Raw genomic sequence first — 112844 nt, 5'->3', positions numbered from 1 at the left:
GGGTGCACGTCCGTTACCCGCATCGACAGGCGCAGCAATGTGCCGAACAGCGCTATCGCGCCGTTCACCAGGATGGTGCGGATCATGAACTTCGTGCCCATCGCCCGCCGGGCGAACCAGAAGAAGGGCACGTTGATGATGGTGAACAGGAGGCTGGCCGGCAGGGGCACCACGTAGGACACGAGCAACGCCACGCCGGCGATGCCGCCCGTCACCAGCCCGGCGGCGTGCAGGAAGGCAATGCCGAGCACCACCAGCACGCAGCCGATCATCAGGGCATAGGCGTCTTCGGCAAGGGTATGGGGAACGGGTTCGGCCATTGCGCGGCTTGTACCGCCTCAGCCGGTTGCTGCAATGCAGCACATGCTATTCGGAGTGGATCACTTCCATCCGGCCCTTCGGCTTTTTGAGCAGCAGGACGAGAGGCAGGACGAGGATCGAGATCCACGCCATCAGATAGAAGTCGTCGAGATAGGCGATCATCGCGGCTTGCTGGTTGACCATGCCGTCCACCGTGCCGGTGACCGCCTCGGTGACGCCGCCGAACCGATCGAGCTGCCCCAGCCTCTCCATCGACAGGTGGGAGGAAAGATCGGCATGGCTGGTCTGGGTGTTGCGCGCGAGGAGCGTGGTGACCATCGAGATGCCGGCCGACTGGCCGATCGAGCGCATGAGGTTGAGCAGGCTCGATCCGTCGGTACGATGCTGTCCGGCCAGCGTCGCAAAGGCGAGGCTGTTCAGCGGCATGAACACCAGCCCCATGCCGAGCCCCTGGACGAAGCCGGCGGTGATCACCGGCCAGAAGTCCATTTCCAAGGACCAGTCCGCCATCTGCCGCAGCGAATAGGCGAAGATCACCAGCCCAACCGAGATCAGGATGCGCGTGTCCATCTTGCCCATCAAATGGCCAGCCAGCCACATGGTGAACAGCACGCCCACACCGCGCGGCGCCATCATGATGCCGGTATCGATCACCGGATAGCCGAACAGGTTCTGCAGCATCGGCGGCAACAGCGCCATCGGCGCCATGGTCGAGATGCCGATCACGATCATGAAGAACATGCCGGTGAGCAGGTTCCGGTTCCTGAACAGCGCGCGGTCGAACAGCGGCTTCTGCGCCGTGGCGAGATGCGTCACGGCCATCCACAAGGCGGCGAGGCTGACCAGGCCCTCGGTGACGATCTCCCAGCTCTGGAACCAGTCCTCCTGCTGGCCGCGATCGAGCATCAGCTGGAAGCTGGCCACGGCGATCGAGATCATCGCGAAGCCGAACCCGTCGAAGCTGCGCGTGCGGCGCTCGCGCGAGGGGAGCAGCCACCACAGGAGCGCGAAGGTGAGGATGCCGACCGGCACGTTGACGTAGAAGACCCAGCGCCAGTTGTAGTTCTCCGTCAGCCAGCCGCCGATCACCGGACCCATGATGGGGCCGACCATCACGCCCATGCCCCAGACGGACATGGCCTTGGCCTGTCGCTCGGGCGGGTTGATGTCGAGCATCGCCGTCTGGCTCAACGGATTGATGAACGCGGCGCAGATGCCCTGCAACACGCGAAAGGCGACCATCTCCTCCAGGCTGACGGCGGTGCCGCAGAGCGCGGACGCGACGACGAAACCACCCACCGCGAACAGGAACAGGTTGCGCGAGCCATAACGGTCGGCGAGCCAGCCGGTCGCCGGCAGCGCGATGGCGGTGGCGACGATATAGCTCGTCAGCACCCAGGTGATCGTATCGCTCGACGCGCCCAGGCTGGTGCGCATGTAGGGCAGGGCCACGTTCGCAATGGTCGTGTCCAGGATCTGCATTACCATGGCGGCCATCACGCCGACGGTGAGCAGACCCCTGTTGCGCGTCTCCAGCAGCGGACGCCCGAGGGCAGGCGCGCGCTCAGCCACAATGCGACTGCGTGTCCACCGATACGTCGGTGGAAAGCCCGGCGATCATGGCGCGCGCCGGACGACCGAGAATCGCGATGCGCACGGGCACGCGCTGCGTCACCTTCACCCAGTTGCCGGTCGCATTCTGCGCGGGAAGCACCGAGAATTCCGATCCGGTGCCCGCACCGATCGATTCCACCCGGCCGCGAACCTCCAGCCCGCGATATGCGTCGAAATCCAGGGTGGCGCACTGACCGACCGACATGTGATCGAGATCGGTTTCCTTGAAGTTTGCCGTCACCCATGTGCCCTGGCTCACCACAAGGCTGAGCGCCGGCACGCCGGAGGGAGTGATGTTGCCGACCTGCAGCCGGCTGGTCTGGCTGACGATGCCGTCCTTGGGCGCGCGAACCGTCGTGCGGCGCAGGTTCAGCGCAGCGGCGTCGCGCTGGGCAATGGCCGTCTGGATCGCCGCAGGGGTGCGCGAGCCTCCGCCGCTGCCGAGCTGCGCGCGGGCGCGGGCCTGAGAGGCGCGCGCGGTGGCGAGCTTCGCTTCGCCGGCGGCCAGCTGCTGCCGTGCCGCGTCCAGGGCGGTGCGGGTGGTGAAGCCCTGCTCCATCAGCTTGGCCTGCCGATCGTAATTGGCGCGGGCGAGCGCGATGTCCGCCTGCGCACTGGCGATGTCCGCCTGCGCGCTGCCGGTATCGGTGGCCATCGTGCTGACCGAGACGCGGGCATTGGCGATCGCTGCGTTCGCTTGCGCCAGCGCGATGCGGAACGGCTCGGCATCCAGGGTGAACAGCACGTCGCCGGCCTTCACCCGCTGGTTCTCCCGCACGTTCACGCTGACGATGCGCCCGGCCACGTCCGGGCTCACCGAGATCATGTCCTGCTGAACATAGGCATTGTCGGTGGACACATACCGCCCGCCGGTGAAATAGAAATAAGCGCCGCCCGCCGCGATGAGCAGGGGCACGGCAAACAGAAGCAGCGGCCGCAGCCAACGGCGCTTCCGCGTGGGCGCAGTGTCCAGCGGCGCGGCGGCTGCGGTGTCGATATCGGGGTCACGGTCAGCCATGGGCGGCCTGGTCGCTTTCGGAAAGGAGGAGGTTGGCGCGGAGCAATTCCAGCGCGGCCGCGAACTGCTGCTGCTCCGCGGTGTCGAGGCCGGCGAGTGCATGCCCGATCAGCGCATCGGCATGGGCGCGCAGCTTGTCGAGCATGGGGCGCGCCGCATCGGTGAGAAAGATCTGCCAGGCACGGCGGTCGGCAGGATCGCGGCGGCGCTCCACCAGGCCGCTTTCTTCCAGGCGGTCGATCATCCGGCACAGAGTGATGGGCTCGACCTCGAGAAGATCGGCAAGCGTGCCCTGATTGGCTCCTTCGTGGCGGCTCAGCGTTGTCAGCGTGCGCCATTGCGGACGGGTCACGCCCAGCGCGCGCACGCGCTCGTCGAAGCGCCGGCGGAGGAGGCGTGCGACATCGGTGAGCAGAAAGCCGAGCGGATCACTCATGGGCGCGCATATAGTGAGGATGCTTATATAATGGCAACAGGCCAGCAACAAACTTCCGAGCGCCGCGTTGAGGGAGGTTGCCAATGCGGGCGGGTTCGCTTCGCGGTGCGCATCGAGAACGACGATGCCTATCTATGCCACTGCCGGATGTGCCAGCGCGCGTGGGCCATGTCTCCGCCGCACTGAAGCAGGTGGCCGTGGCCGATGTGGAGTGGCTGACCCGCGCGCCCGACCGGTTTCGCTCGTCGCCCTTCGCGCGGCGGGGGTTCTGCGCGGAATGCGGAACGTCGCTCACCTATGAGGGCGACGGGGAGCTGCACATGGACCTGACCATCGGCAGCTTCGACCATCCGGCGCGTTTCCGGCCGATGCGTCATCATGGCGTCGAGAGTCGCCATCCGGCATGGGTCGACACCGGCCACCTGTCCGCTATGCGGACGGACGAGAATGCGAACATTGCTGCGAAGTGGAAGAGCCTTGGCACAACCCCCTGAACCGACCTTCTTCGAAAGCTTCGACGGCACGCGCCTGGCCTGGCGCGAGCTCGGGGAGGGGCGGCCGGTGCTGCTGATCCACGGCTATTTCTCGGACGCGGTGACGAACTGGGTCCGGTACGGCCATGCGGAAGCGATCGCCGCGCGGGGCTTCCGGGTCATCATGCCGGACCTGCGCGCGCATGGGGCCAGCGACAAGCCGCATGACGCGGCTGCCTATCCTCCGGATGCGCTGGCGATGGATGCGGAGGCGCTGATCGACCGGCTCGGATTGCAGGACTTCGACCTGGGCGGCTACTCCCTGGGCGCGCGCACCACGGCGCGGCTGCTGGCGCGCGGCGCGAACCCCCGCAAGGTGATCTTTTCCGGCATGGGGCTGGACGGGCTCACGTCGGTGAACCGTCGTGCGGGCCACTTCCGCAACATCCTGACCAACCTCGGCCAGCACGAACGCGGCAGCCCGGAATGGATGGCGGAGGCCTTTCTCAAGACCACGCGCGGCGATCCGGTAGCGTTGCTCGGCATCCTCGACACGTTCGTGTCCACCCCTATCGAGACGCTGCGCGGGTTCGCCTGGCCCACTCTGGTGGTCGCTGGCGCCGAGGACTTCGACAACGGCAGCGCGCCTGATCTCGCCGCCACGCTGCCCCATGCGAGCTATGTGGAGGTTCCGGGCGGTCACATGAGTTCGGTCACCAAGCCGGAGCTCGGGAAGGCGATCGCCGCGTTTCTAGCAGGCTAGAGTCCGGCGCCGGTGAAAGACAAGCAGGTCGCCGCCGACCTTTCGATCGGCAGCGACGGAAACCTCCTATGCGCCGGGCAAGACGAGCCCGGCTCAGATCTTCTCGGGGATCATGCCCTCGTCGGCGATGCCGGCCTGGAACTCCTTGGAGCTGTCGGTGCCATCCGCCTGATGCGCCTTGCCGCCGGGTACCGCATCGTCGCTGGACTTGGCGCCGGGGCGCAGGGCCACAAAGGCCGCGGTTGCCGCCGCGCCCACCGCCGCCACGCCGCCCACGATCGCCGCCTTGGTCCAGCCGCTGCCTTCTTTCTTCTTGGCGGCGCTCTTGCTGGTGCCGCTGGTCTTGGCAGCGGTGCTCTTGGAGGCAGTGCTGCGGCTGCTCCTGGCGCGCGTGCTCGCTGCCTTCGGAGCGGATTTCGACGACGAGGCGGCCGACGTGCGGCGCGCGGCGGTCTTGCGCTGGGTCGCCGGTTTCGCCTCGCCGTTGTCGTTATCGGAACCGCTGTCGTTGGCCGAGGAGGGCGTTTCGGCGCTGTTCGCCTTGGCGGCGCTGGTGCGGCGGGTACGGGGCTTCTTCGGAGCGTCGGTCTCGGTCGCCATCTCTGGTCACCTCCCTGATCGTTGAGCCCCCGTAACGCGTGAACGCCTTCTGGTTTCCTCTTTCTGTCACGAAACTCAGCGGAACGGAGGCTCGTTGAACGCGCGCAGCTTGCGGGAATGGAGGCCGGCGCCCTCCCGGCGCAGTTCCTCGCAGGCTTCGATGCCGATGCGCATGTGCTCGCTGATCGCCCGTTCGTAGAAGCGATTGGCCTGGCCCGGAAGCTTCAGTTCGCCGTGCAGCGGCTTGTCGGAAACGCACAGCAGCGTGCCGTAGGGCACGCGGAACCGGTAGCCCTGCGCCGCGATGGTGGCGGACTCCATGTCGATGCCGACGGCGCGGCTGAGCGAGAAACGCAGCGCGGAGCGGGTGTAGCGCAGTTCCCAGTTGCGATCGTCGGTGGTGACGATGGTGCCGGTGCGCAGCCGACGCTTCAGCTCGTCGGCGGACTGGCCGGACACGGTTGCCGCCGCGCGGGCAAGCGCCTGCTGCACCTCGGCGATCGCCGGAACCGGGATCTCGGGTGGCAGCACGTCGTCCATGATGTGATCGTCGCGCAGATAGGCGTGCGCCAGGACATAGTCGCCGATGCGTTGCGAGGGGCGCAGGCCGCCGCAGTGGCCGATCATCATCCACGCTTCCGGCCGCATCACCGCGAGATGGTCGCAGATCGTCTTGGCGTTGGACGGACCCACGCCGATGTTGACGAGCGTGATGCCGGTATTGTCGGGCGCGATCAGGTGATAGGCCGGCATCTGGTGCCGCCGCCACGCGCTGTCGCTGACGAGCTTGTCGACGTCCGCCGGATTGTCGACAAGCACGCCGCCCGCTCCGGACACCGCGGTATAGCGCGAGCCGTCGCCCAGCTGGCTGCACGCCCAGCGCACGAATTCGTCGACGTAGCGGTGATAGTTGGTGAACAGCACGTAGCGTTGCGTGTGCTCGGGCGGCGTGCCCGTATAGTGCCGCAGCCGGGCAAGGCTGAAGTCGGTGCGCAGGCCGTCGAACAACGCCAGCGGGCGAACGTCGTCCACCACGGAGTAGAGGCCATCGGCGATCTCGTCGCCGATCGCGGAAAGCTCCGTTGCCGGAAAGTGGCGCGCGAGCTCGGCGACCGAGACCTGGTCCAGGCTCATCGCATGGCCGGCATCCAGCACATAGGGAAACGGGATCTCCTGCCGTCCCTCGACCGCGGAGACGTCCACGTCATAGTCCTCGATCAGCAGGGTGAGCTGCTCCACGAGATAGTCACGGAAGATCGCCGGCTTGGTGACCGAGATGCGGTATTCGCCAGGCGTGACCATGCGACCGAAGGAGCGCATCGGCGTGGCCTGGGACGGCCCGCCGCGATACCGCAGCCGGATCTCCGGATAGGCGAAGGAGCCGTCGCGGCGGCTCTGCGGCGCGGGAAGCGTGCGGTCGGCAAGATAGGCGTTGAGCGCGGCCTGGAGCCGGTCAACGGACGCGGTGTACAGGCGGTCCAGCTCGGCCACGATGGTTTCTGCGGGTGTCATGGCGGATCGCTAAAGCTCGGGGATGACTCTGGCAAGACGGGCGGGCGGACGGCGCGCCGCGCCCGCCCGCCATTGTCTCACATGGTGTCCAGCAGATGCTCCGCGGAGCTGACCTTGAATTCGCCCAGTGCCTCGACGTTCAGCGCCTCCACCGTGCCGTCGTTCACCAACATGGAAAAACGCTGGCCGCGCGTGCCCATGCCGAACTTGGAGCCGTCCATGGTGAGGCCCAGCGCGTCGACAAAGTCGCCATTGCCATCGGCCAGCATCGTCACCGCGTTCGATCCCGCCGACTTGCTCCAGGCACCCATGACGAACGCATCGTTCACGGCGGTGCAGGCGATCTCGTCCACGCCCCTCGCCTTCAGCTCTTCTGCCTTGTCCACGAAACCGGGCAGGTGACGGGCCGAGCAGGTGGGGGTGAAGGCCCCCGGCACGGAGAACAGCGCAACCCGGCGCCCCGCGAAGAACTCCTGGCTGGATACCTGATCCGGGCCGTCCGGGGTGACCCTGGTGAGCATGGTGTCGGGCAGTTTGTCGCCCACGCCGATCGTCATCGCCTGTTCTCCTGTTGTGCCGCAACGAGGATGGAGCGGCGGGCGACAGGTCGGCCAAGGCTGCCGCGATTTCAAGCGCTCGCGGAACGGTGACAGGCCCTTTCGGTTCTCTCCCCATGGATGATGTGCAGTTCCTGACCGGCCAGTTCCTTCTTGCGATGCCGGGGATCGGCGATCCGCGGTTCGAGCGCGCGGTGATCGCGGTGTGCGCGCACGACGAAAGCGGCGCCATCGGCATCGGCATCGGGGAAGCGATCGCCGGGCTGGGCTTCCATGCACTGCTCAAGCAGTTCGACATCGAGCCGGGCGACGCGCCCGATGCGCCGGTTCATTCCGGCGGACCGGTGGAGCCTCGCCGCGGCTTTGTGGTGCACTCCACGGACTGGGGCGGGCAGGACACGATCGATGTTGCGGGCCGCTGGGCGCTGTCCGGCACGGTGGACGTGCTGCGCGCCATTGCCGAAGGGAAGGGGCCGAGCCGCTGGCTGGTCGCGCTCGGCTATGCCGGGTGGGGCGAGGGGCAGCTGGACGAGGAAATGGGCCGGCATGGCTGGTTCAACACGCCGGGAACCGAAGACCTCCTTTATGCGGTGGACGCGGATCTGCGTTGGGAAAGCGCCTTCTGCAGTGCCGGGATCGACCCGCAACTGCTGGCGAACAGCGCCGGGCACGCCTGACCGGGCCATATAAAGACATCTTTATATTTGATCCGGACCCGGGGAGCGGCTAGGGCGCGGCGATCCACATCTGCCGGAGAATGAACGTGGCCACTGCCGTTGCCGAAGCGACCAAGGATTATGTCGTCGCCGATCTGAGCCTTGCCGATTTCGGCCGCGCGGAGATCAACATTGCCGAAACCGAGATGCCCGGGCTGATGAGCCTGCGCGAGGAGTTCGGCGCGTCGCAGCCGCTGAAGGGCGCACGGATCACCGGCTCGCTGCACATGACGATCCAGACCGCCGTGCTGATCGAGACGCTGACCGCGCTCGGCGCCGACGTGCGCTGGGCCACCTGCAACATCTATTCGACGCAGGACCATGCCGCCGCCGCCATCGCCGCCTCGGGCATGCCGGTGTTCGCGATCAAGGGCGAGAGCCTGGCGGACTATTGGGACTATGTCGGCGAGATCTTCGACTGGGACCGCGACGGTTCGGGGGCGACCTGCAACATGATCCTGGACGATGGCGGCGACGCCACGATGTTCGCGCTCTGGGGCGCGAAGCTCGAGGCCGGCGCGACCCTGCCGGAGCCGGAGAATGACGAGGAAGTCGAGTTCCAGCGCGCGCTGAAGGCGTTCATCGCCAAGAAGCCCGGCTACCTCACTGAGACGGTGAAGAACATCAAGGGCGTGTCGGAAGAGACCACCACCGGCGTGCACCGCCTGTATGCGCTGGCGAAGAAGGGTGAGCTGCCGTTCCCGGCGATCAACGTCAACGACTCGGTCACCAAATCGAAGTTCGACAACCTTTATGGCTGCAAGGAATCGCTGGTCGACGCGATCCGCCGCGGCACCGACGTGATGCTCGCCGGCAAGGTGGCGTGCGTCGCGGGCTTCGGCGATGTGGGCAAGGGCTCGGCCGCATCGCTGCGCAACGGCGGCGCGCGCGTGCTCGTCACCGAGGTCGACCCGATCTGCGCGCTGCAGGCGGCGATGGAGGGTTATGAGGTGGTGACGATGGAGGAAGCGGTGACCCGCGCCGACATCTTCTGCACCGCCACCGGCAATGCCGACGTCATCACCGCCGACCACATGAAGGCGATGAAGGACATGGCCATCGTGTGCAACATCGGCCACTTCGACAGCGAGATCCAGATCGCGGCGCTCAGCAACTACAAGTGGACCGAGGTGAAGCCGCAGGTCGACCTGGTCGAGTTCCCGGACGGCAAGAAGATCATCGTCCTCTCCAAGGGCCGCCTGGTGAACCTGGGCAATGCGACCGGCCACCCGTCCTTCGTGATGAGCTCGTCCTTTACCAACCAGACGCTGGCGCAGATCGAGCTGTTCACCAAGGCCGATACCTACCAGAACGACGTTTACGTCCTGCCCAAGCATCTCGACGAGAAGGTGGCGGAGCTGCACCTCGCCAAGCTGGGCGTGAAGCTGACCAAGCTTTCCCAGAAGCAGGCCGATTATATCGGCGTGCCGGTGGAAGGGCCGTTCAAGCCGGACCATTACCGTTACTGATCCGGCGGCGCTTTCCTCTTTGCGGGAGGGCGCAACCTGCCTTAGGACCGGCGCGAAAGGGCTCCCTTTCGCGCCGGAGCCGTTTCAAGGGGCATGAGTGGTCGGTAGCAGCGTAACCTCGAACGTCGTGGCCGGCGTGGTGCTGGCCGTTCTCGTCATTGCGGCCGTGTATCTGCTGTTCGTCGGGCTGCGCGCCCGGCGCGAGGCGGCGGCGGCGCTGGCGGAGAATGCGCGGCTGACGGCCCTGCTCGCCGCCGCGCCGGCGCAGACGGCGGTGGTGCGCGCCGATGGCAGGATGGACGTGCCGCCCAGACTGGCCGACTGGCTGGGCCTGCCTGCCTCCGCCCGCTATCTTGCCGATCTCAGTCGAGGCGACGAGGGGTTGGACGCCGCCGACGCCGCGGCGCTGACCGGCGACATCATGGCGGCGCAAAAAGCCGGCCGTCCCTTCGTCCGCGCCGTGCGCCCACAAGGATCGGGGCGCGCGTTGATCGTCCAGGGTCAGAGGGCGCCGGAGGCGGTCGGCGCGCCCGGCGGCGTCATGCTGTGGGCGTTCGACGCGAGCGAAAGCGAGGGCGAGATCGCCCGGCTCACCGAAGCCGTTGCGGAAGCCCGGGGAGCCTTCGAGGCGCTGACCGGCCTGATCGAGGCCGCTCCCCTGCCCATGTGGTACCGCGGTCCGGACCTGCGGCTGGCAATGGTCAACACGGCGTATGTCGCCGCCGTGGAGGCGTCGGACGGGGAGGATGTGGTCCGCCGCGGTGTCGAGCTGGTGGAAGGGGCAGGGGTTGGCGGGCCGCTGCAGGGCGCCGCGGTCGCGCGCGATGCAAAGCGGCCGCAAGTGCATCAGGTGCCCGCCACGATCCGCGGCGACCGGCGGATGCTGCAGGTGCATGACGTGCCGCTGCCCACGGGCGGGGTGGCCGGCTTTGCCGTCGACATCGAGGAGCTGGAGCAGGCGCGCTCGGGCATGAAGCGGTTCGCCGAGGCGCAGCGCGGCATGCTGGACCGGCTCTCCGCCGGCGTTGCCCAGTTCGGATCGGACCGGGGCCTCGTCTTCTGCAACCAGCCGTTCCGCCGCATGTTCGCCATGCGCACCGAATGGCTGGCGGACCGTCCCGAGTTCGAACGCGTGCTCGAACGGATGCGGGAAGCGAACCGCTTGCCCGAGGTGCGCGACTTTCCGGCCTGGAAGGCGGAGCGGCGCGACTGGTTCGTAGCGCCGGATGGCGCAACCGAAGAGAATTGGCACCTGCCCGGCGGCACGCACCTGCGCGTGGTGGCGCAGACGCTGCCCGATGGCGGGCTGCTGCTGATTTTCGAGGATCGCACGGAGCAGGTGCAGATCGCCAGCGCGCGCGACACGCTGCTGCGCGTGCGCACGGCGACCTTCGACAACCTGTTCGAGGCGCTCGGCGTGTTCGCCGCCGACGGGCGCCTGCAATTGTGGAACAACAAGCTGCGCGCGATCTGGGGCTTCGAGGAGGAGTTCCTGGCCGGGCATCCGCGGGTGGACGCCTTTGCCGATGCGGTGGCGCCCAAGCTCGCGACGCCCAATCGCGCCGCGCTGATCCCCGAGCTGGTGCGCTCGGCCACCGTGGAGCGCCAGCAGCGCGGCGGGCGGGTGGCCCTGGCCGATGGCCGCCATTTCGAGTTCGCGGCGGTGCCGCTGCCGGACGGCAACGCGCTGTTCACGATGCTCGACATCAGCGACAGCCGCCGTGCGGAACAGGCGCTGCGCGACCGCAACGAAGCGCTGGAGGCGGCGGACCGGGTGAAGACCGCCTTTGTCGCCAACATGAGCTACGAACTGCGCACGCCGCTCACCTCGATCAGCGGCTTCGCGGAGATGCTCGGCGAGGGGTATGCCGGCACGCTGACCAAGGAGGCGCATGCCTATGTGGAGGCGATCCTCGAGTCGGTGGCGCGATTGTCGCTGCTGATCGACGAAGTGCTGGACCTGACCCAGAACGAAGGTGAGGCGGTGGAGATGGGCGATGTGGACCTCGCGGCCACCGCCCGCGGCGCGGCGACGGAGATCGCGCCGCTGGCCAAGCGCAAGGGACTGGAGTTCGTGATCGAGGTCGCCCGCTCGACCGGACGTGTGCGCGGTGACGCGCGGCGACTGCGGCAGGTGGTGGAGCATCTGCTGCGCCACGCGGTGAGCGGAACGGGCGAAGGCGGCCGCGTGCTGCTGCACGCCGATGGCACTGCGACGGCGGCGCGGATCGTCGTGTCGGACGATGGCGCGGGCATGAGCGAGGAGGCGGTCGCCCACGCCTTCGACAAGTTCGCCGGCGCAGGCGCGGATGGCGGCGAGCGCGTGCTGGAACTCGGCCTGCCCCTGGCGCGCCAGTTCGTCGAGGCGCATGGCGGCACGATCGAACTCGTGTCCGAGCCGGGGCAGGGAACGCTGCTGACCGTCACCTTGCCGCGACGCTGACCCGATGCACGAGGCCAGCATGATCCTTGCCGGCGCCGACGCCAGCGAGGCGTTCGGCGCCCGGCTGGCCGCCGTGCTGGCAACGGGTGACGTGGTCACGCTGTCGGGTCCGCTCGGCGCCGGCAAGACGAGCATCGCGCGGGGCCTGCTGGCGGCTCTGGGGCTTGCCGGCGAGGCGCCGTCGCCGACCTTCGCCATTGTTCAGCCCTATGCCCCACCCGAGGTGCGCGTGGCGGTGCTGCACGTCGATCTCTACCGGGTGGAGGAGCCGGAGGAACTGGAGGAATTGGGGCTGGACGACGCCCTCTACGATTCCGCGCTGGTGGTGGAATGGCCGGAACGGGCGGCCGGCGCCTGGCCGGAAGGGCTGGCACTGAGCCTGGAGATGCTGCCGGACGGCGCGAGGCGCTTGACAGCGTCGGTGCCGCCGTCTTGGGAAGCGCGATGGCGACAGATGTGATTTTGCCCCCCCATGCGGCCGATTTCCTGGCGGCGCAGGGATGGGGCGAGGCGACGGTGACGGCGATCCCGGGCGATGCCTCGGCGCGGCGCTATTACCGCGCGAAGCGGGGCTCCGACGAGGCGATCCTGATGCACGCGCCGCCGCCGGGCGAGGATCCGCGGCCGTTCATCCATGTCGGGCAATGGCTGGTGGAGCGCGGCTTTGCCGCCCCGGTGATCCATGGGTGCGATCTCGACCACGGGTTCCTGCTGCTGCAGGACTTCGGCGACGTGCGCATGCGCGAAACCATCGACGCCAGCCCGGAGCGCGCCCAGGCGCTGTACGAGACGGCGATCGATGTGCTTGTCGATCTGGCGCGCCATCCGGCTGGCCCCTTCGAGGCCTATGACCATGCGGTGCTGCGCCGCGAAGCGGACCTGCTGGTCGAATGGTACTGCCCGGCGGTGGGCGTGCAGGCGGACGCCGAAAGCTACCATGCGGCCTGGGACCAGGTGTTCAGCCTGGCGCTCGCCGCCGAACCTGTCACCGTGCTGCGCGATTACCATGCCGAGAACCTGATGCTGATCGGCGAGAATGGCGGTCGGCTGGGCCTGCTCGACTTTCAGGACGCGCTCGCGGGGCACCCGGCCTATGACCTTGTGTCGCTGTTGCAGGATGCACGGCGGGACGTGGCGCCGGAAACCGAGGCGGCGATGTATGCGCGCTATCGTGCCGCGACGAATGCGGGCGAGGATTTCGAGGCAGCGTATCACGTGCTGGGCGCGCAGCGTAACGCCAAGATCGTCGGCATCTTCACCCGCCTGTGGAAGCGGGATGGAAAGGAGCGCTATCCCGCGCTCTGCCCGCGTGTATGGCGGTATCTGGAGCGCGACCTCGCGCATCCGGCGCTCGCCCCGGTGAAGATCTGGTTCGACGCGACGATCCCCGCCGAGAAGCGGGGCGATCCCATGACCTTGCAGGCATGACGATGGGCGCGAAACGGACCCTGGCCATCCGTCCCGATCCGGGCGGGCACGTGCCGGAAACGGCGATGGTGATGGCGGCCGGCCTGGGCAAGCGGATGCGACCGCTGACGGCGCTGCGTCCCAAGCCGCTGGTGGAGGTCGCCGGCAAGCCGCTGATCGATCATACCTTCGATCACCTGCGCGCGGCCGGCGTGAAGCGGGCGGTGGTCAACGTCCATTATCTGGCGGATGCGCTGGAAGCCCACCTGACGCACCGGGTGCATGGGATCGAGGTGGTCGTCTCGGACGAGCGGGCGGAGTTGCTGGAAACCGGCGGCGGCATCGTGCACGCGCGCGACAAGCTGGGCGACAAGCCGTTTCTGGTCTGCAACAGCGACAATCTGTGGGTCGATGGGCCGGACGATTCGATCCGCTCGCTCGCCGCGGCCTGGGACGAGGAGCGCATGGACGCGCTGTTGCTGATGGTGTCGCATGCCCATGCCAACTGCCACCGCGGCCAAGGCGATTTCCATCTCGCACCGGATGGCCGCATCGTCGGCAGGCGCAAGGCGAAACGGCTCGCGCCTTTCGTCTATATCGGCGTCCAGATCCTGCATCCGCGCGTGATCCGCGACTGGCCGGAGGGGCCGTTCTCCACCAACCTGTTCTGGGATCGCGCCATCGAGCAGGGTCGCGCATATGGACTGGTCCATACCGGACTGTGGTTCGATGTCGGCACTCCGCAGGCGATCGGCCGCACGGAGGCGATCCTGGCCGATGGCTGAGGCTGGCGGACCGCAGCTTTTCACGATCCCTGCGCATCGCGCGTTTGCCGATGCCCTCGTCGTCGGGTTGCTGAAGCGGTTCGGAGAGACGCCGGCAGGCCTGGCCCGCGGGCTGGTGCTGCTGCCCAACAATCGCGCCAAGCGCGCGCTGACCGAGGCCTTTGTTCGCGCAAGCGGGGGCGGGTTGCTGCTGCCCCGCCTGGTCGCGATCGGCGACCCGGCGCTGGACGAGGCGTCCGATCCTGCGTTCGACCCGGCCGACGCAGAGCCGGGGCCGCCGGCGGTCACACCGCTGCAACGCCGCATGATCCTCGCCCGCCTGGTAGCGGAGGAGCGTGCCGCCGCCGGGCAGCCGGTGGACGGAGCCGAGGCGGTGCGGTTGGCGGGCGATCTGGCGCGCACCTTGGACCAGCTCCTCGTGGAAGAGGTCGCGCCGGAGAAGCTGCGCGCGCTGGACCTTGCCGATCAGCTTTCGGTGCACTGGCAGCGCGCCATCGAGATGTTCGGCATCGTGCTGGATCGCTGGCCGGGGGAGCTCGCGCGGCTCGGCCGGATCGATCTGGCCGATCGCCGCCGCCTGCTGCTCGACAGGCTGGCGGCGCAATGGCGCCGACGCCCGCCGGGCGGCTTCGTCTGCGCGGCAGGCATCACCGATTCGGCGCCGGCCGTCGCGCGGCTGCTGCGCTGCGTCTCCGAGCTGCCGCAGGGACTCGTGGTGATCCCGGACCTCGCCAGCGATATGCCCGTTTCGCAATGGGACGCGCTTGGCCCGCATGCGCCCGATCCGGCGACGGGTGTGCGCCGCCGGTCGATCGAAACGCATCCGCAGTTTCACCTCAAGCTGCTGCTGGAGCGGATGGGCGTGAACCGCGGCGAATTTCAGCTGTGGCGCGACCGCGGCGGACACGATGCCAGCATCGAGCGCGGCCGGGCGGTCGCCAATGCGCTGGCGCCGGCGCTGTTCACGCGCGAATGGCCGTCATTGCCCGCGGAGGAGCGGCGATTGTCCGGCATCACCGCGGCCGAACTCGCGACGCCCGCGGAAGAGGCGCAGGCGATCGCGCTCGCCCTGCGCGAAGTGCTGGAGGAGCCCGGCCGCACTGCTGCGCTGGTGACCCCCGACCGGGCACTGGCGCGGCGGGTGGCCGCGCATGTCCGCCGTTGGGGCGTGGAGATCGACGACACCGCGGGACGCCCGCTCACCATCCTTCCTCCGGGCACGTTGCTTCTGCTGCTGGCGGAGGCGGCGGCGCAGCGCTTCGCCCCGCTGCCGCTGCTGGCGTTGCTGAAGCATCCGCTGGTGCGCAGCGGAGAGGCTCGCGGCAAATGGCTGGAGGGCGTGCGACGGCTCGACCGCGTGTTGCGCGGCCCGCGCCCCGCGCCGGGGCTGGACGGGGTCGACGCGCTGCTCGCCGAACCGTCGGAGCGCGAGGGGAAGAGACGCGCGCGGGCCGCGGCATGGTGGCCCGAAGCACGCGCGCTCCTGGCGCCGATGGCGGCGCTGGACGGGGCGGTGCAGCCGCTGGCCGTGCTCCTTGCCGTGCTGCGGGAAACGGCACAGGCCTTGTGCGGCGACGAACTGTGGGCCGGACCGGCGGGCCGCTGTGCAGCCGAGTTGCTGGCAGAGCTGGAAGTGGAAGCAGCCGCGAACGCGCCCGAAATGGCGGCGGACGGGCTTGCCCCATTGCTCCGCGTGCTGATGGACGAGCAATCCGTGCGGGTGCAGCAGGGCAGCCATCCGCGGCTGGCGATCTATGGCCTGATCGAGGCCCGCCTGCAGAGCGCGGACACGATGATCCTGGGCGGACTGAATGAGGGCGTCTGGCCCGGAACGCCCGCGCCCGATCCCTGGCTGGCGCCGCGCATCCGCGCCGAACTGGGCCTGCCGGGACTGGAGCGGCGTGTCGGCATCGCCGCGCACGACCTGGCAAATGCGCTGGGCGCGCCCCGCGCTTTGATGACGCGCGCGCGGCGGGACGCGAAGTCGCCGGCGATCCCGTCGCGCTTCTGGTTGCGATTGCAGGCGCTGGCAGGTGAGGGCTTCCAGCGCGCGGGCGATCTCGAACGCTGGGCCCGGTTGCTCGACGATCCTGCGGAGTTCGCTCCCGAACCGCAGCCCGCGCCGGCGCCACCCGCCGAGAAGCGCCCGCGCCAGATCGCGGTGACCGACGTCGATCGCCTCAAGGCGGACCCTTATGCCTTCTATGCGAAGCGCTATCTCCGCCTCGCGGCCCTCGACGCGGTGGATGCCGATTTCAGCGCGGCATGGCGCGGCACGGTGGTGCATGAGGCCTTGGAGCAATGGGCGCGGCTGGACGGGGGTGTGCCCGAACGACTGCGCGACCGCGCGCAGGCGCTGCTGGAAGGCGGGCACCCGCTGGTGCGCGCCTTGTGGGAGCCCCGCCTGATGGAGGCGATCGACTGGATCGCGGCCGAGCAGCGCCGCTGCCTCAACGCCGGACGCTCCATCGCCGCGGTGGAGCGGGAAGGAAAGATCGAGATTGCCGGCGTGACCCTGACGGGCACGGCCGACCGGCTGGACCGCGGTCCCGAAGGTCTGGTGGTCGTGGACTACAAGACCGGGCGTGTGCCCAGCCAGGCCGCGATCCGGGCCGGCTTCAGCCTGCAATTGGGGCTGCTCGGCCTGATCGCGGAACGCGGCGGGTTCGGCGATGTAGCCGGTCGTCCGACAGGCTTCGAATATTGGGCGCTGAGCCGGGCGCCGGACCGCAGTTTCGGCTTCGTCTCCTCACCCACGGACCCGAAGAAGCGCGACCCGATCTCCGCGGACGAGTTCACGGCATTGGCCGCGTCGAACTTCTCCGATGCGGTGCGGGAGTGGCTGACGGGGGATGCGCCGTTCACCGCAAAGCTGCACCCCGAATATGCGCCTTATGGAGAGTACGACCAGTTGATGCGCCGCGACGAATGGTATGGCCGTGGCTGACCTGCGCGCGCTGCCGATCCTCAAGGACAACCAGGCGGCGGCCAGCGCGCCCGACGCGCATGTCTGGCTTTCCGCGTCGGCCGGCACCGGCAAGACCCAGGTGCTGGCGGCGCGGGTGTTCCGCCTGCTGCTGCGCGGCACCGATCCGGCGGCGATCCTCTGCCTCACCTTTACCAAGGCCGGCGCGGCCGAGATGGCGCACCGCATCGCGCAGCGTCTCGCCGCCTGGGTGCGGATGGAGGAAGCGGACCTGAAAAAGGATCTGTTCGCGCTCGGCGAGAACCATCTCGATCCCGATTTGCGGGCCACTGCCCGGACCTTGTTCGCGCGTGTGCTGGATGCGCCGGGGGGCGGGCTACGCATCCAGACGATCCACGGCTTCTGCCAGGGCCTGCTGGCGGCGTTCCCCATCGAGGCCGGGCTCGTTCCCGGCTTTCGTCCGCTGGAAGCGCGCGAGGAACAGGTGCTCCTGCGCGAGGCGCTGGCGGCCATGCTGGTGGAGGCAGGCGAGCAGGGGCGGGAGCGCCCGTTGCGGACGGTGGGTGCGCTTTCCCTGCGGTTGGGGGAGGGCGGTGCCGAGGAGTTCCTTCACGAATGCGCCCGCGCGCCCGCGGCGCTTTCCGCCCTTCCGACGGGCGTGCAGCCGTTCGTGCGCCGCGCCATGGGGCTGCCGAGCGGCGACATCGAGGCGGCGCTGGTGGAGGCGTGCACTTCCTTCGACTGCGAGGCTCTGGGCGAGGTGCGGGCGATGAACGCCGCCTGGGGCACGGCGCGCGCGACCGAGCGGGTGGCGGCGATCGACGCATGGTTGTTGCTGGCGCCCGAAGAGCGCGCGCGCGACCTCCATCTTCTCCACCGAATATGGGCGAAGGCGACCGGCGAGCTCCTGTCCACCGGCAAAGGCTGGGCCCCGCAGGAGCCGGCCTATGCGGAACTGGTGACGGCGCTGCATGGCCATTGCTCCGACCTGCTCGGCCTGCGCCGGCAGGGTGCCTATGCCTACCTGCTGGCGGATGCGCTGGAAACGGGGCGCGACTATGCGCTGGCCTATCAGCGGCTGAAGCGCAGCGGCGGGGGCGTCGACTTCAACGACCTGATCGATCGCGCTGTCGCGCTGCTGGAGCAGCCCGGCATCGGCGAGTGGGTCCGGTTCAAGCTGGACCAGACGACCGAGCACGTGCTGATCGACGAGGCGCAGGACACGAACCTGCCGCAATGGCGCATCGTGCGGGCGATCGCCGACGAGTTCTTTGTCGGCCGCGGCATCTATGCACCCAGCACGCGGACGCTGTTCACGGTTGGCGACCGCAAGCAGGCGATCTTCGGCTTTCAGGGCACCGATCCGATCTACTTCGAGGCGGCCGAGAAATCGTTCAAGAGCCGCGCCGCGGAAGTGTTCGGCGACAGCGACATGGCAGACCACGAGCGCGGGCTGCCGTTCAACCAGCTGTCGCTGACCCAGAGCTTCCGTTCCACCCGCCCGGTGCTGGAATTCGTCGACGCCGCGATCGAGGCGACGGGGCAGGAGGCGCTTTCGTCGGAGCGGCACGCAAGCGAGGTGCCGGGCCCGGGCAGCGTTACCCTGTGGCCACCGGTGACGGAAGGCGGGAGCGAGGAGGATGCGGAGGGCTGGATCCCGGACGCCACGCGGGAGCTCGCGCGGCGGATCGCGCGGCAGGTCAAGGCGTGGCTCGATCCGGCCGATCCGCTGATCCTGGGTAGCAAGGGGCGGGCGCTGCGACCGGAGGACGTGATGATCCTCGTCAAGCGTCGCGGCGAGCTGGCGTCGTTGCTGGTGGCCCGGCTGTACGCCGAGGGCGTTCCGGTCGCCGGGGTCGATCGGCTGCGGCTCAACGCGCCGCTCGCCGTTCAGGACCTGCTGGCGGCGGTGCGTTTCGTGTTGCAGCCGGAGGACGATCTCAGCCTCGCGGCGCTGCTCGTTTCCCCGCTGATCGGCTGGACGCAGGACGAGTTGATGGCAGCGGCGCCGCGCGAGAGCGGCAGCTTGTGGGGACACCTTCTGCGCACCTGTCCGGACCGGCTCGATCCATTGCGCGAGATGCTCGGGCGGGCGGACTTCGCGACGCCCTACCGCTTCCTGGAGGACCTGCTTTCCGGCCCGCTGGACGGCCGGCGCAAGCTGCTGCGGCGCTTGGGGCAGGAGGCGCGGGACCCGATCGAGGAGCTGCTTTCCGCCGCGCTGGACTTCGAAACCCGGACCACGCCGTCGCTGCAGCGCTTCCTCGACTGGTTCGACCGGGGCGAGGTGGAGATCGTGCGGGATCCGTCCGCCCCGCTGGATGCCGTGCGGGTGATGACGGCGCATGGTTCGAAGGGCCTGCAAGCGCCGTTGGTGATCCTCGCCGACGCCACCGTCGACCCGACGCGCAGCCCCCGCGGGGTGTTGAAGTGGCAGGCAGATCCCGACCTGCCGCCCCTCCCGATCTTCCGCCCGCGCAAGGAGGAGGCGGGCGCGGTGCTCGGCCAGGCGCTCGCCGAGCAGGAGCAGCGCGACCTCGCCGAACATTGGCGGCTGTTCTATGTCGCGGCGACCCGTGCCGAGGAGCAGTTGGTGATCGCCGGCGCCCTCGGATCGCAGGCAAAGGGCGTTCCCCCGCCGGAGAGCTGGTACGCCGCCGCCGATGCGGCATTCTCGACGCTGGGCGTTCCTCCAGGCGAGGAGGCGCGCATCTACCACGGACGGGTGCCGGCAACCTCGCTGCCGCTGCGCCGACGGGATGAAGCAGCAGCGGAGGCGAGCGACCTGCCGGAATGGGCGACGCGGCTCGCGCCCGTGCCGCCTCGGCCGCCGCGGCCGCTCGCGCCTTCGTCGCTCGGGGAGGATGCGGTATCGAACCCGCCGCCAACCGCGGCGATGCGCGTCGCTGCGGAGCGGGGCCGCCGCATGCACGCGTTGTTCGAACGCCTGCCCGCGCTCGCCCCGGAGGAGCGCGCGGCGGCCGCGGACCGGTGGCTGGCGACTTCGGCGGGGATCGAGGATGCCGCGGAGCGCGCGGAAGTGGTCGGCGCGGTGCTGCGGGTGATGGGCGAGCATCCCGACCTGTTCCGCGCCGATGCCCTGGCAGAGGCGCCGATCGCCGCGACGGTCTCGGGCGGCTTTGTCGTGTCCGGAACGGTGGACCGCCTGCTGATCGACGACGACCGCGTGCGCGTGATCGACTTCAAGACGGGGCGGGCAGTGCCCGAAAGCGAGGCGGACCTCCCATCCTATCACGTGCGCCAGATGGCCGCCTATGCGGAGGCGTTGCGGGTCATCTTCCCGGGACGCGGCGTCGAGGCCGCGCTCCTCTACACGGCGGGTCCGGCCCTCTTCACGCTCCCCGCTTCGTTGCTGGAGCGATACAAGCCCGGCTTTGCCGACCCGGAGCAAAGCTAGGGCCACGCGCAGGCGCGGCAACTTGAGCCGGAGCGCAGGCGTTCCTAGGTTGGCGAGCAGACAAGGAGTTACATTCAATGGCGACCAAGGCGATCACCGACACCAGCTTCGATACCGACGTGCTCAAGGCCGATGGCCCGGTGCTGGTCGATTTCTGGGCCGAGTGGTGCGGCCCGTGCAAGATGATCGGGCCGAGCCTGGAAGAACTGTCCGAGGAACTGGGCGAAAAGGTCACCATCACCAAGCTGAACATCGACGAGAATCCTGACGCGCCGGGCCGTTATGGCGTGCGCGGCATCCCGACGATGATCCTGTTCAAGGGCGGCGTGCCTGCCGCCACCAAGGTGGGTGCCGAGCCGAAGGGCCGCATCAAGGCCTGGCTCGAGGGTGAACTGGCCTGAAACCCGGGAGGGGCGCCGTGTCGGGCGCCCCTTTCCTCAACTGCGATAGTCGGCGTTGATCGAGATATAGCCGTCCGTCAGGTCGCAGGTCCACACCGTGGCCCGGCCGTCGCCCAGCCCCAGATCGACGCCGATCTCGATGTCGCTGCCCTTGAGATGGGCGGCCACGGGCGCCTCGTCGTAGTCGGCGAGCGCCAGGCCTCCGGCGGCGACCTGCGTTGCCCCGAAGCGGATCGCCAGCCTGTCGCGCTCGGCAGGTTCGCCGGCCTTCCCCACCGCCATTACCACCCGGCCCCAATTGGCGTCCTCGCCCGCTATCGCGGTCTTGACCAATGGCGAATTGGCGATCGACAGGGCGATGCGACGCGCGCTGCGGTCGCTTTCGGCGCCTTCCACGTCCACCCGGATGAACTTGGTCGCGCCTTCGCCATCGCGCACCACCAGATGCGCCAGTTGCAGGCACAGGTCGGCCAGCGCCGCACGGAACGCATCCGCGCCGTCGTCCTCGATATCGGCCAGCAATGGATTGCCCGCGCGGCCCGTGGCAAAGGCAAGCACGGTGTCGCTGGTGGAGGTGTCGCTGTCCACGGTGATGCACGAGAAGCTGGACAGGTTCGCATCGCCCAGTGCGCGTTGCAGGAAGCCGGGCTCCACCGCGGCGTCGGTGAAGACGAAGCCGAGCATGGTCGCCATGTCGGGCGCGATCATGCCGGAGCCCTTGATGATGCCCACCAGGTTCACGGTCGTGCCGCCGATCACCGCCTGGCTGTAGGCGGCCTTGGCGAACGTGTCGGTGGTCATGATCGTCTCGGCCGCCTCCTGCCAGCTGCACGGCTGCGCCTCGAACGCGGCCGCCAGTCCGGCTTCGGCCTTGTCGATCGGGAGCGGCACGCCGATCACGCCGGTGGAGGCGACAAAGACGTCCGACGGCTGGCAGCCGAGATCCCGCGCGGTGTGCGCCGCGATGGCTTCCACGGCGGCCCGCCCGCGATCGCCGGTGAAGGCGTTGGAGTTGCCCGCATTCACCACCAGCGCCCGCGCCTGGCCCATGACCAGCGCGCGGCGGCACCATTCCACCTCGGGCGATGGGCATTTGCTCTGCGTCAGCACGCCCGCCACCGTTGTGCCGGGATCAAGCGTCACGAAGGTGAGGTCGCACCGGTCCCAGTTCTTGTACCGCGCGCGCGCCACCCGCGGCGTGACACCGGCGATCGCGGGGAGATCGGGGAAGGGCAAGGCGAGCGGGGAGATGGTCATGCCGCGGCCTTAGCGCGCCTGCATGTCGGCGCAAGGATGGACGATCGCGACCGGCTCGCCTACATGCCGGCGGACGCATGAACCTGCTGCTGATCCTGTCTGCCCTGATAACCGCGCTGACCGGCGCGTTCAGTGGCGTACGCGCTCCCGCGGTGCAGGTCGAGCAGGTGGCGGCGCAGCGCGCAGCGGCAGTCCGCACGGCGGTGGCGCCGGTGCGGCCGTGGCTGGCGCTGGTGCGCGGCTATCCGGCGGCGGAAGTCGCGCGGCCTGTGGCGCCGCTGCTGCACGAGGTGCCGCTCTACCTGGCGAAGCGGCGCGAATAGCACCGCGGTTCGCCGCCTCCCGTTTTCACGCTTCAGCGCGCGCTCCACGCGCGGCGCGCCTCTTTTCGCACAGGATCCCTCATGTTCGGTGGCTTCGCCAAGACCTTTTTCGGTTCGTCCAACGACCGCTACGTCAAGTCGCTCAATCCCGTCCTCGCCAGGATCGCCAGCTTCGAGCCGGAGCTGCAGGCAATGGACGACCCGACGCTTTCCGCACAGACGCTGAAGTTCCGCGAGCAGCTGGCAAACGGCGCCAAGCTCGACGACCTGCTGCCTGAGGCTTTCGCCACCGTTCGTGAAGCGGCGCGGCGCGTGCTCGGTCAGCGGCACTACGACGTGCAGATGATCGGCGGCATCGTGCTCCACCGCGGCGAGATCGCCGAAATGCGCACGGGCGAGGGCAAGACGCTGGTGGCGACGCTCGCCACCTACTTGAACGCGCTGCCGGGCGAGGGCGTGCACGTCATCACCGTCAACGATTATCTGGCAGAGCGCGACGCCGGCTGGATGAGCCAGGTGTACAGCTTCCTGGGCCTGACCACCGGCGTGATCGTGCCCAACCTGTCCGACGAGCAGCGCCGCGCCGCTTATGCCGCGGACATTACCTATGGCACGAACAACGAGTTCGGCTTCGATTACCTGCGCGACAACATGAAATACGACCGCGCCTCCATGGTGCAGCGGCCGTTCTCCATGGCGATCGTCGACGAGGTCGATTCGGTGCTGATCGACGAGGCGCGCACGCCGCTCATCATTTCCGGCCCCACAGACGACAAGAGCGAGCTGTACGTCTCGGTCGATGCGATCGTGAAGCAGCTGACGGCGGAGGATTACGAGAAGGACGAAAAGCAGAAGTCGATCATCCTGACCGAGTCCGGCACGGAGCGGGTGGAGCGCTTGCTGGAGCAGGCGGGGCTGTTGCAGGGCAGCAACCTGTATGATTTCGAGAACACGCAGGTGGTGCACCACACCAACCAGGCGCTGCGTGCGAACATGATGTTCAAGGCCGACACCGACTATATCGTGAAGGACGGCCAGGTCATCATCATCGACGAGTTCACCGGCCGCATGATGGACGGGCGCCGCTGGTCGGAGGGCCTGCACCAGGCGGTGGAGGCCAAGGAGGGCGTGAACATCGAGCCCGAGAACCAGACCATGGCCTCGATCACGTTCCAGAACTATTTCCGCATGTACCCCAAGCTTGCCGGCATGACAGGCACCGCGGCGACGGAAGCGGCGGAATTCTACGACATCTACAAGATGAACGTGGTGACGATCCCGACCAACGTGCCCGTGCAGCGCATCGACGAGGAAGACGAGTTCTACAAGGATACGCAGGACAAGTTCCGCGCGATCGCCAAGCGGATCCGCGAACATGCGGTGAAGGGCCAGCCGGTGCTGGTCGGCACCGTCTCCATCGAGAAGTCCGAGCTGCTGTCCGAGTTCCTCCACCAGGAAGGCGTGGAGCATGAGGTGCTGAACGCGCGTCAGCACGAGCGCGAGGCGCATATCGTCGCGCAGGCGGGCCGCAAGGGCGCCGTCACCATCGCCACCAACATGGCCGGGCGCGGCACGGACATCCAGCTTGGCGGCAATGTGGAGTTCCGCGTCAACGACGAGCTGGCCGGCATGCCGGAGGGGCCGGAGCGCGAGGCAGCGATCGCCCGGATCAAGGCGGAGGTCGCCGCCGAGAAGCAGGAGGTGCTCGCCGCCGGCGGGCTCTTCGTGCTGGGAACGGAGCGGCACGAGAGCCGGCGCATCGACAACCAGTTGCGCGGCCGTTCGGGGCGCCAGGGCGACCCGGGCCTGTCGCGCTTCTACCTGAGCCTCGATGACGATCTCTTGCGTATCTTCGGGCCGGACACGCTGTTCGCCAAGATGATGCGCAACAACATCGAGGATGGCGAGGCGATCGGCAGCAAGTGGCTGACCAAGGCGATCGAAACCGCGCAGAAGAAGGTGGAGGCGCGCAACTACGACGTTCGCAAGCAGGTCGTCGAGTATGACGACGTGATGAACGACCAGCGCAAGGTGATCTACGAACAGCGCAGCGACATCATGGACGCCGAAACGGTCGGCGACGTGGTCGAGGACATGCGCGCCGAGACGGTGAACGCGATCGTCGGCGAAAACTGCCCGCCCGGCACCTATCCGGAGCAGTGGAACATCGCCCAGATGCGCGAGCAGCTTTCCACCACCCTGAACCTCGATCTGCCGGTGGAGGATTGGCTCAACGAGGATGCGCTCGATCCCGAAATCGTGGAGGAACGGGTGAAATCTGCGGCGGACGCCCAGATCCAGGCCAAGGCGGCGGAACTCGAGCCGGAAACCTGGGTGCAGATCGAGAAGTCGGTGTTGCTCCAGAACCTCGACCATCACTGGAAGGAGCATCTCGCCACCCTCGATGCGCTGCGCCAGGTGGTGCACCTGCGCGCGTATGCGCAGAAGACGCCGATCAACGAGTACAAGCAGGAAGCCTTTGGCCTCTTCCAGCGCATGCTGGATTCGATCCGCGAGGACGTGACCCGTACGCTGGCCTTTGCCCAGTTCCAGCTACAGCCCGCCCCGGTGCTGCCGGAACTGCCGGATTTCATCACCTCGCACTTCGACCCGTTCACCGGCGAGGACGACACCAACGATCGCGATGCCGGATACGGCCACATCACCACGCAACTGCCGCCGCTGCAGATCCCGCAGCCTGACGCTCCGCTCGGCGAGGATCCGGAAAGCTGGGCGGGGACGGTCAGCCGCAACGCGCCCTGTCCGTGCGGATCGGGGCAGAAGTACAAATACTGCCACGGCAAGGTGGCCTGACCTAAACGCCGTCCCGGACAGAGCCGGGAGGGCCTGGCGCTCGACGGGCATACGAAAAGGCCGGCGGGATCGCTCCCGCCGGCCTTTCGCTTGCTTGCTGTCGCGACCGCTTACTTCGGCACGACGATGCTCGGGCCGATACGGGCCATGACGTCCCGGGCATCGAACGCGCGGACGTTGTCCGCCGGCTTGGGGCCCTTGCCGATGATGATCTCGGCAGTCGCTTCGTACCGCTGCACGGTGCGGACATCGACCCCGCGATCCCAGAACGGGTCGCCCCAGAACGGATCCCAGCTGCGCCAGCCGTACGGACGGCCCCAGTAACGCCAGCTCGGCCCCCAATAGCCGCCAAAGCCGAAGCTCGGGCCGAAGCCGGGGGTGGAGTAGGTGCGAGTATCCTTGTCGGTGTCGCGCTGGACCATGACGAAATAGTCGCCGCCGTTCTGCACGGTCAGCTCGGCCGCACGGAACAGCAGGTAGCGCTCCACCGTGTCGCGCGACGTATAGCTGTTGCCCGAGAAGCTGACGATGAAGCGGTTGGCCTCGACCTGCCGGTCGCTATAGCCGGCGCGATAGAAGCCCTGGCCCGTCGCCGGGCGGTAGGCGGTTTCCGTGGCGCAACCGGCAGTCACCAGACCGGCTGCCGCGACCGCTGCGAGCAGCAAGCCGCGCTTGGCAGATGGCAATAACATCACTGTTCCTCCAGGAGGTTCATGCGAAGAACCTCGCATGATCGTGAAAACGTATCAGTTCGCCGATTTATCCCGGCTGAACGAGGAAGACGATGCTTTTGTAATCAACCACTTAACCCGATCCAGGCCGGCGCATGATCGCTGCTCTTCTCCCATCCGCGAACATGGTGATCGACCGTCGCCGAGGCAAGTCGACCGGCAATGGCCGGGCTGAGCAGCAGATGGTCGATCCGCAGCCCTGCGTTGCGCGCATAGGCGTTCCGGAAATAGTCCCAGAAGGTGTAGATCGTCGCCTCAGGGTGCAGGGTGCGCAGGGCGTCCGTCCAGCCCTGCTGCATGATCGCGGCGAAGGCTGCACGCACCTCCGGGGCGAACAGCGCATCTTCCCGCCAGCGTTCCGGCTTGTAGACGTCGCTGTCGGTCGGGATGATGTTGTAGTCGCCTGCCAGCACCACCGGTAGGCCCGATCGCAGCAGATCGGCCGCATGAGCCTGGAATGCGGCCAGCCAGGCGAGCTTGTAGTCGTATTTCGGGCCTGGCCGGGGATTGCCGTTCGGGACGTAGAGCGCACCGATCAGCAGGCCGGACACCGCCGCCTCCAGATACCGGCTCTGGCCGGGATCGGGGTCGCCGGGCAGTCCGCGGCGGGTCTCCACCGGCATGCCGACGCGGCTGAGGATCGCCACGCCGTTCCAGCTCTTCTGTCCGTGCCACAGGGCCTGGTAGCCGGCAGCCTCGATCTCGGCTTGCGGGAAGCGTTCGTCCGGCGCCTTCAATTCCTGAAGGCAGACGATGTCCGGCATGGCCTCCGCCAGCCAGCGGAGCAGAACGAGCAGGCGTCCGTTGATGCCGTTCACATTGTAGGTGGCGATCTTCACGCCACGGCAATGGCCAAGGCGCGGGAAGAGTTCCCAGAGCGCTGAACGGTGGCTCCCTGAGTAGGAGTAGTAACAATCCGCAAAGGCCCGCAAGCAGTCGCATCGGCTTGCAAGAAACCGGCGGAAAACTGCGCCCGTTCGCTCATCGCTTCGCAACCGCCCGCAAATTACCGCATTGACTTGCACCTTCTTGAAGCTCAGGAGTGTGGGAACTAACTGGTGCACGCAGGAGCGGTAGCATGGGCAAGCTTACAGACCTCAAGGTCAAGAACGCGAAGGCTGGCATTCACGGGGATGGCGGAGGGCTATACCTGCGAGTGAAAGAGACGGGCGCTAAGTCTTGGGTTCTTCGCGTCCAGGCGAACAAAGGGACTCGCGCCGATATCGGCTTAGGCGGTTACCCTGTCGTCATGCTCACTAAGGCGCGCGAAAAGGCCTTGGAACTCCGCCGCATCGCAAAGGAGAGCGGCGACGTCGAAGAAGCACGCCGAGTGCATAAATCGAAGAAGACGCCCACCCTCACCTTTAAAGACGCCATGCTGAAAGCGCATGCCGAGCTGTCCAAAGGGCTCAGCGAGAAGACCGCGGCGGCGTTCAAGTCGTCGCTGGAAGCGCATATCGTTCCCAAATTGGGCGCCAAGCGCGTCGATCAGATCACGGCTGCGGACGTGATTGCGGCGCTGGCTGCGACGTGGACGGAGAAGCCTGCCCAAGCCGATAAGCTCCGGATCCGCACCATGAAGGTTCTCAGCTTCGCGAAGGCCAACGGCTGGCGGAAGGAGGCTCTACCGGATGCGCGCGAACTGCGGGACGGCCTCGCGCGGCGCGGTAAGGGCGGAAATTTCGCGGCGGTGCCGTACCGCGACGTTCCTGCATTCGTGGCAGACCAGTTGCAGAAGGACGACACCGCCGGCCGGCTGGCGCTTCTGTTCACAATCTTCACCGCCGCGCGTAGCGGTGAGGTGCGATCGGCACGTTGGGAGCATATCGACCTAGAGGGTAGGGAGTGGAACCGGCCCGCTGAGTTGATGAAGAGCAAGGTGCGCCACACGGTTACGCTGAACGATGCCGCCATGGCAATTCTTGAGCGCGCCAAGGTTGCGTTCGGCGCGACCGGGCTAATCTTTCCTGGCACCCGCAAGGATGCCGAACTGTCCGACATGACGCTATCTAAGGTTCTGCGGGCGGCTGGTCGCACCGAGACGGTGCACGGGTTCCGCTCGACCTTCCGCGACTGGGCAGCCGAAAAGATGCCCTCCATCCCCGCGATGGTTCCGGAAATGGCGCTCGCGCACAGCGTCGGCAGCGCAACCCAGCAGGCCTACTTGCGCTCAGACCTCCGCGACCAGCGCCGCGCTTTGATGGAAGCCTGGAGCCAATTTGTGGTGCAATCCCCGGTGGGAGACAACGTGGTGCAGCTTCGCGCCTAGCTCGCCTGCTTTCCAGAAAGCACGTCTAGGACAAACTTTAAGAATGTTAAAAATAAATAAGCGTAATTATGTTGCGCGGTAGGGTCATTTCAGCATAGTTTGCGTCCGCAACCTGTGAAGGACGGAACGCGATGCGAAGCAATGCAAACGTCGAGCAAGTCGAGCGACTGACGTACACCATCCCCGAAGTCGCCCGCGCGCTCGGGATCAGCGAGCGGTCGGTTTACAACCGCATCTATGATGGCACGCTGACGAAAATGCAGATCGGCCGGCGGGTGCTGGTCCCTGCCGCGGCCTTGCGCGCGCTCGCGGGGGGCGCGTGAGTCTATGCTGGAAAAGCGAAACGCCCCCAGCCTAGTGGCTGAGAGCGTCGCATGTGTCTTGCCGGATCACAGCGACGTTCCTAGCCCCCAGCGCGATCGTGCGCAACCGGGCTCGTTCCCCGGCAGCATCCTACTGCGGCACTATTTCCGCGGCTGCGAGCTTCTGGAGGTGCGGCCATGACCGCCGCCCTTCGTTCTGCATCCGATCGGATCGCCCGCTACATTCCAACTGTCGACACATTCCTGCCCTGCCTCGGGCCTGAGGAAAAGCGGCTGCGCTGCGGCATCCTCTACATCCGGGACAAGGCGACAGCGGCGGTTCGCCACGCGCGGCGAGAGCCCGCGATCATCCTTCAATCGGTAGTGATGATCGCCAGCGAGCAGGCCTACGCAACAATGCCGATCGAGCAAGTGCGGGAGCTTCGGCACGCACTGGTCCGGCTGATGATGACAGCAAGCGCTTTGGAAGAGCGCGGGCCGGGGAGCGTGCCTGATGAACCGGCCTGAACAGCGCTGGGACTGGGACTCCGCCCCGGAGGACATTTGCGACGCTCAGATATGGTCCAAATCTGGACCATCCTCCCCCGAACTTGGGGGCGGCGTGGTAGTGACAGCGACGCCTTATGTCTGGCGCGATCCGGCTTCAATCAAGCCTCGCGAATGGGTTTATGGTCGCTCAATTCAGCGGGGGCACGTTCGCGCTATCCTTGCGCCTGGCGCTGCCGGCAAAACCATCCTCAGCGTGGGGGAGGCGTTGGCGATGGCTACTGGCCGCCCTCTGTTGGGACAGGCCGTGCCGGGGGGTCCGAAACGGGTATGGCTCTGGAACTTGGAAGATGACGCCGAAGAGTTGGCGCGCATAATTCAAGCGGCCTGCAAACATTGGTCGATCGGCCCTGAGGATATCCGCGACCGCCTGTTTGTAGACAGCGCGCTAGAGGGTGCGGGCCTTAAGCTGGCGTCCTCCAGCGCTGCATCTGGGTTCAACATCAACCGCCCGGTAGTGGAAGCGCTTACCGAGGAGATGATGGGCCGCGGGATCGACTATCTGCATGTTGATCCGTTCGTCTCCAGCCATGCGGCCAACGAAAACGACAATATGGAAATCGACGCGATTGCCAAGGAATGGGCATTGGTTGCGAAGCGGGCGAACGCCGGGATCGGACTGGCCCACCACGTCAGCAAGGCCGGCGCGACCGAGGTGACAGCCCTTTCCGGACGTGGCGCGGTCGCTCTCATAAATGCCTGCCGGTCTGTGCTGGTGCTGAACCGGATGAGCGAGGACGAGGCCAAGCGCTACGGTATCGAGGACGAGAAGCGCCGCCGGTACTTCCGGACCTATGACGACAAGAACAACCGGGCACCCCCGTCCGACGCCTCCAACTGGTTCACCATGGCTTCCGTGAGCCTGGGCAACGACACCACCGATGGGGGCGATAACATGGGGGTGGTTATCCCGTGGACACCGCCCGACGCTTTCGAGGGCGTGACCGCTGCGGACCTATTGGCAGTGCAGCGGCTGGTTGACGCACAGGTCGGCGCGGCACGTTACCGCGCCGACACGCAGGCCAAGGCTTGGGTGGGCAAGGTAGTGGCGGAGGTGCTGGGCTTGAACGCCGATGCAGCCGCTAAGGCTGATCGTGCGAAGCTCAACAGCGTCATAGGTACATGGTTCTCGACCGGAGCCCTGCGGAAGGTCGATGGGCGCGACGGCAAAGCGAACGACCGCACCTTTGTCGAGGTCGGCATATGGGCCGTGCAAGATGCTTCCCCACCTGAAAAGGCGAGGTGAGGAAAGGTGAGGAGGTGGGGAGCCATATCGTCCTCACCCCACCTGCCCCCCTATAGGGGCAGGGGTGGGGAAAGGTGGCTTTGCGACCGGCATGAAGGTGAGGAGGGGGTAGGCTCAGATTTGAGCCATCAACTCCCACCATTGGTGGAGAAGGTTTCTTCCAGATCGGGAAAGAACTGCGCGGACAACCTGTCCGGTCAGTCCGAAGGTGTGGCCATCATGACCACGCATGAGATTACCGGTTCATTCTGCGCCAGTATTGGGGCGGGGGGAGACGCAAACCCCTGCCCGCCGACTTTTTCTCAGCCCTTGCCAGAGCGGGTTCTAATCCTGAGCCGAGAGCCGCGGAAACTCACATAGCTGGCAGTTTTCCTTGACTTTCTCCGCGCAATAATGTTGCGTACACCAGTTAGATCCCACACTCGGAGACAGATGGTTGCCCCGTTCTAGCGCCCGATCAGCCACCCCGAAGCCTGAGGCCCGCACCCGCGTTGGCAACGGCAGCGTGGTTCTGTCGGGTGTGGATGGCCGATCGCTGGAGGCTCGCCGCTACCGCGAGATATTGGCAGCGCTGGTGTCCGACATGGGCGGCGACCCATCGGAAGCGCAGGAGCAGATCGCGCGCCGTGCGGCCATGCTCGCCATCTGGTGCGAAGGGCAGGACACGGCGGCTGCGCTGGGCACCCCGATCGACGTTGCAGCCTACACGACCGCCAGCAACGCCCTGCGGCGCCTCCTGGAGACGCTGGGGCTTAAGCGGGTGCCGCGGGATATCACGCCCACCCTTGCCGAGTATGCAGCGCGTCGGGCCGCTGAGAAGGCGCAGGCGGCATGATTAGCTTCTCGGATGCCTGCATCGATCCCCAACTATTCGGCTCGTGGTTCGCGGGCGATAGCTGGTCCGTCTGGCGCGTGGTCGACAAGGCCCTGTTCGGGGAGCCGCTGAGCGACAGCGAGCTTGCGATCTTCACGGAGATCACCGGGCGCACGGAAGCCCCCAGCGAGCCGGCCTCGGAGGCGTGGTTCATCTGCGGCCGGCGATCGGGCAAGGACGTGAAGGCCTCCGCGCTTGTCGCATGGCTCGCCACCTTCGGCGCTGAGCAGATGGGCTTCCTCGCCCGGCTGGTGAAAGGTGAGACGGGAGTGGTGCAGCTCCTGGCGGTCGATCGGAAGCAGGCGAAGGTGTGCCTGTCCTATCTCCGCGCCTATTTCGAGCAGCCCTTGCTGGCGCAGATGGTGGAGCGATCGACGGCGGAAGGGCTGGAGCTTTCCAACGGGCTCGCCATCGAGATCACGACCAACGATCAGCGCTCAAGCCGCGGCCGCACGGTTGTGGGAGCGGTGTTCGATGAATGCGCGTTCTGGCGCAGCGACGACAGCGCGAACCCGGATGAGGCGGTCTATAAGGCGATCAAGCCTTCCATGGCGACGATCCCCGGCGCCATGCTCATCGGGATCAGCAGCCCCTACGCTCGCCGCGGGATGCTGTGGAACAAGCACAAGAAGCACTACGGCAAGGCTGGCAACGTGTTGGTGGTGCAGGCCCCGACATGGCGCATGAACCCGACCATCAAGCGCGACGGTCCGTTCCTTACCGAAGCCTATGCCGATGACCCTGCATCCGCCGCCGCAGAGTACGGCGCAAAGTTCCGAAAGGACGTTGAGGCCTTCGTCACGTTGGAGGTGGTGGAAGCCTGCGTGGAGGCTGGCATTCGCGAGCGCGGCCCCATGGACGGCATGTCCTACAACGCCTTTGTGGACCCGTCCGGCGGATCGCAGGACAGCATGACGCTGGCGATCAGCCATCGCGACGGCCTGGGCGACGATAGCCTGATCGTCATCGACGCGGTGCGAGAGGTAAAGCCGCCGTTCTCGCCTGAGGCGGTGGTGCGCGACTTCTGCCAGCTCCTGAAGCTGTATCGCGTCGGGGAAGTGACGGGCGACCGGTACGGCGGCGAGTGGCCGCGCGAGCAGTTCCGCAAGCAGGGTGTGACCTATCGGCTTGCCGACAAGACCCGCTCCGACCTTTACCGCGAGATGCTGCCGCTCCTGAACAGCACTCGCGCCGTGCTTCTGGATGATGATCGGGCGGTGCAGCAGATCGTCCGCCTGGAGCGCAAGGTTGCGCGGGGCGGGCGTGACAGCATCGACCATGGCCCCGGCGCGCATGACGATATCGCCAACGCCGTTGCGGGGGCGCTGAACGTCTCCAGCGCCGGATCCGACAAGACCGCGTGGTTCCTGTGACCGCCGCCTCCCGAAATGACCCGGCCCTCTCCTTGGAGTACAGCCAATGAACCCTTTTCAGCAGTATCTAGCGAAGCGCACCGCCAAGCCCGGCGCAGTCACCAATGCGAACGCACCTGTCACCCGCGAAGAGTTCAACACTCTCTCGCGGGCAGTCGCGGCGATGATCGAGGATTTCGATACGGTGACATCGCCCGACAAGATCGCGTCGGTCCTCAACCAGGCCGTTAAGGAAGCGGCTGGCGACATGATGGCGAACACCCGCGCCGATCGCACGCACTTGGCCCCGAAGGATGATGACGCACTCGTTGCGCCGCCGCGTGTTTCGCCGGTGCGGGAGATCGTCAACGCCAAGCCGGGGGCGCGCAAACCGCTCGCCCTTCGCGCCGATCGCGCGCACCTCGCGCCGCAGGGAGAGTGAGCAGTATGTATCGTTCGGAGATTGTCGGCTCTGCGAAGGCCGCTACCGAGAAGCTGGACCGCACGCTGGTGCTGGACCCGAATACCTACTGGCCTGACGCCATGACCTGCCCCGACTGGCCGGTTGTGGGGCCGAACCAGGGCTATGACGGGCAGCGGGGCAAGGAAGGGGCAGAGAACCGGCTTGAGGCCATCGGCCGCTACCTCAACCGCGGAGACGGCAAGCTGCGACGGCCGACCGAAGAAGAGCGGGCGGACGAGTTTGCGCGCACCTTCCGCCGCCTTGGGCCGTCCTTCGACGCCCTCCAGCCGCTCGGCATGATGGCGGAAGCCGACGCTACCTTGATGAAGGAGGCGTGCCATATCCGCGGCTATCTGCGGAAGCTGGAGGCCAAGGCCGAGCGTGACGCGCGTGCGGCCGTGGAGCGCAAGCAGGCTGAGGCCCGCCGGGTCCTGGATGAGTATCGCACGACCGTTCCCGGCTACGTCGAGGAAATCGAGAGCCTTGCGGAGGCGGTGGCGCGGCACAATCAGCGGCTGGAGGACGAGAAGGCCGTCCGCCGCACGCAGATGCTGCGGGACCATGCCGAGACCCTGCACACCGCGGCCGTCTCTGCGGCTCACGCCCTTGGCCTGAGCGTACCCGACGCTCCCGCGATCCTGAGGTGACGCTATGCCAGAGATCACGCTGACTGACGACGCTTGGACGCTCGTTATCGCACCGGGCGGTAATTCGAGGATGAAGCACGTCGTTCCGCGCTTCAGCAATGTCTGGATGTGCTGGCGTCAGCCGGAGTTCGGAACGGATAAGCCGGCCGAAGGCCCGCCCTACACGTGGGACAAGCACGGAGTTTGGCAGATCGGGCCTGGATCAAGTCAGCCGGTTTCCGGTTCGGCAGGCCTTTACGCTCGCTCAGTCCGCGGGCCAGCCAGCGTCTTCGTTGGCGAAGCGCAATTCTAATTGGCGGTGTTCCTTGGCGGGAGTGAGTTATGACTACCTTTGATCTTTGCTCAGATGAGTGGACGCAGATCGCAACCGGGATTGACGACTATTGGGTGCGCATCGAGCCTGTGACGGGCGTATCGATCGTAAGCATGATGCGGCCGAACCATGACTTCGCCTGCGCTCTCGATGCGTCCCTGGGCGTGCGGCACGAGGTGCGCGCCGGCATCGCGGTCTACGCCAAGGCGCAAGAAGGGGTGGCGTCTCTCACCGTCACGCCGGTGCCCGAGTAGCGCCGAGTGGGTTTTCTCAAGAAGCTGGTGGCGCTCGTCGCCGTAGCCGCGCTGGCGTACTTTTCGGCAGGGTGGGGCGCGAGCTTGGCGGGGAAGATCGGCCTTCACGGCTTCGCCAAGAGCTTTGCCGGTGCGCTGATTGGTTCCACCATCATCGCGGCCGGCACTACGGCGCTAAGTTTCATCCTGGGTGGGCGGTCCGCTCCGGATATGCAATCCGCGCAGGTCAATGTGAAGATCACGGACCCGCCCCGCTGGTTGCACTGTGGGCGCGCTCGTTCGGGTGGAGGCGCCCTGTTCGGAGAGTTCGACGCGCAGGGCCGGTTTTGGTATCTCATCGTGCACTCGGACGAGATCCTGCACACGCCCTTCCAGTACTTCCTAGACGATCAGATCGTGACGCTTGGAGCCGATGGCTATGTCACGCAAAAGGACTTCAGGCTTCAGACGAACAAGGACCGCGACCCCGCGACCTATGACGGGGAGGGGCGGGGCTATATCCGTATCTGGACCTGCACCTACAGCGAGAGCGATCCTACGCCGCCGCGCGTTGCCGAGTTCGATGCGGCGTTCCCTCAGTGGACCCCAGATCACCGGCTAGTCGGCACGACGTTTTCTGTCATCTGCATGGATGCTTTGAAGATCGAGCATCGCTACAAAATATACCGCTGGCGCGGGCCGTTCGGGCTTGGCGAGCCAGCGGTGAGTGTGCTTGGCGAGTGGGCCAACGCCTACGACCCGCGCGACCCCTCGCAAGTTCTTGGCGACCGGACCACCTACAAGCCGACCCGCAACGCCGCGCTGATCTGGGCATGGTTCCGCACTCATCGCTTCGGCCGGGGCAAGCCGGAGTCGCAAATCGACTGGCAGAAGATCGCAGCGCAGGCGGATATCTGCGACCAGACCGTCACCGGGATCGAGGGCTCGCAGCCCCGCTATGAGGCCGGCGTGGCAATCGTAGACAGCAAGCGTCGAGTCGATGCGGAGAAGGAAATCCTCCTAGCCTGCGATGCGTACATCTTCTTCGGTGAGACGGGGAAGTCGTACATTGAAGTAGGGCACTGGCACACGCCGGCGCTGTCGTTTTCTCGCAATCGCGATATCATGGAATGGGCATCCAAGGAGGGACAGGACGGCGACAGCCAGACACAGGGCGTCATCGTCAAATACACGGAGCCGTCAGCTAACTATGCGGTCCAACCTTCCGCCGCATGGCTCAACCCGATCTATTATGATCCGCTGACCACCCCCAAGTTCCTGACGGTAGATATTCAGGCCTGCCAGAATCATAACCAAGCGATGCGCTTAGCCAAGGCCATCGGCCTGCGCTCACAGCCGCGGCATCTGATTGAGCCGACCGTAAACCTGCGTGGCCTTCAAGCGCGGCACGAGCGTATCGTCACCATCAACTACGACAACACCTTCGCGGGTGATTATGAAATCGCCACACCAGTGGAGTTGAACGGCTCGGGGGTCCTGACCAATTTCGGCGCAGTTCCGGTTGACAGCAAACGCTGGACACTCCTGCCTGGTGAAGAACAGGCCAAGCCTGTGGTGGATGGCTCCACGGACACCCCGACCTATCCGTCTATTGTTGGCGAGAACGTCTATTACATCGACAGCACAATCCGCATCGACTTTCCCGAGCTGCACCGTGAGGACGCGTCCTACGTCGCAGAATATATTCCGACTTCCTCGATAACTGGCAGCGAGAGCGATGCTTGGACGCCGATGGCGATCAACGAGGACACCGCGGTGAGCGGTACTGTGCCAGCCGGAACGAGCTACACGGTGCGCTACCGCTACACGACTGGTGGCGGCAACGGCCCCGGCTGGGAATATCAGGTCATTGCCCCTGTCGACGCTCTGCCGGCCGCAAGCGACGTGTCAGCGCAAGGTGGCGCCGGGCAGGCGATCGTGACCTGGAAGAACCCGAACGATCTGCGGTTCTATTCCACCAACGTCTATCGCGGCGCGTCCAGTGACTTCGCTGCGGCGACACAGATCAAGAGCGGCTATCCGGGAGGCGTCGGCCAGGTGCAGTCAATCGCTGACAGTCCGATCGCTTCCGGCGTCTGGTTCTATTGGATTGAGGCCACCGATGGTGACGACCTGAAGGCCCCTGCGACGGGGCCGGTGAGCGCCACGGTGCCCTAGAGAGATAGCGTGGCGGTATCGGGAAATGCCGCTGCGCTAGAGGCCGGGAGGTTGTCCCTCGTTCCCTCCCGGCCTCACCCGCCTTAATCCTTGGCTTCCTCTGCCGGTTCGAAGACCTCTGAAGTGGCGCTCATCCGTTTGAAGCCATCTTCCGTAAACCAGAGTACCTCAACCAGCCACCCTCTGCCGTCGCGAAACTGCTGAACCGCCTCGACAGTGAGCAGCTCGCTTCCCGACTTAAGCGCAACCACGTCGCCCTTTTTGAACGGTTCCTCTGCCAATTACCCCTCCATTGTATCACCAAACAGTGGCGCCCATTTCCTCAAGCCAGTTGGACCAGCTTGAGTCGGCAAGATGCCTTTCGCCGAAGCTGGCATCGTAGCTCACGATTTGCGGAAGATCATCTAGCGAGCCAGTCGCGAGTTGCAGTCCCTGGCGTTTTCGGAAGTCATAAATGGCTTTGCGGTGCCGTTGCTGATGGTAGGCGATGGCCTCATCGGTCCAACCAAGCTTCATGAGGCGGATGCGTTCGGCGCGCACCTCCTGGCGTGTTTTCGAAGCATAGTCGAAGCGGATGGTAAGGCTGTCATTCGCAGGAAGGGACCTGGCGTGGCGCCAGTCGCAAATCGCGTGCCGCCCGACGCCCTCGGTCTCCGCGATCATGCGATCATTGAGGCCAAGCGAATAAAGCTCCATTCGGCGTTGATCCTTATCCGACCATATGCGCGAGCGAGCCATATTCGAAGGATAGAGTCTAAGATCTTTCTGGACTAATCTCATCGAAATAAGATGCTATCACCGCCTTAGTTGCTTGGCGCGCTCCATCATCGTCGTACCCGACGTAATCTACACCCACGTTACTGGCGTACGCTTGTTTCACAACCTTAGCCACGACCCTGCCATTATCGACGCGGAATAGGGCCTTGTTCGAGGACACCTCGTAAGTGCTATCATCGAAGGGTCTTTTCTTCGGGCCGAATACCTGGAACTCAATCACTGGATCGGTGATGTCGCCGTGGCTCCAATTGGTGCCTACGACCACCCTGATTCCTTGGGCATGACATGCGCGCGTGGCTTCGGCGAAGATGTTAGCCGTTACTTGCTCGAGGGTGGCCTTTTGCCGATCCCATTCGGCGGTGCGCTCCTGCCGCTTCCGCTCTTCATTCGCTGCATATTCATCAGCTTTGGTCTGGTGCTGATCGCGCAACTGCCGCGTGAAATCGTCGAACTCACCCATTGCAGACATCTCCTGTTCGCAATGAGTTTGGATGAGAACGGGGGCAAGAGTCCAGCGCGCGAAAGCGATCCCCTTGGCGGAGGATGCTTGCGCTGAGTCTATGATGGTGGCATTTCGTCCGGTGGGTGTGGAAACCCGGAACTGAAATAGGCAACAGACCCGTTGGCGCGGGGCTTTTGCCGAAGCTGCGAAGCGCGCTTGGCGGTGCGCATCGAACTTGGCCTTTATGGCCGGGGACGGTGCGCCATGTCCAGAGCGAAAGCTTAAAAGCACGCCGAGCGGTCTTTCGGTCCGTTTTCCACTCCCCGGCTCCAAGCCCGACGCTTGGGATGGCTGTGGAAGGCCAAACCGAAAGCAACAACCATGCATCGTTTTACGAGCAACCCCCCAAGCCGGCGCCTCCCGCCGCGCTCGGACTATCTCCCCAGCGCCCGACAGCTTTCCCGTTTCGGGAAGCAAACCCCTACGCTGATCGATCGCATCGAGGCGTTCCGCCGGCAGCACGGAATGAGCGAAGGCGCGCTGGGCAAGCTCCTGGGCAACAGCAACAGCCTGCTGGATGGCCTGCGCGCCGGCCGGCAACCGCGTCCCGCATTGCTCGCGCGCATTGAGGCGGTTCTGAGCGGGGAGGCGAGCCATGCTTGAGCTACGCATCATCGCCGCTGGCACGACAATGCCCGTGTTCGACCTGCCGGCCGCGCTGGGCCGTCGCGGTGCGGCAAAGGAGATCGGAGATCAGATTGACGCCCTGATTGCCTTCATGGACGAGCTGGGCGGCGATCCCGACCTTGAGGAAGAACCGGACGGCGAGCCAAGCGGCGACGAACAGGACGTTGCGTGGCTGGAGCCATCCGCCGACATGCGACAGCCCGCCTCCATGCGCGCCGGGGCGGCGAATGAGGATGACGAGGAAGACGACGACGACACCGCCGCTGACGATGGCCCTTGCGATGGCGAAGAGGACAGCGAACCGGGAACCCTGCCGGAGTGGGGCTCGCCCGTAATGGATGGCAGATGCTACGCCGATGACGAGCAGGAGGACGATGAACCGGAGGCACGCGCCCACCATGTGCGGCGCCTCAGGGCGACCCGCTGCGACATGCGGCGGGATGGGTACACCGGGAGGCCACGGTACTACCTGCGCAGCAATGGGGTGGTGACGATCAGCGGCGTGGAGGTCCGCGGCCTCTGATAGAAGTTCCGCCCGGTGCGATCGGGCGGACGCTATCGCGAGTGGTGCCCTTTTGTGGGAACCGAAAATCTGATCTGGAAGAAAACCCAGCAAAAGCAGGCACTTAACGCCTGAACGGTGGCTCCCTGAGTAGGATTCGAACCTACGGCCGCTCGATTAACAGTCGAGAGCTCTACCGCTGAGCTATCAGGGAATACCGTCGCGTGCGGTTGTGTCCGCGTCGGGAGGCGCGCCTATAGCAGCGGGATTCGCGAAAGCGCAAGCGCCTTTTCGGCGGAAAATCAGGAGACGAATTGCTCCATGGTGATGCGGTCGTCGAGCGCGTGTTCGGGATCGAACAGCAGGGTAAGATCGCGCGCACGATCCATCACCACGTCCACCCGCGCGACGTCGCGCACCTCGCGCTGGTCGCCCACGGCACTAACCGGGCGCTTGCCGGGATCCAGCACGCGAATGGAGATGCGCGCCTTGTCCGGCAGGATCGCGCCGCGCCACCTGCGCGGACGAAACGGACTGATCGGCGTCAGCGCCAGCAAGGCGGAGCCGAGCGGCAGGATCGGTCCCTGCGCCGAAAAGTTGTAGGCGGTGGAGCCGGCCGGCGTGGCGACGAGGATCCCGTCGCAGGCGAGTTCCGGCAGGACGACCCGCTCGTTGACGGTGACCTCCAGGCTCGCCGTCTGCCGGGTTTCGCGCAGCAGCGAGACCTCGTTGATCGCGGGCAGTTGCACCACCTGGCCGTCGATCGTCTCGGCCGTCATGCTGAGGGGCGTGACGTTGAAGGGACGGGTGCGCCGAAGACGCTCCTCGAGGCCGTGACGACGCCACTCGTTCATCAGAAAGCCCACGGTGCCCAGGTTCATGCCGAACACCGGCACGATGCGGCGACGCTCCAGCATGGCATGGAGCGTCTGGAGCATGAATCCGTCCCCGCCCAGCGCAACGATCAGGTCCGCCTCCTCCGGCGGCACCCAGTCGAAGCTGTCGGCCAGTTCCGCCGCCGCGGCCTGCGCCGGCGGGGTGGGGGAGGCGACCAGTGCCCGGCGCTCCGGCAACGGTTCGCTCATCCGCCGGTGACGCTCATGTGGCGGCTGACCGCGGGCGCTGCGCCGGCGATGTCGAAATCGTGGCGCTCGGGCTTGGAGGCGAGCGCGCGATCGAGCGCCTGGTCGAGCGCGGCGATCCCGCCCTCCCGCACGGCAGCCTTCAGGTCGACGCAATCGTCATGGCCGAGGCACGTATAGAGCACGCCCTCCGTGGTGAGGCGTACGCGATTGCAGGTGGCGCAAAAATTGCCGGTGAGCGGTGAAATGAGGCCGAGCCGGGTGTCGCTCTCTTCCACGCGCCAATAGCGCGCCGGACCGCCGCTGGAATGCGAATCGCCCACCAGCGGGAAGGTCGATTGCAGCCGCTCCAGCACCACCGGCAACGGAAGGAAACGGTCGGTCCGGTCCTCATCGATCTGGCCGAGCGGCATCGTCTCGATCAGGGTAAGATCGTGCCCCTCGGCCATGCACCAGGCGAGCAGGGACGGTAACTCGTCCTCGTTCAGGCCCTTCAATGCCACCGTGTTGATCTTCACGCGCAGCCCCGCTGCCTGGGCGGCAGCGATGCCGTCCAGCACCCGCGCGACATCGCCGTGGCGGGTGACGAAGCGGAACACGTCCGGGTCGCGGCTGTCCATGCTGACGTTCACGCGGCGCACGCCGGCAGCGAAGAGGTCCCCGGCATGCTGCGCGAGGCGGTTGCCGTTCGTCGTCAGGGTCAGCTCGTCGAGCCCGCTGCCGAGCTGCCTTCCCAGGCGGCGCACCAGCTCGCCCACGTCCCGCCGCACCAGCGGCTCGCCCCCGGTCAGCCGGATCTTGCGGATGCCGCGCGCGATGAATCGCTCGGCGATCAGGGCGATCTCCTCGAGCGAGAGAAGGGCCGAGCGCGGCAGGAACGTCATCTCCTCCGCCATGCAATACCGACAGCGCAGGTCGCAGCGATCCGTCACCGAGATCCGCAGGTAGCTGATCGTTCGGCCAAATTGGTCCATCAGAGCGGGCGCAGTGGCCATGGAGTGGAGCTAGGCCTTCCCCCGGCCCCGAACAAGTCCGTTTGCGTCTTTCGCGCGGCAAGCTAAGCCTTGCGCGATGGGGGACGGAACGATCCGCAGGAAGAGACGCAGCCTGCCGGTCGCGCAGGCGCCCTTGTACGTCCTTTCCTTTCACCAGCGGGACGAGCTGGCAATGCTGGCAGCCGAAGATGGCTGGCAGGTGATCGCGGCGCGCCGGGCGGTGGGCGCGGAACAGCGTTTCGCTTCCAGCGGCGCCGCTGTTGCCGTTGTCGATGCCCGGGGTGCGTTGGGGGATGGCGTGGGCGCCACCGGCGCGCTGGGCGCCGTGGCGGCCGAGCAGGGCGCCGCCTTGCTCGTCCTGGTGGCGCCGAGCGATCTCGGCGCACTCCCGCGGTTCTTCGAGGCGGGAGCGACGCACTTCCTGTGCAGTCCGTTCGGCCGGACGGAGTTCCTCCAGGCGCTCCGTTTCGCCGGACGGTATGCGGAACGGCTAGCGGGGAGCTGGGGCGCGGCGACGGCCCGCACGCTTGGCTGGCGCTTCGATCCGAGCAACGGGAAGGTGCACCTCACGGCTGAGCTGTCGCGATTGCTGGCCTTCGAGGAAGCGGTCTCGACGCGGACCTTGCTCCGCCAGCTTCCGCAGGACGAGCGCGCGGCCGTGGTTTCCCGCCTGCGCGGCCTCACGGCGGCGCGACGGCGCGCGGTGTTTGCTCACGACCTGCCCGGGCTGGGACGGTTCGTGCAGCATGTGCAGCTCGACCCGCAAAGCGGGCGGGTGGAGGCAATCGCCGAGCCCCTGGGAACGGTGCCGGATGCGGGTGAGTTGCTGCGCGATGCCATGGTCGGGATCAGCGATATCGGCGGCGCCCGACGCTGGCTCGGGCGCGAACTCGAGGAAGGCCGCCGGACGGATCTTCAGGTCATGCTGGTGTCCCTGAACCGCTTCGAAATGGTCAACACGAGCTATGGCCGCCGCGCCGGCGATGCGCTGCTCCGTGCCGCGTTGGGGCGGATCGACCTGGTCGCGCGCCAAGAAACCCCTCACGGCGCGTTTCTCGCGCGCACGGCGGGTTCCGAATATCTGATCGCGCTTCATGCCACGGCGGCGCAGGTGGCCGATCTTGCGCGATCGGTGGCCGCCGCCCTGGCCCGTCCGTTCGTGGCGGGCGATTCCATCATCGTCCTGGGAAGCCGGATCGGCGTGGCGATGGCGCAGCAGGACGATACCGCCTCCACTTTGCTGCGGCGCGCCAGCGAGGCGCTGGCCGAAGCGCGGGACGCCGACGGCGTGACCATGCGCGTGGCGGGGACCATCCCGGACCTGCCGCTCGACCGGCTGGCGGCGGACTTGCGGCAGGCAATCGGCGGCGGCGAGATACAGGTCCTGTTCCAGCCTCAGGTGACCATCGCCACGCGGGCGATCACGGGCGTGGAAGCACTGGCACGCTGGAGCCATCCGGAGTTCGGCACGATCGGTGCGGAGGCGCTGTTCGCCGCCGCGCAGCGCGCCGACATCGAGGTTCCGCTGTCCGACCACATCCAGCGAATCGTGCTGGAGCAGGCGGCCGCCTGGCCCCGCCTGCTGGCAGGGCTGCGCCTCTCGCTGAACCTGACGGCCGGAGACATCGCCCGGCCGGGCTTTGCCGACCTGTTCCTCGACCGGGTCGATGCCAGCGGCTTTCCGCGCAACCGGCTGACGCTGGAGATCACCGAAAGCGGGCTGATCGACGATCTGGGTGTCGCCGCAGGGTTGCTGAACACCCTGCGACAGGCAGGCTGTCGCGTGGCGATCGACGATTTCGGCACGGGTTATTCGAGCCTTGCCTATCTGAAGTCGCTGCCGCTCGATTACCTGAAGATCGACAAGAAACTGGCGCAGGATATCGGCGGCACCGCCCGGGACCGGGTGGTGGTGAGGGGCGTGATCGAGATGGCGCGTTCGCTGGGGCTGGCGGTGATCGCCGAAGGAGTGGAAACCGACGAGCAGTTGGACCTGCTGGCAAAGGAAGGGTGCCAGCTGTTTCAGGGCTTCCTGTGTGCCGGCCCGCTTGCCGTGGCGGAACTGGTCGAGTTGATGGGAGAATGACGATGATGGCATTCTGGGCGGCGGTCGCGGTAGCGGCGGCACCGGTGGCGAGTGACCGGCAGACGATCGAACTGGCGATGCAGGCCACGGCGGCGGCATGGTCCAAGGGAGACCTTGACGGTTTCCTTCGCATCTATTCGGAGGATCCGGCCACCAGCTTCGTGACCTCGACCGGGGTCATCCGCGGCAAGGCGGCGATGCGGGGGATGTACCTGAAGGCCTACTCCTTCGATGACCCGGCGAAGCGCGGCGCGCTGTCCTTTGCCACGCTGGAATTCCGGCCGCTGGGCAGGGACAAGGCGCTGCTGATTTCACGCTACACGCTGCGCTACCCCGACGCGAAGACCGCCACCGGGATCACCAGCGTGGTGTTCTCGCGCGAGAAAGCGGGCTGGCGGATCGTCGCGGACCACAGTTCCTGACGGTCCGCGCGGTCGTCGTTCAGCCCGCCGCCTTTGCCAGCCCCTTCGATAGTTGCAGAGCGCCGTTGAGCCGCGCCTGGGGATCGCCCCAGTTGCGATTGACCACCAGCTTGTTGTCGGGACGAAGCTTCGCCACCCCGCCCAGCCGATCGACATAGGCGATCAGGCCGGGGATGTTGGGCGGCGTGTCCTCGTGGAAACTGACCACGGCGCCGCGCGGCCCGACGTCGAGCTTGGCGATGCAGGCCTTGCGGGCGTTCAGCTTCGCCTCGATCAGCTTCACCAGATTGTCGGTTGGCGCCGGTAGCGGGCCGAAGCGGTCGATCAGTTCGGCAGCGAACCCGTCCACGGCGGCACGATCCTCCAGTTCGTTCAAGCGGCGGTACAGGCCCATGCGCAGGTCGAGATCGGGGACATAGTCCTCGGGGATGAGGATCGGGGCGTCCACCGTGATCTGCGGCGAGAAGTCACGCGGACGCTCCTGCCGCATGCCGCCGGCCTTGGCGTCGAGGATCGCCTCCTCCAGCATCGACTGGTAGAGTTCGTAGCCGACTTCCTTGATATGCCCCGATTGCTCGTCGCCCAGCAGGTTGCCGGCTCCGCGCTGATCTAGATCGTGGCTGGCGAGCTGGAAGCCTGCCCCCAGGCTGTCGAGATCCGACAGGACCTTCAGCCGCTTTTCGGCCGTCTCGGTGAGGATACGGCCTTCCGGCGTGGTGAGATAGCAGTAAGCGCGCGTCTTGGAGCGCCCGACGCGGCCGCGCAGCTGGTAGAGCTGGGCAAGGCCGAAGCGGTCGGCGCGGTGCACGACCATCGTGTTGGCGCTGGGGATGTCGAGGCCGGACTCCACGATGGTGGTGGAGACGAGCACCTCGAACTTCTTGTCGTAGAAGGCGGACATGCGCTCCTCCACCTCGCCCGCCGCCATCTGGCCGTGCGCGACGACGTAGCGGACCTCCGGCACATGCTCGCGCAGGAACTGCTCCACGTCGGGCAGGTCGTTGATGCGGGGCACGACGAAGAAGCTCTGACCGCCGCGATAATGTTCGCGCAGCAAGGCCTCGCGCAGCACCACCGGGTCCCAGGGCATGACGTACGTGCGCACCGCCAGGCGATCGACCGGCGGCGTCTGGATCACGGAGAGCTCGCGCAAGCCCGACATGGCCATCTGCAGCGTGCGCGGGATGGGAGTGGCAGTCAGGGTGAGCTGGTGGACGTCCGTCTTGAGCGCCTTGAGCCGTTCCTTGTGGGTGACGCCGAAGCGCTGTTCCTCGTCCACGACGACAAGGCCGAGCCGCTTGAACTCGACGCCCTTGGCGAGGATCGCATGCGTACCCACGACCACGTCCACCGTGCCTTCGGCAAGCCCGTCCTTGGTCGCCTTGGCCTCCGCCGTGCCGACGAGGCGCGAAAGGCGGCCCACCTTGAGCGGGAAGCCTTCGAACCGCTGGGCGAAGTTGTTGTAATGCTGGCGCGCGAGCAGGGTCGTCGGGCAGACCACAGCGACCTGATGTCCGGAAATCGCCGCGGCAAACGCGCCGCGCAGCGCCACCTCGGTCTTGCCGAAGCCCACGTCGCCGACGACCAGCCGGTCCATCGGCTTGCCGGCGGACAGATCCTCCAGCACGTCGCCGATGGCGCGATCCTGATCGTCCGTTTCCTCATACGGGAAGCGATCGACGAAGCTCGCATAGGCGCCCTCGTCGGGCTCCACCACTTCGGCCGGCCGAAGCGCGCGGGCAGCGGCCGTCTTGATCAGCTCACCCGCGATCTCGCGGATGCGCTCCTTCATCTTCGACTTGCGGCGCTGCCATGCCTCGCCACCCAGCCTGTCGAGGCTGGCCACCGCATCGCTGTCGGAGCCGTAGCGGCTGAGAACCTCGAGGTTTTCCACCGGCACGAACAGCTTGTCGCCGCCGGCATAGCTCACCGCGACGCAATCGTGCGGGGCCTTGCTGACCGGAATTTGTGTCAGCCCTTCGTACCGGCCGATGCCATGATCGACATGGACGACGAGATCGCCCGGCGTGAGACTGGCGATCTCCGCGAGGAAGGCGTCCGCGGACTTCTTGCGCTTGGCCCGGCGGACGAGCCGGTCGCCCAGCATGTCCTGCTCGGTGAGCAGCGCCACGTCCGGCGTGGTGAAGCCATGATCGAGCGGCAGGACGAGCAGCGCAACCTGCGTCTCGCCGACGCCCAGCGCCTCGTGCCAGCTGTCTACCTTGCGTGCGCCGGCCAGGTCGTGATCGGCAAGCAGCCCCGCCAGGCGATCGCGCGCACCCACCGAGTAGCTGGCAAGGACACGCTTGCGCTTCTGGCGCCCGAGAGCGGCGAGGTGATCGACCACGGCCTCGTAGATGTTGGTGCCCGCCGTGCGCTCGGGCGCGAAGTCACGCGGACCGTCGACGGCGAAGTCCAGCACGCTGGCGGATTCCGGTTCGTGAAACGGCGAGGTACGGTGCGCCGGCGCCGCATCGAACGCCTGGTTCAACTCCTTTTCGCCAAGGTAGAGCGCGGTGGTGCCGAGCGGGCGGTAGCTTCCCGGCTGGCCGGTCTGCGCCCGCATCCGGTTTTCGTAATAGTCGGCAATGGCCTCCAGCCGCCTCTCGGCCGAGCCGGCGACGCCCGCTTCGCGGACGACCACGGCGCCATCCCCCAGATGCTCGAACAGGGTAGCGAGCTTCTCCTCGAACAGCGGAAGCCAATGCTCCATCCCGGCCAGGCGCCGACCGTCGGACACCGCCTGGTAGAGCGGATCGCCGGTTGCGGTGGCGCCGAACTTCTCGCGGTACCGGCTGCGGAAGCGCTTGATCGACTCCTCGTCAAGCAGCGCCTCGGAGGCGGGCAGGAGCGTGAAGCCGTCCAGCTTGCCGGTGGTGCGCTGGTCCGCGGGATCGAAGGAGCGGACCGACTCGATCTCGTCGCCGAAGAAGTCGAGACGCAGCGCCTGCTCCTCGCCGCTCGGGAACAGGTCGACCAGGCCGCCGCGCACGGCGAACTCGCCCGCATCATGCACCGTCTCGGTCCGCACATAGCCGTTGGCCGAAAGAAGCTCCGCCAGCCGGTCGCGCCCGATCCGTTCACCGGGCGCAAGGCGGGCGACGAGCTGGCGAATGCGGAACGGGGTCAGCGTGCGCTGGGCAACAGCGTTGACTGTGGTGAGGAGCAGCTGCGGCCCGTTCGGCTTGCGTTGCAGCGCATGAAGCGTGGCCATTCGTTCGGCCATGACGCGCAGCGTGGGAGAAGCGCGGTCATAGGGCAGGCAGTCCCATGCCGGAAAGGTGAGCACTTCCAGCTCGGGTGCGAAGGCCGGGGCGGTGGCGGCGATCGCGCGCATCGCGGCTTCGTCGGCGGCGACGAACACGGCGCGGGTCGGCGCAGCGCGGGCGAGATCGGCCAGCAGCCAGGGTTGGAAACCGCTCGGCACGCCGGAAAGCGTCAGGGGCGCCGCGGCGGAAAGGATGGTCTTCAGGTCGGGCATCGTTACTCCTGCCATCATGCCGGGCTTGTTCCGGCATCCACTCCGCCGCGCGCCTCATCTTCCGGATGCGCGCCACGGTGGCCCCCGGCACAAAGCCGGGGTGACGAGATTGTTGCACCCGCGTCAGCGGGCGATCGGCACGTAATCGAGTTCGCGCAGCGCCTGCATCAGCGTGCCTCTATATTGGGGCGGCGCGGGTTCGACCTGCATGGCCCAGGCCATGATATCGACGTCCTGCTCCTCCAGCAGCTGCTCGAACAAGGTGATCTCCTCGTCGCTCCAACCGGCGGAACGCGCGTCGAAAAAACCGCCGATCAACAGATCGGCCTCCTTGGTGCCGCGATGCCAGGCGCGAAAGCGCAGGCGCCTGAGGCGGTGATCGCGATCCATGCGGCGGCTCCAAAGCGCGATGAGCTCGCGGCGCTTGGAGACGCAGCGAGCTCGGACTAGATGAGCGATCGAGATAGTCATGCGCCCCGAAATCCTCAATCCATTGTTCGCGGAAGTCACCGCACTGAAGGGCGTCGGTCCGGGGCTGGCCAAGCCGCTGGAAAGGCTGGGGCTGCGGCGCGTCGCCGATGTGGCGTTCCATCTGCCCACCGGCTGGATCGATCGGCTGCCGCGCGAGGAACTGGATGCCGCAGACGTGGGCCGCACGATCGCTATCACGCTGACGGCGCGGGAGCATCGCTCGGGCAATGGCCGCGGGCCGACCCGGGTGCTGGCCGAGGACACGCACGGCAACACGGTAAGCCTGGTCTATTTCGGCGGGCATCCGGGCTGGGCAAGAAAGCTGCTGCCGGTGGGCGAGCCCAGGCGCGTGTCCGGCCGACTGGACCGCTACGGGGATGCCTTGCAGATCGTACACCCCGATTATGCCCTGCCGGTGGAGGAAGCTGACGCTGTGGGCGGGCGCGAGGCGATCTACCCGCTGTCCGAGGGCATGACGTCCAAGCGGCTGGGCGCCCTTGCGGCACAGGCGATCGAGCGGGCGCCCGCGCTCGCGGAATGGATCGAGCCGGGCCTGCTGGAGCAGCGGGGTTGGCCGGGCTGGCGCGAGGCTCTCGCGCGAGTGCATGCCGATCCTTCCGATGCGAAGGCGCGCGAGCGGCTGGCCTATGACGAAGTGTTCGCGAACCAGTTGGCGTTGATGCTGGTCCGCCAGGACAGTCGCAAGCGGCGGGGCCGCTCGCTGGCGGGCGACGGTCGGCTGCGCGACATGCTCGACCTGCCGTACACGCCGACCGGCGCGCAGGCGCGCACCATTCGCGAGATCGAGGGCGACATGGCGCAGGAGGCGCCGATGCTGCGGCTCCTCCAGGGCGATGTCGGTTCCGGGAAGACGCTGGTGGCGGCCATGGCCTTGCTGGCGGCGGTGGAGGCGGGCGCGCAGGGCGCGCTGCTGGCGCCCACGGAGATCCTTGCGCGCCAGCACTATGAAACACTGCGCCGCCAGTTTGCCGGCCTGCCCGTCGAGGTTGCGATCCTGACCGGGCGAGACAAGGGCCGCGCGCGGGAGGCGACCTTGATGGGGGTGGCGGACGGCTCCATCCAGATCCTGATCGGCACGCACGCGATCTTCCAGGAAGGGGTCACCTATCGCGACCTCGGGCTTGTCGTGGTCGACGAGCAGCACCGCTTCGGCGTGGCGCAGCGCATGCTGTTGCAGGCCAAGGGCCAGCGGCCGCCCCACCTCCTGGTGATGACCGCGACGCCGATCCCGCGTACGCTGACGCTCGCCAATTACGGCGAGATGGACGTGAGCCGGCTGGACGAGATGCCGCCCGGTCGCGAGCCGATCGAAACGCGGGTGATCGCGGAGGAGCGCCTGGACGAGATCGTCGACGGCCTCGCGCGGCACCTGTCCGACGGAGGGCAGGCCTATTGGGTGTGTCCGCTGGTGGAGGAAAGCGAGAACAGCGACATGGCCGCCGCCGAGGCCCGGGCCGAGGCCCTGCGCACCCGCTTCGGCGATCGCGTGGGCCTCGTTCACGGCCGAATGAAAGGGCCGGAGAAGGACGCGGTGATGGCGGATTTCGCTGCGGGGCGCGTTTCGGTGCTGGTTGCCACGACGGTGATCGAGGTCGGGGTAGACGTGCCGAATGCGCGGTTGATCGTGATCGAGCATGCCGACCGCTTCGGCCTGGCGCAGCTCCATCAGCTGCGCGGGCGCGTGGGGCGCGGCGGCGGGCGATCGGTATGCCTGCTGGTACGCGGCGGCTCCCTGAGCGAGACTGCCCGCGCACGGCTGGCGCTGATGCGGGAAACGAACGACGGTTTCCGCATCGCGGAGGAAGATCTGCGCCTGCGGGGAGCAGGCGAGCTTCTGGGCACCCGGCAATCGGGCGAGGAGAAGTTCCGGCTGGCAACGCCCGAAATGCTGAACACGCTGCTGCCCGTGGCGACCGACGACGCGCGCCTGCTGGTGGATCGCGATGGCGGGCTCAGCGGCGGGCGGGGGCAGGCGGCGCGGGTGGCGCTCTACCTTTTCGAACGCGACGCCGGAGTGCAGTTGCTGCGCTCGGGGTGAGCGGATAGGCGCTTCGTCATGCAGTTTCTGCCGATCCTCGCCGTTCTCCTTGCCGGTATCGGGCTTGCCGTACAGCCGCCGACCAACGCAGCCCTGGCGCGAACCTCGGGGTCGGTGCTGCTGGCGGCCCTGATCTCCTTTATCGTCGGAACGCTGACCTTGCTGGCGCTGTGGGCGGCGCTCGATCGGACCGGTCCCGCAGCGGTCAAGGGCGCGCCGGCCTGGGCGTGGCTGGGTGGCTTCTATGGCGCGGGGTTCGTGGCGGTGATGGCCTTTGCGGCTCCCCGGCTGGGGCTGGCGACCACGCTGACCATGGCGATCGGCAGCCAGCTCGTTGCCGCGCTCGTGCTCGATCATTTCGGCTTGCTGGGGCTCCGGCAAGTGCCGATCAGCACAACCAAGCTGGCCGGCGTCGCGCTGGTCTTCGTCGGCGTCCTGCTGGTGCGGCGCTAGCGGGCTTTCGTGAGCGCGGCGAGGAGTTCGTAATAGTCGGCAAGGCCGATCTGCGTATCCAGCTCACAGCCGATCCGGCCGCCCAGCGACCAGCGGATCTCGGCCGCCACCGTGCCGACGACGGGCAATTGGACGCGCAGTCGATCCCCCGCCTGGAACGCGGCGTCGCACCGCGCCATGAGGCCCATGGCGGAGATGTTCACGATCAGCAGGTGCAGCGGACGGGCGTCCGGCCCGAACGCACGGGCACGGTAATGCACTTCGTCGCGCGGAATGGACCGCAAATCGGAATGAACTGCGCCTGGTGCGGGCACTATGCTTATCCCCGAGAGCCTGACCTTCGCATAGCAGGCAGGGTGTGAAGCGGGGTCGAAGGAAGGTCCTTAACGGCGCGTTGACCTGCTGGGCACAGGGCGGCAACAAATGACCGCCGGTTGCGTCAGCCGGCGACCACCATGCCATGCTGCTTCTTGCCGACCGACAGCTTGTCACCGGGCTGCAGGATCGCCTCATGCGTGGTCACGCGCTCGTCGTTGATGCGCACGGCGCCTTCCTCGATCTTGCGCCGCGCCTCCTTGTTGGAAGCGGCGAAGCCGAGCGCGGTGGCAGCCTGGACGACGGTGATCCCTTCCGGACCGGCGGGAACGGTCGGCAGCGCATCGCCGCTGGCGCCCTCCTCGAAGGTACGGCGAGCGGTTTCCGCCGCCGCCTCCGCTGCGTCGCGCCCGCGGCAGAGTGCAGTTGCCTCATTGGCAAGGACGATCTTCGCCTGGTTGATCTCGGCGCCTTGCAGCGCCTCCAGCCGGGCGATCTCGTCGAGCGGCAGGTCGGTGAACAGGCGCAGGAAGCGGCCGACGTCCCGGTCATCCGTGTTGCGCCAGAACTGCCAGTAATCGAAGTGCGGCAACTGATCCTCGTGGAGCCAGACGGCGCCTTTCACCGTCTTGCCCATCTTGGTGCCGTCCGCGGTGGTGAGCAGGGGGGTGGTGACGCCGAATACCTCCGTGCCGTCCATCCGGCGGGCAAGCTCCAAGCCGTTGACGATGTTGCCCCACTGGTCCGACCCGCCCATCTGCAGCCGGCAGGCGTGCCGCTGCGACAGTTCGCGGAAGTCGTATGCCTGGAGGATCATGTAGTTGAATTCCAGGAACGATAGCGACTGTTCGCGGTCCAGCCGCAGCCGCACGCTGTCGAAGCTGAGCATGCGGTTGACGCTGAAATGCTGCCCGACCTCGCGCAGGAAGGGGATATATTCCAGCGCGTCGAGCCAGTCGGCATTGTTGACCATCACCGCGTCGATCGGTCCGTCGCCGAAGGTGAGGAAACGCTCGAAGATGCGCTGAATGGACGCGACGTTGGCGTTGATCCCGTCCTCCGCCAACAGCTTGCGCGCCTCGTCCTTGAAGCTCGGATCGCCGATCTTGCCGGTGCCGCCGCCCATCAGCACGATCGGCTTGTGTCCGGCCTGCTGCAATCGGCGGAGCAGCATGATCTGGATGAGCCCGCCCACGTGCAGCGAAGGTGCGGTGGGGTCGAAGCCGATATAGCCCGGCACGATCTGCCTGGACGCGAGCGCGTCGAGCGCCGCAGCATCGGTGACCTGGTGAATATAGCCACGGTCGGACAGCAGGCGGAGGAGATCGGACTGGAACTGGCTCATGATGCGCGCGGCTTAGGGGAAATGGGGAGGGCTATCCAGTCCTCCCCGTTTCGGAAGATCGGAGAGGTCAGGAGCGCGGCAGCTGCCCCAGCGGATCGATCGGGTTGCGGCCGCGGCGCAGTTCGAAATGGAGCTGCGGCCGGTCGGCGTTGCCGCTGTCGCCGGAGCGGGCGATTGCCTGACCGCGCTTCACGGCCTGACCACGGCGCACGAGCAGATCGCGGCAATGACCATAAACGGTGGTCCAGTTGTCGCCATGCTTGATGATGACGAGGCCGCCCAGGCTGGAGATCTCGTTGCCGGCATATACCACCACGCCATCGGCCGCGGCGAGCACGGAGGTGCCGAGCGGCACCGCGATGTTGATGCCGTTCAGGCGTTCTCCGCTGCGACCCGGGCCGAACCGGCCGACGATCTGGCCGTTGACCGGCCAGTCGAAGGCTCCGCGCAGGCGGCTGGGCTCCTGCACCGGCGTGATCGGAGAGGGCGCGCGGGAGGCCACGGACGTGCTCGGCTTTTCGGGGCGCTTGCCCGGCGCCGGAGCGGGGCTGGAACCGGTGATGATGTCGTCGATGTCGATGTTGAAGGCCGCGGCTCGCTGCGCAGCCACGCTCACGCCGGGAAGATCGCCCGGGATCAGGATGCGCATGCCGGCGCGCAGGGTATAGGGTTCCCGAAGATCGTTGGTGGTGACGATGCGTGACCAGTCCACGCCATAGGCGCGCGCGATGGCGATGCCGGTCTCGCCGGGTCGGACCAGGTGGTAGCGGCCGCCGGGTACCTCCAGCCGCTGCCCCGCGCGCAGGGAGAAGGGGGGAGGGAGGTTGTTCGCGCGCGCGATCACCTCTGCGCCGGAGCCGGTGCGATCGGCGATGCCCCGCAGCGTGTCGCCCGGCCGCACGACATAGGTCGAGGGAGCGATCGCTCGCGCATCCGCAGTGACGGGCCTTGTCCGCCAGGCCGGCGGCGGCGCGGGCGCGGCGGTGACGCCGTCCCCGAGTTGCTGCGGCTGCTGCCGGTGCTGGCTGTCTCGTTCCCGGCTCTGCCCTCCCCGGAGCGCCACCGGTGCCCGGTCCGGCGCTTGGGCGGTGAAGGAGGGCGCGGGTGGCGGCGGCGCATAATCGGGATCGGGCGCGCCGGGCGGGACGCAGCCGGTGAGCAGGGAGGCGCCCGCCAGCCACGTCCAGCTCCTTGCCCCCATGCCCCGTCTCCCCTCAGCGATAGGTGGCGGCGAGACTAGCAAGCGAGCCCGTGTGTGTCAGGTCGAGATGCAGCGGCGTGACGGAGATGAAGCCATCGGCAATCGCCTCCAGATCCGTGTCATGCGCGGCCGTGTGCGTCATGCGGCCGGTGGACAGCCAGTAATAGGGAACCCCGCGCGGATCGGTCCGGCGATCGACCATTTGCCCGCCATGGTCGCGCAGGCCCTGGCGCACGGCGCGGATGCCGCGCACTTCGTCCGGCGCGATCGGCGGGAAGTTGATGTTGACCAGCGTGCGCGGGGCGAAGGGCTGGTCGAGCAGGGGGCGCAACACGCGCTCGCCCCAGGCCTCCGCCGCCTCGAACGTAACCGCATCGCCCATTACGGGAGAGGGATAGCACTGGCTGAGCGCGATCGAGCGGATGCCGGCAAAGGCGCCTTCCATCGCCGCGGCGACCGTGCCGGAATAGCTGGTATCCTCGGCGAGGTTTGCACCGCGGTTGACCCCCGAAAGGAGCAGGTCGGGCCGGTGATCCTTCATCAGTTCGCCAAGCGCGATCTTCACGGCGTCGGTCGGCGTGCCCGACACGGCCCAGCGCCGTTCGCCCCATTGCCGCAGGCGAACAGGCTCGCTGATGGTGAGGGAGCGGCCCTTGCCCGATTGCTCCTCCGCCGGCGCGACGATCCAGACGTCGTCCGAGATCGCGCGGGCCAGTGCCTCCAGCACTTCCAGCCCGCGGGCGTGCAGGCCATCGTCGTTGGAGAGGAGGATCCTCATGCCGGATCGAGCCGGTTCAGCCCCTTGAGGTACGGCTGGAGCACATCGGGGACAGCGACCCCGCCATCCTCCTGCTGATAATTCTCCAGCACGGCGACAAGCGTGCGCCCGACCGCCAATCCGGAGCCGTTCAGCGTATTAACGAAGCGGGTGCCCTTTTCGCCCTCCGGCCGGTAGCGAGCGCCCATGCGCCGCGCCTGGAAGTCGGTGCAGGTGGAGCAGCTCGAGATTTCGCGGTAGCGGCCCTGTCCGGGCAGCCAGACCTCCAGGTCATAGGTGCGCGCGGCGGAGAAGCCCATGTCGCCGGTGCACAGCTTCATCCGGCGGAACGGCAGGCCGAGCGCGCTCAGCACGTGCTCGGCGGCGCCTGTCATCCGCTCATGCTCGTCCTCGGAGGCGTCGGGCGTGGTGATCGACACCATTTCCACCTTCTCGAACTGGTGCTGGCGGATGTAGCCGCGCGTGTCCCGGCCCGCTGCGCCGGCCTCGGAGCGGAAGCAGGGGGTCAGCGCGGCGAAGCGGAGCGGCAGCTCCTCCTGCGACAGGATGGTGTTCGCCACGATGTTGGTCAGGCTGACCTCCGCGGTCGGGATCAGCCAGCGATCGTCCGTGGTACGGAACAGGTCCTCGGCGAATTTCGGCAGCTGGCCGGTGCCGAACATCGCCTCGTCACGGACGAGCAGCGGCGGCACGACCTGTTCGTAGGCGAACTGTTCGGCCAGCGTGTCGAGCATGAACTGGCCAAGCGCGCGGTGAAGGCGCGCCGCGCGGCCGCGAACAAGCGTGAAGCGCGCGCCCGACAGCTTGGCGCCGGTCTCGAAATCGAGGCCGAGCGCGGGGCCGATCGCATCATGCTCGCGGGGGGCGAAGGGAAAGTCCGCAGGCGTGCCGACCGTCGCCACCAAGGCATTGTCATCCTCGTCCTTGCCGCTCGGCACGTCGGCGAGCGGCACGTTGGGGATGGTGGCCAGCTCGGCATTGAGCCGTTCGCCAAGCGCCTTTTCTTCCGCGGCGATCGCCGGTAGCCGCTCCTTCAGCTCGGCCACTTCGGCCAGCAGATCGGTGGGATCGTCGCGTCGCGCCTTGGCCGCACCAACCGCCTTGGACAGCTCGTTGCGGCGCGCCTGGGCGACCTGCGCCTCCGTGGCCAGCGCGCGGCGGTGCTCGTCCAGGGCGACGAGGTCGGCGGCGCGCGGCGGCAGGCCGCGGCGGGCCAGGGCAGCGTCGAACGCGGCGGGATTGTCGCGGATCAGGCGGATGTCGTGCATGGCGGCGGGCTAGCGGGCAAGGCCGGACGGCGCAACCCGCGGGCAAGCTCCCGCGTTGGCGCCGGGAACCGAAAAGAAGGAGAAACGCCATGCAGGTTCCCCACAATGCCGTCGTTTGCGTCGCCGACGGGCGCAAGATGCTGTTCCTGCGGAACCAGGGCGACGAGGCCTATCCCAACCTGACGGTGGAGAAGGCGGAGGAGCGTCCGAACCCTGCGGATCGCGACCAGAAGACCGATGCGGCCGGAGGCGCCTCCTCGACGCAGACCGGCGCCGGCGCGCCCGCCGTTGCGCAGGGCGGCTCCAACCATGCGCAGGGCGGCGGTGCGCAGTTCGCTCCCTCGCGCGGATCGTTCGAGGAAACGGACTTCCATCAGCTGGAGGAGGATCGCTTCGCTGCCGAAGTGGCGGACCTTCTCAAGCGGCGCGCCTTGCGCCACGATTATGATGCGCTGTTCGTCGTCGCGCCGCCCAAGACGCTCGGTGAACTGCGCAAGCATTATCACGTCGAAGTGCAGCATCGCCTGAAGGGGGAGCTGGACAAGGACCTGACCGGGCATCCGATCGACCAGATCGAACAGGCACTGCAGGCGGCGTGATGCCGTCACGCTGATCCGGTGTTGCCGGGTCGCCCACACGAACAAAGGGCCGCCGGATCGCTCCGACGGCCCTTTGCTTGCACGAACCTTCAGTTCAGGCGGCGGTTGCCGCCTTCTTGCTGAAGCGCTTGCGGCCGACCAGCGCAGCGGCGGCGGCTCCGAACAGGAGAACCATGGGCGGCGCCGGCACCGGCGCGGGCGGGCCGCTGGACGAGCCGGTGGAACCGTGGTGACCGCTCGACGTCCAGCCACCGTTCGAACTCCAGCCGCCGTTCGAGCTCCAGCCCTTGCTGCTGGAGCCGTAGCTCGACGAGCTCTGGTGCTGGTCCTGATCCTGGTTCTGGTGCTGCCCCTGGTTCTGGTGCTGCCCCTGGTTCTGGTTCTGGCCCTGGTTCTGTGATTGCTCGTTGTTGTTGTTATTATTGTTGCTGTTGTTGTTCGTGTTCTCGTTGGAATTGTTGTTCTGATTGTTGTTGTTGTTGTCGTTCGACTGGTTGTTGTTGTTCTCGGCGTTCGAATTGTTGTTGTTGTTGTTGTCGATGTCCACGTTCGCACCGCCCGTGGAGGTCGACGACGAGACCTTGCCGGATGAGCTGGTGGAGGTGGAGCCCGAGGAGATTACGATCGAGCCGCTGGACCCGCCGCCGCTGCCGCCGAAGAAACCGCCGCCAAAGCCGCCGCCGCCCGCAAAGCCGCCGCTGCCGCCGATCACGGGCACGAACCCGCCGCCGCCGCCGAAGCTCGCCTGGGCGACCGGGACAGGGGGCAGGGGCACGGGCGCGCCCTGCGCCGTGGTGGTGATCACCTGCGGCGGACAGCTGGTCCGGCTGGTGGTGACGATTCGGCGGACACGCGTGCGGGCACGGGTGGATGCCACCACTCGCTTGGTGACTACGCGCTTGGTCACCTTCTTGGCGTACGAAGCGCGCGCCTGCGCACCTTCCGCCACGTGCACCGCGCCGCCACCGATCAACGCGCCCCCGCATGTGCAGGCGCAAAGTTTTGCCAAAGCCATCCGCACCGACATTATCGTCACTTTCCCGTTGCCGGCGCTGAAGAGCCGGAGCGTGTCCCAGTAGCTGCTTGGTCCGCTGCTATCGAGGCACAGTGCCCAACAAAGTTTTAAGTTCAACCGCCTTAACCATGGTGGGAGTGTCCCACGGGAGATTCTCGCAGCCGCCGCAGCTTGGAATATGGTTAACGTATCGTTACGGGACGGAAGAGCGGCTCAACTTGCCGCGGCGCCGCCGACCGGGCGGGCTCGTTCATCGCCGGCTCACCACCTCTCGACCAAGGACGGGGCCATACGCTCGGCTTGCTTGTGGACTGCCCCTGGCGACGCTATAGGCGCGGTCGGGCAAGGGGCGGTCTCGCATCAGGCAACAAGGCGAGGCCGGGGAGAGAGCGGATCTATGGCGACTGTGCTTAATCGCGTGGACGAGACCAACATCGCACCGGCCAATGACGAGGGCGGCTACCGCCCGAGTGCTGACGAGCCGTTCATGAACGAGCGCCAGCAGGCCTATTTCCGCAAGAAGTTGCTGCAGTGGAAGGAGGCGATCCTGCGCGAGGCGCAGGGCACGCTTTCCCAGTTGCAGGTCGACAGCCTGCGCGAGGCGGACCTCACCGACCGTGCCTCCAGCGAAACGGACTGGTCGATCGAGCTGCGCACGCGCGACCGCCAGCGCAAGCTGATCGCCAAGATCGATGCTGCCCTGCGCCGGATCGACGAGGGCGAATATGGCTATTGCGAGGTGACCGGCGAACCGATCTCGCTCGGCCGCTTGGAGGCCCGTCCCATCGCCACGATGACGCTGGAGGCGCAGGAGCGCCACGAGCGCAACGAAAAGGTTTCGCGGGACGATTGAGGCGGAGCCGCGGCCTTAAGCGAATGGCAAAGCTTTTGCTGTTTGATCGCCGCTGACCGAAAATTCCCTCGAGCAGGCAGATGGACAGCATTCCCCACGATCCTTTCCCGTCCGCGGACACGGACGACGCGGGCAGCAACCGCAGCAAGGCTCGCGACTCGCTGTTCCTGATGGCTGGTTTTCGACGGGTGGGCGATGCCGAGACCAGGCAGGTGCGGGTCCGCAATCTATCCGAAGGCGGATTGATGGCCGAATTGCCGGACGATCTCGACATCGGCACCCGGGTGGAGATCGACGTGCGCGGTGTGGGTGTCGTGCCCGGACGGGTGGCCTGGTCGACACAGGGGCGCACGGGCGTGGCGTTCGATCGCCCGATCGATCCGCTCGCGGCACGCAAGCCGGTGGGCGGATCGGGTGAGGCGGCGCGGCGGCGAACGACGCTAAAACCGCCGCTGCGCTGATCCCGGCCCGCGCGTTTTCGCCACGCGGGCCGAGCCGGCTTTATTGTTCGGATATCTCGTCCTTCACGCGCAGCTTTTGCTTCTTGAGCGTCGCGATGAGCCCGGTGTCCGGTTGCGGACGATGCGATTCGGCGTAGATTCGCTGGTCGAGCACGGCATGCTTGGCTTCGAGGGCCGAGAGGTGCGCAGTGTTCATGGAAAACTCCTTCACAGCTTGGAAGGGGATTGAACCACGAATCGCTTGCCGTGTCTCGCCTACAAGCGGTAAGTGATCGGTTTACCGCGACGACCTGTTCTGTGCGGGCGCTGCCGCGGCGGGGGGCTCGATGGACGAGGATCAGCTGGCCGAGCGGCTGGACGTGTTGCGAACCGAGCATCGTGACCTTGATGCGGCGATAGACGCGCTTCGGCAGGCGGGATCGAGCGACCAGTTGCAGATCGCGCGGTTGAAGAGGCGCAAGCTGCGGCTGCGTGACGAGATCGTCGCGATCGAGGACGCGCTGATTCCCGACATCATTGCCTGACAAGGTGGAACTCTGCCCCGCTTTGGGACGGTCTACCGCGATGGAAGTACGCGTGGGCGGATTCTCGCCGGGCGCTGACCTTGGTATCGTGCGCCCATGATGGGGATCATGGGGGACAAGAGGCTGCAACGACGGTTGATTGACACGCTGTATGTCGACGCCATGGTGCTGGCGGACGAGGCGCGGTCCTATTTCGACCAGGGCGGGCGCGTGGACCGCGACGCGCTCGATCCCATGGCGCGCGTGTCCTTCTCCTGCGAGTCGCTGAAGGTGACGACGCGCCTGATGCACGTGATCGCCTGGCTGTTGACCCAGCGGGCGGTGGACGTGGGCGAGATGGCACCACGCGACGCGCTTGATCCGTCACGCCGGCTCGGCCCCGCGCCGCAGAGCGATCCCGTGGCCGTGGAGCAGATGCCGACGCGCGCGCGTTCGCTGATCGCCGCCAGCGCAGAATTGTACCGGCGGGTGCAGCGACTGGACGAGGCGCAGATCGCGCAGATGGCGCCGGTGAGCCCGGCAAGGACGATGCTGGACCGATTGGCGATGTCGATCTGACCGACGCGACGCAGCTGCCGGCGGAGCAGCTAGCGACGCGGCGTTCAGGACCGGCGACACCGCTGGCGGTGTCGCATGCTGCGCTCAGCCGAGCAGCCGGGCGCGGGCAGCGGCATATTGATCGGCAAGCCGGTCCACACGCGCCGCCACCGGCTCGACGCGATCAACTGCGCCGATGCCCTGGCCCGAGCCCCAGATGTCCTTCCACGCCTTCGGCTTTGCCCCCGTGCCGTCGTTCGCGCCGCCGCCGAAGTTCATGGTCTTGAGGTCGCCCTCCGGCAGATTGTCCGGATCAAGGCCGGCGCGCTGGATCGACCCGCGCAGATAATTGCCGTGCACGCCGGTGAAGAGGCTCGAATAGACGATGTCCGATGCACGTCCCTCGACGATGCCCTGCTTGTACGCAGGATCGGCATTCGCCTCCTCCGTCGCGATGAACGGGGAGCCGATATAGGCGAAGTCGGCGCCCATTGCCTGCGCGGCGAGGATCGCGTCTCCGGTCGCGATCGAGCCGGACAGCGCAAGCGGACCGGCGAACCATTGGCGGATCTCCTGCACCAGCGCGAACGGGGAAAGGCGTCCGGCATGGCCGCCGGCACCGGCGGCAACGGCGATCAGCCCGTCTGCGCCCTTTTCGATCGCCTTGCGCGCGAAACGGTCGTCGATCACGTCATGAAGGGTGATGCCGCCCCAGCCGTGCACCGCAGTGTTGAGGTCCTCGCGCGCGCCAAGCGAGGTGATGATGATCGGCACCTGCCACTTGGCGCAGGTGGCGAGATCCTGTTCGAGCCGGTCGTTGGACCGGTGGACGATCTGATTGACGGCAAAGGGCGCGGCGGGCCGGTCCGGGTGTGCGCGATTGTGGGCGGCGAGCTCTTCCGTGATGCGGTGCAGCCATTCGTCGAGCTGTGCCGCCGGCCGGGCGTTGAGCGCGGGAAAGGAGCCCACGATCCCCGCCTTGCACTGGGCGATCACCAGGTCAGGACCGGAGATGATGAACAGCGGCGACCCGATCACGGGCAGGCGCAGGCGGCTTAGAAGATCGGGTACGCTCATGGGCGGGACCATAACGCAAGCGAATTGGCTGTCCAGCAAGGTTCCGGATTGCGCCGGGCCTGCAATGCCTTATGGAGGCAACACACTGCGCATCAGACGCAACATAAAAGGGGTTTTTCGATGAAGCTCGCCGCTGCCGCCGCCCTTCTGTTCACCGTGTCCGCGCCGGCGCTGGCGCAGGGCCAGCTCCCGCGCACCGTGGTGCCGGTGTCGTACGACATCACCGTCACGCCGAACCCCAAGGCGTTCGACGCCAAGGCGAAGCCCAGCCCTGAGGCGATGACCTTCACCGGCTCGGAGACGGTGCAGGTCGACGTCAAACAGCCCACTCGCACGATCGTTCTGAACGCCGCCGAGCTGCAGATCGGCCGGGTGACGTTCGACGGCAAGGCAGCGACCGCAACCCTCGACGAGAAGACGCAGCAGCTGACGGTGGCCCTGCCGGCGGAGGCCAAGGCCGGCGCGCACACGCTGACCTTTGCATGGACCGGCAAGCTGAACTCCACCGCCGCCGGGTTCTTCTTCACCGACTATACCAATCCGGACGGCACGCCCGGCCGCATGCTGGCCACCCAGTTCGAGGCGCCGGATGCGCGCCGCTTCGCGCCGATGTGGGACGAGCCCTCGTTCAAGGCCAAGTTCACGGTGAACGCGGTATCTCCCGCGGGCCAGACCGCCTTTTCCAACATGCCGGCGACGAAGGTCACCAAGCAGGGCGATGGCAGCAGCCTCTACAGCTTCGGTCAGACGCCCGTCATGTCGAGCTATCTCCTGTTCCTCGGCCTGGGCGACGTGGAGCGCAAGACCGTTCAGGCGGGCAACACCGAGATCGGCGTCATTACCCGCCGGGGCGTGGTGAACCAGGGCGATTACTCGCTCAGCGAAGCCAAGCGGCTGCTGGCCTATTACAACGACTATTTCGGCCAGCCCTATCCGCTGCCCAAGATGGACATGATCGCCGGCCCAGGCTCCTCGCAGTTCTTCGGCGCGATGGAGAACTGGGGCGCGATCTTCTATTTCGAGAACGAACTGCTCGTCGATCCGCAGCGCACCACGCAGAGCGGGCGTGAGCGCATCTTCTCCGTCGTGGCGCATGAAATGGCGCACCAGTGGTTCGGCGATCTCGTCACCATGGGGTGGTGGGACGACCTGTGGCTGAACGAGGGCTTCGCCTCGTGGATGGAAAACAAGTCGTCCACCGTGCTTAACCCGAGCTGGGGCGACAAGGAGACGGCGGTTGCCGGCGCGCGCGAAGGCGCCATGGCGGCCGACGGCACCGCAGCCACGCACCCGATCATCCGCCACATCGAGACGGTGGACCAGATGGGCGAGGCCTTTGACGGCATCACCTATGCCAAGGGCCAGGCGGTGATCGGCATGCTCGAGTCCACGCTGGGCGCGGACGTGTTCCGCAACGGCATCCGCAGCTACATGGCGAAATACAAGTACGGCAACACGCAGACGGACCAGCTCTGGTCCGAGCTGGAAAAGGCCGCGGGCAAGCCGGTCAAGCAGATCGCCGACAGCTTCACCCGTCAGGGCGGCGTGCCGCTCGTTTCGCTGACCTCCGCCAAGTGCGTCGGCGGCAACACGCAGGTCGTGCTGTCGCAGGGTCGCTGGGGCCTCGACGCGCCGTCCAAGGCGGCGCAGACCTGGTATGTGCCCATGACGCTGGCGACCGTGGGTGGGCAGACGACGAGCGCGGTGGTCACGGGTGCGTCGACGCCGGTGACCGTGGGCGGCTGCGGCACGCTGGTGCTGAACCGCGACAAGGGCTCCTACGTCCGCACGAAGTATGACGTGCCGACGCATGCCGCGCTGGTGAAGAATTTCAACAGGCTGGAGGTGACCGATCAGCTCGGCACGCTGGGCGACGACATGGCGCTGGCGATGAGCGGCGACCAGGACATGGGCGTGTACTTCGATACGATCGGCGCCGTGCCCGGCGAGGCGAGCCCGATCGTCTGGGCGATGGTGACCGGACATCTCGGCGCGATGGGCGGGCTCGTCCAGGGCACGCCGGCCGAGGCACAGGTGCGCGCCAAGTCCAACCGCATCCTTTCGCCGGTATTGCGCCGCGTCGGATACGAGGCTCAAGCCGGCGAGTCGCCGTCGGTGACCAACCTGCGCGAGGGCCTGATCGGGCGGCTCGGCGTCAACGGCGATCCGGAAGTGGCGGCCAAGGCGCGGACCTATGTCGCGGCGCTGAAGACCAACCCGGCGGCCATCCCGGTCGCGATCCGCACGCCGATTCTGACCACTTATGCGGTGAACGCAACGCCGGCCGAGTGGGAGCAGTTGCTGGAGATCACCAAGGCGGAAAAGAGCCCGGTCGCCAAGAACACCTATATCCGGCTGCTCGGCTCGGCACGCGACGACGCGCTGGCGCAGCGCGCGCTCGACCTCCTGAAGACCGATACCTTCACCACGCAGCAGAAGGCGGGCCTCTTGTCCGCCATTGCCGGCCGGCATTCGGACCTGGCGTTCGACTTCGCGGTCGCCAACACGGAGCTGGTCAACAGCTTCTTGGAGACGAGCACCCGCGCGCGCTACATCGTGGCGCTGGGCCAGGGATCGAGCGACCCGGCGATGCCGGGCAAGATCCAGGCCTTTGCCCAGAAGAACCTGGAGCCGGCGGCGCAAGGGTCCGCGCAGCGGGTGCTGGCGGTGATGGCCGCACGCAAGCAGGTGGTCGATCGCGTTCGTCCGTCCATCGTGAAGTGGGCGGCGGCGAAGTAAGGCACGAATAAATGGCGCCGCGATCGAGAGCGTCGCGGCGTCATTTCGCGCGCAGGCGCGTCACTTAAGCCTTGCGCGGCGGTGCGGCCCCAGGCGCAGCGCATGCGCCCTTCTTGTCCGACGCCTGGACTCGATTGGCAGTTGTTTGCCATTCTGATGGTGCTGCTGGTCGGGATCGGAGACGTGCCCAAGCTGTTTGCCGATCCCTCGGCCTGGCAGATCGGTCGTGTTGTTTTTTATGCGACGGGGACCCCAGGGCCGGTCGGTCCGCGTTCGGCCGTTCGCTCCTGCCTTCATGGCTCTGGCGGCCGTTCGCTCCCGCGTTCTGCATGGTCATGGCGTTCCAGCTGGGCCGGGGCGCGGGGCCGGTCGCCACGGTGGCATTCCGACCCGGCGGCTCTTTCCTACTGACGCTCGGCCTGCTGACGGTGGTGATGCCAGCCCTGGCGATCCTTTGCTTCACATGGCTCGGGCTGCTGCGTCAGGCCAGGATCGTCCGTCCCCAAGGTCGAGGTCTCGGTCGCAAGTTAGCACCGGAACCGCAATACGAACCGAGGCTTTGACCACCGCGAGGGGGTTCGGTGAGCAGGCGCTTTCGCGCCTGCGGCACCTAGCCGACCCGCTTCAGCCCCTCCGCGTTGCGCTGCGCCTTCTCGACATAATGGGCCGCGGACAGCTTCAACATCGTACGCGCTGCCTCGTCCAGCGTGCGCACGACCCGGGCGGGGCTGCCGAAGATGAGGCTGTTTTCCGGGAACTCCTTGCCTTCCGTGACGACCGCGCCGGCACCGACGATGCAGCCGGAACCGATCACCGCGCGGTTGAGCACGATGGCGCCCATCCCGATCAGCGCACCGTCACCCACCGTGCAACCATGAAGAACGGCGCGATGGCCGACCGTCACGTCCTCGCCGATCGTGAGCGGCGCGCCCGGATCGCTGTGGCACACGGCGCCTTCCTGCACGTTGGAGCGGGCGCCGATCACGATGGGCGTGTTGTCGCCGCGCAGCACGGCGCCGAACCAGACGCTGGCGTTCTCGCCCACCACGATCTCACCGATCAGATCGGCGCTGGGCGCTACCCACGCGCCCGCTCCGAGAAGCGGCGCCTTTCCGGCGATCTCGTACAAAGGCATGTGCTCTCTCCTGCGTGCGTGCGATCCGGGCCGCGACTCTCAGCCGAGCTCGAACGTGCCGTGTACGCCCTCGGCCTCGGCGGAAGGCGCGATCCAGACATCGAAGGTGCCGGGCTCCACAACCGACTTGAGGTCACGGCCGATAAAGGCAAGATCCTGCGGCGTGATGGTGAACCGTACCTGCTGCGAGGCGCCGGGTGCCAGCGCCACGCGGCGGAAATTGACGAGTTGGCGCACCGGCCGGGTGACGCTCGCCACACGGTCACGGATGTATAGCTGAACCACCTCCTCCGCCGCGCGAGCGCCATTGTTGGTGAGGGTCGCCTGCACGGCAAGCTGACCGTTCGCCGGCAAGCGACCGCCGCCGAGTTGCAGCGCCGAATAGCCGATCTGACCATAGGTCAGCCCGTGCCCAAACGGATAGAGCGCATCGTTCAGGATGCCGCGGAAATGGGCCTTGTAGGCTTGCGGCGCGCCGGGCGGGTTGGGACGGCCGGTTGGCTTGTGCGCATAATAATAGGGCTGCTGGCCCGTTGCGTGCGGGAAGCTGACCGGAAGACGGCCGGACGGCGAGGCGTCGCCGAACAGCAGATCGGCGATGGCATTGCCCGTTTCCGAGCCAAGGAACCAGGTGACGAGGATCGCCGGCGCGTTGGCGATCGCGCCGGCGAGTTCCAGCGCGCGACCGTTCTTGAGCACCACGACGATCGGCTTGCCGGTGCCGGCGACGGCTTCTGCCAAGGCGAGTTGCGGATCGGGGAGCGCGATGGAGGCGCGGGCCTGCGCCTCGCCGGACATGCCGGTATGTTCGCCCACCGCGAGCACCACGACGTCGGCTGCCCGTGCGGCCGCGACCGCCGCCTCGATGCCGCCCGCGATCGCCTCTTCCGGAGCGCAGCCCTGCGTGACGGTGATCGTCGCGCCCTTGGCCCGCAGGCCGGTGGCGAGATCCACCGCCTGTGCATCGTCGCCATAGACGCACCACGGCCCGACCAGGTCGTGCTTTCCTTCTGCGAACGGGCCGATCAGCGCGATCCGCTTGCCGCTCTTCGGCAAGGGCAGGAGATTGCCTTCGTTCTTCAGGAGAACGGCGGACTTCACCGCCGCCTCACGCGCGACCTTACGGTGCGCCGGGGTGAGAACGCGCGTCTTCTCGCGGCGCGGATCGATGCGGCGGAACGGATCGTCGAACAGGCCGAGCCGGGCTTTCACCGCAAGAACCCGGCGTACCGATTCGTCCACGCGAGCCATCGGCACCTCGCCGGCGGCCACAAGGCCGGGGAGATGCTGCATGTAGAGGCCGCTCTGCATGCTCATGTCCACGCCGGCGAGGAAGGCGAGGCGGGCGGCGTCGCGGCCGTCCTTCGCCACGCCGTGGGCGATCAGCTCCTCGTCGCCCGTATAGTCCGACACGACGATGCCATCGAATTTCCATTCGTCGCGCAGGACAGTGCGCATGAGCCAGTCATTCGCGGTCGCGGGAATGCCCGACAGCTCGTTAAAGGCGGCCATCACCGACAATGCACCGGCATCGAGGCCGGTCTTGAAGGGCGGCAGGTAGACGTCCCGCAGCGTGCGCTCGGAAACGTCCACCGTTGAGTAATCCAGCCCCGCCTCCGCCGCGCCATAGGCGGCGAAGTGCTTCATGCAGGCCATCACCGCGTCCGCCGCGGTGAGCTTGTCGCCCTGGAAACCCTTCACGCGCGCGGCAGCGAACATCTTGCCGAGCCAGACGTCCTCCCCGGCGCCCTCGACGCCGCGGCCCCAGCGCTGGTCGCGCGCGATGTCCACCATCGGCGCAAAGGTCCAGTCGATGCCGGCGGCAGCGGCCTCCACGGCGGCGATGCGGGCGGTGCGCTCGGCCAGTTCGGGGTCCCAGCTTGCCGCTTCGCCGAGCGGCACGGGGAAGATGGTGCGGAAACCGTGGATGATGTCGGCCGCGAAGATCAGCGGGATCTTGAGGCGGGATTGCTTGATCGCCGCCAACTGCATCTGCCGCGACATCTCGGCGCCGTTTCCGTTGAACACGCCGGTCAGATGGCCGGCGCGAACCTGTGCGAGCTGTTCGGTGAAGGTCGCGCCGGCGGAGGGCGGGTTGAGCGCGGTGGCCGCGGAGCCGGCCCAGGCAGCGGCGTTCAGGGTAAGCTGTCCCGCCTTCTCCTCGATCGTCATTCGGGAAACGAGTGCATCGAGATCAGGCGAGGCGGTCGCATCGGTGCTGCGCAGCAAGGCGCGCGCCGGGCTCGCCGCCCAGGCGCCGATCGCGCCGGCAGCCATCAACGCGGCGCGGCGCGTGATCCGAGTGTCCGTCATGCTTTCTCTCCCTGTGGCCGGCGTGCAACGCCTGCCGCTCTTTCGACCCATTGGCCAGCGCCATGTCACGGAATTGCCATGGACGGCCATCGTGTAACCGGTTACATCTGGCTCAGACGACGAGCAAGGCCAGTTTGGCCGTCCGGGCGATCGACGCGAGAAGCGACCCGGCCGGGAGGATGAGAAAGGTTTCATGACGCAGGCCACCATCCGCGATGTTGCGCGGCATGCGGCGGTTTCGGTCGCATCGGTGTCGCGAGCGCTCAACGGGGCCGCCAGCGTCAGCCCGGCTACCCGCGACCGCGTTCAGGCCTCCGCGCGGGCGCTCGGCTACGTTCCCAACGCCGCCGCCCGGTCGCTCAGCCTTGCGCGCAGCAACACCATCGGCGTGGTGCTGCCGGAACTGCATGGCGAATTCTTCTCCGAGATCGTGCGGGGCATGGACCGGGCTGCGGGCAGCCTCGGCCTGCAGCTGCTCCTGTCCAACATGCACGCGGATGTGGAGCTCGCCGCGCATGCCCTGCGCGCGATGCGCGGGCGGGTGGATGGCCTGCTCATCATGGCGCCCGAACTTGCCGCCGCGACGCTGATCGATGCGCTGCCGGGGCAGCAACCGGCCGTGCTCATCAACTGCGCCGCCGCGGGAAGGAGCCATCCGGGCTTCGGCATCGACAATCGCGCGGGGGCGGCGGCCATGGTGCGCCACCTGCTCGCGCAAGGGCGGCAACGGATCGTCCATCTGGCCGGCCCGGGCTCGAACCTGGATGCGCGCGAGCGGCAGGAAGGGTTCACAGCAGCGATGGCGGAACTCGCGCCGGGTGCCCCGGTTGAGGTGCTCGCCGGCGACTTTCACGAGGAGACCGGCATGGCGGCGGCGCAGGCCCTGCTGTCGCGCGGGCCGGCCTGCGACGCAATCTTCGCGGCGAACGACCAGATGGCGATCGGCGCAATGCGCGCCTTGCAGGATGCCGGCGTGGACGTGCCGGGACGCATCGCCGTCGCCGGTTTCGACGACGTTCCCGTCGCTCGCTATCTCGCGCTCAGCACGATGCGCGTGCCCATTGCCGAGATGGGCGCCCGCGCGCTCGCTCGCCTCGCCAGGTTGATCGACGGAACGGACACAACGACCGACGTCGAGCTTCTCGTCCCCGAACTGGTCGTGCGCGGCACGACGGCCACGGGCGCGATTTCAAACAAGAACCCACAGGAGGAACCCACGTCATGACGAAGAGGGGACAGCGCTTCGGCGCGCTGCTTTTCACCACCAGCGCACTGGCCGCGGCCGCCGCGCTGCCGACCGCCGCGCACGCGCAGACCACCACGGCGAGCCTTCGCGGCACCGTGCGCACCGCCGACGGCGCGCCGGCCGCCAACCAGGAGGTGAGCGCGCGCAACGTCGCCACCAACCAGACCTATCGCGCGATCACCGGCGCGGGCGGCGCCTATGCGCTGAACGGCCTGCGTCCGGGCAGCTATGAGGTGCGTACGGTCGCCACGGACGGCTCCGCCATCGTTCAGAACATCACGGTGGGCATCGGCCAGTCGGCGACGCTTGACCTCGCGCCGGCCGCCGTCAGCACCGATGCGACGCCGACCGCGGAGGTCGGCGGCGACGTGGTCGTGACCGCCGCGCGTGCCACCGAGACGCGCACCAGCGAAGTCGCCACCAACGTCAGCCAGGCGCAGATCGAGCGCCTGCCGCAGACCGACCGCAACTTCCTGTCCTTCGCCGCGCTGGCCCCCGGCGTGCGCTACAACGACAGCGAGACGGACAAGAGCTTCACCTCCGGCGCCTCCACCGCCAGCCAGGTGAACGTGTTCATCGACGGCGTGTCGCTGAAGAACAAGCTGCGCGAGGGCGGTGTCGCCGGCCAGCAGAACAGCCGCGGCAATCCGTTCGGCCAGCTGGCCGTGCAGGAGTTCCGCGTCGCCACGCAGAACTACAAGGCGGAATACGAGCAGGCGGGCGCGGCGGTCATCACCGCCGTCACGAAGTCCGGCACCAACGAGTTCCACGGCGAGGCGTTCGGCCAGTATACGGACCGGAGCCTCAGCGAGAAAAGCTATATCGACAAGCGTGACGGCAACGCGAAGCCTGCATTCGAACGCAAGCAGTACGGCGTGTCGCTGGGCGGCCCGATCATCAAGGACAAGCTGTTCTTCTTCGCCGCCTATGAGGGCAACGATCAGGATCGAGCCTTCAACGTCAATCCGCGCGCTACGGCGAACGCGACGGCGATCACCGAATTCGAGCGGTTCTCCGGCCGCCGTCTCAGCGACTTCGAAGGCGCGTTCGTGTCGCCGTTCCGCGGTGACTTCTACTTCGGAAAGCTGACGCTGGCGCCGAACAGCTCGGACGTGTTCGACCTGTCGTTCAGCCGTCGCGAAGAGACGGACATCCAAGGCTTCCAGGGTATCATCAGCTACGAGAACGCCGAGAACAAGATCAACAAGATCGACACCTACGTCTACAAGTGGACGCATACCGGCTCGAACTTCGTCAACGAATTCAACGCCAACTACCTGAACTACAACTTCAACCCGGTTTCGTTGAGCCCGGATTTGCCTACGTTCGAATATTCGGGTGTCATCGTCTATGGTGGCAAGGACTCGACGCGCAACGAGACGCAGACCAGCTACACGCTGCGTGACGATTTCACGTACACCGGTTTCTCCGGCCACGTGTTCAAGGTGGGTGCGCGCGTCGAGATCACCGATATCCGCTTCATCAACAACGCCTACATCCAGCCGCGCTATACCTTCCAGCGCGAGGACAATGCCGGCACGCCGACCGACCCGAGCGACGATCTGACCTTCGCGTTTCCGGCCGAGGCGCGACTGGGCCTGGGTAACGGGCGCATCTATGGTTCGAACACGCAGGTCGGCCTCTACGCGCAGGACGATTGGGATATCACCGAGCGTCTGCAGCTGAACCTGGGCGTGCGCTGGGATTACGAAACCAACGCCAAGAACAACGACTATATCACGCCGGCGAATGCCGCCGCGGCGCTCCGCTCGCTGCCTGCGACCAGCTACTTCGATCCGGAGAACTACATTTCCACGGGCAGCAACCGGAAGCCGTTTGCCGGGGCGATCGCGCCGCGTGTCGGCTTCTCGTGGGACCTGTTCGACAATCAGTCGACCGTGGTCTTCGGCGGTGTCGGCCGCTATTACGATCGCAACAACTTCAACAACACGGTGGACGAGCTTTCGCGCACGATCAATCCGGTCGGCGTGTTCCGCTTCTCGCCCAACGGCACGCCGCGCCGTGGCCTGCCGACCGTGGCGTGGAACCCGGCCTATCTGACGCGCGAGGGCCTGCTGACGCTGCTGTCGACGCGGCCGGAGACGGCGCTGCCCGAGCTGCTGGCGACCAAGAACAACACCAAGCCGCCGGTCAACGACCAGTTCTCGCTGGGCGTACGCCAGCGGGTCGGGCCGTTCCAGGCGTCGTTGAGTGCTGCGTATCAGCGTGGTCGCAACGGCTATACCTATCTGTTCGCCACGCGGAACAACAACGGACTGGGCGGCTGCTGCAACACGGCAACGGTGCAGGCGAACGGTTATTCCAACGCGCTGATCGGCTATGACGGGCTCGATACCCGCTACAAGGCGATCTACTTCACGCTGGACAAGAACTACACGCGTGCCAGCGGCTGGGGCCTGAACATCGCCTATACGCTGGGCAAGGGCGAGAAGAATGGCGGCGACCTGTTCAGCCTCGACGAGGTGACGCCCGACAATTACGGCTGGCGCCCCAATGCGGGCGACGAGCGGCACCGCGTGGTGCTGTCCAGCCTGGTCGACCTGCCCTGGGGCATCCAGTTCTCCACGCTGACGACGCTGGGCAGCGGACAGGCGTACAACGTGTCGGACACCACGCTGGGCACGGAGCCGGGGCAGCGTCGCTTCCTGGTGGCCTATCCGGAGAAGAACTGCATCAAGGGCGTGTTCGCTTTCTGCGAGGTCAACCTGACCTTTGCCAAGCGGGTGAAGGTGCTGGGTGGCGGCGACGGGCTGGAGCTGGCCGTCGACGTGCTTAACGCGTTCAACAACAAGAACTTCGCTGGGTTCGACGAAGGCATCAACCTCAATGCCACGGTGCCGGACGTGCTGGAGCCGGCCAATGCAGAGAATGCGAGCCGGCTGCTGACGCTGCCGCGGCGCATCCAGTTCCGGGTCGGCTACAAGTTCTGACCCGTGTCCCCGTGGGCCGCGCGATCCCCCTCGCGCGGCCCTTTTCTTTGATAACGCGAGTATTTGTTTGATGATTTCCCGCCGATCGCTGCTCGTCCATGGTTCCACCCTGACGGCAGCGGCGGCGCTTCCCCGCGTCGCTCTCGCACAGGCGCCCGGTACCAACCGGCTGCCGCCTCTGTTCGCCGATATCGAGCGGCGGACCTTTCAGTGGTTCTGGGACACGGCCAACCCCCAGAACGGCCTCGTGCCAGACAATTGGCCCAATCCGGATTTCTGCAGCATCGCTGCCGTGGGTTTCGCGCTGACCGCCTATCCGGTCGGCGTTGCGCGCGGCTGGATCACGCGGGCACAGGCAAGGGCGCGGACGCTCACCACCCTGCGCTTCTTCTGGAACGCGCCGCAGGGGCCGGCGGAAAGCGGCGTGGCGGGGTACAAGGGCTTCTTCTACCACTTCCTGCACATGGACACCGGCCTCCGCTTCAAGGACGTGGAGCTTTCGACGGTGGACACCTCGCTGCTGTTCGGCGGCATCCTTTTCGCCGGACAGTTCTTCGGCGGGCGGCACCGCGACGAGGTGGAGATCCGCCGGCTGGCCAAGGCGATCTACGAGCGCGCGGAATGGCCGTGGTTCTTCCGCGGCGAGGAAGCGCTGTCGATGGGCTGGCACCCGGAAGAGGGCAAGGAGTTCATCAAAAAGAGCTGGACCGGCTATAACGAGGCCATGCTGGTCTATGTGCTGGGGCTCGGCTCGCCGACGCATCCGTTGCCGGACGGGACCTGGAACGCCTGGACCGCCACTTACGACAAGAGCTGGCACGGGGAGGGCGCGGAGCGGCACCTGGCCTTCGGGCCGATGTTCGCGCATCAATACAGCCACCTGTGGATCGACTTCCGCGGCATCCGCGATGCGCCGATGCGCGAGGCCGGCTTCGACTATTTCGAGAACAGCCGCCGCGCCACCTACGCGCAGCGCGCCTATGCCATCGACAATCCCGGCAAGTGGGAGGGCTATTCCGGCGACATCTGGGGCATCACCGCCAGCGCCGGTCCGGCCTGGGCCAAGTGGCAGTATAAGGGGCAGCTATGCGAGTTCCGCGGCTATTCGGCGCGCGGGCCCGAAAAGCAGCCGGACGGTTTCGACGACGGCACCCTGGCGCCCACCGCCGCACTCGGTTCGATCGCATTCGCACCCGAAATCGTGATCCCGGCCGTGGAGGCGATGCACGGGCGATGGGGGACGCGCATCTATTCGCGCTATGGATTCTTCGATGCGTTCAATCCCAGTTTCCGTTTCGCGGAGGTCGCGCTGGCCAAGGGTAGCGTCGATCCGCAGGCCGGCTGGGTGTCGGCCGATTACCTGGGGATCGATCAGGGGCCGATCCTGGGCGGGCTGGCGAACCATCGCGACGGCATGATCTGGGCGGCGATGCGCCGCTCGCCCGTGATCCGCACAGGCCTCAAACGCGCCGGCTTCACCGGCGGGTGGCTGGGCGCATGAAGGCGTTCGCCGCACTGTTGCTGATCGCCGCCGCCCCCCAGGCGGCGCCGGTGCTGCATCCGGGTACCTGGTTCGTGCTCGCCTCCGACGATGTGTCGGCAACGATCAAGCAGGACGCCGGCATGCGGCTGGACTATGATTTTGGCCGCGTGTCGGGCTTTGCCGGCGCAAAGGCCGCGCTGCCGATCGAATGGCCGGGCAACTTCGTTCTCCGGCTGCGGATCCGCGGGCAGGGCGGGGCCAACGACCTGCAGCTCAAGTTCGTCGATGCCTCGGGCGACAATGTCTGGTGGGTGCGCAAGGAAGGGTTCCGGCCGAGCGCCGACTGGCAGGTCATCGACGTGCCGGTGCGCGATGTGGAATGGGCATGGGGGCCGGACAAGGACCGCACGCTGCGCCGCACCGCCTCCGTGGAGCTGGTGGTCGCGCGCGGCGCCGAAGGCGGAAAGGGCTGGATCGAGCTGGGCGACCTGTCGCTTCGGCCCTTGCCGGGCGCGCCGGCGCCAAAGCCTCCGGCAGAACGCGGAATCAACGACACCCTCGCTTCAATCGCGAAAGCGGCACCACGCGGCGCCTATCCGCGTGGGTTCACGGAGCAGAGCTATTGGACGCTGGTGGGCGCCGATGGTGCGAGCGACAGCGGATTGATCGGCGAGGACGGCGCGGTGGAGCTCGGCAAGGGTGGTCCCTCGATCGAGCCCTTTGTGCTGAGCGCCGGACGGCGGTACAGCTGGGCGGACGTGGCGGAGACGCAGAGCCTCGAAGATGGCTATCTGCCGATCCCGCATGTGACCTGGAACGGGCCGGGCTGGACGCTGGACACCAGCGCTTTCGCCGACGTCTCCGATCCGCAGGGGCGGCTGTTCCTGCGCTATCGTCTGACGAACAAGAGCGCTGAGCGGCAGGACCTCAGGCTGGCGCTCGCACTGCGGCCGTTTCAGGTGAACCCGCCGGCACAGTTCCTCAGCCAGCGCGGCGGGCACAGCCCCGTCGACGCGGTGGAGCGGACTTCCGCCGGCTTGACATACCGTGTGCCGGCCGGCGAGCGCGGGGTGGCGAGCGTGGAGGCGCCGAGCAGCTTCGCGGCATGGACCGGCGCGGCGCTGATGCTGCCGCGGTCGCCGTCCACAGCAATCCAGAGCGTGCGAGGAGCCGAGGCGCTTGCCTCCGGCGCGATGCTCTATGCCATGAGATTGGCGCCGGGCGAGACGCGCGAGGTGCGCCTGGTCGCGCCGTTGCACGGGGCCGCGCAGGCCGTGGACGCCGCAGTCTTCGAGCGTGCCTACCAGGCCGCGCGCGCCTCGTGGCACGCGAAGCTCGATGCAGTGGGCATCACGCTGCCCGCATCCAAGCGGCACATCGCCGACAGCGTGCGATCGGGGCTGGCGCACATGCTGATGAGCCGGGCGGGACCGGCGCTGAAGCCCGGCACGCGCTCCTATGATCGGAGCTGGATCCGCGACGGGGCGATGATTTCCGACGGGCTGCTGCGGCTGGGCCAGGTGGCGCCGGTCGTCGATTATGCCCGCTGGTACTCGGCCTATCAGTTCAGCAACGGCAAGGTACCCTGCTGCGTCGACTTCCGCGGCGCCGATCCGGTGCCCGAGAATGACAGCCAGGGCGAATATATCCACCTCGTCACGCAACTGTACCGCTACACCGGCGACAAGGCGGTGCTGGAGCGATACTGGCCGCAGCTAACCGCGGCGTGGCGCTACATGGATGCGCAGCGCTTGTCCGAACGCACGGCGACGAACCGCACGCCCGAGCGCCAGATGCTCTACGGCCTGTTGCCGCCGTCGATCAGCCACGAGGGCTATTCCGCGAAGCCGCAATACAGCCTTTGGGACGATTTCTGGGGCCTGCGCGGCTACAAGGATGCGGTGATCGCCGCGGAGGCGCTCGGCAAGCCGGAGGCCGCATCGATGGCAGCGGCGCGCGATCAGTTTGCGGGTGACATCCACGCGGCGATCGCCGCCGCCGCGGCCTTTTGGAAGATCGACCATATACCGGGCGCCACCAGCAACGGCGATTTCGACGCAACCTCCACCACCATCGCTCTGGGCGTGGCGGACGAGAGCGCGCGGCTGGATCCGGCACTAACGCGCAACACGTTCGAGCGCATGTGGCGCAAGGTGATGGCACGGCGCGGCGCAACCGACTGGCAGGATTATACGCCGTACGAGTTGCGCAACGTCTCCGCGTTCGTGCGGCTGGGCTGGCGCGAGCGTGCCAATGCGCTGCTGGACTTCTATTTCGCCGATCAGCGCCCGCGCGCGTGGAACGGCTGGGCGGAAGTGGTCGGCCGGGACCCGCGCGAGATCCGCTTCATCGGCGACATGCCGCATGCCTGGATCTCTTCCGACTATATCCGCGCCGCGCTGGACCTGTTCGCCTATGAGCGGGCGGAGGATGAGAGCGTGGTGCTCGGCGCGGGGCTGACGGCGGACTATCTTGCAGGCGAAGGGGTGGCCATCCGGGGCTTGCGGACCAGCCACGGGGCGGTGGACTTTTCGTTCCGGCGCGCCGGCGGCGACGCCGTGGCCATGCTGGGAGGGACGGCGCGCGTGCCCGGCGGATATGTGCTGACCTGGCCCCTGGCGAGCGCGCCCGGGCGCACGACGGTGGACGGACGTTCCGCCCGCTGGGCAGCGGACGGCCTGCACGTGCCGGCGGACGGACGCGAGCATAAGGTGGTGGTGCGGATTGGGCGCTGATCGGCAGCCGCCGGATCCTCAGCGACTCCGGCGCGCAACCGTTCAGGCGGTTTCCAGATCCGCCACGCCCTCGTCCACGTCCGGCACGTCCTCGGGTTCGGGAGCGCCGGCTTCCAGCGCCGCTTCGTCCTGCGCCAAAGCCGCAGCGTCGTCCTCGTCCAGGCCAAAGCGGCGGGCCACGTCGGGCGCGTAGCGGTAAAGGTCCGCGCGCAGCTTCAGGAGGCTGACGTCCTTGCTCTTGCCCTCCAGCATGATGTCGAACTCGAGCCCCTCGGCCATGCGCATGAAGGTGGCGAACTCGAACGGGTTCTGGAAATCGGCATGTCCCGTCCAGATCGGCGGCCGCAACACGGTCTTGACCCGCGCTTTGGCCTTCACCGGCGCCTTGGTCAGCTCGCCCTTCTTCACCGTCCTGCCGGTCGCGCGCTGCTTCGCGGTGATCTTCTGCTGCAGCTCGCGCATGGCGGTGTTCGGACTGGAGAAGTGCAGCTTGGGGCGGACACCGTCGGGCCAGGTCGCGAGAAAGCGCTCCAGCGTCTGGCGCATGTCCAGCCGCTCGGGGTTGAGGCACCAGAAATGCTGGTAGTCGAAGATCAGGCGCACGCCGGTTCGCTCGTGGATCCAGAGCACGTCCGCCGCGGAGAAGCGGATGTCGTCATTCTCGAGCACCAGGCGCCGCCGGACGTGCTCGGGGCACTTCTCCCATCCCTCGATCCAGCGGGCGCGGCTGGCCTCATGATCGTCGTAGACGCCGCCGACATGGGTGACGCACACCGCCTCCGGCCCCAACTGCATGCGGTCGAGCATCTCGGCCTGGCTCGACAGATCCCAGATGCTCTTCTCGGTGAGCTTCGGGTCGGGGCTGTTGAGCAGCACGTATTGCGACGGATGGAACGACAACCGGATGTCCAGCGCCTTCGCCTTCGCGCCGAACGCGCGCAGCTCGGCGTCCGACTCGGCGACCATGTTGTGGAATTGCGGCATGTCCGGATGCGTGGCGTAGGGCGCCAGGTCCGAGGACAGGCGATACATGTCGATGCGCTCCTTCACCAGATAGTCGAGGATCGCGTCGACATGTTCCAGCGAGCATTTGAGGTGCGGGTTCTGCTGCCAGCGGCGGGTGTCGTTCGACTTGAGGCCGGGCTTGCCGATCACCTTGACCGGGATGCCGAGGCGCAGGGGGCGTTCGCTTGTCATGGCAAACCAACGAGCGACCCCCGTGCGGGTTGCCTTACTCGGCGGCCAGCGCGGTGCTGGCGAGCGCTTGAAGCGCGCGGACGTGGGCGGCGAATGCCTTGCTGCCGGCGGCGGTGAGCGACAACCAGGTGCGCTGTCGCCCGTTCGCCGCCGCCTTGCGTACCTTCACAAAGCCGGCCTCCTCCAGTTGCTTGAGGTGCTTGGACAAGACGGAATCGCTGACTTCCAGCGCGTCGCGCAGGAGGGCGAACTCGACCTCATCCGCCGAGGACAGGATCGCGCACGCCTGAAGCCGCACCGGCGCGTGGATGACGGGATCGAGGGAGCTCACCGCGCTGCCCTCAGGTCCGCGGCATAGGCCTTCATCCATAGCCAGTCGCCGAACGCTCCGGCCAGAAAGGCGAGAGCCGCCCCCTGCCAGGGTTCGAACAGCTGATGGTCGGGGAACTTCGACGGTGCGGAAGTGACCAGCAGGCCCAGCATGATCGCGACGATCGCCAGCGCGACCGCAAACGTGCGACCGCGGCGCCAGCCACTGACGAAGCGACCAGTCGCATGCCGCTGCCACTGGTACATTGCGCAACCGGCGGCGATCAGGAGGAGCAGGCCCATGGAGAAGCGCCAGAGCGACAGGTTCTGGATATAGACCCAGCCGGCCATGAGCGCCCCGAAGGCAAGGTGATAGGTGAAAGGCAGCGGGCGCAGCGCATTGGCGCGAACCCGTGCATCCTGCATGGCGGCAAGTGCGTCTGCGGCGTCGTTGGGCATGGTCATCGCGGTTCTCCCTTTCCGATGTGGAAAGAGATGCCACTCGCTTTCCGACCTGGCAAGAGAAAACTTTCCACTGCGGAAAGTCACCGGACGAGCGCGTCGATCGCTCCCTGCAGGATGTAGGCGGCCGCCATCTTGTCGACGAGCTCGGCACGCTTGGCGCGGCTGGCGTCCTGCTCGATCAGCGTGCGCGTCACCGCCTGGGTCGACCAGCGCTCGTCCCACAACAGAATCGGCAACCCCAGGTCGCGGCAGTTCTGCGCAAAGGCGCGGGTCGACTGGCTCCGCGGGCTCTCGCTGCCATCGAGGTGGAGGGGCAGGCCGATGACCAGCCCCTTGACCTGCTGTGCCGCGGCGAGTGCGGCGAGGGCGGCCTTGTCCTTCTGGAACTTGGTTCGGCGGATCAGCTCCGCCGGGCTGGCGAAGGACCAGCCTGCGTCGCACAGGGCGGTCCCGATCGTCTTGGTGCCGACGTCCAGCCCCAGCAACCGCCCGCCCACCGGCAGCGCGTCGCGAAAGGCGGTGCGGTCAACGGTGATCATGCGGGTCGCTCAGCCGCGCGCGCCGAACGCCGCCAGCCGACGCGCCGCGTCCGCGCGCACATCCGCCCAGAACAGGCTGTAGTCGTAGACATGGTAGTTGTTACCCGGCAGCACATAGCCGCCGAGCGACGGCGGGTTGTTGCCGATCAGCAGGAAACCACCCTCGCCGCAGCGCGCGGGCACCCGGCCTGTCTCGAGCGTGGCGTCGGTGAAATCGCCATTGGGGATCAGCGTGCCGGTATTGGCGGTGGTGGGCGCCGATGCGTTCGGCGTGCCGGTGATCGGGTTGGTGCAGATCATCGGCGTCCCTCGGCGAGAACTGCCGTTGAAGCCGGTGGTCGCGTCATAGACGTCCGTGATGAGAGAGAAATCGGCGGGCTCCGCAAAGCTCTGCCATGAAAGGATGCAGCCCGCCTGATCGGCTCGGGTGCATTCGGGCAGTCCGAGCAGGGGCAGGTCGGCGGTGCGCGACACCGGCCAGCCGACGACGTACGCGGCGACCACGCGGCGGGCGACCGGCTGGTCGGCGATCCTGTCGCGCAACAGGCGTGTGAGGTGCAGGGCGCCCTGGCTGTGCCCGGCAAGGATGATCGGGCGGTCACCCGCTTCCGCCAGGAAACGATCGAACGCCTGCTCCACGTCGCGAAAGGCAAGGTCCAGGGCCTTGTCGCGATCGGCGCCGGTGGTCAGGAAGGCGCCGAACGTGGCCTGCCGATACCGCGGCGCCCAGACCTGACCCACGGCATTGAACGCGCTTGCCTGCCCGCGCAGGAACAATTGGGCCCGGCCGTTCGCGTCCGCATCGTCCAGCGGCGCATTCCACTGGCGCTTGTCGAGGTACGAAGTCGGATGAATGAAGAACACCGCCGCGTTGCCGGGCGCGGCGCGGGCAACGCCGCGCGGCAGCCAGCGTGCGGGGTCGTCGGCAAGGCGCGGGTGCGCCAGCCAATGCTGCGGGTCGTCGTAGAAGCGGGTGGGCAGCGCGCCTTCGGCACGGAAGGCGATGCTGGGTACGCTTGTCCAGCGCAGCAGTTGCGGGCCCCAGATGCGATACGCGAAGGTGGCGCCGAGCGCGAGCACGATCAGGAATGCAACGACATAAAGAAACTTCCGCGCCAATCGCCAAACTCCGTTGTGCAGTGCAGCATAATGCCCTGGCCCGCAACCACGTTGCCGTGCCCGAGGATTGCGAAGCTTGCAATTGCAGCTGTGGAGTTGCGCGAACCGGCGCTGCCGCGCTAGGCGGATCATCATGTCCGTAGACACTGCAACCGTGAAAAAGGTGGCGAGCCTCGCGCGCATCGCCCTTGACGAGGACCAGGCCGCGCGCCTAGTGCCCGAACTGAACAACATCCTCGGCTGGATCGAGCAGCTCGGCGAGGTCGATACCTCCGCGGTGCAGCCGATGACGGCAGTGATCCCGAACCACCTGCGCCTGCGCGACGACGTGGTGACGGATGGCGGCATCCGCGAGGCGGTGCTCGCCAACGCGCCGCAGGGGGAGCACGGCTTTTTCACCGTGCCGAAGGTGATCGAATGAGCCAGCTGACCGATCTGGGCGTGGCCGAGCTGCGCGATGGCGTGCGCTCCGGCGTCTTTTCTGCCGTCGAGGTGGCGGACGCCTTCATCACCCGGGTGAGCCAGGCCAAGGCGCTGAACGCATTTCTGGTGGAAACGCCGGACCATGCGCTCGCCGCCGCCAAGGAGGCCGATACGGCGCGTGCTGCGGGCGAGGCGCTGAAGCCGCTCGCCGGCGTGCCGATCGGCATGAAGGACCTGTTCTGCACCAGGGGCGTGCAGACCACCGCCGCCAGCCACATGCTGGAAGGCTTCATCCCGCAATATGAGTCCACCGTATCGGGCAAGCTGTGGGAAGCGGGCGCAGGCATGCTCGGCAAGCTGAACCTCGACCAGTTCGCCATGGGCTCCTCCAACGAGACGAGCTATTTCGGCGACGTGGTGTCCCCCTGGCGCCGCGCGGACGGCGGCAATGCGCCGCTGGCGCCGGGTGGCTCCTCGGGCGGCTCGTCGGCGGCGATCGCCGCGCGGTTGTGTCCGGGCGCGACCGGCACGGATACGGGAGGCTCCATCCGCCAGCCCGCCGCATTCACCGGCATCTCCGGCATCAAGCCGACCTATGGCCGCTGCTCGCGCTGGGGCGTGGTGGCCTTTGCCTCCTCGCTCGACCAGGCGGGGCCGATGGCCCGGGACGTGCGCGATTGCGCGATCCTGCTGGAGAACATGGCCGGCTTCGACGCCAAGGACGCCACCTCGTTGCAGCTGGACGTGCCCCGCTGGGAGCATGGTCTGGACGCGAGCCTTGCGGGCAAGCGCATCGGCATTCCACGCGAATACCGCGTCGACAACATGCCGTCGGAGATCGAGGCGCTTTGGCAGCAGGGCATCGATTGGGTGAAGGATGCCGGGGCGGAGATCGTCGAGGTCTCGCTGCCGCATACGAAATACGCGCTGCCGGCCTATTACATCATCGCGCCGGCCGAGGCCTCCTCCAACCTCGCGCGCTATGACGGCGTGCGCTACGGCCTGCGCGACCTGCCGGAAGGCGCGAACCTTCAGGAGATGTACGCGGCAACCCGCGCCGACGGCTTCGGCGACGAGGTAAAGCGGCGCATCTTCATCGGCACCTACGTGCTCTCCGCCGGCTTCTACGACGCTTATTATACGCAGGCGCAGAAGGTGCGCACGCTGATCGCGCAGGATTTCGAGCGCGCGTGGGAGAGCTGCGACCTGCTGCTCACCCCGACCGCGCCCTCGGCGGCGTTCGCGCTGGGCGAGAAGCAGGCCGATCCGCTGGCCATGTACCTCAACGACGTGTTCACCGTCCCGGCGAGCCTCGCGGGCCTGCCGGCGATGAGCGTGCCGGGCGGGCTCGACAAGGCGGGCCTGCCGCTTGGATTGCAGATCATCGGCAAGCCGCTGGATGAGCAGGGCGTGCTGAATGCGGGACTGGCGATCGAGCAGCGGGCGGGCTTCGTCGCACGGCCGGAGCAATGGTGGTAATTTGCGGTGCCGGTCAATCTGGAATGGGAGGAACAGGAGATAGATCGTGCGTTCGATCTATCGAACGTGATCTTCGGTGCAGCTCTTAGCGCTTATGTTGGGGTGGCTATTGCCAGAAACAATCTTCCCCTTAACGAAGTTTGGTGGTTGGTGCTGGCATTGTTCGGGCTAAGTCTTGCTTTATTCAATGCCCGTGAGCTTGCTCACATACTGCGAGGAACGCACGTCGGGGCTCCTAAGCTCGCCTGCTTCACGATAGTAACAGGCTTGGTGTGTGCAGGCTCCGCGTTCTCCCGATCTGGCTTCCGGCTGGATATCGCGCTGGCGTTTGGCACTGGTTGGTTCGCCACCTTGATTTTCTTGCTTGGGGCGCACGTCGTCCGGAGATTTCGAAAGTATGACTGAATACCGCATCCAGGGCGCGACGGGCGAATGGGAGGTCGTGATCGGCCTCGAAGTCCATGCGCAGGTGACGTCGAACGCCAAGCTGTTCTCCGGCGCGGCGACCGCGTTCGGGGCGGAGCCCAACACGCAGGTGAGCCTTGTCGACGCGGCGATGCCCGGCATGCTGCCGGTGCCCAATGCCGAGTGCATCCGCCAGGCGGTGCGTACCGGCATGGCGATCGATGCGCAGATCAATCGCTGGTCGCGGTTCGATCGCAAGAACTATTTCTACGCCGATCTGCCGCAGGGCTATCAGATCAGCCAGCTCTACCATCCGCTGGTGGGCGAGGGGCATCTTGACGTCAGCCCGGACGAGAAGAACCCGGAAGCAACCAAGCGCATCGGCATCGAGCGCATCCATGTCGAGCAGGATGCCGGCAAGCTGATGCACGACCAGCACCCCACGCGCTCCTATGTCGATCTCAACCGCTCCGGCGTGGCGCTGATGGAGATCGTGTCCAAGCCGGACATGCGTTCTCCCGCCGAAGCAGGCGCTTACCTGACGAAGCTGCGCTCCATCCTGCGCTATGTCGGCTCCTGCGATGGCAACATGGACCAGGGTTCGATGCGGGCCGACGTGAACGTTTCCGTGCGCAAGCTGGGCGACGAATTCGGCACGCGGACCGAAACCAAGAACGTCAATTCGATCCGCTTCGTCATGCAGGCCATCGAGCATGAGGCCAACCGCCAGATCGACGTGATCGAGGGCGGCGGCACGATCGTGCAGGAAACGCGGTTGTTCAACCCGGACACGGGCACCACGCGGTCGATGCGCTCCAAGGAGGATGCGCACGATTACCGCTACTTCCCCGATCCGGACCTTCTGCCGCTGGAGCTGGACGAGGCGTTCCTGGAGGAGTGCCGCGCGAGCCTGCCCGAGCTGCCCGATGCCAAGCGGCATCGCTACGAGGCGGCGGGGATCACCGCCTATCAGGCCGGCGTGCTGACGGCCGAGGTGGAAACCGCGCGGTGGTTCGATGCGCTGCTCGAAGCAGGCGCCACGCCGGCCACTGCGGCCAACTGGGTCTCGTCCGAACTGTTCGGGGCGCTCAACCGCACCGGCCGGACGATTGCGGACAGTCCCGTCTCTCCCGCGCAGGCCGCCGAGCTGTTGGCGCTCGTGGCGGACGGCACGCTCTCGGGCAGCTTGGCCAAGCAGGTGTTCGAGGTGATGCTGGAGACCGGTCAGGGCGCCGGGGCGATCGTCGAGGAGCGCGGGCTCAAGCAGACCAGCGACACCGGGGCGATCGAGGCGGTCATCGCCGAGGTGCTGGCGAAGAACCCCAACCAGCTCGGCCAGTATCGCGGCGGCAAGGAGGCGCTGTTCGGCTTCTTTGTCGGCCAGACGATGAAGGCGATGGGCGGCAAGGCCAACCCGGCGGTCGTCAACGAGCTGCTGAAGAAAGCCCTGGCGGGCTGAGGGCGGCGGCGCTCACCCGCCGCCGATGCCTTCGATAACGACGCCGGTGCCGCCGCAGGTGGGGCACTCGCGGCCGTCGATCGAGCCCGAGCCGTTGCAGGTGCGGCAAACATCTTCGCCGGTGCCCGGCGTACCCGGAGCGGCTTCGTCGCCGGGGTTGAGCGGTTCGTTGGGCATCGGACACTCCTTCGATTGATCGTCGAAACAAACGACGGGGTCGTGCGATCCCGCATGTTGCTCGCGTTCCGATCGGGCGCTAGCCTCCGGCAGAATCCGGGGGGAAACAATCATGAAATACCTGCTTCCTGCGCTCCTGTTTTGCGTGGCCGCACCCGTGGCTGCGCAAGAGGTGTTGACGAACGACACGATCCTGACGCTCGCCAAGGCTGGCTTGGGTGACCAGACCGTTGTTGCGAAGATCAAGACTTCGCCGAACAGCTTCAACGTCGGCGCGGACAAGCTGATCGACTTGAAGCGACAGGGTCTGTCGGAAGCGGTGATCGCCGCCATGATCGAAGCTTCGTCGCGGAGCACCGTCGCCACCACGGCGATGATGGCGGGGGCAGCGGACTCGCCCGATCCCCGCCAGCCTCACCCATCCGGCATCTACATGCTGGATTCGACCGTATCGCCCGCGCGAATGGTGCGCATGGATGCCACGAGCTCCAACCAGACCAAGAGCGGCGGTTTCCTTGGCTATGCCCTGACGGGCGGCATCGCCAAGATGAAGATCAACACCGTGATTTCCGGCCCTCATGCACGCATCAGCACGCAAGCACGGCGACCCAAATTCTACTTCTTCTTCGATCAGGCAAGTGCCAGCCTTTCAGGCGGCGCGCCCGGTGGCTTCTGGGTCGGGGGGCCAGGAGCCGCCGTCACCTCGCCGAACGAGTTCAGCCTGGTCCGCTTCGAGGCGAAGAAGGACCGCCGGGAGGCCGCGGTGGGTTCGTTCAACATCGGCGGCGCGAAGGCCGGTGTGCAGGACAAGCAGCGCGTGGCCATGACCTATGTCGATGTGCGCCCGGGCGTCTTCGAAGTGACGCCGCAGCAGGATCTCGCTCCTGGCGAATATGGTTTCATCTACTCGATGGTGTCCGGCGGCGGAGTCGGGGCTTATGGCGCCGGCGCCACTATGTCGCGCATCTTCGACTTCTCCATCGGCGCGCCGGTAAACAGCAAATCGCAGAGGAGTTGATTGGATGACCTTCGTCGTTGCCGTGCTGGCGCTGCTCGCATCCTCCGGGACCACGCAGGCCAGTGCGGCGCCCGCGCCCGCTGTTTCGGCCACGCCCCTCGCGCAGCTCCCTCGCGTTGCGATCGAGACCAGCGCGGGGCGGATCGTCGTGGAGGTGGAGACGGGCAAGGCGCCGATCTCCGCGGCCAATTTCCTGCGCTATGTTGACGGGCGGAAGCTGGACGGCACCAGCTTCTACCGCGATGTGAAGGTCCAGGAAGGTTTCGGCTTCGTCCAGTTCGGCTCGGACGGGGCGCCGGCCAGGACGCTGCCGCCGATCAAACATGAGCCGACCACCGTCACGGGACTGCGCCACCTCAGCGGCACGCTCTCCACCGCGCGGCTGGCGCCGGGCACGGCCCGGGGCGAGTTCACCATCTCCGTGGGAGACCAGCCGAGCTTCGATGCCGATCCGGCGCGGCCGGGCGACAATCTCGGCTACGCCGCGTTCGGCCGCGTGGTCGAGGGCATGGACGTGGTCATGAAGATCTTCGACGCGCCGGTCTCTCCCACGGCAACGTTGCGCGGTGCGTTCAAGGGCGCCGTGCCGGTCGCGCCGGTGCGCATCGTCACGGCGCGGCGCGTAAAGCCCTGAACCGCTTGACGGGCGCGCCATCGCTCGGCCAATGGCGCCCATGACCGATCCCGTGCTGCCGCCCGTCGATTCCGCCGATCCGTTCGGCTTCAAGCGGCGCGGCGTGCTGTTCGTCCTGTCCTCGCCCAGCGGGGCCGGCAAGTCGACGATCGCCCGAAAGCTGCTGGCCGCCGAGCCGGAGCTCGGCATGTCCGTATCCTACACCACCCGTCCCCCGCGGCCCGGCGAGGTGGAGGGCAAGGATTATCACTTTGTCGATCTCGAGACGTTCCGGGCGATGGTGGCCAACCACGAGTTCCTGGAATGGGCGCATGTGTTCGGCCATCGCTACGGCACGCCCAAGGCGCAGGTATGGAACGTGCTCGAACAGGGCCGCGACATCCTGTTCGACATAGACTGGCAGGGCGCGCAGCAGCTGCACCAGCTGGCCGGCGGCGACGTGGTGCGCGTGTTCATCCTGCCGCCCTCCATGCCGATCCTGCGGGAACGGCTGGAAGGGCGCGGCACGGACTCGCAGACGGTGATCGACGCGCGGATGGAGCGCGCGGCGAACGAGGTCAGCCACTGGGACGGCTACGACTATGTGCTGGTCAACGACGATGTCGAGGCCTGCTTCGCCAATGTTCGCACCATCCTGGCGGCGGAGCGGATCAAGCGCTCCCGCCAGACCGGCGTGATCGGCTTCATCCGCAAGCTTCTGCGGGCAGGCGGCGCCGCAGATTGAGAGCGCGGGGAGCCTCCGGCAAGCGGGCGCGTTGAGCGGGCTTGTTTCAGGAGGTCCCATGATCCGTTCGCTTCTGCTTGGCGCGCTCGCCGGCCAACGCTCGCTGACCCCTCTTGCCGTGGTATCCGACGCCGCCCGCCGCGGCGCGCTGCCGGAGGATAACGGCGCTCTGCCGCTGCTCGGACACCCGCTGGTGAGCGCGGGAACCGCAGCGCTGGCGGCAGCGGAACTGTGGGGAGACAAGCTCAAGTCCGCGCCGGACCGGATCGTGAAGCGCGGGCTTGCCGTGCGCATCGTCACCGGCGCGGTTGCGGGCATGGCGATGGCGCCCCGGGACCAGCGCGTGATCGCAGCCGCGGTCGGCGCGGGCGCGGCGATGGCCGCATCCTATTTCGGCTGGTCGGCCCGCATGGCCGCGCTGCGCCGCTATGGCCAGACGGAAACCGGCCTGGCGGAAGACGCGCTTGTGGTGGGCGGAGCGCTGGCGGCAGTTCATGCCGGCAGCCCCCGAGCCGCCTGACACATACTTTCGAATCGGCCATAGTTGCTTCAGCCTGCCATTGCCGTGTCGAGAACGGGCGCTGACCCGGCCTGTTGATCGACCACGCTGCAGGGCAAGCCGATCGGCGAGGTCGCTCTCGCCCTCGGAGCGGACGGGCGCACGCCGACGATCACCAGCCGCAATCTGTGGCAGGGTACGGCCAGCACGTTCACGGCGGCAAAGGCCTGAGCGGCTAGCGCGCCAGGAGAAGGAACCGCGCCGCCGCGTCGAAATCGCGGCGGCGGTTCTCCCGTGCCTCCAGGGCGAGCGGATCCTCGCCCCATTGCTCCGCCTGCCACGCCTCGTCGATCAGCGACGCCTGCCACACCGTTTCGGGATCGGCCGCGCGCTCGGCCAGCGCCAGCGCGGCGATCAGCGAGCCGGTGATGGTGACGACCGGCGACAGCCCGGCAAGCTCGAACGGTCCACGGGCGGACACCGCCTCCGCCAGCCGGGCGAGGGTCGCCGGAGGCTGGGGAACGTGGAGGATGCCGGTGGCGACCTCAAAATGCACATCGTAGCGCGACTGCGCCCAGTCGAGCAGGGGATCCCACGCCGCGGCCTGGCGCTCCGCCAGGGGCGGCGGTTCCTCTGCGCGATAATAGAGGAGATCGCTTTCGCCATAGGCGGCGAGCCCGGCGGCAAAGGCGTCCGCCGCGGGGGCGATCCGGTCGATCGCGGCATTGGCGAGGCCGGTAAGCGGCATTTCCCTGGGGTCGAGGATGTCGCCAACCGCGCGCCATTCCTCCGCCACCAGCTCGGCAAGGGGAGAGGAGGGCAATGCCAGCGGCACGCGACCGGGCGTGCGCACCGGACGATCGTCCAGCCGGACGACTCCCTCGGCATCCACCGTCACCTCGGTCCAGAACCTCTTCATTGTCCGGAACTCCGCCAGCGATGCGCCAGCGCGCGCGGGACAACCGCGACCATGTAGAGCGCGGACAGGACGATGGCGACGCCCAGCACCTTTGGCGGCCAGCTGTCCGCGCGCGCGATCAGCACCACGCCGAGCACCGCCCCCAGGCTGCCCGCGATGCGGGTCAGCGCAAGCGCGAAGTAGCGGAACCTCGCGGGATCGCTCATGCGGGGTCCAGCAGCAGGTGGAGCTCGTCCGCGGTGTGCGCGACGGCATGGGCGCCGGCAGCCACCAGTTCATCCGCCGGGTGATACCCCCACGCGACGCCCAGCGCGCGGGCACCGGCGGCGCGGGCCATGGCCATGTCGAAGCTGGTGTCGCCGATCATGACGGTGGCGGCGGGCGAAGCGCCGGCTTCGGCCATGGCCGCGTCCACCATCGCCGGATGCGGCTTGGACGGATGCCGGTCGGCCGTCTGCAGGGTCACGAAGCGATCCGTCAGGCCGTGCGCGGCAAGAACGTGCGCCAGGCCGCGATCGGACTTGCCGGTGGCGACGCCGAGCAGCCAGCCTGCTGCCGTCAGCCGGTCGAGCGCGGACGCAATGCCGTCGAACAGCGGCTCCGTATCCATCGCGCCGCTCGTGCGCAGGGCGAAGAAGATCTGCTTGTAGGTAGCGGCAAGCTCCCGGTGGAATGACGCCTCGGCGTCCGGCAGGAGCACGGCGATCGCCTCCACCAGGCTGAGGCCGACGATGCGGCGCACCGCTGCCCGGGGCGGCGGAGGCAGCCCGGCATCGGCAAAGGCCTGTTCCATGGCCAGGCAGATGTTCGCCTGGCTGTCCACCAGCGTGCCGTCGCAGTCGAACAGCGCGAGACGGTTCACTTGGCCCGGCCTCGCGGCGTTCGCGGGCCAGCGCCGGAGGGCTTGCCGCCGCCGGGCTTCCCGCCCGTGGGCCGCCGGGGCGCGCTCGGCTTTCCGCCCGCCGGCTTGCCCGGTGCTTTCTCGCCCGCCGCGCCGCGGCCGCGCCGTTCGCCGCGACGCTCCTTGCGCACCTGCTTGGCATGCGCCCGGGCCTGCTGCTTCTTCACCTCGCGGGTGGGCGGCGGCGGCTCGTCCATCGGCATCATGTTGCCGGCCATCTCGTCGAAGCCGAGGCTCTTGAGGCTTTCGGCGAAGTGCTGGGGCAGTTCGGCCTCGATGTCGATCTCGCCGCCATCGGGATGGTCGATCCGCAGCCGGCGCGAATGGAGGTGCATCTTGCGGCTGATCCCCCCGGTGAGGAACGCCGCTTGGCCGCCATATTTGCCGTCGCCGACGATCGGATGGCCGATCGCCGCCATGTGCACGCGCAGCTGGTGCGTGCGGCCGGTGAAGGGACGCAGTTCCACCCAGGCCGCGGTGTTGCCGGCCCGCTCGATCACGCGAAAGCGGCTGCGAGCCGCCTGGCCTTCCTTCTCGTCCACATGCATCTTCTCGCCGCCGGTGCCCGGCTGCTTGGCGATGGGCAGGTCGATCATGCCGTCGTCCAGCGAGGGCACGCCGACGACCAGCGCCCAATAGACCTTCTTGGCGGTGCGCGACGAGAAGCTCTTGGCGAAGTACGCGGCCGCTCGAGCCGAGCGGGCGACCAGCAAGGCGCCGGACGTGTCCTTGTCCAGCCGGTGGACGAGCTTGGGCCGGCCCTCCGCCTCGAACTGGATGCCGTCCAGCAGCGCATCGACATGCGACGAGGTTTTCGTGCCGCCTTGCGTGGCAAGGCCGGGCGGCTTGTTGAGCACGATCGCGGCGGCGTCCTTGTGGATCACCATGTCGCGGATCAGCGCGGTTTCCTCTTCCGTGAGCGGCGGCCGCTCGCGCTTCTTGGGCGCGTCGGGCTGTTCGGGTTCGGGCGGCGGTACGCGGATCATCTGGCCCGCGGCGATCCGGTCCCCGGGCGTCGCCCGCGCGCCATCGACGCGCAATTGTCCGGTGCGCGCCCATTTCGCGACGGTGGTGAAGCTGGTGTCCGGCAGGTGGCGCTTGAACCAGCGATCCAGGCGGATGCCGTCGTCGTCGGCCTCGACGGTGAAGGTGCGCACGATCTCGCTCATGCCGCTGCCACCCGCGCGAGCGACAGCCCGGCCCACAGCGCCAGCAGCGCGCCGCCGACCGACAGCAGGACATAGGCAAGAGCCGTACCGAGGTCGCCCTGCTCCAGCATCGTCACGACCTCAAGGCTGAAGGCGGAGAAGGTGGTGTAGCCGCCGAGCACGCCCACCGCGCCGAACAGCCGAAGGTTCTCGGCGTCGGCGGACCCGCGGGCGAGCAGCCCGACGACCAGCCCCATCAGGAACCCGCCGAGAAGGTTTGCCGCGAGGGTGCCGTACGGATAGCCCGGCCCCCACCAGCCGAGCGTCGCCCGGCCGGTCAGGAAGCGGGCGCCGGCGCCCAACGCGCCGCCGGCCATGACAAGGAGGAATTGCACCATCGCGCAGCCCTAGCGTGCGCAGGACCCCGCGTCGACCCGCGCCTCAGCGCCCGGCATTGGCCAGAAGGTCCACGGCGCTGCCCCCGCCCGGCCGCGCGGTGACGAACAGGGTGAACGCGGCGCCATCCCGGGTTCCGGCCAGGACGTGCTCGCTCCCGTCCGCCTGATGGCCGGCAGCATAGCCGCCCGCTCGCGCACGGGCATGATACCAGTTCAGCATGTCCTGCACCGAGGCGGAGCTCACGAAGCTGACGGCGCGAAAGGCGCATCCGTTCGCGTCGTTCCCTGCCGCCTCCGAGACGCGGGCATCGGGATAGAGCGGCAAGGCGGCGGGGAGCCGATCGGCATAGCTGGCGGAGTAGCGCAGCGAGGCGCTGCATGACGGCACCTTCGCCTTCTGGGCGAGCGACCCCAGCGTGAGCGCCTGGCGGGCGGCGCGGCATTGCGGGCAGTCTGCGCTGGGCGGCGGCGCGGACGCCAGATTTTCCTGTGGCTTCGCGTCTCCGCCGGCATCGGGCGGAACGGCGCCGGATAGCGGCTGGCTGGGCGGGCGGATGGCATCGTCGTTCGCCTGGCTCGCCAGCGCGGGATCGACCATGATCTGGTCCTGCAGCGCGGCGGCGAGCACGGGATCGCGGCCGTTGCCGCCGGTGCTGTTGGTGAGTTCCGCATCCAGCGTGTCGAGATTCTGCTGCGAATTGTCCGCCCCGCCGCCGCAGGCCGACAGCAGGAGAGTGGCGGCGAGCAGGGTGGCGAGGGAGTGGGGGCGAGCGCGCATGGCGGGGTCATGCCCGCCCACGGTTAAGGCGGCGTTGCCTTGGCCTTGCCACGGGCGCTGCGGGGCGGCACAAGCATGCCATGCTCAATCTGGTCTCGATCGTCGTCGGACTGCTCGCGCTGCCGTTCGTGCTGGTGGGCGTGGTGCCGTACCTGGGCGCGGTAAACTATCTTGCGGTTCCGATCGCGATCGTCGGGCTGCTCCTGGGTGTGCTGTCGTCGCGCAACTCCGGCCGCAACTTCAACCTTGTCGTGTTGATCCTGGCGTTCATCCGGCTCTGGGCGGGCGGCGGCATCCTTTGACGCGAAAAGGGCCCGGCGACTGCCGAGCCCTCTCCCTTCCAGTCCGGACGCTTAGCGGCAGCGGATGTCGCCGCGGTCTACCGACTGGCCGAGCGCGGCACCCGCGCCGCCGCCGATGATCGTGCCGAGCAAGCGCGAGCCGCCGCCGGCAATGGTGTTGCCCAGCAGGCCGCCCGCCAGCGCACCGACGATCAGGCCGGTCGTGCCGTCCGAACGGCGGCAATAATAGCGACCGTTCGAGCCGCGATAGATGCGGTCGTTGCGTCCCAGGCGACGCTCCTGGTAATAGCGGCCGTCGCGATAATAATTGTCGGCATAATAGGCCCGCTGCCCACGCGCCGGCCGGTTCCAGTCATAGTTGCGATACTGACGCCAGTCGCGCAGGTCCTCGCGGCGGTCACGCTCGGCATCGCGCACATCGCGGCGGTAGTCACGCCGCGCATCACGCACGTCCGAACGGCTGTCCGCATCGCGCACATCGCGGCGATAATCACGCCGTGCGTCGCGCAGGTCGTCGCGGTACTCGCGGTTGGTCTGGTACGGGGTCTGCTGCGCGGCGGCCGCGACCGTGGGCGACAGAACGGCCGCCATGGCGGTGAGAAGAATGGGGGTACGCATCGTCAATCTCCCTTTCGGATGATGGCGAAGGAACGGGCAGGCGAAGCGCTTCGTTGCGTGAACGGCAAACTACCTCCCGTTCATCGCACCGTCAGCCGTTCAGCGTGTGGCTGAGCGTGATCTCGCAGTTCAGCACCTTGGAGATCGGGCAATTGGCCTTGGCATCGGCGGCGATCCGCTCGAACTCGGCGGGTTCGATCCCGTCGATCCATGCCTTCAGATCGAGCGCGGAGCGGGTGATGGCGAAGCCGTCGCCCTGCTTGTCGATCGTCACCTTGGCGGTGGTTTCCAAGGTTCCGCTGTCATGGCCGGCCTGCGCCAGCGCGAAGCTCAGCGCCATCGTGAAGCAGCTGGCGTGGGAAGCGGCGAGCAGCTCTTCCGGATTGGTGCCGGGCTCGTCGCCGAAGCGCGTGCCGAAGCCATAAGGATTGTCGAGCACGCCCGACTGGCTGGAGACATGGCCCTTGCCGCTCTGGCCAAAGCCTTCGTAGCGGGCGGTTGCGTGACGCGTCGGCATCTCTGGTGTCCTTTCGTGCGAAAAGGGCGCCGGAACTACCGGCGCCCTGGAAAGATCGGTTGAAGTCTGCCTCAGCAGTTCCGGCGCTTGCTGCCGCGGTCGATCTCGCGGCCGGCCAGCGCACCGGCACCGCCGCCGATCAGCGTGCCGGCGGTGCGGTCACCGCCGGTGTCGATCGTCCGGCCGAGCAGCGCGCCGCCGATGCCGCCGACGATCGCACCGGTGGTGCCGCCGGACTTGTGGCAGACATAGCGGCCGCGCTTCTTGGAATATTTCAGATGCCGCTTCGCCTCTGCCTTGCCCATCGGGCCCACGGCCGACACGACCATGGAGGTGGGCAGGGCGAGGCTGAAGGCGCCCAGCGCCAACATCATCTTACGCATGGTGGTAACTCCCATTCGACTGAACTCGGAGCGGAAAACGCCGGCCCGCCGGGGATAGTTTCATGAACGAAACACAACCTTTCGTTCACGTGGCCCGCGAACTTGCCTATGTCGCCCGGATGCCGCCCGCTGCCGCCACGCTCGTTCCCGCCTTTGCCCCATGGCTCGATCTCGCCGGGCTGGCGGTGTTCGCTGCTTCCGGTGCGCTCGCCGCCGCCAAGCGCGGCCAGACCATGGTGACGCTCGCCTTTTTCGCCCTCATCACCGGGGTGGGCGGCGGCACCATGCGCGACCTGTTGATCGGTGCGCCCGTCTTCTGGGTGCACGATGCGCGCGCCGCCGGCGTGTGTCTGACCGTAGCGGTGGTGATCTGGGTCACGCCGGAGCGGTGGTGGCGCGGCGAGGCGCTGGACTGGTTCGACGCGGTCGGGCTGGCCGCCTACGCCGTCTACGGAGCTGCCAAGGCGCTGCGCTTCGGCGTGCCGCCGCTCCCGGCGTTCCTGATGGGAGTGGTGACGGCCTGTGTCGGCGGCATCATCCGGGACGTCCTGGCGGGCGAGCCGTCGATCCTGATGCGGCCGGAACTGTACGTCACGGCAGGCGCGCTCGCTTCGGCCAGTTTCGTGCTGCTGGTGCTGGCGGGGCTGCCGGTGTCGGCGGCGGCGACGATCGGCGCGGTTGCGGGCTTTGCCCTGCGCGCGGCGGCGATCCACTTCCACCTGGCGCTGCCGGCTTATCGGCAGCGGCGGTAAACGGAGGTGACAAGGTCACCTGCATCGCTACGCTGAGGGAATCGACCCTGACCGGAGCACCCGATGCGCGTCCTTCTTGCTGCCCTGCTCGTTTCCACCGCCGCTCCCGCGCTCGCGCAATCGGTGCACCAATATGGCGCCCTCGCCATCTCTCCCGCGGGCGATCGGATCGCGACGCTGGAGGCCGGGGCAGGGCAGGAAGGCCATGCGCGCGTAACCGTGCGCGCGGTGCAGGGCGGCGCGGTGCTGCGCACCATCGATCCTTGCGCCACATGCACCTATTCCGCGCCGACCTTTGGCCGCGGGGGTGTGCTCGCCTTCCTTGCGCGGGATCGCACCGCCGGCACCGTGCAACTGATGGTCGATGACGGCCGGCGGGCTCGCGCCGTGGCGACCGTTTCCGGGATCGCGCAGACGCCGCGTTTCTCCCCCGACGGCAAGCGCATCGCCCTGCTGGTGACGATTGGCGCCCGCAAGGAGGCCGGGGCGGTGCAGGCCGGCGTGCGACAGGTCGGTGAGATCGGCGAGCAGAACGACGAGCAGCGGCTGGCGGTGTTCGACCTTTCCGCCGGTCCGGTCGCCGCAGCTGCGGTGAAGCCGGTGTCGCCCGCCGGACGGTACATCTACGAATATGACTGGACGCCGGATGGACGCGGCTTCGTGGTCACCTCCGCGCTGGGCAACGGCGATGCGAACTGGTGGGTGGCCACGCTGGACGCGGTCGATGCGCAGACCGGCGCGGTTCGACAGATCGCTCGGCCGAAAACGCAGGCCAATCACCCGCGCGTCTCGCCCGATGGCAGGACAGTCGCCTATGTCGGCGGCCTGATGAGCGACTTCGGCTCGATCGGCGGCGACGTGTTCACCGTGCCCTTCGCCGGCGGCACGCCGCGCAACATGACGGAAGGGCGCCCGCTCACCACGACGGGGCTGCAGTGGAAGGCGGGCGGCATCGTCGGGACCACGCTGAAGGGCGATCGCGCGGGGCTGTTCTCGCTCGCGAGCAACCAGCCGGAAGGCGTCACCTGGTCCGCGCCGATGAGCTTCGCCGCAGGTGACGGCAAGGCGGTGTACAGCGACGATGGTCGCACCGTCGCCTTTGTCGCGCAGGATTGGGAGCATGCGCCCGCCATCTATGCCGGGCCGGCGAGCGGGCCGCAGAAGATCACGCGCGACAACGATGCGGTGCCCTCGGTGGTCAAGGCGCAGAGCATCACGTGGAGGAGCGACGGCTACGACGTGCAAGGCTGGCTGCTCGGTCCGCGGGCGCCGACGGCGGGCAAGCACCCGATGATCGTCAACGTGCATGGCGGTCCGGCCTCCGCCACCACGCCCCAGTTCGCGTCCGGCGCGCTGAAGCCGATGATCGACGGGGGTTATTACATCTTCCTCCCCAATCCGCGCGGCTCCTATGGCCAGGGCGAGGCGTTCACCGCCGCCAACAAGCGCGATTTCGGCGGCGGCGACCTGCGCGACATCCTCGCCGGCGTGGATGCCGCGGAAAAGGCCGCGCCGATCGACGACGCCCGGCTGGGGCTTACCGGCGGCAGCTATGGCGGGTTCATGGCGATGTGGGCCAACACCCGGACCAACCGGTTCAAGGCGATCGTCGCCGGCGCGGGCCTGTCCAACTGGGTCAGCTATTACGGCACCAACGGCATTAACCAGTGGATGCTGCCGTTCTTCGGCAAGTCCGTCTACGACGACTACAAGGCGTATGAAGACGTGTCCGCCGTGTATCACGCGCGCACCGCCAAGACGCCGACGCTGATCTATGTCGGCGAGCGCGACATCGAGGTTCCGCCGACGCAATCGGTGGAATGGTGGAACGCGCTGAAGGCGAACGGCGTGGAGACCAGCCTGGTGATCTACCCCGACGAGGGCCATGGCATTCGCGATCCGGAGCATGCGGCCGACCTTCAGCGCCGCGTCATGGCGTGGTGGGCCAAATACCTCCGCTGAGCCGCGGACGTTAGCGCAGCGGCTTTCCCGAGTCCTTCCAGCGGTCGAGGATCTGGCCGCTGGCGGGAAGCGGATCGGCCGGGGAGGCACCGTTGGCCGTCGGTACGATCGGCATGCCCGCCTCGCTATAGGTCGGCTGGATCGTCTCCGCTCTCGTGAGTGCGACGGGAGCGGAGGGGGGCGGGGCGGCCGCGGCGGCCAGGAGTGCGGGAATGTTGGGGGCTGGCGGCACCCGCAGGTGCGGTCCGGGGATCGGCTCCCCGCCAACATAGTTGCGGGAGAACGCCGCCGGTGTCCCCCACCAGCCTTGCCAGCGATGAAAGAAGTGGGCGCCGATCGCCGCCGTCATCACCAGCTGGCGGTTCCAGGCCGGGGTCACGGCAAAGGTGTGGTAGTGCGTCGCCAGGCCGACCGGCGCATAGACATAGCCGGCCAGCGCCGCAGCGGCGATGCGCGCGGCGCGGGCCATGCCGGCGCGGCTCGGCAGGCGGGCCATGGCGCCGTCACACGCATAGCTGAACTGGCACCCGCTCGCCCGTTCCGATCCCTGATAGACCACGCCACAGACGGTTGCCGGGAAGGCGGGATGTCGCACGCGGTTGAGGATCACCTGCGCCACGGCGCGCTGGCCGTCGTCGCTCTCGGATGCGGCCTCGTAGTAGATGGCGGTGGCGAGGCAATCGAGCGCTCGCCCGCGATCCAGGAGCGTGGCGCGCCGGGTGGAAAAGGGCTGAGCGGGGCGCACCGTGCCGTCATCGGCGGACGGCACGTAGGTTGCCGCGGCGACCGGCAGGGCGGGAAGGGCGATCGTTCCCGTGGCGCCCCTGGCCAGGGCGGCGACCTCCGCCGGGAGCGGCTCGACCGCTACCCGCAAGGTTGCCTTGCGAAGCTGACCGGGCTTTGCGTCCACGGGATGTGCGCGGATCGCCGCCGCCGCACGGATCGCGGCCTGCGCCGAGAAGGCGAGAAAGAGCAGAAGCGCCAGGCGCGCCAGCCCGGAGGAGGCAACCGGCCGCCGAAAGGGTCGAAGAAGCGCCGCCGAGATCACGTGCGCTCCCATAGCGGGGGCGGGGGCCCGTTTCGCCCCTCCATTTCGCCCCGTCCCGGCGCGGGACAGAGCGGAGCCCCGCTAGGGATTGGTCCGAATGTCGGCGGAAGCTCGAGGGGACATCCAGAGGCCCCCGGCGCCTCGCGGCTCGACCCTGTCGCTCGCTCCAGTCCGTTCAGCGCAGACTGGTTCGGTCCAGATTGAGCACGCTGGCCGGGATCAACTCCAGGTTTGGGTGATCGCGGCGCAGTGCCTCGACGAACTGCCGGGCGTCACCCACCACCACGATGCTCGCCTTGCTCGGGTCCAGCAGCCGGGCGGCCGCCGCCTGCAGGTCCTGCGGCGTCACCGCGTTGACCTTGGTCGTAAAGGCACCAAGCTCGCTCAGCGGCACGTCCTCAACCGCATATTCGCCGAGCACGCCGGCAATTCCCGCCGTGGTCTCGATCTCGCGGCCGAAATCGCCGACCAGCGTGGCCTTGCGCGGCTCCAGTTCGGCGGCGGCGACGGGTTCTCGCCCGAGCCGCGCCATCTCCGCCAGGATGATCGAGACCGTTTCCGCCGCGGTCGGATTCTTGGTCTGGGTGCGTGCCGTGAGGGAGCCGGGCAGGCGCCGCGCCGACAGGCTGCTTCCCGCGCCGTAAGCGAGGCCCCGCTTGATCCGGATTTCCTGGTTCAATCGGGAAGAGAAGCCGCCGCCGAGAACGCCGTTGGCGACGCTCGCCGAGTAGAAGACTGGGTCGCGGCGGGTAAGCGCCGGCCGTCCCACCACAACCCCCGCCTGGCCCGCGTCCGGCATGTCCACCACGATCACGCGCGGGGCCGGCGCCGCTCCCTCTGCGAGCGCGGCCGCGGGTGCCGACCCGGCCTTCCACGCGCCGAAGCTTTGCTTTGCCAGCGTCTCTGCGGCGGCAGGGGTGATGTCGCCGACGAGCAGCAAGGTCGCGTTCTGCGGGGTCCATGTCCGTGCATAGGCCGCCTTCAGCTCGGCCGGGGTGATTGCCTTCAGCGATCCGGGCGTCCCGGAAAGCGGATGGCCGTAAGGCGCGTCGCCGAACATGGCGCGGCCAGCGACGAGCCCTGAAAGAGAGGCCGGGCTCTTCAGCGTGACCGCCACCGCGTCGATCGCCTGCGCGCGGGCGCGTTCCACCTCGTCGCTGGCGAAGACGGGGTGTTGCGCCACATCGGCAAGCAGGGTCAGCGCCGGCCTGATCTGGTCCGACTTGACGGTGAGGTTCACCGCCGAGCCATCCCAGGCGGCGTCGCTGTCCAGGCTGCCGCCCAATGCCTCCACCGCCGCGGCGATCTCGCTGGCGGAACGGGTGGTCGTGCCCTTGGTGAGCACGTCGGCGGCAAGGCTGTGCAGACCCGCACGGCCGGCCGGATCGCTCCCGCCGCCTGCCTTGCTGACGAGGTTGGCGGTGACGAGCGGCTGATCGTGCTTCTCGACGGTGACGATGGTGAGCCCGTTCGCCAGCGTGGTGACGACCGGCCGGGGCAGGGTCGGCGCGATCGGTGCGGCCGGCGCGGGAGGCTGCAGCCGCTGTGCCGCAGGTGCGGGCGTGACGAGCGCGACATCCGCTGGCGGCGCGAGCGGGGCAACCTGCACGCCAGGCGCAACCGCGATCGTGTCGCCCTTCGCGCCGGCCGGCTTGGCCTTCACCGGCAGATAGGCGATCGCGGCCGACTGATTGTCGTTGAGGTACTTGGCGGCGACCCGCTGCACGTCCGCCGCGGTGACGCGTGACACGGCGGCGAGTTGCCGGTCGCTGGTCGATGGATCGCCGTCAACGATCACGGAGGCGGCAATCGTGCTGGCCTTGCCTTCCGCAGTCTCGCGCGCACGGATGCCGGCCGTGAGGATCTGGTTCTTCGCCTCCGCCAGCTCGGCCGCGGATACCGGCGCCGTGCGCATTCTCGCCACTTCTCGCCGCAAGGCCGCTTCGCCGGTGGCCGCGTCCTTGCCGCTTGCGAGGATCGAATAGGCGACGAACTGCCCGGTGCTCTTCCGGGTGTCGAGAAAGGCGTCGGCCGATTGGGCCAGCTGGTCGCGATAGACGAGGCTCTGGTAGAAGCGCGAGCTCTCGCCATCGGCAAGGATCGACTTCAGCACCAGCAACGCGGGGTAGTCGGGATCGTTGTCCGGCGGCAGTTTCCAGCTGACGAGAACGGCCGGCAGCGGGGTGTTCGGCTCATATACCGTATAGTGCGTGGCCCGGGTGCGGGCCGGCTCCTGCACGATCACGCGCGGGATCGGGCGGTTCGGGCGCGCGATGGACGCAAAATACTGGTCCACCCACTTGTCCAGCTGCGCCGGATCGAAGTTGCCGGACACGACCAGGATCGCGTTGTCCGGGCGGTAATAGGTCGCATGGAAGGCGCGCACGTCGTCAATCGTGGCGGCGTCCAGGTTCTCGATGCTGCCGATCGTCGCCCGGGCATAGGGATGCGCGGAATAGCTGATTGCCGGGTAATAGAGCGACAGGAGCTTGCCATAGGGCCGCGCCAGCGTGGACTGGCGCAGTTCCTCCTTCACCACGTCGCGTTCGGAGGCGTAGCTGGTCGGCTCCACCACCAGGCTGGCCATGCGATCGGCCTCGGCGAACAGGATGCGCTGCAGGTGATTGGCGGGCACCACCTCGTAATAGTTGGTGTAGTCGTCGTTGGTGGAGGCGTTGTTGTAGCCGCCGACATCCTCGGTCAGCCGGTCGATCTGCTCGGGCACGAGATTGCGCGTCGCCTTGAACATCAGGTGTTCGAACAGGTGCGCGAACCCCGAGCGATCCTTGGGATCGTCCTTGGAGCCGACATCGTACCAGACCTGCACCGAAACGTTCGCCGTTCCCGTGTCGCGGATGGCATAGACGCGCAGGCCGTTGGCCAGCGTGCGCTGCGTGAAGGCGATCGGCTTCACCGCAGCGCTGGCAGGGGCGGGGGCGGGGGCGGCGGCCGAAGCCTGGGCGAAAGCGGGCACGGGCAGCAGCGCGGCTCCGAGGAGCAGCGAGGACAGGGTCAGGCGCATGGAGTACTCCGAAGGCAAGCGCCTTGTCTCCCGCGCCGCCTCGGCTAAGTCAATCGGCGCTCAGTCGCGCAGCCAGAACCCCTCGCGAAACCATTTGGTGATGATGTACTTTACCCCCGCGCCCACCGGCATGCCCTCATGCAGCGTGTTGGTGTTGGGGCTGCCATCGGGGTTCATGTTGTTCCACGCAAGCAGCAGGCCGCGCTTGGGCCGGACGCGGATGCCCGCCAGCGGAAACCAGGTCGCGCCGCCTTCCTCCACGTCGTTGAGGAAGATCATCGCCGTCCAGGTGCGCTGCCCGCCGGACTCGACCATCTTGGCCCAATAGCCTTCGTTCTCGTGGAAGTAATCGTGGTGCGCGCGGAACTGCTGGCCGGGCGCGTAGCGCTGCCCCTGCATGGTCTCGCCTTGCGCCGGGTCGATGCCGAGCAGGGCGGCGATGGATTCGTCGATCGGCTGCACGTCCGGCGACCAGCGATCCATGTCGCAGCTTTCCGAGGTGCGGAAGTTCGGATCGGCGCTGGGCGTCAGCAGCGTGGACGGGCGCTTGTTGGCGTCAATCAGGCGGATCATCGCGGCGCATTGGCGCGCGTCGAGGAAGTCCGGATGCTGGTACATCTGCGCCGCGTCCACCTTTGCCTTGCGGACGGCGGGATTGGCTTCCAGCCGCGCGGCAACGGTGGCGCCGATCTGACGGCGGACGGGCGAGGGCTTGCCGGCGGGCGTGGTTCGGATCGTCACGCGGCGGTGATGTGCCACCCCGCCGGCAAAAGGCAAGTCCGGCCTGCGCCGGCGCTCAGGCCGGCGCAAACGCTCCGTCCTCGCCCATCACGTGCAGCTCGCCCTGGGCGATCGCGAACCACGCCCCGTGCAGCCGCAGCTTTCCCGCCGCCTCGCGCTCGGGCACGAAGGGGAAGGTGCGCAGGTTGGCGAGGCTCACCCGCACCGTTTCATGCTCCATCGCACGTACCGCATCCGGGCCGGTGCCGTGTTCGGCAACGATCCGCTCGCGCGCCTCGTCCAGCATGTCCACCCAATGGGCGATGAACCCGCCTTCGCCCGGCGCCGCATCGGAGAACCGCCGGGAAAGCGCCGCGCCGACGCCACCGCAGGAGCCGTGGCCCATCACGACCACGTCCGTCACCTCAAGCTGCGTGACCGCGAACTCCAGTGCCGCCGACACGCCGTGCCGACCGGAGTCGTTCTCGAACGGCGGCACCAGGTTGGCGACGTTGCGCACCACGAAGATCTCGCCGGGCGAAGTGTCGAAGACCTGCGCGGGATCGACGCGGCTGTCCGAACAGGCGATCACCATCACGCGCGGGCTCTGCCCCTCGGCAAGCTCCGTCCAGCGCGCGCGCTGCCCGGTCCAGCCGGTATCGCGGAAGCGGTGGTAGCCGCCGATCAGATCGTCAAAGCCGCTCATCGAATAGCTCTCCTTGATTGCGGGTCAGCCCAGCTTCTCCGCGCCGTCTACGAGCGCGCGGGTAGGGGTGGCAAGGGCGCCCCGCACTCGCTATCTGCGCTTCCATGAACGATCTCTCCTCGCCGCCGATTGCCCCGCGTGCACGCAAGCCGGACTGGATCCGCGTCAAGGCGCCGACCGGCAAGGTGGTCGCTGAAACGCGCGAGCTGATGCGGGCCAAGAGCCTCACCACCGTGTGCGAGGAAGCGGCCTGCCCGAACATCGGCGAATGCTGGTCCAAGAAGCACGCCACGGTGATGATCCTGGGCGACACCTGCACCCGCGCCTGCGCCTTTTGCAACGTGAAGACCGGCATGCCGCGGGCGGTGGACCCGATGGAGCCGGCGCACGTCGCAGAGGCGGCTGCCGCCATGGGGCTGCAGCACATCGTCATCACGTCCGTCGACCGCGATGACCTGCCGGACGGCGGCGCATCGCAGTTCGTGAAGGTGATCCACGCGATCCGGGCCGCCAATCCGACGACCACCATCGAGATCCTGACGCCGGACTTCCGCAACAAGGCGCAGGCCGCGGTGGAGTCGATCGTCGAGGCGCGGCCGGACGTGTACAACCACAATCTGGAGACCGTGCCCCGGCTGTATCCGACCATCCGCCCCGGCGCGCGTTACTATGCCTCGCTGCGGCTGCTGGAGTCGGTCAAGCGGCACGACCCATCGATTTTCACCAAGTCCGGCGTGATGCTGGGCCTGGGCGAGGAGCGGATGGAGGTGCACCAGGTGATGGATGACATGCGCTCCGCCGACATCGATTTCCTGACCATGGGCCAGTATCTCCAGCCCACCCCGCGCCATGCCAAGGTCGCCGACTTCGTCACGCCCAAGGCGTTCGATGCCTTTGCCGCCATCGCGCGGGCCAAGGGCTTCCTGCTGGTCGCCAGCTCGCCGCTGACCCGGTCCAGCTATCACGCCGGCGACGATTTCGCGAAGATGCGAGCCGCGCGCGAGACGCAGCTGGCGAAGGTGCGCGCGTAACGCCTCCATGCCCAAGCACAACGAAACGCGGCACCTGCCTTATACGCCCGAGCAGATGTTCGATCTGGTGGCGGATGTTTCCCGCTATGCCGAGTTCCTGCCCTGGGTCTCGGCGATGCGCGTCCGCACCAACAGCGACACGGAAACCGTGGCCGACATGATCGTCGGCTTCAAGGGCCTGCGCGAGACCTTCACCTCCAAGGTGCAGAAGGTGCGGGCCGAACGCATCCATGTCGACTATGTCGATGGACCGTTGAAGTATCTGCGCAACGACTGGAACTTCCGGCCGGACGGGCAGGGCGGGTGCTTTGTCGATTTCGCGGTCGACTTCCAGTTCAAGAACCGGGTGTTCGAGATGCTGGCGGGGCAGGTTTTCGGTACCGCGCTGCGCAAGATGATCGGCGCGTTCGAGGATCGTGCCCGCGCGCTCTACGGCGCGGGCGGCGCGTCTTCCGGCAGCAGCAGTTCGAGCGCCACCAGCGCCGCCTGAAGGCGGATACCGCCGCGGCCGAGATCACCGAACTGCCGCTTGTCGGCGATCACGTCGCCGGGGTCGGCCCCCTTCTCCGCGCGCGCAAACACCACGGTGCCGACCGGCTTCTTTTCCGTGCCGCCCGCCGGACCCGCCACGCCGGTGATCGCCACCGCCACGTCCGCGCCCGACTTGGCGAGCGCTCCCTGCGCCATGGCCCAGGCCGTGGCGATGGAAACCGCCCCAAAGGTGTCGAGAACGTCGTCGGACACCTTCAGGAGGTCCGTCTTCGCCTCGTTCGAATAGGTGACGAACCCGCATTCGAGCACTTCGCTGGAGCCCGCGATCTCGGTCAGCGCCGCCGCGACCAGGCCGCCGGTGCAGCTTTCCGCCACCGTTACGCGGCGGCCCAGGGCTGCGTTCGCCTCGATCACCCGCCGCGCGGCGGCGACCAGTTCTTCGGGAAGGATGGTGTCTTGCATCAGCGTTGCGCCGCGCAGAGCGGAAGGTCCGGTATGTCCTGCACGATGGCGCCTCTTTTTGCCTTGGCCTTTTCCGCCTTGAGATACTGCAACGTCGTCACGACGATGCCGGCCGTGTTGCGCGGCGGCAAGGGCTCCAGCAACGTCGCGAGCCGGTCGATGGTGCCGCAATCAGCCGGGTCGATCGTGCCGAGCACCATCGGCACGAGCATGGTCGAAAGCAGCGGGCGGGCGAATTGCGACTGGAGCAGCGGCTCGATCGCCGGATCCGAGAGCTTCGCGAGCGCCGCCTGCGCGGCCGGCCAGGCGCGGTTGGCCTCCGCATCGTAGCGCTGGAAGAATGGCGTGTTCGACCTTCGCAGCAACGAGCCGGCCGGCAACCGCTGCGCGCAGGCGGCGCCGGTCTGGCGGATGAGGTCGGGCATCGCCACCAGCGTGAGCGACTCGGCTTCCGCATTCGTCAGGCACGCTGCCTGCGCCGGAACCGCCCCGGCGAGCGCCAGCGCCGCCAGCAGCGACCGGATCATGCGGGCACTCGAACGGTTGCCGAGGCGAGGGCGGCGATGCCTTCGCCGCGCCCGGTGAAGCCGAGCCGCTCGGTGGTGGTCGCCTTTACGCTCACCTGATCCGGTTGCAGCGACAGCAGCTCGCCAATGCGCGCGCGGATCGCCTCGCGATGCGGGCCGATCTTCGGTGCCTCGCACACGATCGTCACGTCCACGAAGTCGATCACGCCCCCGCGCTCGGCCACGAGACCGGCGGCATGACGGAGGAACTGGCCCGACTCCGCTCCGCGCCACTGCGGATCGCTGGGCGGGAAGTGCAGGCCGATGTCCCCAGCGGCGATCGTCCCCAGCACGGCATCGGTGATGGCATGGAGCACCACGTCCGCATCGGAGTGCCCGGACAGGCCCTTGCTGTGCGGGATCAGCACCCCACCGAGCCACAGCTCCTCATCTTCGGCGAAACGGTGCACGTCGTAGCCGGTCGCGGTGCGGCTGCGTATATCCAGCCTGGCTTCAGCGGCGGCGAAATCGGCGGGGTAGGTGACTTTGTCGAGCATGGTGTCGCCCTCTACCAGCGCGACCTCCCCGCCGGAAGCACGCAACATTTGCGCATCGTCGGTCGGCTCCGGCCCGGTCCAGGTCGCATGAGCGGTTCGGATGGCGTCCAGACGGAATGCCTGCGGCGTCTGCACCCGGCGGAGCGGCTCGCGCGCTACCGTCCCGGCGGTTCCGGCGTGGAGCAGCGTGTCGGCAACCGGCAGAACCGGGATCGCTCCGGGCGCCTCGTCCAGCGCAGCCAGGAGGCGATCAACGACCGCCGGTGGCACGAACGGGCGCGCCGCATCGTGGATCAGCACGCGGTCCATATCGGCCAGCGCCGCCAGGCCGTTCGCCACCGATTGCCGGCGCGTGGCGCCACCGATCACGAACGGAACCTCGCCGAGGATTGCCGCCAGTGCGCGCTCCTGCCCTGCGCCGATCACGACAAGCACGCGGTCCACGGCCGGGTGCCTTGAGAGCGCGCCATAGGAATGGGCCAGCATCGGCCTGCCCGCGAGCGGTTCGAATTGCTTGGGCAGGGCGCGACCGCTGCGAGAGCCGGAGCCGGCAGCGACGATCAATGCGGCGGTGCGCAGGGTCATGGCAAGCCGCCTAGCCGAGCGACCGGCCGGGCGCCAGCCTTGCCAGAAGGGCTGCCCGGCGCTATGTGCTGCCCGTTTTTCAGGCACATCCGACATGCAGCTAAAGCCCCTCCAGATCGGTCCGGTGCGGATCGAGCGGCCGGTGATCCTGGCGCCGATGACCGGCGTCTCCGATCTGCCGTTTCGCACGCTTGTCCGCCGCTTCGGATCGGGTCTCAACGTCACCGAGATGATCGCGAGCCAGGCGGCGATCCGCGAGACGCGACAATCGATCCAGAAAGCAGCGTGGCACCCGACGGAGGAGCCCGTCTCCATGCAGCTCGTGGGCTGCGCCCCGGCCGAGATGGCGGAGGCGGCCAGGCTCAACGAGGATCGCGGCGCGGCGATCATCGACATCAACATGGGCTGTCCCGTTCGCAAGGTGACGAACGGCGATGCGGGCTCGGCGCTGATGCGCGACCTCGATCATGCCGCCGCGATCGTGCGCGCCTGCGTTGATGCGGTGTCGGCGCCAGTCACGCTCAAGATGCGGATGGGCTGGGATCACCAGAGCCTCAACGCGCCCGAACTGGCCCGCATCGCCGAGCAGCTCGGCGTCAAGCTGGTCACCGTTCACGGCCGCACCCGCAACCAGATGTACAAGGGCAGCGCCGATTGGGCGTTCGTCCGGACGGTGAAGCAGGCGGTATCGATTCCCGTGATCGTCAACGGCGACATCTGCTCGCCCGACGATGCCGTGACGGCGCTCGAGCAATCGGGCGCCGACGGCGTGATGATCGGCCGAGGCGCCTATGGCCGGCCCTGGCTGCTGGGCCAGGTGATGGAGTTCCTGGCCACGGGGCGACGCCTGGCCGATCCATCGATCAGCGGGCAATATGACGTGATCTCCGAGCATTACGATGCCATGCTCACGCATTATGGCACGGTGACGGGCGTCAACATGGCGCGCAAGCATCTCGGCTGGTACACCAAGGGGCTGCCCGGCTCGGCCGAGTTCCGCAACCATGTGAACCAGGTGCCGGACGCCGCCACCGTGAAGGCCATGCTCGCGGAATTCTACGCGCCCTGGCGCCTCAGCGCCGCCGCCTGAGACCGGCCGATGGAGGATGCGGCGTCGGACGCTCGCTTCGGCGAGATCTTCGCCAACCTGCCGATCGCGGCGCTGGCGATCGATCCCGCGGGGTGCGTCGCCCACGCCAACGGCGAGGCTGAGGCGCTGCTCAACCTTTCCGAGCGCGCCATGCTGCACCAGCCGCTCACCGGCATCCTCGTGCCGCCGCAGGGGCGCCAGCAACGGGACGGCCATGGCTTCGCAGCTTATGATAGCGAAGTCGTTCTCGCGCGCGGCGGCCGGCTGCGGCTGGACTGGCTGGAGAGCGCGTTGCCGGATCGCCCCGGCTGGTGCGTGGTGCTGCTGCATCCGGTTGGCGCGTCGCGGCGCATGGGCCATTCTGCCGATCGCGCCTCCGGCGCGCGCGCTGCCGTGGGTGCCGCGGCCATGCTGGCGCACGAGATCAAGAACCCGCTTTCCGGGATCCGCGGTGCGGCGCAACTGATCGGCAGCGGGATGGGCGAGGGCACCGCCGAGCTGACGCAGCTCATCACGACCGAAGTCGATCGCATCGCCGCGCTGATCGACCGCATGCAGGATTTCACTGACACGCGCCCGCTCGCGGTGGAGTCGGTCAATGTCTACCCGCTGCTCGACCACGCGCGACGGCTCGCCCTTGCCGGGTTCGCGGCCGGCATCGCAATCGAGGAACGGTTCGATCCCTCGCTGCCGCCCGCCGCGCTCAACAGCGATGCCCTGCTGCAGATATTGCTGAACCTGCTGAAGAACGCCGCGGAAGCCGTTGCGGTGCAAGCAGATCCCCGCATCACCGTCACCACCGCTTTTCGACACGGCATGGCCGTGAGCGCGGCGCCCGGCCGCCCGCGATTGCCGCTGCCGATTGAATTATGCGTGATCGACAACGGTCCGGGCCCGCCGCCGGAGATCGCAGAGCATCTGTTCGACCCGTTCGTCAGCGGCAAGCCGGAGGGGCAGGGGCTTGGCCTTGCCCTAACCGACAAGCTGGTTCGCGGCATGGGCGGTCTTGTACAATTTTCGCGTGAAGGCGTGCCCGAAGCGACCGTCTTTCGCATACTCCTGCCTCGCGGGGACGCATGAGCACCACCGGCAATATCCTGGTCGTCGATGATGACGCGGCGATCCGCACCGTGCTGGTCCAGGCGCTGCGCCGCGAGGGGCATCGGGTCACGGCGGCAGCGACCCTCGCCGAACTCGACGTGCAGCTGGCCATCGCCGCGCCCGATGTGCTGGTCACCGACGTGGTGCTGCCGGACGGCAACGGCATCGATCATCTGGCACGCATACTGGCCGAGCGGCCCGACATGCCGGTTATCGTCCTGTCTGCGCGCAACACGCTGACCACCGCCGTCCGTGCCAACGAGGCGGGCGCCTACGAGTATCTGCCCAAGCCGTTCGACCTCGACGTGCTGGCTCGCGCCGTTCAGGGAGCGCTCGCCCGTTCCACCAGCCTGCCTGCCGAGCCGCTCGGCGAAGAGGATCGCACGCTGCCGCTGATCGGCCGGTCGCCGGCGATGCAGGACGTCTACCGCGTGATCGCACGGGTGGTCGGCAACGATCTCACCGTCCTGATCTCTGGCGAGTCGGGCACGGGCAAGGAATTGGTCGCGCGCGCCATCCACGATCTGGGGCCGCGACGTCGTTGCCCGTTCCTGGCCATCAACATGGCCGCCATCCCGCGCGAGTTGATCGAGGCGGAGCTGTTCGGCCACGAGCGGGGGGCCTTTACCGGCGCTGCGCAACGCACCGCGGGACGTTTCGAACAGGCCGCCGGGGGCACCTTGTTCCTCGACGAGATCGGCGACATGCCGATGGAGGCGCAGACCCGATTGTTGCGGGTGCTGCAATCGGGGGAGTTCACGACCGTTGGCGGTGCGCGCACGATCCGCGCCGACGTTCGGATCGTTGCTGCGACCAACAAGGATCTGCACCAGGCCGTGGTCGAGGGCCGCTTTCGCGAAGACCTGTTCTACCGGCTCAACGTCGTGCCGATCGCCTTGCCCGCCCTGCGCGCGCGGCGTCAGGACATCCCGCTCCTCGCCCGGCACTTCCTCGATCGCGCTGCCGAAGCGGGATTGCCGCGCAAACAGCTGGATGGCGACGCCATGACGCTGCTGGAAACGCAGGACTGGCCCGGCAACGTCCGGGAGCTGGAGAATGCGATGCGGCGCATGGCGGTGCTTAGCCGGGACGACCGGATTTCGGCGGCGGACCTCGGCTGGATGGTCGGCGCGGCAGGCGGCAGCAGCCTTCCGGTGGACCCCGGCCTGGAAACAGCGGTCCGTGCCCGCCTCGACCAGCTTGCCCGCGAGCAGCCGCACGCCCTGGAAGACGGTACGCTGTACGACCGGATCATCGGCGAGGTCGAACGGCCGCTCATCACCGCGCTCCTCGCGCGACACGGGCAGAACCAGCTGCGAGCCGCCCGCGCGCTCGGCATCAACCGCAACACGCTGCGCAAGCGCCTGGACGAGCTGGGGATCGAGGCAGGTCGATCGATCGCCTCAGAGGAGGGCTGAGCCGAACCGCTCGACCGGCATTTTGTGTGTTCAATTGGCAACGCTTGCGTTGTATCACCGCCACGATGAACGCGAGCCTCTCGCCGACTGTTGAGCCCTTGGCCGTCGACCGACGGTCTTCCGGGCTCGTCTCGTTCGTCGAGTTCATCGTGCTGGCGGTCGCCGTCGGCATCGCGCTCACCACCTATTTTGTCATCACCGGAGAGAATTCACCGCAGCGGCTGCTCACCCCGCCGCTGGTCGCGCTGTTGCTGGTGGCCAATCTCGTGCCTGGCGTGGCGCTGCTTGTGCTGATCGGACGGCGGATCGCCCTGGGCCGGGCGAGACGCACGCCTGGCGGAGGCAATGGCCGGCTACACGTCCGCCTCGTCGCGACCTTCTCCGTCCTGTCCAGCGTGCCCATGCTGCTGGTCACGATCTTCGCCTCGCTGCTGTTCCAATATGGCGTGGAGTTCTGGTTCTCCGACCGCGCCCGCGGGATGCTGGAGAACGCCTCGGTGCTCGCGCAGGAAAACTACCGCGCCGAACTCAAGCGGGTGAACAACCAGACGGCGACGATGACCCAGGATCTGCGCTTCTACCTGCAGACTTGGGCGATCGATTCCAACCGCTTCTCCGAAGGCTTTGCGCTGCAGGTGTACCAGCGCGAATTGTCCGAGGCGCTGATCGTGGAGAGCAGGCCGGGCCAGCCGTTGCGGGCGCTGGCGCTCGTCAATCCGTATGAACGCCCGCTCGAAAAGGTCATCACGCCGGCGATGATCCAGACGCTGGAGGCGGGCAAGGCGACCGTGGTGGTGCGCTCCCCGGATCGCATCGGCGTGGTGACCCCCCTGGACCGGGCGCAAGGGACGTACCTCTACGCCGCCCGTGTCTTCGATCCCGGGTTCAGCTCGCAATTGCGCCGCGGGGAGGCGATCCTGGCGGATTATCGCGCGCTGCTCGCCCGGTCGCGCTCGCTGCAATTGCGGTTCAACGCGGCGTTGCTGATCGTCTCGCTGCTGATCGTCGGCCTGGCGGTGTTCGTCGCGCTCGCCATTGCCGATCGTCTCGTTCGCCCGATCAGCGAACTGGTCGAGGCGTCGGGGCGGATCGCCGAGGGCGACCTCACCGCGCGCGTCGTTACCCCGCGCACCGACGACGAGATCGGCGTTCTGGGCCACGCCTTCAACGAGATGACCGGCCGGCTCGAGCGGCAGACAAGCGCGCTTGTGTCCGCCAATCGCGAACTCGACAGTCGCCGCCAGCTGATCGAGGCGGTGATGTCCGGGGTCAGCGCGGGCGTGCTCTCGCTTGATCGCGCCGGGACCATCCGCACTATCAATCGCTCGGCAGCGACGCTGCTCGGTCGCCGTGACGATGACCCCGTCGGCAAGCCGCTGGCCGAGATTTCGCCCGAGCTGTCCGGCCTGATCGCCGGAGACGAGCGGGACGCCATCGTCGAGGCTCAGGTCGGCGACACCAGCCGCACTTTGGCGGTGAAGATCGCTCGCGCCGCGGAAGGGCCGATCCTCACCTTCGACGATATCACGGAACAACTGCTCGATCAGCGCCGGGCCGCCTGGTCCGATGTTGCACGGCGCATCGCCCACGAGATCAAGAACCCGCTCACTCCCATCCAGCTGGCGGCCGAGCGGCTGCAACGACGTTATGCCAGGCAGTTGCCGGAAGACGACGGCACCTTCACGCGCCTGACCGAGACGATCATCAGGCAGGTCGGCGACCTGCGGCGTATGGTGGACGAGTTCTCCTCCTTTGCGCGCATGCCCAAGCCGGTGTTCCGCGCGGAGTCGCTGGTCGATATCGCCAGCCAGTCCATGTTCCTCCACGAGGTCGCGCATCCGGCCGTCAAGTTCGTGCTCGACCATGAGGAGCCCGGGCCGGAGTTGGTCTGCGACCGACGCCAGATCGGCCAGGCGCTGACGAACATCGTAAAGAATGCGGTGGAAGCCATTGAAGCACGTAGAGAAATGGGCGGTGAAGTGCGCATGGCCGTCAGCCAGAGCGGCGCTTTCGTCACGGTGGAGGTCGCCGACAACGGAACTGGCTTGCCGGCCGCTCGCGAACGCCTGGTCGAGCCTTATGTGACGACGCGCGCCCGAGGCACCGGCCTGGGGCTCGCGATCGTCAAGAAGATCATCGAGGAACACTTTGGAATAATGAGCTTTTCGGATCGCGAAGGGGGCGGGACTGTGGTCTGCCTCCGCTTCAATACCACCATGCTCGCGGCGCTGGACGATGGCGACCCGGCGACTTCCTCTCTTTCCCGGATCTGACATCATGGCCCTCGATATTCTCATCGTTGACGACGAGCGCGACATCCGGGAACTGGTAACCGGCGTGTTGGAGGACGAGGGCTACGATACCCGCTCCGCCGCCGACAGCGACTCCACCCTGGAAGCGATCGCCGAGCGGCGGCCGAGCCTCGTCCTGCTGGACGTGTGGTTGCAGGGATCGCGGCTGGACGGGCTCGAACTGCTGGACGAGATCAAGCGCCGCGATCCGTCGATTCCCGTGCTCGTCATCTCGGGCCACGGCAACATCGACACCGCGGTCGCGGCGATCCGGCGCGGTGCGGCGGATTTCATCGAGAAGCCCTTCGAGGCGGAGCGGCTGCTGCTGCTCGTTGCCCGCGCGACAGAAACGGAGCGTCTGCGGCGCGAGGTCGTCAGCCTGCGCGCGTCTGCGGGGCGCGACACCGATCTCACGGGCAGCTCCGGCGCGATCAACGGAGTGCGCGCCACCTTGAAGCGGGTTGCTTCGACCGGCAGCCGGGTGCTCATCATGGGCTCGGCCGGCGTCGGCAAGGAGGTCGCCGCCCGCCTGCTGCACGGCTGGAGCCAGCGGTCCCAGGCGCCGTTCGTGGTCGTCTCCGCGGCCCGCATGACGCCGGAGCGCGTGGAAGAGGAATTGTTCGGGGTGGAGGAGGGCGGGGACCTCGTACGCCCCGGCCTGCTCGAACAGGCCCATGGCGGCACCCTGTTCCTGGACGAGATCGCCGACATGCCGATGGCGACGCAGGGCCGCATCCTGCGCGTCCTGACCGACCAGAGCTTCACTCGCGTAGGGGGGACGCGCGTCGTGAAGGTGGATGTGCGCGTGGTATCCGCCACCGCGCGCGACCTGACGCACGAGATTGCCGAGGGCCGCTTCCGGGAAGACCTCTATTATCGCCTGAACGTGGTGCCGGTGCTGATCCCCGGCCTGTCCGAACGGCGGGAGGACATTCCGGCACTCGTCCATCACTTCATGGCGCACTATGCCGCCGAACGTCGGGTTCCCACGCCGGAGATCGCACCGGATGCCATGGTCGCGCTGCAAAGCTATGAATGGCCGGGGAATGTTCGTCAGCTCCGCAATGTGGTGGAGCGCACGATCATCCTGGCGCCGGGCGACCGGATCGGCCGCATCGATCTGGATCTGCTGCCGGCGGAAGTGCTCGGCGACACCGGGGAGCGGGGCGGGGGCTCGTCCGCGATCATGGGCTCGCCACTTCGGGAAGCGCGAGAATCCTTCGAGCGCGAGTATCTGCGGGTGCAGATCCGCCGTTTCTCCGGCAACATCTCGCGAACGGCAAGCTTCATCGGAATGGAACGCTCCGCCTTGCATCGCAAGTTGAAGCTGCTGGGGATCACCGAAACCCGGGACGACTGACCGGGAGGGGGCTCAGGGGCTGGCAAGAGCGCGAACGCCTTGACCTTGCCCGGTGCGCACCGCACATTATCGACGCGCGGGCGTGCAGCGCGCGCATCCCGACGCCGGGTAACGGCGCGACACGTGCGGGGGCAGGCCCGCCAAGAACCGAAAGATCGCCTCCTCATGGCCGACAAGCAGTCCTCTTTGCAGGATCTCTTCCTCAATGCGCTGCGGCGCTCCAAGACGCCGGTGACGATGTTCCTCGTAAAGGGCGTCAAGCTCCAGGGCATCGTCACCTGGTTCGACAATTTCTCGGTGCTGCTGCGCCGCGACGGGCAGTCGCAGCTGATCTACAAGCATGCCATTTCCACGATCATGCCCGCCGGAACCATCGACGTGCCGGGCATCGTGGAGGCTTTGGGCGAGAGCCAGAAGAAGCAGCCGCTGCTTCAGGAAATCTTCCTGAACGCCGTCCGCCGGTCGGAAGACGCGGTCACCATGTTTCTGGTAAACGGCGTGATGCTGCAGGGCCAGATCGCTGCGTTCGACCTGTTCTGCATGCTGCTGCAGCGCGACGGCATGTCGCAGCTGGTCTACAAGCACGCCGTGTCCACGGTGCAGCCCTCGCGTCCGCTGAATTTGGCTGACGACACAGACGGTTCGGACGAAGATTGAGCACCGGCTTCGAACGCGATCGTGACGAGTTCGCGCGCGGCGCGCGGGCGATCGTCGTCTATCCTGACCAGGGCGGCTCGTCCCGCGACCCGGAGGCGCGGCTGGAGGAAACCGCCGGTCTCGCCGCCGCGATTGGCCTTGTCGTCGCCGAGCGCGTGCACCTGCGCCTCCGTCAGGCGCGCCCGGCAACGCTGATCGGGTCGGGGCAGGTCGAGCAGCTGGCCGCAACGGTGCGCATGGAAGAGGCCGGGCTGGTGGTGTTCGACGCCAGTCTCACGCCCGTGCAGCAGCGCAATCTCGAAACCGCGCTTGAGGCCAAGGTCATCGACCGGACGGGCCTCATTCTCGAGATCTTCGGCGAGCGTGCTGCGACGGCTGAGGGGCGGTTGCAGGTCGAGCTTGCCCATCTCGACTATCAGGCCGGGCGGCTGGTGCGCAGCTGGACCCACCTCGAGCGGCAGCGCGGCGGCTTCGGCTTCCTCGGCGGCCCTGGCGAAACGCAGATCGAGGCGGATCGCCGGCTCATCCGTGACCGCATGGCGAAGCTCCGGCGGGAACTGGATCAGGTCAGCCGCACCCGCGGGATCCACCGCGAGCGTCGTCAGCGCGCGCCCTGGCCGGTCATCGCGCTGGTGGGGTACACCAACGCCGGCAAGTCGACGCTGTTCAACCGGCTCACCGGCGCGCACGTGATGGCGGAGAACCTGCTCTTCGCCACGCTCGATCCCACGCTGCGTCAGATCAGTCTGCCGGGGATCGACAAGGCGATCCTGTCGGACACGGTGGGTTTCGTGTCGGAGCTGCCGACCCAGCTTGTCGCCGCCTTCAAGGCGACGCTGGAGGAGGTGGTCTCGGCGGATCTCCTGCTGCATGTCCGCGACATCGCGCACCCCGATACCGAGGCACAGCGGGCCGATGTGGAGGCCGTGCTCGAGGAGATCGGTGTTCCCGAAGGCACGCCGCGCTTCGAGGTCTGGAACAAGCTGGACCTGCTCGACGAGGAAGCGCGCGAGGTTCTGCTTGCGGATGCCGCGCGTCGCGACGACGTGGCGGTCATTTCGGCGCTGAGCGGTGAGGGCGTGGATGCGCTTGCTCGCACGGTCGCCACCCGGCTGACGGAGGGGCATCGCCGCTACACGATCACCTTGCCCGCGGGCGAGGGCGCCGCTGCTGCCTGGCTTCACGCGCACGGCGAAGTGCTCGGGCAAATGGCGGAGGGAGAGACGATCAGCTACGATGTCCGTCTCGACCCCGCCGATTATCAGCGCTTCCTTACCCGGCACTGACGTCGCCGGGCGGGCTGTTCAGGGGCGCTCTTCGGCCTTGGCCTGGGCCCAGAGTCGCTCCTGTTCCGCAAGACCAAGCTGCGGGAACTGACCGTCAGCGGCGTGCTCCATCGCTGCGAACCGTCGCTCGAACTTCGCGTTGGCACTGCGGAGCGCAGCCTCGGGATCCACGCCGAGCTTGCGCGCCCAGTTCACCACGGCAAACAGGAGGTCACCGATTTCGCCCTCTATCTCATCGGAGGAAGCGTCGGCAACTTCCTGAAGTTCTTCGTCGATCTTGGCTCGTGGGCCCTCTGCATCGGGCCAGTCGAAGCCCACGCGTGCGGCGCGCTTCTGCAGTTTCTCCGCGCGCAACAGTGCAGGCAGGCCGGCGGCAACACCGGCAAGCGCGCCACCTTGCGCCTTGGCGCGGCGCTCCTCCGCCTTGATCTGTTCCCAGTGCTGATGTCCACCCTCCACGGAATCGCCGAAGATATGCGGATGGCGGCGTTCCATCTTGCCGACGATCGCATCGGCTACGTCGTCCAGATCGAAGGCGCCGGCTTCCTCGGCCATCCGGGCGTGGAATACCACCTGGAGCAGGAGGTCGCCGAGTTCGTCCTTGAGATCGGGAAGATCGTTGCGCGCGATCGCGTCGGCGACCTCATATGCTTCTTCGATCGTGTACGGTGCAATGGTGGCGAACGTCTGCGCCACATCCCATTCGCAACCATGCACCGGATCGCGCAACCGCGCCATCACCGCGCGCAGCCGGCCGATAGGGGTGACCATGTCCGAAGTCAGGCGATCACCGTTCACACGTGTTGCTGCCAGTTAGAAAAGACACATTCGCCGCCAATTAGAAATGACACTCGGTTGGTAGCAGCGGGGGCAGCGTGGAGCCATCCACAAGCGCAGCGCTGACCCCGCTGTGGCACTGCCCTGTCC

110 protein-coding genes and 1 tRNA gene (1 of these 111 running past the window's edge) are annotated in these 112844 nt (G+C 67.4%); 60 read left to right on the top strand and 51 right to left on the bottom strand.

Going from position 1 to position 112844, the window contains the following annotated elements:
* The 4 genes in view from DVW87_RS00535 to DVW87_RS00520 are tightly spaced (at most 46 nt apart) and all read right to left on the bottom strand, a layout consistent with a single transcriptional unit that may run on beyond the window.
* A protein-coding gene (locus tag DVW87_RS00535) for a DUF6198 family protein (protein WP_114685838.1) crosses the window boundary here: on the bottom strand, positions 1–320 show its 5' portion. 283 nt of this gene lie to the left of the window's left edge; only the first 320 of its 603 coding nucleotides appear in the window; it begins with the start codon at positions 318–320; the stop codon falls past the left edge of the window.
* A 46-nt stretch (positions 321–366) separates the two neighbouring features.
* Positions 367–1893, bottom strand: a complete 1527-nt coding sequence (locus DVW87_RS00530) for a DHA2 family efflux MFS transporter permease subunit (RefSeq protein WP_239017694.1) — start codon at positions 1891–1893, stop codon at positions 367–369.
* Positions 1886–2953, bottom strand: coding sequence for an HlyD family secretion protein (locus tag DVW87_RS00525; RefSeq protein WP_114685837.1), 1068 nt, complete (start codon positions 2951–2953; stop codon positions 1886–1888). The genes DVW87_RS00530 and DVW87_RS00525 overlap by 8 nt, the downstream gene beginning before the upstream one ends.
* Positions 2946–3389, bottom strand: coding sequence for a MarR family winged helix-turn-helix transcriptional regulator (locus tag DVW87_RS00520; RefSeq protein WP_114685836.1), 444 nt, complete (start codon positions 3387–3389; stop codon positions 2946–2948). The genes DVW87_RS00525 and DVW87_RS00520 overlap by 8 nt, the downstream gene beginning before the upstream one ends.
* Before the next feature lie 30 nt (positions 3390–3419).
* On the opposite strand from DVW87_RS00520, the gene DVW87_RS18655 reads away from it, so the two are divergent.
* From DVW87_RS18655 to DVW87_RS00510, 3 genes are read left to right on the top strand one after another with little or no spacing between them, the layout of a single operon-like run.
* Entirely contained in the window at positions 3420–3575 is a 156-nt protein-coding gene (locus DVW87_RS18655; protein ID WP_476712792.1) for a GFA family protein, read from the top strand.
* Entirely contained in the window at positions 3524–3883 is a 360-nt protein-coding gene (locus tag DVW87_RS00515; RefSeq protein ID WP_338056353.1) for a GFA family protein, read from the top strand. The genes DVW87_RS18655 and DVW87_RS00515 overlap by 52 nt, the downstream gene beginning before the upstream one ends.
* Positions 3867–4625 (top strand): alpha/beta fold hydrolase, encoded by a 759-nt coding sequence (locus tag DVW87_RS00510; RefSeq protein WP_239017693.1) that lies wholly within the window; start codon positions 3867–3869, stop codon positions 4623–4625. Before DVW87_RS00515 ends, DVW87_RS00510 begins: the two co-directional genes overlap by 17 nt.
* A gap of 93 nt (positions 4626–4718) precedes the next feature.
* On the opposite strand, the gene DVW87_RS17905 is transcribed toward DVW87_RS00510, so the two are convergent.
* The 3 genes from DVW87_RS17905 to DVW87_RS00495 all read right to left on the bottom strand — a co-directional run bounded on the left by DVW87_RS17905 (position 4719) and on the right by DVW87_RS00495 (position 7294).
* A complete protein-coding gene (locus DVW87_RS17905) occupies positions 4719–5225 on the bottom strand; it encodes a hypothetical protein (protein ID WP_181814655.1) in 507 nt (168 codons plus the stop codon).
* A 75-nt stretch (positions 5226–5300) separates the two neighbouring features.
* Entirely contained in the window at positions 5301–6737 is a 1437-nt protein-coding gene (locus DVW87_RS00500; RefSeq protein ID WP_114685834.1) for an AMP nucleosidase, read from the bottom strand.
* Positions 6738–6814: 77 nt separating this feature from the next.
* A complete protein-coding gene (locus DVW87_RS00495) occupies positions 6815–7294 on the bottom strand; it encodes a peroxiredoxin (RefSeq protein WP_114685833.1) in 480 nt (159 codons plus the stop codon).
* 116 nt (positions 7295–7410) lie between these two features.
* Here DVW87_RS00495 and DVW87_RS00490 point away from each other — a divergent pair, with 116 nt between their 5' ends.
* The 9 genes from DVW87_RS00490 (at position 7411) to trxA (ending at position 20859) form a co-directional block, all read left to right on the top strand.
* Positions 7411–7971 carry a YqgE/AlgH family protein gene (locus DVW87_RS00490; RefSeq protein ID WP_114685832.1) on the top strand — a complete coding sequence of 187 codons (561 nt, stop codon included), beginning with the start codon at positions 7411–7413 and terminating at the stop codon, positions 7969–7971.
* Positions 7972–8057: 86 nt separating this feature from the next.
* On the top strand, positions 8058–9479 hold the full coding sequence (gene ahcY, locus DVW87_RS00485; RefSeq protein ID WP_114686976.1) for an adenosylhomocysteinase: 1422 nt from the start codon (positions 8058–8060) through the stop codon (positions 9477–9479).
* A gap of 97 nt (positions 9480–9576) precedes the next feature.
* A complete protein-coding gene (locus tag DVW87_RS00480) occupies positions 9577–11922 on the top strand; it encodes a sensor histidine kinase (protein WP_114685831.1) in 2346 nt (781 codons plus the stop codon).
* Between the two features lie 4 nt (positions 11923–11926).
* Positions 11927–12382: a tRNA (adenosine(37)-N6)-threonylcarbamoyltransferase complex ATPase subunit type 1 TsaE gene (tsaE, locus tag DVW87_RS00475; protein WP_239017692.1), complete on the top strand. Its 456-nt coding sequence runs from the start codon at positions 11927–11929 to the stop codon at positions 12380–12382.
* On the top strand, positions 12367–13350 hold the full coding sequence (locus DVW87_RS00470) for an aminoglycoside phosphotransferase family protein (protein WP_181814654.1): 984 nt from the start codon (positions 12367–12369) through the stop codon (positions 13348–13350). The genes tsaE and DVW87_RS00470 overlap by 16 nt, the downstream gene beginning before the upstream one ends.
* Positions 13347–14114, top strand: coding sequence for a nucleotidyltransferase family protein (locus DVW87_RS00465; RefSeq protein WP_114685829.1), 768 nt, complete (start codon positions 13347–13349; stop codon positions 14112–14114). The genes DVW87_RS00470 and DVW87_RS00465 overlap by 4 nt, the downstream gene beginning before the upstream one ends.
* Positions 14107–17061, top strand: a complete 2955-nt coding sequence (gene addB / locus DVW87_RS00460; protein ID WP_114685828.1) for a double-strand break repair protein AddB — start codon at positions 14107–14109, stop codon at positions 17059–17061. The genes DVW87_RS00465 and addB overlap by 8 nt, the downstream gene beginning before the upstream one ends.
* Complete coding sequence (gene addA / locus DVW87_RS00455; protein ID WP_114685827.1) at positions 17048–20458, top strand: double-strand break repair helicase AddA; 3411 nt, start codon at positions 17048–17050, stop codon at positions 20456–20458. The genes addB and addA overlap by 14 nt, the downstream gene beginning before the upstream one ends.
* A gap of 77 nt (positions 20459–20535) precedes the next feature.
* Positions 20536–20859: a thioredoxin TrxA gene (trxA, locus tag DVW87_RS00450; protein WP_114685826.1), complete on the top strand. Its 324-nt coding sequence runs from the start codon at positions 20536–20538 to the stop codon at positions 20857–20859.
* Between the two features lie 36 nt (positions 20860–20895).
* Here the strand turns inward: trxA and argJ are convergent, their stop codons facing one another.
* Positions 20896–22116, bottom strand: coding sequence for a bifunctional glutamate N-acetyltransferase/amino-acid acetyltransferase ArgJ (gene argJ / locus DVW87_RS00445; protein WP_114685825.1), 1221 nt, complete (start codon positions 22114–22116; stop codon positions 20896–20898).
* A gap of 77 nt (positions 22117–22193) precedes the next feature.
* On the opposite strand from argJ, the gene DVW87_RS00440 reads away from it, so the two are divergent.
* Positions 22194–22439: a hypothetical protein gene (locus tag DVW87_RS00440; protein WP_114685824.1), complete on the top strand. Its 246-nt coding sequence runs from the start codon at positions 22194–22196 to the stop codon at positions 22437–22439.
* A gap of 81 nt (positions 22440–22520) precedes the next feature.
* Positions 22521–25253, top strand: coding sequence for a preprotein translocase subunit SecA (secA, locus tag DVW87_RS00435; protein WP_114685823.1), 2733 nt, complete (start codon positions 22521–22523; stop codon positions 25251–25253).
* A 110-nt stretch (positions 25254–25363) separates the two neighbouring features.
* Here secA and DVW87_RS00430 read toward each other — a convergent pair whose 3' ends face one another.
* Together DVW87_RS00430 and xth are read right to left on the bottom strand one after the other, a co-directional pair.
* A complete protein-coding gene (locus tag DVW87_RS00430; protein ID WP_114685822.1) occupies positions 25364–25945 on the bottom strand; it encodes a CC0125/CC1285 family lipoprotein in 582 nt (193 codons plus the stop codon).
* 104 nt (positions 25946–26049) lie between these two features.
* Positions 26050–26823: an exodeoxyribonuclease III gene (gene xth, locus DVW87_RS00425; RefSeq protein ID WP_114685821.1), complete on the bottom strand. Its 774-nt coding sequence runs from the start codon at positions 26821–26823 to the stop codon at positions 26050–26052.
* 239 nt (positions 26824–27062) lie between these two features.
* Here xth and DVW87_RS00420 point away from each other — a divergent pair, with 239 nt between their 5' ends.
* The 10 genes from DVW87_RS00420 to DVW87_RS00375 all read left to right on the top strand — a co-directional run bounded on the left by DVW87_RS00420 (position 27063) and on the right by DVW87_RS00375 (position 36428).
* Complete coding sequence (locus DVW87_RS00420; RefSeq protein WP_114685820.1) at positions 27063–28253, top strand: tyrosine-type recombinase/integrase; 1191 nt, start codon at positions 27063–27065, stop codon at positions 28251–28253.
* A 131-nt stretch (positions 28254–28384) separates the two neighbouring features.
* Positions 28385–28576, top strand: coding sequence for a helix-turn-helix domain-containing protein (locus tag DVW87_RS00415; protein WP_114685819.1), 192 nt, complete (start codon positions 28385–28387; stop codon positions 28574–28576).
* Positions 28577–28753: 177 nt separating this feature from the next.
* Positions 28754–29083: a hypothetical protein gene (locus DVW87_RS00410; RefSeq protein WP_114685818.1), complete on the top strand. Its 330-nt coding sequence runs from the start codon at positions 28754–28756 to the stop codon at positions 29081–29083.
* The gene (locus DVW87_RS00405; protein ID WP_114685817.1) at positions 29070–30368 is read left to right on the top strand and encodes an AAA family ATPase; all 1299 of its coding nucleotides are present in this window, start codon (positions 29070–29072) and stop codon (positions 30366–30368) included. The genes DVW87_RS00410 and DVW87_RS00405 overlap by 14 nt, the downstream gene beginning before the upstream one ends.
* Positions 30369–30873: 505 nt before the next feature.
* Positions 30874–31203: a hypothetical protein gene (locus DVW87_RS00400; protein ID WP_220149774.1), complete on the top strand. Its 330-nt coding sequence runs from the start codon at positions 30874–30876 to the stop codon at positions 31201–31203.
* Positions 31200–32615 carry a hypothetical protein gene (locus tag DVW87_RS00395; protein ID WP_220149773.1) on the top strand — a complete coding sequence of 472 codons (1416 nt, stop codon included), beginning with the start codon at positions 31200–31202 and terminating at the stop codon, positions 32613–32615. The genes DVW87_RS00400 and DVW87_RS00395 overlap by 4 nt, the downstream gene beginning before the upstream one ends.
* Positions 32616–32778: 163 nt before the next feature.
* The gene (locus tag DVW87_RS00390) at positions 32779–33036 is read left to right on the top strand and encodes a hypothetical protein (protein WP_147276160.1); all 258 of its coding nucleotides are present in this window, start codon (positions 32779–32781) and stop codon (positions 33034–33036) included.
* A 5-nt stretch (positions 33037–33041) separates the two neighbouring features.
* On the top strand, positions 33042–33704 hold the full coding sequence (locus tag DVW87_RS00385) for a hypothetical protein (protein WP_114685814.1): 663 nt from the start codon (positions 33042–33044) through the stop codon (positions 33702–33704).
* Positions 33705–34091: 387 nt separating this feature from the next.
* Complete coding sequence (locus DVW87_RS00380) at positions 34092–34271, top strand: hypothetical protein (RefSeq protein ID WP_147276159.1); 180 nt, start codon at positions 34092–34094, stop codon at positions 34269–34271.
* 6 nt (positions 34272–34277) lie between these two features.
* Complete coding sequence (locus DVW87_RS00375; protein ID WP_239017691.1) at positions 34278–36428, top strand: phage tail protein; 2151 nt, start codon at positions 34278–34280, stop codon at positions 36426–36428.
* Between the two features lie 83 nt (positions 36429–36511).
* On the opposite strand, the gene DVW87_RS00370 is transcribed toward DVW87_RS00375, so the two are convergent.
* The 3 genes from DVW87_RS00370 to DVW87_RS00360 are packed head-to-tail and all read right to left on the bottom strand — an operon-like array spanning position 36512 to position 37665.
* On the bottom strand, positions 36512–36709 hold the full coding sequence (locus DVW87_RS00370; protein WP_114685812.1) for a DUF2158 domain-containing protein: 198 nt from the start codon (positions 36707–36709) through the stop codon (positions 36512–36514).
* Positions 36710–36725: 16 nt separating this feature from the next.
* Positions 36726–37124, bottom strand: a complete 399-nt coding sequence (locus DVW87_RS00365) for a hypothetical protein (protein ID WP_114685811.1) — start codon at positions 37122–37124, stop codon at positions 36726–36728.
* A gap of 58 nt (positions 37125–37182) precedes the next feature.
* Positions 37183–37665 (bottom strand): hypothetical protein, encoded by a 483-nt coding sequence (locus DVW87_RS00360; RefSeq protein ID WP_114685810.1) that lies wholly within the window; start codon positions 37663–37665, stop codon positions 37183–37185.
* 324 nt (positions 37666–37989) lie between these two features.
* Here DVW87_RS00360 and DVW87_RS17655 point away from each other — a divergent pair, with 324 nt between their 5' ends.
* Together DVW87_RS17655 and DVW87_RS00355 are read left to right on the top strand one after the other, a co-directional pair.
* Positions 37990–38310, top strand: a complete 321-nt coding sequence (locus tag DVW87_RS17655) for a hypothetical protein (RefSeq protein ID WP_147276158.1) — start codon at positions 37990–37992, stop codon at positions 38308–38310.
* Complete coding sequence (locus DVW87_RS00355) at positions 38303–38857, top strand: hypothetical protein (protein WP_114685809.1); 555 nt, start codon at positions 38303–38305, stop codon at positions 38855–38857. Before DVW87_RS17655 ends, DVW87_RS00355 begins: the two co-directional genes overlap by 8 nt.
* A gap of 118 nt (positions 38858–38975) precedes the next feature.
* Here the strand turns inward: DVW87_RS00355 and DVW87_RS00350 are convergent.
* From DVW87_RS00350 to moaA, 3 genes are all read right to left on the bottom strand, one after another.
* Positions 38976–39050 (bottom strand) — tRNA-Asn (locus tag DVW87_RS00350).
* An 88-nt stretch (positions 39051–39138) separates the two neighbouring features.
* Positions 39139–39921: an NAD kinase gene (locus tag DVW87_RS00345; RefSeq protein ID WP_114685808.1), complete on the bottom strand. Its 783-nt coding sequence runs from the start codon at positions 39919–39921 to the stop codon at positions 39139–39141.
* The gene (gene moaA / locus DVW87_RS00340; RefSeq protein ID WP_114685807.1) at positions 39918–40913 is read right to left on the bottom strand and encodes a GTP 3',8-cyclase MoaA; all 996 of its coding nucleotides are present in this window, start codon (positions 40911–40913) and stop codon (positions 39918–39920) included. Before moaA ends, DVW87_RS00345 begins: the two co-directional genes overlap by 4 nt.
* A gap of 76 nt (positions 40914–40989) precedes the next feature.
* Here moaA and DVW87_RS00335 point away from each other — a divergent pair, with 76 nt between their 5' ends.
* Both DVW87_RS00335 and DVW87_RS00330 read left to right on the top strand, forming a co-directional pair.
* Positions 40990–42999 (top strand): putative bifunctional diguanylate cyclase/phosphodiesterase, encoded by a 2010-nt coding sequence (locus DVW87_RS00335; protein ID WP_181814653.1) that lies wholly within the window; start codon positions 40990–40992, stop codon positions 42997–42999.
* The gene (locus DVW87_RS00330) at positions 42996–43421 is read left to right on the top strand and encodes a YybH family protein (protein WP_239017690.1); all 426 of its coding nucleotides are present in this window, start codon (positions 42996–42998) and stop codon (positions 43419–43421) included. Before DVW87_RS00335 ends, DVW87_RS00330 begins: the two co-directional genes overlap by 4 nt.
* Positions 43422–43440: 19 nt before the next feature.
* Here the strand turns inward: DVW87_RS00330 and mfd are convergent, their stop codons facing one another.
* Both mfd and DVW87_RS00320 read right to left on the bottom strand, forming a co-directional pair.
* Positions 43441–46902, bottom strand: coding sequence for a transcription-repair coupling factor (gene mfd / locus DVW87_RS00325; protein ID WP_114685806.1), 3462 nt, complete (start codon positions 46900–46902; stop codon positions 43441–43443).
* 123 nt (positions 46903–47025) lie between these two features.
* Complete coding sequence (locus DVW87_RS00320) at positions 47026–47292, bottom strand: FAD assembly factor SdhE (RefSeq protein WP_114685805.1); 267 nt, start codon at positions 47290–47292, stop codon at positions 47026–47028.
* Positions 47293–47371: 79 nt separating this feature from the next.
* On the opposite strand from DVW87_RS00320, the gene recG reads away from it, so the two are divergent.
* Together recG and DVW87_RS00310 are read left to right on the top strand one after the other, a co-directional pair.
* The gene (recG, locus tag DVW87_RS00315) at positions 47372–49432 is read left to right on the top strand and encodes an ATP-dependent DNA helicase RecG (protein WP_114685804.1); all 2061 of its coding nucleotides are present in this window, start codon (positions 47372–47374) and stop codon (positions 49430–49432) included.
* Between the two features lie 18 nt (positions 49433–49450).
* Positions 49451–49885, top strand: coding sequence for a DMT family transporter (locus DVW87_RS00310; protein WP_114685803.1), 435 nt, complete (start codon positions 49451–49453; stop codon positions 49883–49885).
* Here DVW87_RS00310 and DVW87_RS00305 read toward each other — a convergent pair.
* The 5 genes from DVW87_RS00305 to serS all read right to left on the bottom strand — a co-directional run bounded on the left by DVW87_RS00305 (position 49882) and on the right by serS (position 54792).
* On the bottom strand, positions 49882–50145 hold the full coding sequence (locus DVW87_RS00305; RefSeq protein WP_239017689.1) for a PilZ domain-containing protein: 264 nt from the start codon (positions 50143–50145) through the stop codon (positions 49882–49884). The genes DVW87_RS00310 and DVW87_RS00305 overlap by 4 nt on opposite strands.
* Before the next feature lie 179 nt (positions 50146–50324).
* Entirely contained in the window at positions 50325–51545 is a 1221-nt protein-coding gene (gene tyrS / locus DVW87_RS00300) for a tyrosine--tRNA ligase (RefSeq protein WP_114685801.1), read from the bottom strand.
* 67 nt (positions 51546–51612) lie between these two features.
* A complete protein-coding gene (locus tag DVW87_RS00295; protein ID WP_114685800.1) occupies positions 51613–52746 on the bottom strand; it encodes a M23 family metallopeptidase in 1134 nt (377 codons plus the stop codon).
* Positions 52747–52759: 13 nt separating this feature from the next.
* A complete protein-coding gene (gene surE, locus DVW87_RS00290; protein WP_114685799.1) occupies positions 52760–53524 on the bottom strand; it encodes a 5'/3'-nucleotidase SurE in 765 nt (254 codons plus the stop codon).
* Positions 53521–54792: a serine--tRNA ligase gene (serS, locus tag DVW87_RS00285; RefSeq protein WP_114685798.1), complete on the bottom strand. Its 1272-nt coding sequence runs from the start codon at positions 54790–54792 to the stop codon at positions 53521–53523. The genes surE and serS overlap by 4 nt, the downstream gene beginning before the upstream one ends.
* 89 nt (positions 54793–54881) lie before the next feature.
* On the opposite strand from serS, the gene DVW87_RS00280 reads away from it, so the two are divergent.
* Entirely contained in the window at positions 54882–55391 is a 510-nt protein-coding gene (locus DVW87_RS00280) for a host attachment family protein (protein ID WP_114685797.1), read from the top strand.
* A gap of 94 nt (positions 55392–55485) precedes the next feature.
* Here DVW87_RS00280 and DVW87_RS00275 read toward each other — a convergent pair whose 3' ends face one another.
* Positions 55486–56364: a hypothetical protein gene (locus DVW87_RS00275; protein ID WP_239017688.1), complete on the bottom strand. Its 879-nt coding sequence runs from the start codon at positions 56362–56364 to the stop codon at positions 55486–55488.
* A gap of 439 nt (positions 56365–56803) precedes the next feature.
* On the opposite strand from DVW87_RS00275, the gene dksA reads away from it, so the two are divergent.
* Positions 56804–57259, top strand: coding sequence for an RNA polymerase-binding protein DksA (gene dksA / locus DVW87_RS00270; RefSeq protein WP_114685796.1), 456 nt, complete (start codon positions 56804–56806; stop codon positions 57257–57259).
* Positions 57260–57339: 80 nt separating this feature from the next.
* Positions 57340–57720: a PilZ domain-containing protein gene (locus tag DVW87_RS00265; RefSeq protein WP_114685795.1), complete on the top strand. Its 381-nt coding sequence runs from the start codon at positions 57340–57342 to the stop codon at positions 57718–57720.
* 40 nt (positions 57721–57760) lie between these two features.
* Here DVW87_RS00265 and DVW87_RS00260 read toward each other — a convergent pair whose 3' ends face one another.
* Positions 57761–57916, bottom strand: coding sequence for a YdcH family protein (locus tag DVW87_RS00260; RefSeq protein WP_114686969.1), 156 nt, complete (start codon positions 57914–57916; stop codon positions 57761–57763).
* A 130-nt stretch (positions 57917–58046) separates the two neighbouring features.
* Here DVW87_RS00260 and DVW87_RS00255 point away from each other — a divergent pair, with 130 nt between their 5' ends.
* Together DVW87_RS00255 and DVW87_RS00250 are read left to right on the top strand one after the other, a co-directional pair.
* Positions 58047–58244: a YdcH family protein gene (locus DVW87_RS00255; RefSeq protein WP_114685794.1), complete on the top strand. Its 198-nt coding sequence runs from the start codon at positions 58047–58049 to the stop codon at positions 58242–58244.
* 96 nt (positions 58245–58340) lie between these two features.
* Complete coding sequence (locus tag DVW87_RS00250) at positions 58341–58802, top strand: DUF1465 family protein (protein ID WP_239017687.1); 462 nt, start codon at positions 58341–58343, stop codon at positions 58800–58802.
* An 84-nt stretch (positions 58803–58886) separates the two neighbouring features.
* On the opposite strand, the gene DVW87_RS00245 is transcribed toward DVW87_RS00250, so the two are convergent.
* A complete protein-coding gene (locus tag DVW87_RS00245; protein WP_114685793.1) occupies positions 58887–59858 on the bottom strand; it encodes an NAD(P)H-dependent flavin oxidoreductase in 972 nt (323 codons plus the stop codon).
* A 120-nt stretch (positions 59859–59978) separates the two neighbouring features.
* Between DVW87_RS00245 and DVW87_RS00240 the strand changes: the two genes are divergently transcribed.
* The gene (locus tag DVW87_RS00240; protein WP_114685792.1) at positions 59979–62597 is read left to right on the top strand and encodes a M1 family metallopeptidase; all 2619 of its coding nucleotides are present in this window, start codon (positions 59979–59981) and stop codon (positions 62595–62597) included.
* 610 nt (positions 62598–63207) lie between these two features.
* On the opposite strand, the gene DVW87_RS00230 is transcribed toward DVW87_RS00240, so the two are convergent.
* Together DVW87_RS00230 and bglX are read right to left on the bottom strand one after the other, a co-directional pair.
* Positions 63208–63732, bottom strand: a complete 525-nt coding sequence (locus DVW87_RS00230; protein ID WP_114685790.1) for a gamma carbonic anhydrase family protein — start codon at positions 63730–63732, stop codon at positions 63208–63210.
* A gap of 39 nt (positions 63733–63771) precedes the next feature.
* Positions 63772–66045, bottom strand: coding sequence for a beta-glucosidase BglX (bglX, locus tag DVW87_RS00225; RefSeq protein WP_114685789.1), 2274 nt, complete (start codon positions 66043–66045; stop codon positions 63772–63774).
* A gap of 250 nt (positions 66046–66295) precedes the next feature.
* Between bglX and DVW87_RS00220 the strand changes: the two genes are divergently transcribed.
* From DVW87_RS00220 to DVW87_RS00205, 4 genes are all read left to right on the top strand, one after another.
* Positions 66296–67270: a LacI family DNA-binding transcriptional regulator gene (locus DVW87_RS00220; RefSeq protein ID WP_239017686.1), complete on the top strand. Its 975-nt coding sequence runs from the start codon at positions 66296–66298 to the stop codon at positions 67268–67270.
* Entirely contained in the window at positions 67267–70242 is a 2976-nt protein-coding gene (locus DVW87_RS00215) for a TonB-dependent receptor (RefSeq protein ID WP_114685787.1), read from the top strand. Before DVW87_RS00220 ends, DVW87_RS00215 begins: the two co-directional genes overlap by 4 nt.
* A gap of 70 nt (positions 70243–70312) precedes the next feature.
* On the top strand, positions 70313–71743 hold the full coding sequence (locus DVW87_RS00210; RefSeq protein WP_181814652.1) for a glucoamylase family protein: 1431 nt from the start codon (positions 70313–70315) through the stop codon (positions 71741–71743).
* Positions 71740–74460: a glucosidase family protein gene (locus DVW87_RS00205; protein ID WP_114685785.1), complete on the top strand. Its 2721-nt coding sequence runs from the start codon at positions 71740–71742 to the stop codon at positions 74458–74460. Before DVW87_RS00210 ends, DVW87_RS00205 begins: the two co-directional genes overlap by 4 nt.
* Positions 74461–74502: 42 nt before the next feature.
* Here the strand turns inward: DVW87_RS00205 and uvsE are convergent, their stop codons facing one another.
* The 5 genes from uvsE to DVW87_RS00185 form a co-directional block, all read right to left on the bottom strand.
* Positions 74503–75657 carry a UV DNA damage repair endonuclease UvsE gene (uvsE, locus tag DVW87_RS00200; protein WP_114685784.1) on the bottom strand — a complete coding sequence of 385 codons (1155 nt, stop codon included), beginning with the start codon at positions 75655–75657 and terminating at the stop codon, positions 74503–74505.
* 34 nt (positions 75658–75691) lie between these two features.
* Complete coding sequence (locus tag DVW87_RS00195) at positions 75692–75988, bottom strand: transcriptional regulator (protein WP_220149772.1); 297 nt, start codon at positions 75986–75988, stop codon at positions 75692–75694.
* Positions 75985–76431: a hypothetical protein gene (locus DVW87_RS17650; RefSeq protein ID WP_147276157.1), complete on the bottom strand. Its 447-nt coding sequence runs from the start codon at positions 76429–76431 to the stop codon at positions 75985–75987. The genes DVW87_RS00195 and DVW87_RS17650 overlap by 4 nt, the downstream gene beginning before the upstream one ends.
* Positions 76432–76511: 80 nt before the next feature.
* Positions 76512–76970, bottom strand: a complete 459-nt coding sequence (ruvX, locus tag DVW87_RS00190; protein ID WP_114685782.1) for a Holliday junction resolvase RuvX — start codon at positions 76968–76970, stop codon at positions 76512–76514.
* Between the two features lie 9 nt (positions 76971–76979).
* Positions 76980–78089, bottom strand: a complete 1110-nt coding sequence (locus DVW87_RS00185) for a DUF3089 domain-containing protein (RefSeq protein ID WP_114685781.1) — start codon at positions 78087–78089, stop codon at positions 76980–76982.
* Positions 78090–78222: 133 nt separating this feature from the next.
* On the opposite strand from DVW87_RS00185, the gene gatC reads away from it, so the two are divergent.
* The 4 genes from gatC to gatB are packed head-to-tail and all read left to right on the top strand — an operon-like array spanning position 78223 to position 81855.
* Positions 78223–78510, top strand: a complete 288-nt coding sequence (gene gatC / locus DVW87_RS00180) for an Asp-tRNA(Asn)/Glu-tRNA(Gln) amidotransferase subunit GatC (RefSeq protein WP_114685780.1) — start codon at positions 78223–78225, stop codon at positions 78508–78510.
* Complete coding sequence (gene gatA / locus DVW87_RS00175; protein WP_114685779.1) at positions 78507–79991, top strand: Asp-tRNA(Asn)/Glu-tRNA(Gln) amidotransferase subunit GatA; 1485 nt, start codon at positions 78507–78509, stop codon at positions 79989–79991. The genes gatC and gatA overlap by 4 nt, the downstream gene beginning before the upstream one ends.
* Positions 79992–79997: 6 nt before the next feature.
* Positions 79998–80396, top strand: a complete 399-nt coding sequence (locus DVW87_RS17645) for a hypothetical protein (RefSeq protein ID WP_147276156.1) — start codon at positions 79998–80000, stop codon at positions 80394–80396.
* A complete protein-coding gene (gene gatB / locus DVW87_RS00170) occupies positions 80389–81855 on the top strand; it encodes an Asp-tRNA(Asn)/Glu-tRNA(Gln) amidotransferase subunit GatB (protein ID WP_114685778.1) in 1467 nt (488 codons plus the stop codon). Before DVW87_RS17645 ends, gatB begins: the two co-directional genes overlap by 8 nt.
* A 12-nt stretch (positions 81856–81867) precedes the next feature.
* Here the strand turns inward: gatB and DVW87_RS17900 are convergent, their stop codons facing one another.
* Positions 81868–82032, bottom strand: a complete 165-nt coding sequence (locus DVW87_RS17900; protein ID WP_181814651.1) for a hypothetical protein — start codon at positions 82030–82032, stop codon at positions 81868–81870.
* 112 nt (positions 82033–82144) lie between these two features.
* On the opposite strand from DVW87_RS17900, the gene DVW87_RS00165 reads away from it, so the two are divergent.
* From DVW87_RS00165 to DVW87_RS00150, 4 genes are read left to right on the top strand one after another with little or no spacing between them, the layout of a single operon-like run.
* Entirely contained in the window at positions 82145–83050 is a 906-nt protein-coding gene (locus DVW87_RS00165) for a hypothetical protein (RefSeq protein WP_114685777.1), read from the top strand.
* A gap of 4 nt (positions 83051–83054) precedes the next feature.
* Positions 83055–83684 (top strand): peptidylprolyl isomerase, encoded by a 630-nt coding sequence (locus tag DVW87_RS00160; protein ID WP_114685776.1) that lies wholly within the window; start codon positions 83055–83057, stop codon positions 83682–83684.
* Positions 83685–83724: 40 nt separating this feature from the next.
* Positions 83725–84408 (top strand): guanylate kinase, encoded by a 684-nt coding sequence (gmk, locus tag DVW87_RS00155; RefSeq protein WP_114686967.1) that lies wholly within the window; start codon positions 83725–83727, stop codon positions 84406–84408.
* Between the two features lie 58 nt (positions 84409–84466).
* Positions 84467–84928 carry a DUF4126 family protein gene (locus tag DVW87_RS00150; RefSeq protein WP_114685775.1) on the top strand — a complete coding sequence of 154 codons (462 nt, stop codon included), beginning with the start codon at positions 84467–84469 and terminating at the stop codon, positions 84926–84928.
* Between the two features lie 214 nt (positions 84929–85142).
* On the opposite strand, the gene DVW87_RS00145 is transcribed toward DVW87_RS00150, so the two are convergent.
* The 6 genes from DVW87_RS00145 to DVW87_RS00120 are packed head-to-tail and all read right to left on the bottom strand — an operon-like array spanning position 85143 to position 89051.
* A complete protein-coding gene (locus DVW87_RS00145) occupies positions 85143–85826 on the bottom strand; it encodes an ATP12 family chaperone protein (RefSeq protein WP_114685774.1) in 684 nt (227 codons plus the stop codon).
* Positions 85823–86032: a hypothetical protein gene (locus DVW87_RS00140; RefSeq protein WP_114685773.1), complete on the bottom strand. Its 210-nt coding sequence runs from the start codon at positions 86030–86032 to the stop codon at positions 85823–85825. The genes DVW87_RS00145 and DVW87_RS00140 overlap by 4 nt, the downstream gene beginning before the upstream one ends.
* Positions 86029–86688: an HAD-IA family hydrolase gene (locus DVW87_RS00135; protein WP_114685772.1), complete on the bottom strand. Its 660-nt coding sequence runs from the start codon at positions 86686–86688 to the stop codon at positions 86029–86031. The genes DVW87_RS00140 and DVW87_RS00135 overlap by 4 nt, the downstream gene beginning before the upstream one ends.
* Entirely contained in the window at positions 86685–87896 is a 1212-nt protein-coding gene (locus tag DVW87_RS00130) for an RluA family pseudouridine synthase (protein WP_114685771.1), read from the bottom strand. The genes DVW87_RS00135 and DVW87_RS00130 overlap by 4 nt, the downstream gene beginning before the upstream one ends.
* A complete protein-coding gene (crcB, locus tag DVW87_RS00125) occupies positions 87893–88273 on the bottom strand; it encodes a fluoride efflux transporter CrcB (RefSeq protein ID WP_181814650.1) in 381 nt (126 codons plus the stop codon). The genes DVW87_RS00130 and crcB overlap by 4 nt, the downstream gene beginning before the upstream one ends.
* Before the next feature lie 43 nt (positions 88274–88316).
* The gene (locus DVW87_RS00120; RefSeq protein ID WP_114685769.1) at positions 88317–89051 is read right to left on the bottom strand and encodes a hypothetical protein; all 735 of its coding nucleotides are present in this window, start codon (positions 89049–89051) and stop codon (positions 88317–88319) included.
* A gap of 80 nt (positions 89052–89131) precedes the next feature.
* On the opposite strand from DVW87_RS00120, the gene DVW87_RS00115 reads away from it, so the two are divergent.
* Entirely contained in the window at positions 89132–89353 is a 222-nt protein-coding gene (locus tag DVW87_RS00115) for a hypothetical protein (RefSeq protein WP_114685768.1), read from the top strand.
* 51 nt (positions 89354–89404) lie between these two features.
* Here DVW87_RS00115 and DVW87_RS00110 read toward each other — a convergent pair whose 3' ends face one another.
* The 3 genes from DVW87_RS00110 to DVW87_RS00100 all read right to left on the bottom strand — a co-directional run bounded on the left by DVW87_RS00110 (position 89405) and on the right by DVW87_RS00100 (position 90871).
* A complete protein-coding gene (locus DVW87_RS00110; protein ID WP_114685767.1) occupies positions 89405–89971 on the bottom strand; it encodes a glycine zipper 2TM domain-containing protein in 567 nt (188 codons plus the stop codon).
* 91 nt (positions 89972–90062) lie between these two features.
* A complete protein-coding gene (locus DVW87_RS00105; protein WP_114685766.1) occupies positions 90063–90488 on the bottom strand; it encodes an OsmC family protein in 426 nt (141 codons plus the stop codon).
* Between the two features lie 71 nt (positions 90489–90559).
* Positions 90560–90871 carry a glycine zipper 2TM domain-containing protein gene (locus DVW87_RS00100; RefSeq protein ID WP_181814649.1) on the bottom strand — a complete coding sequence of 104 codons (312 nt, stop codon included), beginning with the start codon at positions 90869–90871 and terminating at the stop codon, positions 90560–90562.
* Between the two features lie 119 nt (positions 90872–90990).
* Here DVW87_RS00100 and DVW87_RS00095 point away from each other — a divergent pair, with 119 nt between their 5' ends.
* Positions 90991–91623, top strand: a complete 633-nt coding sequence (locus DVW87_RS00095) for a trimeric intracellular cation channel family protein (protein WP_114686965.1) — start codon at positions 90991–90993, stop codon at positions 91621–91623.
* Between the two features lie 63 nt (positions 91624–91686).
* Positions 91687–93585, top strand: coding sequence for a S9 family peptidase (locus DVW87_RS00090; RefSeq protein WP_114685765.1), 1899 nt, complete (start codon positions 91687–91689; stop codon positions 93583–93585).
* Positions 93586–93595: 10 nt separating this feature from the next.
* On the opposite strand, the gene DVW87_RS00085 is transcribed toward DVW87_RS00090, so the two are convergent.
* The 4 genes from DVW87_RS00085 to DVW87_RS00070 form a co-directional block, all read right to left on the bottom strand.
* The gene (locus DVW87_RS00085; protein ID WP_239017685.1) at positions 93596–94633 is read right to left on the bottom strand and encodes a cell wall hydrolase; all 1038 of its coding nucleotides are present in this window, start codon (positions 94631–94633) and stop codon (positions 93596–93598) included.
* A 175-nt stretch (positions 94634–94808) separates the two neighbouring features.
* Entirely contained in the window at positions 94809–97655 is a 2847-nt protein-coding gene (locus tag DVW87_RS00080; RefSeq protein ID WP_114685763.1) for a M16 family metallopeptidase, read from the bottom strand.
* 60 nt (positions 97656–97715) lie between these two features.
* A complete protein-coding gene (locus DVW87_RS00075) occupies positions 97716–98396 on the bottom strand; it encodes a prolyl hydroxylase family protein (RefSeq protein WP_239017684.1) in 681 nt (226 codons plus the stop codon).
* 55 nt (positions 98397–98451) lie between these two features.
* Positions 98452–99081 (bottom strand): carbonic anhydrase, encoded by a 630-nt coding sequence (locus DVW87_RS00070; protein WP_114685762.1) that lies wholly within the window; start codon positions 99079–99081, stop codon positions 98452–98454.
* 104 nt (positions 99082–99185) lie between these two features.
* Between DVW87_RS00070 and lipA the strand changes: the two genes are divergently transcribed.
* Both lipA and DVW87_RS00060 read left to right on the top strand, forming a co-directional pair.
* Positions 99186–100112: a lipoyl synthase gene (lipA, locus tag DVW87_RS00065; RefSeq protein ID WP_114685761.1), complete on the top strand. Its 927-nt coding sequence runs from the start codon at positions 99186–99188 to the stop codon at positions 100110–100112.
* A gap of 7 nt (positions 100113–100119) precedes the next feature.
* Positions 100120–100602, top strand: coding sequence for a type II toxin-antitoxin system RatA family toxin (locus DVW87_RS00060; protein WP_114685760.1), 483 nt, complete (start codon positions 100120–100122; stop codon positions 100600–100602).
* On the opposite strand, the gene DVW87_RS00055 is transcribed toward DVW87_RS00060, so the two are convergent.
* The 3 genes from DVW87_RS00055 to DVW87_RS00045 are packed head-to-tail and all read right to left on the bottom strand — an operon-like array spanning position 100542 to position 102714.
* On the bottom strand, positions 100542–101066 hold the full coding sequence (locus tag DVW87_RS00055; RefSeq protein WP_114685759.1) for a CinA family protein: 525 nt from the start codon (positions 101064–101066) through the stop codon (positions 100542–100544). The genes DVW87_RS00060 and DVW87_RS00055 overlap by 61 nt on opposite strands.
* Positions 101066–101593: a hypothetical protein gene (locus DVW87_RS00050; RefSeq protein WP_114685758.1), complete on the bottom strand. Its 528-nt coding sequence runs from the start codon at positions 101591–101593 to the stop codon at positions 101066–101068. Before DVW87_RS00050 ends, DVW87_RS00055 begins: the two co-directional genes overlap by 1 nt.
* Positions 101590–102714, bottom strand: a complete 1125-nt coding sequence (locus DVW87_RS00045) for a bifunctional 2-C-methyl-D-erythritol 4-phosphate cytidylyltransferase/2-C-methyl-D-erythritol 2,4-cyclodiphosphate synthase (RefSeq protein ID WP_114685757.1) — start codon at positions 102712–102714, stop codon at positions 101590–101592. Before DVW87_RS00045 ends, DVW87_RS00050 begins: the two co-directional genes overlap by 4 nt.
* Positions 102715–102808: 94 nt before the next feature.
* On the opposite strand from DVW87_RS00045, the gene dusB reads away from it, so the two are divergent.
* The 7 genes from dusB to hflX all read left to right on the top strand — a co-directional run bounded on the left by dusB (position 102809) and on the right by hflX (position 111917).
* Positions 102809–103804: a tRNA dihydrouridine synthase DusB gene (gene dusB, locus DVW87_RS00040; RefSeq protein WP_114685756.1), complete on the top strand. Its 996-nt coding sequence runs from the start codon at positions 102809–102811 to the stop codon at positions 103802–103804.
* A 9-nt stretch (positions 103805–103813) separates the two neighbouring features.
* Positions 103814–104884: a two-component system sensor histidine kinase NtrB gene (locus tag DVW87_RS00035; protein ID WP_114685755.1), complete on the top strand. Its 1071-nt coding sequence runs from the start codon at positions 103814–103816 to the stop codon at positions 104882–104884.
* Positions 104881–106323, top strand: a complete 1443-nt coding sequence (ntrC, locus tag DVW87_RS00030) for a nitrogen regulation protein NR(I) (protein WP_114685754.1) — start codon at positions 104881–104883, stop codon at positions 106321–106323. The genes DVW87_RS00035 and ntrC overlap by 4 nt, the downstream gene beginning before the upstream one ends.
* A gap of 65 nt (positions 106324–106388) precedes the next feature.
* On the top strand, positions 106389–108596 hold the full coding sequence (locus DVW87_RS00025; protein ID WP_114685753.1) for a sensor histidine kinase: 2208 nt from the start codon (positions 106389–106391) through the stop codon (positions 108594–108596).
* A 4-nt stretch (positions 108597–108600) separates the two neighbouring features.
* Entirely contained in the window at positions 108601–109974 is a 1374-nt protein-coding gene (gene ntrX, locus DVW87_RS00020) for a nitrogen assimilation response regulator NtrX (protein ID WP_114685752.1), read from the top strand.
* 165 nt (positions 109975–110139) lie between these two features.
* A complete protein-coding gene (gene hfq, locus DVW87_RS00015) occupies positions 110140–110631 on the top strand; it encodes an RNA chaperone Hfq (protein WP_114685751.1) in 492 nt (163 codons plus the stop codon).
* Positions 110628–111917: a GTPase HflX gene (gene hflX, locus DVW87_RS00010; protein ID WP_114685750.1), complete on the top strand. Its 1290-nt coding sequence runs from the start codon at positions 110628–110630 to the stop codon at positions 111915–111917. The genes hfq and hflX overlap by 4 nt, the downstream gene beginning before the upstream one ends.
* An 18-nt stretch (positions 111918–111935) precedes the next feature.
* Here the strand turns inward: hflX and mazG are convergent, their stop codons facing one another.
* A complete protein-coding gene (gene mazG, locus DVW87_RS00005) occupies positions 111936–112688 on the bottom strand; it encodes a nucleoside triphosphate pyrophosphohydrolase (protein ID WP_114686963.1) in 753 nt (250 codons plus the stop codon).
* Positions 112689–112844: the final 156 nt, after the last annotated feature.

Origin of the sequence: Sphingomonas aracearum (genome assembly GCF_003345355.1) — a bacterium.
Classification (GTDB): Bacteria; Pseudomonadota; Alphaproteobacteria; order Sphingomonadales; family Sphingomonadaceae; genus Sphingomonas; species Sphingomonas aracearum.
This window is presented reverse-complemented; position numbering and strand designations above follow the sequence as displayed.

Coding starts and splice junctions, on each gene's coding strand:
- mazG (WP_114686963.1), bottom strand. CDS start 112,688: ATGGTCACCCCTATCGGCCGGCTGCGCGCGGTGATGGCGCGGTTGCGC.
- DVW87_RS17905 (WP_181814655.1), bottom strand. CDS start 5,225: ATGGCGACCGAGACCGACGCTCCGAAGAAGCCCCGTACCCGCCGCACC.
- DVW87_RS00145 (WP_114685774.1), bottom strand. CDS start 85,826: ATGAAGAGGTTCTGGACCGAGGTGACGGTGGATGCCGAGGGAGTCGTC.
- ntrC (WP_114685754.1), top strand. CDS start 104,881: ATGAGCACCACCGGCAATATCCTGGTCGTCGATGATGACGCGGCGATC.
- mfd (WP_114685806.1), bottom strand. CDS start 46,902: ATGCCCGACCTGAAGACCATCCTTTCCGCCGCGGCGCCCCTGACGCTT.
- gatB (WP_114685778.1), top strand. CDS start 80,389: ATGACTGAATACCGCATCCAGGGCGCGACGGGCGAATGGGAGGTCGTG.
- uvsE (WP_114685784.1), bottom strand. CDS start 75,657: ATGACAAGCGAACGCCCCCTGCGCCTCGGCATCCCGGTCAAGGTGATC.
- DVW87_RS00120 (WP_114685769.1), bottom strand. CDS start 89,051: ATGCGCGCTCGCCCCCACTCCCTCGCCACCCTGCTCGCCGCCACTCTC.
- DVW87_RS00230 (WP_114685790.1), bottom strand. CDS start 63,732: ATGCCTTTGTACGAGATCGCCGGAAAGGCGCCGCTTCTCGGAGCGGGC.
- DVW87_RS00060 (WP_114685760.1), top strand. CDS start 100,120: ATGCCCAAGCACAACGAAACGCGGCACCTGCCTTATACGCCCGAGCAG.
- DVW87_RS00470 (WP_181814654.1), top strand. CDS start 12,367: ATGGCGACAGATGTGATTTTGCCCCCCCATGCGGCCGATTTCCTGGCG.
- DVW87_RS00150 (WP_114685775.1), top strand. CDS start 84,467: ATGATCCGTTCGCTTCTGCTTGGCGCGCTCGCCGGCCAACGCTCGCTG.
- DVW87_RS00430 (WP_114685822.1), bottom strand. CDS start 25,945: ATGTTATTGCCATCTGCCAAGCGCGGCTTGCTGCTCGCAGCGGTCGCG.
- bglX (WP_114685789.1), bottom strand. CDS start 66,045: ATGACGGACACTCGGATCACGCGCCGCGCCGCGTTGATGGCTGCCGGC.
- recG (WP_114685804.1), top strand. CDS start 47,372: ATGCGCCCCGAAATCCTCAATCCATTGTTCGCGGAAGTCACCGCACTG.
- gatC (WP_114685780.1), top strand. CDS start 78,223: ATGTCCGTAGACACTGCAACCGTGAAAAAGGTGGCGAGCCTCGCGCGC.
- DVW87_RS17650 (WP_147276157.1), bottom strand. CDS start 76,431: ATGACCATGCCCAACGACGCCGCAGACGCACTTGCCGCCATGCAGGAT.
- DVW87_RS00260 (WP_114686969.1), bottom strand. CDS start 57,916: ATGAACACTGCGCACCTCTCGGCCCTCGAAGCCAAGCATGCCGTGCTC.
- DVW87_RS00320 (WP_114685805.1), bottom strand. CDS start 47,292: ATGGATCGCGATCACCGCCTCAGGCGCCTGCGCTTTCGCGCCTGGCAT.
- DVW87_RS00330 (WP_239017690.1), top strand. CDS start 42,996: ATGACGATGATGGCATTCTGGGCGGCGGTCGCGGTAGCGGCGGCACCG.
- DVW87_RS00405 (WP_114685817.1), top strand. CDS start 29,070: ATGAACCGGCCTGAACAGCGCTGGGACTGGGACTCCGCCCCGGAGGAC.
- DVW87_RS00345 (WP_114685808.1), bottom strand. CDS start 39,921: ATGAGCGAACCGTTGCCGGAGCGCCGGGCACTGGTCGCCTCCCCCACC.
- DVW87_RS00385 (WP_114685814.1), top strand. CDS start 33,042: ATGTATCGTTCGGAGATTGTCGGCTCTGCGAAGGCCGCTACCGAGAAG.
- DVW87_RS00250 (WP_239017687.1), top strand. CDS start 58,341: ATGATGGGGATCATGGGGGACAAGAGGCTGCAACGACGGTTGATTGAC.
- DVW87_RS00365 (WP_114685811.1), bottom strand. CDS start 37,124: ATGGAGCTTTATTCGCTTGGCCTCAATGATCGCATGATCGCGGAGACC.
- DVW87_RS00245 (WP_114685793.1), bottom strand. CDS start 59,858: ATGAGCGTACCCGATCTTCTAAGCCGCCTGCGCCTGCCCGTGATCGGG.
- DVW87_RS00045 (WP_114685757.1), bottom strand. CDS start 102,714: ATGACCCTGCGCACCGCCGCATTGATCGTCGCTGCCGGCTCCGGCTCT.
- surE (WP_114685799.1), bottom strand. CDS start 53,524: ATGAGGATCCTCCTCTCCAACGACGATGGCCTGCACGCCCGCGGGCTG.
- DVW87_RS00205 (WP_114685785.1), top strand. CDS start 71,740: ATGAAGGCGTTCGCCGCACTGTTGCTGATCGCCGCCGCCCCCCAGGCG.
- DVW87_RS00025 (WP_114685753.1), top strand. CDS start 106,389: ATGAACGCGAGCCTCTCGCCGACTGTTGAGCCCTTGGCCGTCGACCGA.
- DVW87_RS00420 (WP_114685820.1), top strand. CDS start 27,063: ATGGGCAAGCTTACAGACCTCAAGGTCAAGAACGCGAAGGCTGGCATT.
- lipA (WP_114685761.1), top strand. CDS start 99,186: ATGAACGATCTCTCCTCGCCGCCGATTGCCCCGCGTGCACGCAAGCCG.
- argJ (WP_114685825.1), bottom strand. CDS start 22,116: ATGACCATCTCCCCGCTCGCCTTGCCCTTCCCCGATCTCCCCGCGATC.
- DVW87_RS00035 (WP_114685755.1), top strand. CDS start 103,814: ATGGAGGATGCGGCGTCGGACGCTCGCTTCGGCGAGATCTTCGCCAAC.
- trxA (WP_114685826.1), top strand. CDS start 20,536: ATGGCGACCAAGGCGATCACCGACACCAGCTTCGATACCGACGTGCTC.
- DVW87_RS00095 (WP_114686965.1), top strand. CDS start 90,991: ATGCCGCCCGCTGCCGCCACGCTCGTTCCCGCCTTTGCCCCATGGCTC.
- DVW87_RS00495 (WP_114685833.1), bottom strand. CDS start 7,294: ATGACGATCGGCGTGGGCGACAAACTGCCCGACACCATGCTCACCAGG.
- DVW87_RS00210 (WP_181814652.1), top strand. CDS start 70,313: ATGATTTCCCGCCGATCGCTGCTCGTCCATGGTTCCACCCTGACGGCA.
- DVW87_RS00105 (WP_114685766.1), bottom strand. CDS start 90,488: ATGCCGACGCGTCACGCAACCGCCCGCTACGAAGGCTTTGGCCAGAGC.
- ruvX (WP_114685782.1), bottom strand. CDS start 76,970: ATGATCACCGTTGACCGCACCGCCTTTCGCGACGCGCTGCCGGTGGGC.
- tyrS (WP_114685801.1), bottom strand. CDS start 51,545: ATGAGCCAGTTCCAGTCCGATCTCCTCCGCCTGCTGTCCGACCGTGGC.
- DVW87_RS00515 (WP_338056353.1), top strand. CDS start 3,524: ATGCCACTGCCGGATGTGCCAGCGCGCGTGGGCCATGTCTCCGCCGCA.
- DVW87_RS00165 (WP_114685777.1), top strand. CDS start 82,145: ATGAAATACCTGCTTCCTGCGCTCCTGTTTTGCGTGGCCGCACCCGTG.
- DVW87_RS00395 (WP_220149773.1), top strand. CDS start 31,200: ATGATTAGCTTCTCGGATGCCTGCATCGATCCCCAACTATTCGGCTCG.
- DVW87_RS00130 (WP_114685771.1), bottom strand. CDS start 87,896: ATGAGCGAGATCGTGCGCACCTTCACCGTCGAGGCCGACGACGACGGC.
- DVW87_RS00415 (WP_114685819.1), top strand. CDS start 28,385: ATGCGAAGCAATGCAAACGTCGAGCAAGTCGAGCGACTGACGTACACC.
- DVW87_RS00050 (WP_114685758.1), bottom strand. CDS start 101,593: ATGATCCGGTCGCTGCTGGCGGCGCTGGCGCTCGCCGGGGCGGTTCCG.
- DVW87_RS00090 (WP_114685765.1), top strand. CDS start 91,687: ATGCGCGTCCTTCTTGCTGCCCTGCTCGTTTCCACCGCCGCTCCCGCG.
- DVW87_RS00295 (WP_114685800.1), bottom strand. CDS start 52,746: ATGGGGGCAAGGAGCTGGACGTGGCTGGCGGGCGCCTCCCTGCTCACC.
- tsaE (WP_239017692.1), top strand. CDS start 11,927: ATGCACGAGGCCAGCATGATCCTTGCCGGCGCCGACGCCAGCGAGGCG.
- hfq (WP_114685751.1), top strand. CDS start 110,140: ATGGCCGACAAGCAGTCCTCTTTGCAGGATCTCTTCCTCAATGCGCTG.
- DVW87_RS00055 (WP_114685759.1), bottom strand. CDS start 101,066: ATGCAAGACACCATCCTTCCCGAAGAACTGGTCGCCGCCGCGCGGCGG.
- DVW87_RS00240 (WP_114685792.1), top strand. CDS start 59,979: ATGAAGCTCGCCGCTGCCGCCGCCCTTCTGTTCACCGTGTCCGCGCCG.
- DVW87_RS00525 (WP_114685837.1), bottom strand. CDS start 2,953: ATGGCTGACCGTGACCCCGATATCGACACCGCAGCCGCCGCGCCGCTG.
- DVW87_RS18655 (WP_476712792.1), top strand. CDS start 3,420: ATGGCAACAGGCCAGCAACAAACTTCCGAGCGCCGCGTTGAGGGAGGT.
- DVW87_RS00335 (WP_181814653.1), top strand. CDS start 40,990: ATGGGGGACGGAACGATCCGCAGGAAGAGACGCAGCCTGCCGGTCGCG.
- DVW87_RS00215 (WP_114685787.1), top strand. CDS start 67,267: ATGACGAAGAGGGGACAGCGCTTCGGCGCGCTGCTTTTCACCACCAGC.
- DVW87_RS00115 (WP_114685768.1), top strand. CDS start 89,132: ATGCTCAATCTGGTCTCGATCGTCGTCGGACTGCTCGCGCTGCCGTTC.
- DVW87_RS00465 (WP_114685829.1), top strand. CDS start 13,347: ATGACGATGGGCGCGAAACGGACCCTGGCCATCCGTCCCGATCCGGGC.
- DVW87_RS00140 (WP_114685773.1), bottom strand. CDS start 86,032: ATGAGCGATCCCGCGAGGTTCCGCTACTTCGCGCTTGCGCTGACCCGC.
- DVW87_RS00265 (WP_114685795.1), top strand. CDS start 57,340: ATGGACAGCATTCCCCACGATCCTTTCCCGTCCGCGGACACGGACGAC.
- DVW87_RS00500 (WP_114685834.1), bottom strand. CDS start 6,737: ATGACACCCGCAGAAACCATCGTGGCCGAGCTGGACCGCCTGTACACC.
- DVW87_RS00080 (WP_114685763.1), bottom strand. CDS start 97,655: ATGCGCCTGACCCTGTCCTCGCTGCTCCTCGGAGCCGCGCTGCTGCCC.
- DVW87_RS00070 (WP_114685762.1), bottom strand. CDS start 99,081: ATGAGCGGCTTTGACGATCTGATCGGCGGCTACCACCGCTTCCGCGAT.
- DVW87_RS00160 (WP_114685776.1), top strand. CDS start 83,055: ATGACCTTCGTCGTTGCCGTGCTGGCGCTGCTCGCATCCTCCGGGACC.
- DVW87_RS00310 (WP_114685803.1), top strand. CDS start 49,451: ATGCAGTTTCTGCCGATCCTCGCCGTTCTCCTTGCCGGTATCGGGCTT.
- DVW87_RS00390 (WP_147276160.1), top strand. CDS start 32,779: ATGATCGAGGATTTCGATACGGTGACATCGCCCGACAAGATCGCGTCG.
- gmk (WP_114686967.1), top strand. CDS start 83,725: ATGACCGATCCCGTGCTGCCGCCCGTCGATTCCGCCGATCCGTTCGGC.
- DVW87_RS00490 (WP_114685832.1), top strand. CDS start 7,411: ATGGATGATGTGCAGTTCCTGACCGGCCAGTTCCTTCTTGCGATGCCG.
- gatA (WP_114685779.1), top strand. CDS start 78,507: ATGAGCCAGCTGACCGATCTGGGCGTGGCCGAGCTGCGCGATGGCGTG.
- dksA (WP_114685796.1), top strand. CDS start 56,804: ATGGCGACTGTGCTTAATCGCGTGGACGAGACCAACATCGCACCGGCC.
- DVW87_RS00110 (WP_114685767.1), bottom strand. CDS start 89,971: ATGCGTACCCCCATTCTTCTCACCGCCATGGCGGCCGTTCTGTCGCCC.
- secA (WP_114685823.1), top strand. CDS start 22,521: ATGTTCGGTGGCTTCGCCAAGACCTTTTTCGGTTCGTCCAACGACCGC.
- addA (WP_114685827.1), top strand. CDS start 17,048: ATGGCCGTGGCTGACCTGCGCGCGCTGCCGATCCTCAAGGACAACCAG.
- addB (WP_114685828.1), top strand. CDS start 14,107: ATGGCTGAGGCTGGCGGACCGCAGCTTTTCACGATCCCTGCGCATCGC.
- crcB (WP_181814650.1), bottom strand. CDS start 88,273: ATGGTGCAATTCCTCCTTGTCATGGCCGGCGGCGCGTTGGGCGCCGGC.
- DVW87_RS00280 (WP_114685797.1), top strand. CDS start 54,882: ATGCAGGTTCCCCACAATGCCGTCGTTTGCGTCGCCGACGGGCGCAAG.
- dusB (WP_114685756.1), top strand. CDS start 102,809: ATGCAGCTAAAGCCCCTCCAGATCGGTCCGGTGCGGATCGAGCGGCCG.
- moaA (WP_114685807.1), bottom strand. CDS start 40,913: ATGGCCACTGCGCCCGCTCTGATGGACCAATTTGGCCGAACGATCAGC.
- DVW87_RS00360 (WP_114685810.1), bottom strand. CDS start 37,665: ATGGGTGAGTTCGACGATTTCACGCGGCAGTTGCGCGATCAGCACCAG.
- DVW87_RS00100 (WP_181814649.1), bottom strand. CDS start 90,871: ATGCGTAAGATGATGTTGGCGCTGGGCGCCTTCAGCCTCGCCCTGCCC.
- ntrX (WP_114685752.1), top strand. CDS start 108,601: ATGGCCCTCGATATTCTCATCGTTGACGACGAGCGCGACATCCGGGAA.
- DVW87_RS00440 (WP_114685824.1), top strand. CDS start 22,194: ATGAACCTGCTGCTGATCCTGTCTGCCCTGATAACCGCGCTGACCGGC.
- DVW87_RS17900 (WP_181814651.1), bottom strand. CDS start 82,032: ATGCCCAACGAACCGCTCAACCCCGGCGACGAAGCCGCTCCGGGTACG.
- serS (WP_114685798.1), bottom strand. CDS start 54,792: ATGCACGACATCCGCCTGATCCGCGACAATCCCGCCGCGTTCGACGCT.
- DVW87_RS00520 (WP_114685836.1), bottom strand. CDS start 3,389: ATGAGTGATCCGCTCGGCTTTCTGCTCACCGATGTCGCACGCCTCCTC.
- DVW87_RS00410 (WP_114685818.1), top strand. CDS start 28,754: ATGACCGCCGCCCTTCGTTCTGCATCCGATCGGATCGCCCGCTACATT.
- DVW87_RS00255 (WP_114685794.1), top strand. CDS start 58,047: ATGGACGAGGATCAGCTGGCCGAGCGGCTGGACGTGTTGCGAACCGAG.
- DVW87_RS00355 (WP_114685809.1), top strand. CDS start 38,303: ATGCTTGAGCTACGCATCATCGCCGCTGGCACGACAATGCCCGTGTTC.